General features: G+C 58.7%; 75 protein-coding genes and 1 riboswitch. Of the genes, 41 read left to right on the top strand and 34 right to left on the bottom strand.

Annotation, left to right across the window (positions count from 1 at the left end):
* Positions 1-127 precede the first annotated feature (127 nt).
* From EXN68_RS19210 to EXN68_RS19190, 5 genes are all read left to right on the top strand, one after another.
* Positions 128-1,078: a phosphoribosylaminoimidazolesuccinocarboxamide synthase gene (locus EXN68_RS19210; protein WP_142842366.1), complete on the top strand. Its 951-nt coding sequence runs from the start codon at positions 128-130 to the stop codon at positions 1,076-1,078.
* A gap of 2 nt (positions 1,079-1,080) precedes the next feature.
* Entirely contained in the window at positions 1,081-1,740 is a 660-nt protein-coding gene (locus tag EXN68_RS19205; RefSeq protein WP_142842365.1) for a TetR/AcrR family transcriptional regulator, read from the top strand.
* Positions 1,741-1,942: 202 nt separating this feature from the next.
* Positions 1,943-3,145, top strand: coding sequence for an efflux RND transporter periplasmic adaptor subunit (locus tag EXN68_RS19200; protein WP_142842364.1), 1,203 nt, complete (start codon positions 1,943-1,945; stop codon positions 3,143-3,145).
* A gap of 53 nt (positions 3,146-3,198) precedes the next feature.
* On the top strand, positions 3,199-6,288 hold the full coding sequence (locus tag EXN68_RS19195; RefSeq protein WP_142842363.1) for an efflux RND transporter permease subunit: 3,090 nt from the start codon (positions 3,199-3,201) through the stop codon (positions 6,286-6,288).
* Positions 6,289-6,438: 150 nt separating this feature from the next.
* Entirely contained in the window at positions 6,439-7,881 is a 1,443-nt protein-coding gene (locus EXN68_RS19190; RefSeq protein WP_142842362.1) for an efflux transporter outer membrane subunit, read from the top strand.
* 112 nt (positions 7,882-7,993) lie between these two features.
* On the opposite strand, the gene efp is transcribed toward EXN68_RS19190, so the two are convergent.
* Positions 7,994-8,563, bottom strand: a complete 570-nt coding sequence (efp, locus tag EXN68_RS19185) for an elongation factor P (protein WP_142842361.1) — start codon at positions 8,561-8,563, stop codon at positions 7,994-7,996.
* A gap of 250 nt (positions 8,564-8,813) precedes the next feature.
* Here efp and epmA point away from each other — a divergent pair, with 250 nt between their 5' ends.
* From epmA to EXN68_RS19170, 3 genes are all read left to right on the top strand, one after another.
* Entirely contained in the window at positions 8,814-9,878 is a 1,065-nt protein-coding gene (epmA, locus tag EXN68_RS19180) for an EF-P lysine aminoacylase EpmA (RefSeq protein ID WP_142842360.1), read from the top strand.
* A complete protein-coding gene (locus EXN68_RS19175; RefSeq protein ID WP_142842359.1) occupies positions 9,875-10,939 on the top strand; it encodes a lysine-2,3-aminomutase-like protein in 1,065 nt (354 codons plus the stop codon). Before epmA ends, EXN68_RS19175 begins: the two co-directional genes overlap by 4 nt.
* A gap of 377 nt (positions 10,940-11,316) precedes the next feature.
* Positions 11,317-11,505: a hypothetical protein gene (locus tag EXN68_RS19170; protein WP_045019798.1), complete on the top strand. Its 189-nt coding sequence runs from the start codon at positions 11,317-11,319 to the stop codon at positions 11,503-11,505.
* A 271-nt stretch (positions 11,506-11,776) separates the two neighbouring features.
* Here the strand turns inward: EXN68_RS19170 and EXN68_RS19165 are convergent, their stop codons facing one another.
* Positions 11,777-12,013 carry an Lrp/AsnC ligand binding domain-containing protein gene (locus EXN68_RS19165; RefSeq protein WP_003521320.1) on the bottom strand — a complete coding sequence of 79 codons (237 nt, stop codon included), beginning with the start codon at positions 12,011-12,013 and terminating at the stop codon, positions 11,777-11,779.
* 103 nt (positions 12,014-12,116) lie between these two features.
* A complete protein-coding gene (locus tag EXN68_RS19160; RefSeq protein WP_142842358.1) occupies positions 12,117-13,031 on the bottom strand; it encodes a LysR family transcriptional regulator in 915 nt (304 codons plus the stop codon).
* A gap of 130 nt (positions 13,032-13,161) precedes the next feature.
* On the opposite strand from EXN68_RS19160, the gene EXN68_RS19155 reads away from it, so the two are divergent.
* The 4 genes from EXN68_RS19155 (at position 13,162) to modC (ending at position 17,277) form a co-directional block, all read left to right on the top strand.
* Positions 13,162-14,445 (top strand): NAD(P)/FAD-dependent oxidoreductase, encoded by a 1,284-nt coding sequence (locus EXN68_RS19155; RefSeq protein WP_142842357.1) that lies wholly within the window; start codon positions 13,162-13,164, stop codon positions 14,443-14,445.
* Between the two features lie 206 nt (positions 14,446-14,651).
* Positions 14,652-15,443 carry a molybdate ABC transporter substrate-binding protein gene (modA, locus tag EXN68_RS19150; protein ID WP_142842356.1) on the top strand — a complete coding sequence of 264 codons (792 nt, stop codon included), beginning with the start codon at positions 14,652-14,654 and terminating at the stop codon, positions 15,441-15,443.
* A 53-nt stretch (positions 15,444-15,496) separates the two neighbouring features.
* A complete protein-coding gene (modB, locus tag EXN68_RS19145) occupies positions 15,497-16,204 on the top strand; it encodes a molybdate ABC transporter permease subunit (RefSeq protein ID WP_065116060.1) in 708 nt (235 codons plus the stop codon).
* Positions 16,201-17,277 carry a molybdenum ABC transporter ATP-binding protein gene (modC, locus tag EXN68_RS19140; RefSeq protein ID WP_142842355.1) on the top strand — a complete coding sequence of 359 codons (1,077 nt, stop codon included), beginning with the start codon at positions 16,201-16,203 and terminating at the stop codon, positions 17,275-17,277. The genes modB and modC overlap by 4 nt, the downstream gene beginning before the upstream one ends.
* Here modC and EXN68_RS19135 read toward each other — a convergent pair.
* The 6 genes from EXN68_RS19135 to thiC all read right to left on the bottom strand — a co-directional run bounded on the left by EXN68_RS19135 (position 17,246) and on the right by thiC (position 22,512).
* Positions 17,246-17,641, bottom strand: a complete 396-nt coding sequence (locus tag EXN68_RS19135) for a winged helix-turn-helix domain-containing protein (RefSeq protein WP_142842354.1) — start codon at positions 17,639-17,641, stop codon at positions 17,246-17,248. The genes modC and EXN68_RS19135 overlap by 32 nt on opposite strands.
* A 3-nt stretch (positions 17,642-17,644) precedes the next feature.
* On the bottom strand, positions 17,645-18,649 hold the full coding sequence (locus EXN68_RS19130; protein ID WP_142842353.1) for a P1 family peptidase: 1,005 nt from the start codon (positions 18,647-18,649) through the stop codon (positions 17,645-17,647).
* An 89-nt stretch (positions 18,650-18,738) separates the two neighbouring features.
* Positions 18,739-19,512: a thiazole synthase gene (locus tag EXN68_RS19125; RefSeq protein ID WP_142842352.1), complete on the bottom strand. Its 774-nt coding sequence runs from the start codon at positions 19,510-19,512 to the stop codon at positions 18,739-18,741.
* Positions 19,513-19,516: 4 nt separating this feature from the next.
* Complete coding sequence (gene thiS / locus EXN68_RS19120; RefSeq protein ID WP_142842351.1) at positions 19,517-19,714, bottom strand: sulfur carrier protein ThiS; 198 nt, start codon at positions 19,712-19,714, stop codon at positions 19,517-19,519.
* Positions 19,683-20,687, bottom strand: coding sequence for a glycine oxidase ThiO (gene thiO / locus EXN68_RS19115; RefSeq protein WP_142842350.1), 1,005 nt, complete (start codon positions 20,685-20,687; stop codon positions 19,683-19,685). The genes thiS and thiO overlap by 32 nt, the downstream gene beginning before the upstream one ends.
* 1 nt (position 20,688) lies before the next feature.
* Positions 20,689-22,512, bottom strand: a complete 1,824-nt coding sequence (gene thiC, locus EXN68_RS19110; protein ID WP_142842349.1) for a phosphomethylpyrimidine synthase ThiC — start codon at positions 22,510-22,512, stop codon at positions 20,689-20,691.
* A gap of 92 nt (positions 22,513-22,604) precedes the next feature.
* Positions 22,605-22,716: riboswitch (TPP riboswitch) on the bottom strand.
* Between the two features lie 182 nt (positions 22,717-22,898).
* On the opposite strand from thiC, the gene EXN68_RS19105 reads away from it, so the two are divergent.
* The 5 genes from EXN68_RS19105 to EXN68_RS19085 are packed head-to-tail and all read left to right on the top strand — an operon-like array spanning position 22,899 to position 28,687.
* Positions 22,899-23,150 (top strand): acyl carrier protein, encoded by a 252-nt coding sequence (locus EXN68_RS19105; protein ID WP_003504852.1) that lies wholly within the window; start codon positions 22,899-22,901, stop codon positions 23,148-23,150.
* On the top strand, positions 23,150-24,331 hold the full coding sequence (locus EXN68_RS19100) for an acyl-CoA dehydrogenase family protein (RefSeq protein WP_142842348.1): 1,182 nt from the start codon (positions 23,150-23,152) through the stop codon (positions 24,329-24,331). The genes EXN68_RS19105 and EXN68_RS19100 overlap by 1 nt, the downstream gene beginning before the upstream one ends.
* Before the next feature lie 4 nt (positions 24,332-24,335).
* Positions 24,336-25,244: an amino acid--[acyl-carrier-protein] ligase gene (locus tag EXN68_RS19095; protein ID WP_142842347.1), complete on the top strand. Its 909-nt coding sequence runs from the start codon at positions 24,336-24,338 to the stop codon at positions 25,242-25,244.
* Positions 25,245-25,250: 6 nt separating this feature from the next.
* The gene (locus EXN68_RS19090) at positions 25,251-26,234 is read left to right on the top strand and encodes a DUF1839 family protein (RefSeq protein WP_142842346.1); all 984 of its coding nucleotides are present in this window, start codon (positions 25,251-25,253) and stop codon (positions 26,232-26,234) included.
* Entirely contained in the window at positions 26,231-28,687 is a 2,457-nt protein-coding gene (locus EXN68_RS19085) for a glycoside hydrolase family 2 protein (RefSeq protein WP_142842345.1), read from the top strand. The genes EXN68_RS19090 and EXN68_RS19085 overlap by 4 nt, the downstream gene beginning before the upstream one ends.
* Here EXN68_RS19085 and EXN68_RS19080 read toward each other — a convergent pair.
* A complete protein-coding gene (locus EXN68_RS19080) occupies positions 28,655-30,475 on the bottom strand; it encodes a serine aminopeptidase domain-containing protein (RefSeq protein ID WP_161991394.1) in 1,821 nt (606 codons plus the stop codon). The genes EXN68_RS19085 and EXN68_RS19080 overlap by 33 nt on opposite strands.
* Before the next feature lie 345 nt (positions 30,476-30,820).
* On the opposite strand from EXN68_RS19080, the gene EXN68_RS19075 reads away from it, so the two are divergent.
* The 4 genes from EXN68_RS19075 (at position 30,821) to EXN68_RS19060 (ending at position 37,102) form a co-directional block, all read left to right on the top strand.
* Complete coding sequence (locus EXN68_RS19075) at positions 30,821-33,538, top strand: ABC transporter ATP-binding protein (protein ID WP_142842343.1); 2,718 nt, start codon at positions 30,821-30,823, stop codon at positions 33,536-33,538.
* A 43-nt stretch (positions 33,539-33,581) separates the two neighbouring features.
* On the top strand, positions 33,582-34,037 hold the full coding sequence (locus EXN68_RS19070) for a cyclic nucleotide-binding domain-containing protein (RefSeq protein WP_046799488.1): 456 nt from the start codon (positions 33,582-33,584) through the stop codon (positions 34,035-34,037).
* A gap of 346 nt (positions 34,038-34,383) precedes the next feature.
* Positions 34,384-35,085, top strand: coding sequence for an MBL fold metallo-hydrolase (locus EXN68_RS19065; protein ID WP_237681432.1), 702 nt, complete (start codon positions 34,384-34,386; stop codon positions 35,083-35,085).
* A 322-nt stretch (positions 35,086-35,407) separates the two neighbouring features.
* The gene (locus EXN68_RS19060) at positions 35,408-37,102 is read left to right on the top strand and encodes an adenylate/guanylate cyclase domain-containing protein (protein ID WP_142842341.1); all 1,695 of its coding nucleotides are present in this window, start codon (positions 35,408-35,410) and stop codon (positions 37,100-37,102) included.
* Between the two features lie 37 nt (positions 37,103-37,139).
* Here EXN68_RS19060 and EXN68_RS19055 read toward each other — a convergent pair whose 3' ends face one another.
* Positions 37,140-37,622: a class I SAM-dependent methyltransferase gene (locus EXN68_RS19055; RefSeq protein WP_142842340.1), complete on the bottom strand. Its 483-nt coding sequence runs from the start codon at positions 37,620-37,622 to the stop codon at positions 37,140-37,142.
* Between the two features lie 12 nt (positions 37,623-37,634).
* Complete coding sequence (locus EXN68_RS19050; protein ID WP_161991393.1) at positions 37,635-38,975, bottom strand: nucleotide sugar dehydrogenase; 1,341 nt, start codon at positions 38,973-38,975, stop codon at positions 37,635-37,637.
* A gap of 127 nt (positions 38,976-39,102) precedes the next feature.
* Between EXN68_RS19050 and EXN68_RS19045 the strand changes: the two genes are divergently transcribed.
* Positions 39,103-40,200, top strand: coding sequence for a glycosyltransferase family 4 protein (locus EXN68_RS19045; protein WP_142842339.1), 1,098 nt, complete (start codon positions 39,103-39,105; stop codon positions 40,198-40,200).
* Positions 40,197-40,940: a polysaccharide deacetylase family protein gene (locus EXN68_RS19040; RefSeq protein WP_142842338.1), complete on the top strand. Its 744-nt coding sequence runs from the start codon at positions 40,197-40,199 to the stop codon at positions 40,938-40,940. The genes EXN68_RS19045 and EXN68_RS19040 overlap by 4 nt, the downstream gene beginning before the upstream one ends.
* Here EXN68_RS19040 and EXN68_RS19035 read toward each other — a convergent pair.
* Positions 40,932-41,891 (bottom strand): glycosyltransferase family 32 protein, encoded by a 960-nt coding sequence (locus EXN68_RS19035; RefSeq protein ID WP_161991392.1) that lies wholly within the window; start codon positions 41,889-41,891, stop codon positions 40,932-40,934. The genes EXN68_RS19040 and EXN68_RS19035 overlap by 9 nt on opposite strands.
* Before the next feature lie 211 nt (positions 41,892-42,102).
* On the opposite strand from EXN68_RS19035, the gene EXN68_RS19030 reads away from it, so the two are divergent.
* The 7 genes from EXN68_RS19030 (at position 42,103) to EXN68_RS19000 (ending at position 51,786) form a co-directional block, all read left to right on the top strand.
* Positions 42,103-43,995, top strand: a complete 1,893-nt coding sequence (locus EXN68_RS19030) for an ABC transporter ATP-binding protein (protein WP_142842337.1) — start codon at positions 42,103-42,105, stop codon at positions 43,993-43,995.
* Entirely contained in the window at positions 43,992-45,893 is a 1,902-nt protein-coding gene (locus tag EXN68_RS19025; protein ID WP_142842336.1) for an ABC transporter substrate-binding protein, read from the top strand. The genes EXN68_RS19030 and EXN68_RS19025 overlap by 4 nt, the downstream gene beginning before the upstream one ends.
* Before the next feature lies 1 nt (position 45,894).
* Positions 45,895-46,893 carry an ABC transporter permease gene (locus tag EXN68_RS19020; RefSeq protein WP_142842335.1) on the top strand — a complete coding sequence of 333 codons (999 nt, stop codon included), beginning with the start codon at positions 45,895-45,897 and terminating at the stop codon, positions 46,891-46,893.
* The gene (locus tag EXN68_RS19015) at positions 46,890-48,065 is read left to right on the top strand and encodes an ABC transporter permease (RefSeq protein ID WP_142842334.1); all 1,176 of its coding nucleotides are present in this window, start codon (positions 46,890-46,892) and stop codon (positions 48,063-48,065) included. Before EXN68_RS19020 ends, EXN68_RS19015 begins: the two co-directional genes overlap by 4 nt.
* Before the next feature lie 72 nt (positions 48,066-48,137).
* A complete protein-coding gene (locus EXN68_RS19010) occupies positions 48,138-49,346 on the top strand; it encodes a glycosyltransferase family protein (protein ID WP_142842333.1) in 1,209 nt (402 codons plus the stop codon).
* A gap of 44 nt (positions 49,347-49,390) precedes the next feature.
* A complete protein-coding gene (locus EXN68_RS19005) occupies positions 49,391-50,638 on the top strand; it encodes a glycosyltransferase (protein WP_161991391.1) in 1,248 nt (415 codons plus the stop codon).
* Positions 50,635-51,786: a glycosyltransferase family protein gene (locus EXN68_RS19000; RefSeq protein ID WP_142842332.1), complete on the top strand. Its 1,152-nt coding sequence runs from the start codon at positions 50,635-50,637 to the stop codon at positions 51,784-51,786. Before EXN68_RS19005 ends, EXN68_RS19000 begins: the two co-directional genes overlap by 4 nt.
* Here EXN68_RS19000 and EXN68_RS18995 read toward each other — a convergent pair.
* The 6 genes from EXN68_RS18995 to EXN68_RS18970 all read right to left on the bottom strand — a co-directional run bounded on the left by EXN68_RS18995 (position 51,752) and on the right by EXN68_RS18970 (position 58,980).
* Positions 51,752-52,492, bottom strand: a complete 741-nt coding sequence (locus EXN68_RS18995; RefSeq protein WP_142842331.1) for a copper homeostasis protein CutC — start codon at positions 52,490-52,492, stop codon at positions 51,752-51,754. The genes EXN68_RS19000 and EXN68_RS18995 overlap by 35 nt on opposite strands.
* Positions 52,493-52,571: 79 nt before the next feature.
* The gene (locus tag EXN68_RS18990; protein ID WP_142842330.1) at positions 52,572-53,777 is read right to left on the bottom strand and encodes an MFS transporter; all 1,206 of its coding nucleotides are present in this window, start codon (positions 53,775-53,777) and stop codon (positions 52,572-52,574) included.
* A 62-nt stretch (positions 53,778-53,839) separates the two neighbouring features.
* Positions 53,840-55,273, bottom strand: coding sequence for a M81 family metallopeptidase (locus tag EXN68_RS18985; protein ID WP_142842329.1), 1,434 nt, complete (start codon positions 55,271-55,273; stop codon positions 53,840-53,842).
* 13 nt (positions 55,274-55,286) lie between these two features.
* Positions 55,287-57,206, bottom strand: a complete 1,920-nt coding sequence (locus tag EXN68_RS18980) for a beta-N-acetylhexosaminidase (RefSeq protein ID WP_142842328.1) — start codon at positions 57,204-57,206, stop codon at positions 55,287-55,289.
* A gap of 44 nt (positions 57,207-57,250) precedes the next feature.
* Positions 57,251-58,033, bottom strand: coding sequence for an SDR family oxidoreductase (locus EXN68_RS18975; RefSeq protein ID WP_142842327.1), 783 nt, complete (start codon positions 58,031-58,033; stop codon positions 57,251-57,253).
* Positions 58,034-58,116: 83 nt separating this feature from the next.
* A complete protein-coding gene (locus tag EXN68_RS18970) occupies positions 58,117-58,980 on the bottom strand; it encodes a MurR/RpiR family transcriptional regulator (RefSeq protein WP_046799507.1) in 864 nt (287 codons plus the stop codon).
* A 243-nt stretch (positions 58,981-59,223) separates the two neighbouring features.
* Between EXN68_RS18970 and EXN68_RS18965 the strand changes: the two genes are divergently transcribed.
* Complete coding sequence (locus tag EXN68_RS18965; RefSeq protein ID WP_142842326.1) at positions 59,224-59,709, top strand: hypothetical protein; 486 nt, start codon at positions 59,224-59,226, stop codon at positions 59,707-59,709.
* Between the two features lie 152 nt (positions 59,710-59,861).
* On the opposite strand, the gene EXN68_RS18960 is transcribed toward EXN68_RS18965, so the two are convergent.
* From EXN68_RS18960 to EXN68_RS18940, 5 genes are all read right to left on the bottom strand, one after another.
* Positions 59,862-60,974, bottom strand: coding sequence for an ABC transporter ATP-binding protein (locus EXN68_RS18960; protein ID WP_142842325.1), 1,113 nt, complete (start codon positions 60,972-60,974; stop codon positions 59,862-59,864).
* Between the two features lie 187 nt (positions 60,975-61,161).
* Positions 61,162-62,394, bottom strand: coding sequence for an ABC transporter substrate-binding protein (locus EXN68_RS18955; RefSeq protein WP_142842324.1), 1,233 nt, complete (start codon positions 62,392-62,394; stop codon positions 61,162-61,164).
* Between the two features lie 38 nt (positions 62,395-62,432).
* Positions 62,433-63,290 carry a carbohydrate ABC transporter permease gene (locus EXN68_RS18950; RefSeq protein ID WP_142842323.1) on the bottom strand — a complete coding sequence of 286 codons (858 nt, stop codon included), beginning with the start codon at positions 63,288-63,290 and terminating at the stop codon, positions 62,433-62,435.
* Positions 63,287-64,171: a carbohydrate ABC transporter permease gene (locus tag EXN68_RS18945; protein ID WP_052818771.1), complete on the bottom strand. Its 885-nt coding sequence runs from the start codon at positions 64,169-64,171 to the stop codon at positions 63,287-63,289. Before EXN68_RS18945 ends, EXN68_RS18950 begins: the two co-directional genes overlap by 4 nt.
* A gap of 12 nt (positions 64,172-64,183) precedes the next feature.
* Positions 64,184-65,365: a Gfo/Idh/MocA family protein gene (locus tag EXN68_RS18940; RefSeq protein ID WP_142842322.1), complete on the bottom strand. Its 1,182-nt coding sequence runs from the start codon at positions 65,363-65,365 to the stop codon at positions 64,184-64,186.
* Between the two features lie 437 nt (positions 65,366-65,802).
* Here EXN68_RS18940 and EXN68_RS18930 point away from each other — a divergent pair, with 437 nt between their 5' ends.
* The 4 genes from EXN68_RS18930 to EXN68_RS18915 are packed head-to-tail and all read left to right on the top strand — an operon-like array spanning position 65,803 to position 69,700.
* A complete protein-coding gene (locus tag EXN68_RS18930) occupies positions 65,803-66,558 on the top strand; it encodes a GntR family transcriptional regulator (RefSeq protein ID WP_142842320.1) in 756 nt (251 codons plus the stop codon).
* A 26-nt stretch (positions 66,559-66,584) separates the two neighbouring features.
* Positions 66,585-67,607, top strand: coding sequence for an SIS domain-containing protein (locus tag EXN68_RS18925; protein ID WP_142842319.1), 1,023 nt, complete (start codon positions 66,585-66,587; stop codon positions 67,605-67,607).
* Positions 67,604-68,770 (top strand): N-acetylglucosamine-6-phosphate deacetylase, encoded by a 1,167-nt coding sequence (gene nagA, locus EXN68_RS18920; protein ID WP_142842318.1) that lies wholly within the window; start codon positions 67,604-67,606, stop codon positions 68,768-68,770. Before EXN68_RS18925 ends, nagA begins: the two co-directional genes overlap by 4 nt.
* A 3-nt stretch (positions 68,771-68,773) precedes the next feature.
* On the top strand, positions 68,774-69,700 hold the full coding sequence (locus EXN68_RS18915; RefSeq protein ID WP_142842317.1) for an ROK family protein: 927 nt from the start codon (positions 68,774-68,776) through the stop codon (positions 69,698-69,700).
* 6 nt (positions 69,701-69,706) lie between these two features.
* On the opposite strand, the gene EXN68_RS18910 is transcribed toward EXN68_RS18915, so the two are convergent.
* Positions 69,707-70,960, bottom strand: a complete 1,254-nt coding sequence (locus EXN68_RS18910) for an FAD-dependent oxidoreductase (RefSeq protein ID WP_142842316.1) — start codon at positions 70,958-70,960, stop codon at positions 69,707-69,709.
* Positions 70,961-70,993: 33 nt separating this feature from the next.
* Positions 70,994-71,695 (bottom strand): phosphatase PAP2 family protein, encoded by a 702-nt coding sequence (locus EXN68_RS18905; protein ID WP_142842315.1) that lies wholly within the window; start codon positions 71,693-71,695, stop codon positions 70,994-70,996.
* Positions 71,696-71,881: 186 nt separating this feature from the next.
* Between EXN68_RS18905 and EXN68_RS18900 the strand changes: the two genes are divergently transcribed.
* Entirely contained in the window at positions 71,882-73,075 is a 1,194-nt protein-coding gene (locus tag EXN68_RS18900; RefSeq protein WP_142842314.1) for a 1-deoxy-D-xylulose-5-phosphate reductoisomerase, read from the top strand.
* Between the two features lie 35 nt (positions 73,076-73,110).
* Here EXN68_RS18900 and hemA read toward each other — a convergent pair whose 3' ends face one another.
* Positions 73,111-74,328 carry a 5-aminolevulinate synthase gene (gene hemA, locus EXN68_RS18895; RefSeq protein ID WP_142842313.1) on the bottom strand — a complete coding sequence of 406 codons (1,218 nt, stop codon included), beginning with the start codon at positions 74,326-74,328 and terminating at the stop codon, positions 73,111-73,113.
* A gap of 371 nt (positions 74,329-74,699) precedes the next feature.
* Between hemA and EXN68_RS18890 the strand changes: the two genes are divergently transcribed.
* The 5 genes from EXN68_RS18890 to EXN68_RS18870 all read left to right on the top strand — a co-directional run bounded on the left by EXN68_RS18890 (position 74,700) and on the right by EXN68_RS18870 (position 84,141).
* Positions 74,700-74,951: a YMGG-like glycine zipper-containing protein gene (locus tag EXN68_RS18890; protein ID WP_003492347.1), complete on the top strand. Its 252-nt coding sequence runs from the start codon at positions 74,700-74,702 to the stop codon at positions 74,949-74,951.
* A 175-nt stretch (positions 74,952-75,126) separates the two neighbouring features.
* Positions 75,127-77,052: an autotransporter assembly complex protein TamA gene (locus EXN68_RS18885; protein ID WP_142842312.1), complete on the top strand. Its 1,926-nt coding sequence runs from the start codon at positions 75,127-75,129 to the stop codon at positions 77,050-77,052.
* Between the two features lie 45 nt (positions 77,053-77,097).
* Positions 77,098-81,258 carry a translocation/assembly module TamB domain-containing protein gene (locus EXN68_RS18880; protein WP_142842311.1) on the top strand — a complete coding sequence of 1,387 codons (4,161 nt, stop codon included), beginning with the start codon at positions 77,098-77,100 and terminating at the stop codon, positions 81,256-81,258.
* A gap of 264 nt (positions 81,259-81,522) precedes the next feature.
* Positions 81,523-81,999 carry a chemotaxis protein CheW gene (locus EXN68_RS18875; protein ID WP_003504949.1) on the top strand — a complete coding sequence of 159 codons (477 nt, stop codon included), beginning with the start codon at positions 81,523-81,525 and terminating at the stop codon, positions 81,997-81,999.
* A gap of 405 nt (positions 82,000-82,404) precedes the next feature.
* A complete protein-coding gene (locus EXN68_RS18870; protein WP_161991390.1) occupies positions 82,405-84,141 on the top strand; it encodes a methyl-accepting chemotaxis protein in 1,737 nt (578 codons plus the stop codon).
* A 42-nt stretch (positions 84,142-84,183) separates the two neighbouring features.
* Here the strand turns inward: EXN68_RS18870 and fdhD are convergent, their stop codons facing one another.
* The 7 genes from fdhD to EXN68_RS18835 form a co-directional block, all read right to left on the bottom strand.
* Entirely contained in the window at positions 84,184-84,999 is an 816-nt protein-coding gene (gene fdhD / locus EXN68_RS18865; protein ID WP_142842385.1) for a formate dehydrogenase accessory sulfurtransferase FdhD, read from the bottom strand.
* Positions 85,000-85,361: 362 nt separating this feature from the next.
* Complete coding sequence (locus tag EXN68_RS18860) at positions 85,362-85,772, bottom strand: F0F1 ATP synthase subunit epsilon (RefSeq protein WP_003492358.1); 411 nt, start codon at positions 85,770-85,772, stop codon at positions 85,362-85,364.
* 129 nt (positions 85,773-85,901) lie between these two features.
* Positions 85,902-87,356, bottom strand: coding sequence for a F0F1 ATP synthase subunit beta (gene atpD / locus EXN68_RS18855; RefSeq protein ID WP_035221615.1), 1,455 nt, complete (start codon positions 87,354-87,356; stop codon positions 85,902-85,904).
* A 23-nt stretch (positions 87,357-87,379) separates the two neighbouring features.
* Complete coding sequence (locus tag EXN68_RS18850; RefSeq protein WP_142842309.1) at positions 87,380-88,258, bottom strand: F0F1 ATP synthase subunit gamma; 879 nt, start codon at positions 88,256-88,258, stop codon at positions 87,380-87,382.
* A gap of 31 nt (positions 88,259-88,289) precedes the next feature.
* Positions 88,290-89,819, bottom strand: coding sequence for a F0F1 ATP synthase subunit alpha (gene atpA, locus EXN68_RS18845; RefSeq protein WP_003492364.1), 1,530 nt, complete (start codon positions 89,817-89,819; stop codon positions 88,290-88,292).
* Positions 89,819-90,385 carry a F0F1 ATP synthase subunit delta gene (locus EXN68_RS18840; RefSeq protein ID WP_193559537.1) on the bottom strand — a complete coding sequence of 189 codons (567 nt, stop codon included), beginning with the start codon at positions 90,383-90,385 and terminating at the stop codon, positions 89,819-89,821. The genes atpA and EXN68_RS18840 overlap by 1 nt, the downstream gene beginning before the upstream one ends.
* A 261-nt stretch (positions 90,386-90,646) precedes the next feature.
* Positions 90,647-91,033, bottom strand: coding sequence for an AGROH133_08824 family phage infection protein (locus tag EXN68_RS18835; RefSeq protein WP_142842307.1), 387 nt, complete (start codon positions 91,031-91,033; stop codon positions 90,647-90,649).
* Positions 91,034-91,066 lie beyond the last annotated feature (33 nt).

The raw sequence follows: 91,066 nt of genomic DNA, 5'->3' as shown, positions 1-91,066 counted from the left end.
ATGCCGGAAAGGGCCGCCTTTCTGTAGCGACTGGTCCTGTTCCGGGAAACATGCCATAGGAACGGACAAGAGTTTCAGAAAGACTGGGCGCCCAAAGCCCCCCATAAAGCCAAGAATTGGAGAACCCGTGCGCATTCTCGATGAAGCCGTCATTCCCGAGCTGCCGAATTATTACCGTGGCAAGGTGCGGGAAAACTATGATCTGCCTGACGGCAACCGCATCATCATATCCACCGATCGCCTGAGCGCCTTCGACCGGATACTCACATGCGTTCCTTATAAGGGACAGGTATTGACCCAGACGGCGCGCTACTGGTTCGAGCTGACGAAGGATATTTGCCCTAATCACGTGGTGAGTTATCCCGATCCGAATGTCGTCATCGGCAAGAGACTGGACATATTGCCGGTCGAGGTCGTGGTTCGCGGTTATCTGGCCGGCACCACCGGCACATCGATCCTGACCCTTTATAAGAAGGGTGAGCGGCAGATGTATGGCATGAGCCTGCCGGACGGAATGAAGGACAATCAGATTTTACCCGAACCGGTGATCACGCCGACAAGCAAGGCCTTCGATGGCGGCCATGACGAGCCGCTGACACCGGCAGAGATCGTCGAGAAGAAACTTCTGACACAGGAGCAATGGGACACGCTGTCCCATTATGCGCTGGCGCTGTTCAAGCGCGGGCAGGAGATTGCCGCGAGGCAGGGCCTCATTCTCGTCGACACAAAATATGAATTCGGGACGGATGAAAACGGCAAGATCATTCTGGCCGACGAAATCCACACGCCGGATAGCAGCCGCTACTGGATGGCCGACAGCTATGAGGACAGCTTCCGCAACGGCACCCGGCCGGCGAGCTTCGACAAGGATTTCGTCAGGGCCTGGGTTGCCGAACGTTGCGACCCCTATAAGGACGAGGTTCCCGAGATTCCGCAGGACCTCGTCTTGCAGACCTCGAAGGTCTATATTGATGCTTACGAACGCATCACCGGACAGAGTTTCGTTCCCGACGATAGCGGTGAGACGCCGCTTGCAAGAGTACGCCGGAATCTGGAGCCCTTCTTCCCCGGAGTCTGACCGTGAGCAAAACGATAGAACAGGCGAGAAAGGTGGACAGGAAGAGCGATCGTCCTGTCAAACGCCGGCCCCGCCGTTCCGCTGAGGAAACCCGGCGGGACATTCTTGCCAAAGCCGAAGAACTTTTCCGCGAGCGCGGTTTTAATGCCGTGGCGATTGCCGATATCGCTGCAGCGCTTGGCATGTCACCTGCCAATGTCTTCAAGAATTTCAGCTCGAAGAATGCCCTGGTCGATGCCCTCGGCTTCGAACAGATAGGCGCTTTCGAACGGCAGATCTGTCCACTCGACAAAAGCCATCCACCGCTTGAGAGGCTGCGTCACCTCGCGCGCAACCTCATGGAACAGCACCACCAGGATCTCAATAAAAATCCCTATGTCTTCGAAATGATCCTGATGACCGCCAAGCAGGACATGAAGTGCGGAGATTACTACAAATCCGTCATCGTGAAATTGCTGGCTGAGATCATTGAGGACGGCGTCGAGACGGGAACCTACACCGCCACCAACATTCCCAGTCTGGCGGAAACCGTGCTCCACGCGCTGACCAGCGTCATACATCCCGTCCTCCTTGCCCGGGAAGATATCGGCAATTTAGCAACACGTTGTGACCAACTCGTCGATTTAGTCGACGCCGGATTGCGCAATCCGCTTGCTAAGTGACGATTCCCTATTTACGTCACCTTCTCGCAATTGCTTGCGAAGCGCCTAAGCCTGCGCTTCTATGCGCGTGGCGGTCCGGAATGAATGTGATGACGAAGGCCCCCAAAAAGGCCTTTCCCGTCTTAACCGTTCCTCCCGGGCGCGCATCCGCCGAGCGACATTGCGCTTATAGTTGAATGCGACCGATACGCAGGGAAGAACAATGAGCCGACGTATTTTACCCCTATTTGCTTCTTTGTGTGTAACCGCGGTCCTCGCAGGATGCAGCGATGGCGGCGAGAGCAGCCAGACCGCCGGTCAGGGTGCCGAGCGTCCGCCGTCTCCGGTCAGCATCATCCTGATGAAGAGCAGCGAATATCCTCTGACAACAGTGCTTCCCGGTCGCGCCAGCGCGTTCCAGACAGCCGAGATCCGTCCGCGCGTTACAGGCATCATCCGCGAAATTCCCTTCAAGGAAGGCAGCGAAGTCAAGCAGGGCGACGTTCTCTACCAGATCGAAGACAACACCTATCTGGCCGAAGTGGCGCAGGCCAAGGCAAGCGTGGCGAAGGCCGAAGCCAGTGTTCCAAGCGCCGAGGCGAACCTTGCCCGCTACGAACGGCTGGTCAACAGCGGCGCAACGCAGATCGAATATGAAAACGCCAAGGTTACGCTGCTGCAGGCACAGGCCGACGTGGCCCAGACCAAGGCGGCGCTGGAAACGGCTGAAATCAATCTCGATCTCACCAAGGTTCGCGCGCCTTTCGATGGCATCACCAGCGCCACCGCTTTCAGCATCGGCAACGTGGTGACGGCAAACCAGACGACGGCTTTGACGACGCTGCGCCGCATCGATCCGATCTATATCGATCTGATGGAATCCAGCATCAATCTTCTGCGTCTGAAAAATGCGATTTCGTCGGGCCAACTCGGCGGCGACACCAAGGAAACCGGCATTCATCTGACGCTGGAAGACGGCACCGAATACAAACATGACGGCAAGATCGACATGTCGGACATGGCGGTGAGCGAAACAACCGGCACTTTCTCCATTCGCGCCCTCTTCGACAATCCGGATGATCTTCTGCTTCCCGGCACCTATGTTCGCGCCACGCTGACCATCGGCAAGGAGAAGGGCTTCCGCATTCCTCAGCGCGCGGCAAGCCGCAACGCCAATGGCGAACTGACCGCAAAGTTCGTCTCGGCGGAAAACAAGGTGGAGACCCGCACCTTCCCGTCCAGCCAGCAATCCAACAACGCCTGGCTGGTGATGGAAAACGTCAAGGATGGCGACAAGCTCATCGTGGACGGCTTCCAGTGGATTGCCGACGGCGCAACTGTCGCGCCGGTGGAAGTAACCATCGACGATCGCGGTATCGTTGTTCTGCCGCAGCAAGCTCCGCCTGCCGCCGCCCCCTCGAAATAAGCATGAGCACGAAACCCTCGGTCGAAGCTCGTAAAAGGTAAGGCAGGACTGCCATGGCCCATTTCTTCATCCGGCGCCCCGTTTTTGCATGGGTTATCGCCATCGTCATCATGCTGGGCGGCGCGTTGGCAATCGCGACGCTCTCCATCTCGCAATATCCCGATATTGCACCGACGACGGTGCGCGTCAGCGCGACCTATAACGGCGCCAGCGCCGAAACAGTCGAAAAATCAGTGACGACGATCATCGAGGACGGCATGACCGGCCTCGACGACCTCACCTATATGACGTCGTCTTCCTCCACCGGCAGCGCCGAAGTGACACTGACCTTCGGTAACAGCATCATGCCTGACATCGCGCAGGTTCAGGTGCAGAACAAGCTGCAGCTCGTCCAGTCGCAGTTGCCTGATACCGTGCAGCAGCAGGGTATCCAGGTCAGCCGCTCCACATCGAGCATCCTGATGGTGGGGGCGCTGATCTCGACCGACGGCAAGCGCAATTCAGCCGATCTCGGCGACGTGTTCTCCTCACGCGTCGAAGACCAGATCAAGCGTCTGGAAGGTGTGGGCAGCATCAACGTCTTCGGCTCCGAATATGCGATGCGCATCTGGCTGGATCCGTTCAAGCTCAACAAATATCAGCTGACCACGGCCGACGTCACCGGCGCCATCCAAAGCCAGAACACGCAGGTTTCGGTCGGCTCGCTCGGCGCGGTGCCTGCCGTCAAGGGTCAGCAGCTCAACGTGACGGTAACGGCGCAGAGCCAGCTCACCACGGTCGCCGATTTCGAATCGGTGATCCTGAAAGTCGAAAAGGATGGCTCGACCGTCCGCCTCAGCGACGTGGCTCGCATCGAGATCGGCCAGGAAACCTATGGCGGCGATTCCCGCTCCAACGGCCGGCCTTCTGCCGGTTTCGCGGTCAATCTTGCCACGGGTGCGAACGCGCTCGATACGGCGGCGCGCGTAAAGTCGGCGCTCTCGGCCGTCGAGGGTTCGCTGCCCGAAGGCGTTTCGATCGAATATCCCTACGACACGACACCCTTCGTGAAGCTTTCGATCGAGAAAGTGGTGCATACGCTGATCGAAGCGATCATCCTCGTCTTCGTCGTGCTTCTGGTGTTCCTGCAAAACCTCAGAGCCACCTTCATTCCGATGATTGCCGTGCCCGTCGTGCTTCTCGGCACCTTCGGCATCCTTGCGCTGACGGGATATTCCATCAACACCCTCACCATGTTCGCCATGGTTCTGGCCATCGGCCTTCTCGTCGATGACGCCATCGTCGTTGTTGAAAACGTCGAGCGCATCATGTCGGAAGAAGGCCTGTCGCCGGTCGAGGCAACCGAAAAATCGATGGGTGAAATCACCGGCGCGATCATCGGCATCGCGCTTGTATTGACGGCCGTGTTCATTCCGATGGCCTTCTTCGGCGGATCGACTGGCATCATCTATCGTCAGTTCTCGATCACCATCGTTTCAGCCATGCTGCTTTCAGCGGTGGTCGCCATCGTTCTGACGCCGGCGCTCTGCGCCACGATGCTAAAGCCCATCGACCACCATAAAAAGCAGCGCGGACCGGGCGCGTGGTTCAACCGCGGCTTCGGCAAGACGACGGACGGCTATGTTTCCTCCATCGGCTACCTGCTGAAACGCCCCCTGCGCGTGATGATCCTCTTTGCAATCGTCATTGGCGGCTGCGCCTGGTTCTTCAGCAAGCTGCCAAGCTCGTTCCTGCCACAGGAAGACCAGGGCGTGCTTCTGACGATCATTCAGACGCCGACCGGTTCGAACATTGAACGCACCAACGAGGTGGTGAAGCAGGTCGAGAGCTACTTCCGCGAAAAAGAAGCCGCCAATGTCGAATCGGTTTTCGGCGTGCTTGGCTTCAGCTTCAGCGGCTCGGGTCAGAACAACGCAATCGTCTTCACCAAGCTCAAGGATTTCGGCGAACGAACCGCGCCCGATCAGCACGCTGCCGCCATCGTGCAGCGCGCCATGGGCACCTTCTTCGGTTTCCGCGATGCGCAGGTCTTCCCGCTTCTGCCGCCAGCAATTCAGGGCATGGGTACATCGAGCGGTTTCTCGATGTATCTCGTGGATAGCGGCCGCAACGGCACTGACGCCCTGACTGCCTCATCCAAGGAACTGATCGCGCTTGCCACCGGCAATCCGAAGATCAGTTCGCTTCGAAGCGACAGCCAGGACAATGAAACGCAGATGAAGATCATTCTCGATCAGGAAAAGATGGGAGCCATGGGCGTCGATCTTGCCTCCGTGAATCTCATGCTGACGACGATCTTTGCCGGCCGGGATGTCAATGACTTCACGCTCAACGGCGAACTCAAGCCCGTCTATGTCCAGAGCGACGCGCCCTATCGCATGCAGCCGGACGACCTCAAGTTCTGGTATGCCCGCAACACCAACGGCGAAATGGTGCCCTTCTCCTCCTTCAGCGAGGTGAAGTGGATCAACGCGCCGCCGTCTCTGGCACGCTACAATGGTACGGGCGCAATCTCGCTTGAAGGTACCGCCGGGACGGGTGTCGCCTCCGGTGACGCCATGGACGAGATGGAGCGGCTGACGGCAAGCCTGCCGGGCGGCTACACCGTGGCGTGGCAGGGCATTTCCTACCAGGAACGTCTGTCCGGTTCGCAGGCGCCCATGCTTTACGCGCTGTCGGTGCTCATCGTATTCCTTTGCCTTGCCGCGCTTTATGAAAGCTGGTCCATCCCCTTCTCGGTCATCATGGCCGTGCCGGTGGGTGTGCTTGGCGCATTGACCGCAGCACATTTCTTCGGCCAGTCGAACGACGTCTACTTCAAGGTGGGCCTGCTGACGACCATCGGCCTTGCGGCGAAAAACGCGATCCTGATCGTCGAATTCGCCAAGGAAAGGCAGGAGCACGGCTTAACTTTGCTGGAGGCGACACTGGAGGCTGCGAAGCTGCGCCTGCGTCCGATCATCATGACGTCGCTCGCCTTTATCCTCGGTGTCGTACCTCTCGCCATTGCAACCGGGGCAGGTTCCGCGGCGCAAAATGCAATCGGTATCGGGGTGCTGGGTGGTATGCTTTCTGCAACACTGCTCGGAATTTTCTTCGTTCCGTCCTTTTTCGTCATCATTCGTCGCCTTTCAAGGCGTTAACAAAACAAAAATGGGCTGTGCCAACCGTTAATACGCTGCTAGAAATGTTGCCGATTTGGCAAATGCACGTTTCTACGGCATATCGACCGCGCAGCCCATTTGTCAGCAAGCCGCGCTCGGTAAGCCAACCTAGAGAATTGGGAAAATTATATGCTGTCTATTCGCGCTACTCTTCCCCTGACAATGCTGCTGCTCTCAGGCTGCGTTGTTGGACCCGACCACAAGACGCCGGAAGTTCAATTGCCGGGAAAGTTTGCGGAAGCCGGAAAAACCAGTAATGGCGACATCAGCAGCGTTGCATGGTGGACTGCCTTCAACGACGGCCGCCTGAACGGTTACGTTTCCACCGGCCTGGCGCAGAACCTGACCGTGATGCAGGCGATCGAACGTATCAATCAGGCGCAGGCCCAGGTGATCGTGGAAGGCGCCGGCGGCCTGCCAAGCCTGACGGGCAGTGGCAGCCACACGACCAGCGGAACCAAGGGCAGCTACCGTGACGTTCCCGTCACCAACGTGTCCAACGGCGGCCTCAGCGTTTCCTGGTTCCTCGATCTCTTCGGCCGCTACCGCCGTGCAACGGAAAGCGCCAATGCGTCGCTCGATGCCGCTTATTCTACCGTTGATGTTCAGCGCCTGACACTGATTTCGTCAGTGGCCGCAGCCTATATCGACGTGCGCTATTATCAGGAGCGTCTGGCGATTGCCCGTCAGAACCTGTCTTCCCGCCGCGAAACGCTTGATCTGACCAAGTTGCAGCTCGAGGCCGGTGCGGCCTCGCGTCTTGACGTCGTCCAGTCCGAAGGTCTGGTCAATTCCACGCTGTCACAGATCCCCGGCCTTGAAACCAGCTTCCGCAAGGCCGCGCATCGCATCGCGACCCTGCTCGGCATGCCGGCCTCATCGCTTATTACCGAACTGCAGAAGGGCGCACGCCAGCCTGTTGCGCGCGCGATTCCCCGCACCGGTATCCCGGCCGACCTGATCCGCAACCGTCCGGACATTCGCGTCGCCGAACGCAACCTTGCCGCTGCTGTCGCCACGATCGGTGTAACCGAGGCTCAACTTTATCCGAGCATCGAGCTTGGTGGCGCGATCACCCCGAGCTACAATTTCCTGAGCGGCGGCGGTAGAGGAACGGCCAATAGCTGGTCCTTCGGTCCGAGCCTCACTCTTCCGATCCTTGATGGTGGCCGACTGCGCGCCAACGTCGACATCGCCAACTCGCAGGCGCGCGAACAATATCTCGTCTGGAAATCGACCGTTCTTAACGCGGTGGAAGAAGTCGAGAACGCCCTGGCCGCCGTCAATCGCGACCAGCGTACCGTCGATGCGCTGAGAAAGACCGTCGCCTCCTACCAGGAAGCGCTGCAGCTCTCCACCGCCAGCTATCGTGATGGCGCATCGTCCCTGCTCGATGTTCTGGATGCTCAGCGCTCTGTCTCGGATGCGCAGGCAAACCTTGCCACGGCGATCCAGACGACTGCACAGGACTACGTGTCGCTGAACGTGGCGCTCGGCGGCGGTTATGCCGTTGGCCAGCCAGCCCCGAAGAAAGCAGCCGGCCCGACCCGGACCGCGGCGAAGGCCATGTAAGACACGCCACGAGGCAAACGAAAAAGCCCGCGTTTCGACGCGGCTTTTTTATTGTTCCAGACATAAAAAAAGCACCGGTCACCCGGTGCTTTTTGTTAACCCGTCACCAGGCTCAGTTCTTGGCACGCTCAACGTAGGAATTGTCTTCCGTGGCGATGACGACGCGGATGCCGGCATCGATATGCGGCGGAACCATCGTACGGATGCCGTTGGAAAGGATTGCCGGCTTGTAGGACGAAGAAGCCGTCTGGCCCTTCACAACCGGTTCCGTCTCCATGATTTCCAGCGTCACGTGGCGCGGCAGTTCAACAGCCAGCGGGTTGCCTTCGTGGATGGAAAGAACGCAGGTCATGCCTTCCTGCAGGTATGCCTTCTGGTCACCCATCGTCTCGACATCAACCACGACCTGGTCATAGTTTTCCGGGTTCATGAAGTGGAAGCCTTCGCCGTCTTCATAAAGGAACTGGAAGTTCAGGTCTTCGACGAAAGCGCGCTCGACCTGTTCGGTGGTGCGCCAACGCTCGGAGACCTTCGTGCCATCAACGATGCGGCGCATGTCCACCTGCGTAACCGGCGTGCCCTTGCCGGGGTGAAAGTTCTGCGCGGTAAGAACGACGTAAAGCTTGCCGTCCACGTCGAGAACATTGCCCTTGCGGACGGATGAGGCGATAACCTTGACCATATGACTTCCTTGTAACTCGATGAAATGCGTCGTAAAGGACTGCGCGGCAGCACCGGCCCCGGCAGACATTTTGTCTTTTTTCTGGGGCGCAACTACCTTAAATCCGCGCGAATTGCCAGCCTTCTACAGCAATTCGCGGAAGAGTGCCTAGCGGTTTTCCGCCCGGAATTGCTTTAAATGACGCGATCAGGCGTTTTGCGGGCCGTTTATCCGCAACAGGCGCCGCAGAGAAGACGGAAAAGAAGAGAAGATGCGTGCAAGCAACGAGACAATGTCGCCCTGGTGGACGCCCGACGTCCATGCCGACCGCCGCGCTTTTCTCATTGGCCGCAACGCGATCCAGTCGGCATTTCGCAGCCACTTTGCCCGCGCCGATTTTCTCGAGGTCGATACCGCCACCCTGCAGATTTCCCCCGGTAACGAGGCCCACCTGCACGCCTTTGCCACTGAGGGCCTGACGCCGGGCGGCGATGCCGTACCGCTCTATCTCCATACCTCGCCGGAATTCGCCTGCAAGAAGCTGCTCGCGGCCGGTGAAAAACGTATTTCCTGTTTCGCCCATGTTTACAGGAACCGGGAAAGAGGCCCCCTGCACCACCCGGAATTCACCATGCTGGAATGGTATCGGGTCGGTGAAACCTATGAGAGCCTGATGAAGGACAGCGCCGATCTTCTGGCACTGGCCGCTGAAACCACCGGCACAAAAAACTTCACCTATCGTGGCCGCAGTGTCGATCCGTTTCTGGAGCCCGAACGCCTGAGCGTCGCCGAGGCCTTCGAGCGTTATGCGGGGATAGACCTTCTGGCCACCATCAGCCGAAACGGTGAGACAGACGAGCGGCACCTCGCCGCCAGCCTTACCAATGCCGGTATCCGCGTCGCCGAAGATGACACCTGGGCGGATATGTTCAGCCGCGTCATCGTCGAGCGGGTGGAGCCGGAACTGGGTTTCGGTCGCGCCACCATTCTCGATGAATACCCAACCAGTGAAGCAGCCCTTGCCCGCAAGTCCGCGAAAGATGCGCGGGTGGCGGAACGTTTCGAGCTTTATGCCTGCGGCGTGGAACTTGCCAATGCCTTCGGTGAATTGACCGACGCTGCAGAGCAAAGACGGCGCTTCGAAATGGAAATGGCCGAGAAGCAGCGGGTCTATGGCGAGACCTATCCGCTGGACGAGGATTTTCTGGCGGCTCTCGCCATCATGCCGCAGGCCAGCGGCATCGCGCTCGGTTTTGACCGGCTGGTAATGCTGGCAACCGGCGCTCCCCGCATCGATCTCGTCATGTGGGCACCCGTTGCGGAATATGGACGATGACAAGGCTTGAAACCATCAAGACACCGGAAGCGCTTGTCGAAGCAGGGCTGATCGAGGCGAGCGCGCTGGAAAGCCTGCGCGCGGTGACGCAGCGTTACGCGCTGGCGATCACGCCACCGATTGCCGACCTCATCGACAGCCGCGACCCACAGGATCCCATTGCCCGGCAATTCGTGCCGGATACGGCCGAACTTAACCACCTTCCCGAAGAACGGGACGATCCGATCGGTGACGATGCCCATAGCCCCGTGCATGGCATCGTTCACCGTTATCCCGACCGGGTTCTTTTAAAGGCAGTGCATGTCTGCCCCGTCTATTGCCGTTTCTGTTTCCGTCGCGAAATGGTCGGCCCGCAGGGCAACGGCATGATGAGCCCGGAGGAGCTGGACACCGCATTCGACTACATAAAAGCCAACCCGGCCATCTGGGAGGTGATCCTCACCGGCGGCGATCCGCTGGTGCTCTCGGCGCGACGCCTGTCCGATCTGATGAAGCGGTTAAAAGACATACCGCATGTGAAGATCGTTCGTTTTCATACCCGCGTGCCGGTCGTCGATCCTGAGCGCATCGACGGGCCGCTGATCGAAGCCCTGAAAGCCAGCGGCAAGACCACCTATGTGGCTCTGCACGCCAATCACGCACGCGAACTTGGCGACGAAGCCAGAAGCGCCTGCGCGCGGCTGATTGATGCCGGCGTAGCCATGGTCAGCCAGACGGTTCTTCTGAAGGGTGTCAATGACGACCCGGCAACTCTGGCCGAGCTTATGCGCGCCTTCGTTGAGACCCGCATCAAGCCCTATTACCTGCACCATCCAGATCTTGCGCCCGGCACCAGCCATTTCCGGCTGACGATCGAAGACGGCCAGCGAATCGTTTCCGCTCTGCGGGGAAATCTCTCCGGTCTCTGCCAGCCGACCTATGTTCTCGACATACCCGGAGGCCACGGCAAGGCGGCAATTGGCTCAAATGCGGCCGAAAAAACCCGCGATGGCTGTTATTCCATATCCGATTTCAACGGAAACGATCATATTTACCCGCCGCGGACGGCTGGCAGCAATTAAAAAAAACATAAAAAGCCCTCTGTGCCGGGCTTTTGCGGGCGGCCCCCAACGAAAACAAAAATTTCACAATTCCGCCCCTCTCCTGTCATCATAAAGAAAAATATTCTACCTATAACAATCAGCATTGATTTTCGTACAGGTCTGGATTATCAGTGTCTAACTGGAGAACGAGTCTCCTGATTCCGGACCAACACCAATTACAGGGAGTGTGTCATGTCAAAATATATCAACATTAACGCAATCCTTGGTCTTGTGTCCTGGAATGCTGGATTTAAATCCACGTGTTCCCGCTGCTGTCGAATGTGACTTAACGGTCTCAATTTCCTGAAATTCAGTTCGACAACATGCTGTGAATTAGCCACAGCGGGAGTATATCTATGCAAAAGCAAGTTATTGAATTCGCTGGCGAACCCGTCGGCATCGTCATACCGGACAACGACCGGTTGAAGTTCATCGCGGTGAAGTTCCACGTTCACGATCTGGACGAACAGAAGTTCGACAGTGCCGATGACGTGCGGATCGCAATCCGTGATCTCGTGCGCAACCGGAATCTGGCCGCGGCCTGATGCCGGAAAACCATCGCCTGCTCACAGAACCGTCAAAACCAAAGCGCGCCAAATATCGGACCCCAAATTGCGGGCCGATGGCGCGTTTTTATTTTGCATGACAGTTTGCTGCAGGGTGTATCAAAACACACCCGCCCGCTGATCTGAAAAGCCCCGATAAGGCCTTCCCGTAAAAAACACACATCTAGCTTCGATGAAGCGGCGGGCACCCCCGGGAAGCCCGACCACCGCCTTCACAGCGATGATATCAATGCATGAATGCTTATCCGCGTCAGAACGCGGTGAAGGTCAGCGTCGTCAGCGAGCGGACGATTCCTGGAATATTGACGATGTTCTGGTTGATGAACTTGCCAATATCCTCTTCCTGCGGAAGATAGATTTTCAGCAGCAGATCATATTCGCCACTGGTGGAATAAAGCTCGGAAACCAGTTCGGTTTTATAGATGGCGTCGGCGACATCATAGGTCTTGCCGGGCTCACATTGAAGCTGAACAAAAATGGGCTTCACGGACATCTCCCGTATTGGAACTTTCGGTGTGTGGCATCTGGCGCCACGCGTCATGGCGCACTATTGGCTGAGCCGCAGCAGACTTGCAAGACCGCCCGCCGGTTTACGCCGAAAACGCTCCCGGCCCAATTGCCGCCTCGGCAACGATCCAGCGCCGGAAGCTCTCAAGCGGCGCATAACCGGCGCGATCAGGCATGCAGGCAAGGTAATAGGCCTCTTCGCTTTCCACTTCCCCCGCAACAGCCGCAACCAGACGCCCACTTCGCAACTCCTCCTCGATCATGAAGGAGGGAATGAGCGATACGCCGAGCCCCGCACCTGCAGCTTCGGCAATGGTGGTGAACTGATCGAAGAGCATGCCGTGCACATTGTCAAAACGCACATCATGGCCGCGAAACCATTGTTCCCAGGCATCCGGCCGTGACGTCATATGCAGCAGCGGTACCTGCAACAGATCGCCCGGCCTTGAAAGTTCATGGCGCTCCCTGAAGGCCGGGCTGCATACCGGAACGACCTTTTCATGCATCAGGAAAACCAGCTCGGTGCCCGGCCAGTGTGGCAGACCGAAATGAATCGCCGCGTCGACGGTATCGGTCCGAAAATCGAACAGCGACGACCGCGTCAGAAGATTGACCGAAACACCCGGATGCCGGGCGATGAAATCGGGAAGGCGCGGCACGAGCCAGCGTGTGCCGAAGCTGGGCAGAACACCGAGATTGAGCGTGCCGCCATCCGGGTTGGCGCGCAGATTAAGCGAAGCGGTCGATATGCGCCGCAGGGCTTCGCGAATTTCCCGCGCATAACCCTCCCCCGCCCTTGTCAGCCGGATCGTCTGCCGCTCGCGAACAAACAGCGCCACGCCAAGTTGTTCTTCCAGCGCCAGGATTTGCCGGCTGACCGCGCCCTGCGTCAGGCCGAGTTCCCTCGCCGCAGCGGTAACGCTCCCCGCCCGCGAAGCGGCTTCGAAGGCCGCCAGCAGCGAAAGCGATGGCAGAAAACGGCGCGGCGGCAGAACCATATTCCCTCCCGGAATGAACTCTTGACGATATGTCGATATTCAACAGGCGCGACCGCTTGTAAAGTCTCATAAACAAGGGCTTGTCACTCATACGAAAAACAAATGAACTGGCCCGGAATATGGTGGAACGATGTACAACGACCCCCGCTCGCACGGCCTCTGGGAAAAGACCGCGCCGCATCCGCCCGTAACGCCCGCCTTGCAGGGCTCGACGGTTGCCGATGTCGTCATTGTCGGTGGCGGTTTCACCGGGCAATCCGCCGCCCTGCATCTTGCTGAAAGAGGCGTGGACGTCGTCCTTCTCGAGGCTAAGGAAATCGGCTTCGGCGGCGCAGGCCGTAATGTCGGCCTCATCAATGGCGGCATGTGGGTCATGCCCAGGGAATTGCCGGGTGTACTGGGCGAGGTTTATGGGGAACGTCTTCTCGGCCTTTTAGGCGATGCGCCGCTGCTCGTCCGCACACTGGTGGAAAAACACGAGATTCCCTGCGAGATCGAAAAAAACGGCACCTTACATTGCGCCGTCGGCGAGAAAGGCCTCACCGAAATTCGCGAGCGTTGTGAACAATGGGCTGCGAGGGGCGCGCCCGTGCGTGTTCTCGATGCCGATGAAACGGCAAGGCGCATCGGCAGCACGGCTTATTCCGGTTCTCTTCTGGACACCCGCGCCGGCACGATCCAGCCGCTTGCCTATGTTCGTGGTCTCGCCATCGCCGCACAAAATGCAGGTGCAAGGCTGCACACCGCAAGCCCCGTGGTGGCGACCGAACGCAGCGGTGGACAATGGGTGGTGAAGACGCAGCAGGGATCGGTAACCGCCAACTGGATCGTCGTGGCCACCGAAGCCTATAGCACCGGCCCGTGGCAGATTGTCCGTGACGAACAGACCTACCTGCCCTATTTCAACTTCGCCACGAAACCGCTCGGCGACAACCTTAAAAAAAGCATTTTGCCGGGCCGTGAGGGCTGTTGGGATACGAAGGAAATCCTCTCATCCTTCCGCATGGACAAGGCCGGCCGACTGGTGTTCGGCAGTGTCGGCGCCCTGCGTGGCACCGGCGGCGCCATTCACCGGGCCTGGGCGAAACGCTCGCTGAAGCGGCTCTTCCCGCAGCTCGGGGATACGGAATTCGAATGTGAATGGTATGGCCAGATCGGCATGACCGACAATGCCGTGCCGCGCCTTCACAAATTCGCAGACAACGTCGTCGGCTTTTCAGGCTATAATGGCCGCGGTATCGCGCCCGGCACCGCCTTCGGTAAGGTAATTGCACAGCATATTCTGGGTGACATAACCGAAAGCGACCTGCCCCTGCCGATAACGGAACCCAAGGCACAGGCTTTCCGTGCGGTGAAGGAAGCTTACTACGAAGCGGGCGCACAGATCGCCCATTTCGCCGGCGAACGTTTCTGATCGGATATGCGGGCAGTTATGCCTGCGATGTCGGGCACAGGTGAGAACATGACGAATGACAAGTTTTCGAACTTTTTTCACTGACCGCGCCAGCCAAAGCTGCGGCCTTTTTCCCAACCCATCGATATATTCTTGAAAATATAATGATTGCCCTATAGGCCTATCGATATATTCACCAGAATATCTCGAAACGGGGGTAACAGACCATGAGACTTTTGCGTCGCAGCTTCTTCAAAACCATTGCCGCCGCCACCTCCTTCTGGGTGGCAGCTTCCTTTGTGGGTGTTCCGGCCCATGCCGCCGAAAAAGTTACGGTCTTTGCTGCCGCGAGCATGAAAAACGCGCTCGACGCCATCAATTCCGAATGGGCAAAGGAAAGCGGCAACGAAGCGACCGTTTCTTATGCCGCAAGCTCCGCGCTCGCCAAGCAGATCGAGCAGGGCGCGCCGGCGGATATCTTCATTTCCGCTGACCTTGCATGGATGGACTATGTCGCCGAAAAGAAGCTGATCAATGCTGACAGCCGCTCCAATCTTCTCGGCAATCGCATCGTTCTCGTCGCTCCCGCAGACAAGGCAAAGCCGGTCGATATCAAGCAGGGCTTCGATCTTGCTGCTCTCGTGGGTGAAGGCCGTCTGGCCATGGGCGCGGTCGATTCCGTTCCCGCCGGCAAATACGGCAAGGCCGCTCTGGAAAAGCTCGGCGCCTGGTCTTCGGTTGAAAAGAAAGTCGCCGGCGCTGAAAGCGTGCGTGCAGCCCTGCTGCTCGTCTCGCGCGGTGAAGCACCCTACGGTATCGTTTACCAGACCGACGCCGCCGCCGATCCGGGCGTAACGATTGTCGGCACCTTCCCGGAAGACAGCCACCCGCCGATCATCTACCCGGTCGCCATTCTCTCAGAAGCAAAGTCCCCGGCAGCAAAGGCCTATCTGGACTTCCTGAAGTCGGCCAAGGCAACGCCCTTCTTCGAAAAGCAAGGCTTTACCGTTTTGAAATAAGCTTGTCTCAGGCCCACCTCCCGGTGGGCCATGAAACTTGACGATTGCAGGATATGGCATTGCATTGGTGGACACTCAGCCCTGAAGAATGGACGGCTATCAGGCTCAGCCTGTGGGTGTCCTCCATCGCCATGCTTGCCAGCCTGCCCTTTGGCATTGCGGTGGCCGTGGCGCTGGCCCGCGGCCGCTTCTGGGGCAAGTCGCTGCTGAACGGCATCGTCCACCTGCCACTCATTCTGCCACCCGTCGTCACCGGCTTTCTGCTGCTCGTTCTCTTCGGCCGCAGGGGCGCGATCGGGCAATTTCTCGATACTTATTTCGGCATCGTCTTTTCCTTCCGCTGGACCGGTGCAGCGCTCGCCTGCGCCGTCATGGCCTTTCCGCTGATGGTGCGCTCCATCCGCCTTTCCATTGAGGCGGTGGACCGCAAGCTGGAAGAGGCAGCGGGTACCCTGGGGGCAAGCCCGTTCTGGGTGTTCCTCACCGTCACGCTCCCCCTGACGCTCCCCGGCATCATCGCCGGCATGATCCTCGCTTTTGCCAAGGCCATGGGCGAATTCGGCGCGACCATTACCTTCGTTTCAAACATTCCGGGCGAGACCCAGACGCTTTCCGCCGCCATCTACACCTTCACGCAGGTGCCCGGCGGCGACGCAGGTGCATTGCGGCTGACCATCGTTTCCGTCGTGATTTCCATGCTCGCCTTGCTCGTCTCGGAGTTTCTGGCCCGCATCATTGGCAAACGGGTGAGCATGGAATGACGCTTTCAGTCTCAACTCACCACCGCCTCGGCTCCTTCGAACTTGACGCGTCATTTGCCTCCGAAGGTGGCGTGACCGCACTCTTCGGGCGCTCCGGCTCCGGCAAGACATCGATGATCCGCATCATTGCCGGCCTGCTGCGGCCGGATGAAGGAAAAGTCTCGCTCGACGGCGAAGTACTGGCCGATAGCGGAAACCGGCTGTTCCTGCCGGCCCACAGACGCCGTTTTGGTTATGTCTTTCAGGAGGCGCGGCTCTTCCCGCATCTCAGCGTGGCGCAAAACCTGAATTATGGCAGATGGTTCACCTCGGACAAAACGAAGGTCGTACAGGATGACCGTATCGTCGACATGCTCGGCATCGGCCATCTCTTGCAGCGCCGTCCGAACAAACTCTCAGGCGGCGAAAAACAGCGCGTTGCCATCGGCCGCGCCTTGCTTTCTTCCCCTAGACTGTTGCTGATGGACGAACCGCTCGCCTCGCTGGATGAACAGCGCAAGGCCGAGATCATTCCCTACCTCGAACGGCTGCGCGACGAGACGAGAATTCCGATCGTCTATGTCAGCCATTCCATCCAGGAAGTCGCCCGCCTTGCCGACCGCATCGTGGTGATGAAAGACGGCAAGGTGGAGGCGCAGGGAAATGCGGCCGATGTGCTGGGGAGACCCGATTTCAGCAGCCATCTGGAGCGACGGGAAGCGGGCAGCATTCTGTCGGGACACATCGAAAGCTTCGATGCACGGCACGGGCTTGCCGCCGTAAGGCTCAGCACAGCACTGCTTCAGGTTCCGGCAAGAATAGGAGCACCCGGCGACCCTGCACGGGTGCTGATACCGGCTCGCGATGTCATGCTGGCTTTGGTGAAGCCCGAAGGCCTCAGCGCGCTCAACATTCTCGAAGGCCATATCGCAGATATCTCGGTCAGCGAGGACGGCATGGTGACGGTTCAGGTGGATTGCGGTGGCGATATCATCCAGTCGCGCATCACCGATCTCTCGCGAGAACGCCTGCAACTGGAGCCCGGCAAACCGATACATGCGATCATAAAATCGGCGGCTCTCGATCCCTATTGACGACATCCTCGGGATTGCGGTTGGCCTCCAGCCACTCAATATCCTGACGCAAGACCTCGGTCATCCGCCTTTCCATGCCGCGATAGCGCTCAAGCAGTTCCGTGCCGAAGGCAGTCAGCGCCGCCCCGCCACCCTGCTTGCCGCCGCGCTGCGATTCGATCACCGGCTGCCTGAACATATGGTTCAGCGCATCGACCAGCAGCCATGCGCGGCGATAGGACATATCCATTGCCCGCCCGGCGGCCGAGATCGAGCCTGTCTCAACAATCAGCTCCATCAACTCGATCTTTCCGTGGCCCAGGCGCTCCCCAGGGGGGAAGTCAATGCGAAGGACGGGTTTCAGCGGTACTCTTGTTTCGTTCATCGCTCAACGGTCCTGCCCATGAAGATCGCGATAGGCCTTTTGTGCGCCCGCTACCGGCAGCGCCGTCGCCGCATGGACACCGCGCGCCACCGCCCGCGCCATCACGATTGTGGCGAGATAGCAGAGTTCGGCAAAATGAACGCCGCCTTCAAGCGGTTTGTCGCCGGTCGCAGCCGCGAACATGGTGTCGCCGTCGCTCGGCAAATGGGCGGGCAGAACCGCACGCGCCAGCCCGTCATGCGCCATGATGGAGAGGCGATGCGCCTGCGCCTTTGTAAGTGTCGCATCGGTCACGACAGCGCCGATGGTCGTCGCGGTGAGATTGACCCCCTTGAGCCGCAGCGCGATATGGTCCGGTTCGAAATGCTCCGGAAAACCGCAATCGCCGAATTCGCCCTGCATTTCAAACGGCGCGGACCAGAAATGACGGCTTGTGCCAACAGTCGCGGAACCCAGCGCATTGACCGCGACGATGGCCGCCACCTTATAGCCGCCGGAACTGATGGCGCTGGCCGAACCGAGGCCACCCTTGAAGGTGGCGGTCGTCGCGCCCGTTCCTGCGCCAACCGTTCCGAGTTCAAACGCCGCGCGGCCTGCCGCCTTGAAGGCCGCATATCCCATCTCGCGATAAGGCGAATGCAATCCCCACTCCTTGTCGCCGCCGTTTAGCAGATCCATCAGGATCGCCTGCGGCACGATGGGCACGCGGGTGGAACCTACCTGCAACCCGCGGCCGATCTTCCGCAACCCGGCCTGAACCCCGCCCGCCGCATCCAGCCCGAAGGCCGAACCGCCGGAAAGTACCAAGGCATCCACCGTTTCAACCGTCATCGCTGGATCGAGCAGGCCAGTATCGCGCCCACCGGGCGCACCGCCGAGAACCGAGCCGGAGGCGATGGCAGGCTTTTCGAAAACAATCGCCGTGACGCCGGAGCCGAGGGAGAGATCGGTGACATTGCCGACCGAAACGCCGTCGATATCCGTGAGAAGATTGTTGCGTGTCGCCATGCCGTTCCCCTTTGCTCCCGGTATCCCGCCGCGGCCGGGCACTGTCAACGCAAAAAGGTGACGTGCCCCGCCTCTGGCAAAAGCCGCGATCAGGAGAAAACCGCTGTCCCGATAAGAGGTGTCGAGGGAACGGCCATATCCCGTGGTTCCAGCGGCCCGGACAGAAATGCCAAGTGGCCAGCCTCTATCGCACGGGCAAAAGCCTCCGCCATACCGACCGGTTCACGTGCCCCGGCAACCGCCGTATTGAGCAAAACAGCGTCATAGCCAAGCTCCATCACCGTCACCGCATGTGACGGCCGGCCGATACCGGCATCGACGATCAGCGGCACATCGGGAAACCGCGCCCGCATCGATTTCAGTGCCGTCAGGTTAAGCGGTCCCATGGCGCTGCCGATCGGCGCGCACCAGGGCATCAGCACCCTGCAGCCGGCCTCCAGCAGCTTTTCGCCCACGACAAGATCATCAGTCGTATAGGGAAAGACCTCAAAACCCTCGTCGCAGAGGATTTTTGCCGCCTCCACCAGCGCAAAGACATCGGGCTGCAAGGTATCGTGATGACCGATGACTTCCAGCTTGATCCAGTTCGTACGAAACACCTCACGGGCCATCTTCGCCGTCAGCACCGCTTCCTTCACGGTGTGGCAACCGGCGGTATTGGGCAGGATATGGCGGTCCAGTTCGCGGATCAGCTCGAAGAACTGACCGCCTTGCTTGCCGCCCGCCATTTCCCGACGCAGCGAAATCGTCAGAATATCGGTATTGCTGGCCCGCACCGCATGGGCAAGCACGGCGGGCGACGGATAACGCGCCGTACCGAGCAAAAGACGGGACGAGACCTCGCGGCCATAAAGCGTCAGCATGGCCTCAACCTCCCTGCATCGGCGAAAGGATTTCGACACGGTCGAACGCTTTCAGCAAATAATCGGCGCGCTCTTCCGAATGCACCAGATCGCCATTGACCGCCGTCGCCAGCCACTCGCCCTCATATTCGAGGCTGGCAAGCAGGCCGGCCAGCGTCTCGGCGGCAAAATCAAGCTCGTCGCCATTCACCAGAAGTTTCATGATCCTGTTCCTTTTGAATAAGAGTTTGGCAGACGATCCCGGCCGCATGCTGCGCCATCGCCGGCGAGAGCAGAAAGCCATGCCGGTAAGCGCCGTTGATGAAGATGGTCCGGCCCTCTTGCGTGACATCAGGCAGATTGTCGGGATAGGCGGGCCGCACGCCCGTGCCGGTCTCGATGATTTCCGCCTCCGCAAAGGCCGGATGCACGGCATAGGCGGCATTGAGGAATTCCATCATCGAACGGGCGGAAATCGCTCCGGCATCCTCCGTCTCGATCATCGTCGCACCCACCATGAAACGGCCGGGCTCACGCGGCACGATGTAAAGCGGAATGCGCGGATGCAGCAGCCGGACGGGACGGGAGAGGGAAATCTCTGGCGTGCCGAGATAAAGCATCTCTCCCCGCACACCGCGGAGGCTGGACATCGTTCCTACCGCCGCAGACCCGGTGCAATCCACCACCCGGTCGAACCGCTGTTCATCCACCGAAACGCCCATATGAAACGGCACACCCATGGCGCAAAGCCGCTCATGCAGCGATTTCAAAGCAAGACGCGGATCGAGATGTCCCTCGCCCGGGAAGTAAAGTCCGGATCGGAACCGGCCGGCAAGGTCAGGCTCCAGAGCAGCGATTTCACCCTCAGCCACCCAGCGATAACCACTGGTCCGCGATGCGAAACGAGACAGCTCCGCCTTGTCGCGGGCAGGCGCGACCACCAGCGTGCCGTTACGGACTACAAGGCCGGGAGCCGCTTCGTCCCACCAATCAAGCGCCACCTTACCGAGCGTCAGAACCGCCTCTTGAGCACTTTCACGCTCGCACCAGGGCGCCAGCATGCCGCCCGCATAGAACGACGCCCCGCGCGAAGGCTCGGAATTGCGCTCCGAGACCTCGACAATAACGCCGCTCCGCGCCAGCTCGAAGGCCGCCGTCAATCCGGCGACCCCCGTTCCCTTGACAAGGACGCGCATTTTATTCGGCATTCGCAGGCGTCGGCAGCGGCATATAAAGCTCGCCGCCTTCCTTGAAGCGCGCGGCCATAGCCTCCAGCCCCTCCTTTTGCGCCTCGGCGCGGATATCATGGGAAATCCGCATCGAGCAGAATTTCGGCCCGCACATGGAGCAGAAATGCGCGACCTTGTGCGCCTCCTTCGGCAGGGTCTCATCATGGAAAGACCGCGCCGTATCCGGGTCGAGCGACAGGTTGAACTGATCTTCCCAGCGGAATTCGAACCTTGCGCGCGAAAGCGCATCATCCCGCACCTGTGCCGCCGGATGGCCCTTGGCAAGGTCGGCGGCATGGGCAGCGATCTTGTAGGTGATGACACCGACCTTCACGTCGTTACGGTCAGGCAGGCCGAGATGTTCCTTGGGCGTGACGTAGCAGAGCATCGCGGTGCCGAACCAGCCGATCATCGCCGCACCGATGCCTGACGTAATGTGGTCGTAACCGGGCGCGATATCGGTCGTCAGCGGCCCAAGCGTATAGAAGGGCGCCTCGCCGCAGGTCTTCAACTGCTTGTCCATGTTTTCCTTGATCTTGTGCATCGGCACATGGCCGGGGCCTTCGATCATCACCTGGCAGTCCTTCGCCCAGGCGATCTGCGTCAGCTCGCCCAGCGTCTCCAGCTCGGCGAACTGAGCCGCGTCGTTGGCATCGGCAATCGAGCCGGGACGCAGACCATCGCCCAGCGAGAAGGAAACGTCATAGGCGCGGCAGATGTCGCAAATCTCGTCGAAATGCTCATAAAGAAAGCTTTCGCGATGATGATGCAGACACCACTTGGCCATGATCGACCCACCGCGCGAGACGATGCCGGTAACACGGTTGACGGTGAGCGGAATGTAATGCAGCCGCACGCCGGCATGGATGGTGAAATAATCCACGCCCTGCTCCGCCTGCTCGATCAGGGTGTCGCGAAATACCTCCCAATTCAGATCCTCGGCAATGCCGTTGACCTTCTCCAGCGCCTGATAAAGCGGCACCGTGCCGATCGGCACCGGCGAATTACGGATGATCCATTCGCGGATATTGTGGATGTTGCGCCCGGTCGAAAGGTCCATGACGGTATCCGCACCCCAGCGGATCGCCCAGACCATCTTCTCCACCTCCTCTGCCATGGAGGAAGTGACGGCGGAATTGCCGATATTGGCGTTGATCTTCACCAGAAAATTGCGGCCGATGATCATCGGCTCAAGTTCCGAATGATTGATATTGGCAGGAATGATGGCCCGACCCGACGCCACTTCCTGCCGAACGAATTCGGCCGTCACGTAGTCAGGGATATGCGCGCCAAAGCTTTCTCCATCGCGCACCAGCTTCTCCTTGGCCGCCTCGCGCCCGAGATTTTCGCGGATGGCGATGAATTCCATTTCCGGCGTGATGATGCCGGCCCGCGCATAGGCAAGCTGTGTCACCGCTTTGCCAGCAGTCGCCCTGAGTGGCTGGTGGCGCACGGAAAATTCCGGCGTCAGGCGCTCGCCGGTGGCAAAGCCGTTATCCTCCGGCTTGACGTGCCGACCCTCGTAAGCCTCGACATCACCACGTGCCACGACCCAGTCATGACGCAGTCGCGGCAGACCTTTTTCAATCAGAACGGGATGCGTGGGATCGGTATAGGGACCGGAGGAATCATAAACCGTTACCGGCGGTTCGCCTGCCGTCGGGTGGACGGCGATCTCGCGCATCGGCACGCGGATATGCGGATGTAAAATTCCTGGCTTGTGGATTTTCGTGGAGGCCGCATGCGGCCCGGTGGTGACCGACAGCGGGATATTCTTGGCAGCGATATTCATCTTGAGGCTCCAAAGTTTGACAGTGGAGACCCAGTTCGAGCCGGAATGATGGAAAATACCGCCGCCGACAGCGCAATGCACACGCCAGCCGACATCAGGTTTTTGCACCGTCCCTACGCCAGTATGAACTGGATCAGGTTCAACGGGTCACTGCGCATGAAAGCAGAATCTCAGCCCCTTGACGGGACACCCCTGGTGAATGGCCACAGGAAAAAACACCGGCCGCCTTTTGTCAAGGCCGCCGATCAACGCTTGGCAAAGGTGCGGGAATGGCGCATGCTGCCGTTAGTTGTAATTAACCTAACGGTTTAGGTGAATATTATCGTTTGCGACATAACGATAAGCACAAACCTTCCTAATGTTAATTTCATTGGAGATACGTCGGAATGAATGCGACTATTCGTGAAATACTGGCAAAATTCGGCCAGCTTCCCACCCCCGTCGATACGATTGCAGATGAAGCAGATCTTTATGCGGCAGGCCTTTCTTCCTTTGCATCGGTGCAACTGATGCTGGGTATCGAAGAAGCATTCGATATCGAGTTTCCCGACAATCTGCTGAACCGCAAGTCTTTCGCCAGCATCAAGGCCATTGAAGACACCGTTAAGCTCATCCTGGATGGTAAAGAGGCTGCCTGATGAACGTGACCGTAGCGCCGCAGGATGAAACGCTGTCCGCGCGCGCGGGCCGTGTCGCGACCATTGCCGCCAAACATGCGGATGAGGTGGATGTCACCGGCCGCTTCCCGCAGGAAGCTGTCGATGCGCTGCGGCAGGAACGCCTGCTGGGCATCCAGGTCCCCTCCGCCCTCGGCGGTGAAGGCGCATCCCTGCAGCAAATCGCCGATATCTGCGCGCGGATCGGCCAGGCCTGTTCGGCAGCTGCGATGATTTTCGCCATGCATCACATCAAGCTGTCCAGCCTGGTGGAACACGGCGAGGCAAGCGCATGGCATGCGGGCTTCATGCGCCGCATCGCCGGCGAACAGCTTCTGCTCGGCTCCGCCACCACCGAAGGCGGCATTGGCGGCAATCTGCGCAATTCCATCTGCGCGATCGAGGTGGATGGCGATAGCTGCCGGCTGGAAAAGGATGCCACCGTCATTTCCTATGGCAGTAATGCCGATGCGATCCTCATCACCTCGCGCGCCCATAAGGACGCCGCGCCTGCCGATCAGGTGATGACGGTTTTCCTGAAAAACCAGTACACGCTCGAAAAGACCCATATCTGGGATACGCTCGGCATGCGCGGCACCTGTTCGGACGGCTTCCTGTTCCGCGGCGAAGCGCCGGCGGCGCAGATTTTCCCGAAGCCCTTCGCGGAAATCGCTGCACAATCCATGCTTGCAAGCTCGCATCTCCTGTGGAGCGCCGTATGGTATGGCATCGCCTCCGACGCGGTGCTGCGCGCGCAATCCTTCGTCAGAGCCGCGGCCCGCAAATCGCCCGGCACCGCCCCTCCCGGCGCGATACGGCTTGCCGAGGTCTCCACCAAGCTGCAGGTGGTGAAATCCAATATCATTGCCGGCATCAAGGCTTATGAGGACACCAAGAGCGATGCCGAAAAGCTGATGTCCATGGCTTTTGCTGTCGCCATGAACAATGTAAAGATCTGCTCTTCGGAAACCATTCTCGAGATCATCAACCACGCCATGCTGGTCTGCGGCATCATGGGCTACAAGAACGGCACGCCCTACAGCCTCGGCCGGCATCTGCGCGACGCGCATTCCGCCCGCCTGATGATTTCCAACGACCGTATTCTCGGCAATTCCGCCAATCTCCTGCTGGTTCACAAGCAGGACACCAGCCTCTTGGGATAAGACCATGGACATGCAAACATCGTTCCTCGATCGACTGTTCGAAGAAGGCCTGCTGATTGAAACGGGTGTGGACGGTCTTTATGGACGCAGCGGCCAGTTCGAGGACGTGATTGCCGCATTCGAGCGGCTGATCGACCGCACGGGCGCCGCCGATGGCGCCGAAGCGATCCGTTTTCCGCCCGGCATCAACCGCGCCTACTTCGAAAAAAGCGGCTACATGAAAAGCTTTCCGCAGCTGGCCGGCACGGTCCATTCCTTCTGCGGCTGCGAGCTTGACCATGTCAGCCTTCTGAAATGCATGGATGAGGGTGAAGACTGGACCAAGGACCAGAAAGCCACAGACATCGTGCTGACGCCGGCAGCCTGCTATCCGCTTTATCCGACGATCGCCAAGCGCGGCGCGCTGCCCGCCGGCGGCGGTCTCTATGACATCCAGTCCTATTGCTTCCGCCACGAACCCTCCAAGGATCCGGCGCGCCAGCAGCTTTTCCGCATGCGCGAATATGTTTGCATGGGCACAGAGTCCGACGTCACCGAATTCCGCCAGACCTGGATGGATCGCGGCGTCGAGATGATGAAGGCGGTCGGCCTCGACGTCACCATCGATGTCGCCAACGATCCTTTCTTCGGCCGCGCCGGCAAGATGCTCGCCAACAACCAGCGCGATCAGAACCTGAAATTCGAACTGCTGATCCCGGTCACATCGACGACCAACCCGACAGCCTGCATGAGCTTCAACTACCATCAGGATGCCTTCGGCCAGAAATGGGGTCTGAACCTCGCCAACGGCGATGTCGCCCATACCGCCTGCGTCGGTTTCGGCCTTGAGCGTATCGCTCTGGCGCTGTTTGCGCATCATGGTCTGGATGTGAAGAAATGGCCTGCAAAGGTCGTGGAAACCCTCTGGGGCTGATTATCCATGCGGCAGATTTTTCCGGGCCTTGATCCCAAGAACTATGTGCAACATCCGCTCCATTCTTCCGAAAGAATGTGGCCGGAGACCAATTGCTACATCGATTTGTGGATAGAGGTTCTGGCCTCGAAAGGCCTGCCGCCGGAAGCCATGTTCGGTTTCACCCTGACGCAGGACTTTGAGGGTGACCAGTTCACCTTCTTCAAGGTGCCGCTGGAAGATCTCGAAGCGCTTTATGGCGTTCGCGCCACCGAACTGGCGATCTTCGACCGGGTGGAAAACCACATCGAGGCGCAGTTGGAACGCGGTCGCATCTGCCTGGTCGAGATGGACAGCTTCTATATGCCCGACACCCATGGGGTGGGCTATCAGAAGGAGCACGGCAAAACCACCGTCGCCATCAACCGGCTCGATCTGGCGAACCGGGAACTAGACTACTTCCACAATGCCGGCTTTTTCCATCTGTCGGGCGAGGATTTCGACGGGTTGTTCCAGCACCATCTGGCCGAGACCGACCCACCCTTCCTGCCCTACACCGAATTTGCGAAATTCGCAGAAAGCAATCCGTCGTCGGCCCATGTTCGCAAGACGGCCGAGCGATTGCTGAGATTTCATTTTTCACGGCGGCCATCCGCCAATCCGGTCAGAGCCTTTTCAGCCGTGTTTCCGGCGCAGGTGGAAAAGGTTGCCGACAGGCCCTTCGGCTTTTTCCACAAATATGCCTTCAACACGCTGCGCCAGCTCGGCGCCAATTTCGAACTGGCGGCAAGCCATCTCGAATGGCTCGACAAGGACGGTTTTTCCGAAGCAAGGGACCACGCGCTGCGTATCTCCGAGGTCGCCAAGACCGTGCAGTTCCAGCTAGCCCGCGCTGTCACCCGCCGCAAATTCGACGCGCTGGCATCCGTGCTCGATCCGGCAGCGGACGCATGGGATGGCTTGATGGAAAGCCTTGCGGCGAAACTATCTGACGCCAGCGAGGCCGCGTGAGGACTTATTTTCCGGGCGAAAGCGAGGAGTTTCTGAGTGAAGGCTGGACGCTGACACTGACGCCCGCCGATGCCTGCGAAACCCCGTCCGACATCCCGGCAACACTTGAAAGCCTGCACGTCTCCGTGCCCGGCACGGTGGCGCAGGCACTGGAGGATGCCGGGAAATTCGATCGTCTTGCTCCTGTCACGCTCAACGACAGGGATGCCTGGTATCGGCTGACGATGATTTCCGATGTGCGGGAACGGGCCACACTGCGCTTCGACGGCCTCGCAACCGTTGCGGAAATCTTCTTCAACGGTGAGCTGATCGCCGCCAGCCAAAGCATGTTCGAAAGGCTGGAAGTGCCAGTCACGCTCACAGGCGCGGACGAACTTTCGATCTGTTTCCGGGCGCTTGCACCACGGCTCGAAAAAAACGGTCCGCGCGCCCGCTGGCGTCCGCAGATGATGAACACACAGGGGTTGCGGCTGATCCGTACCACCGCACTTGGCCATATGCCCGGCTGGTGCCCGGAAATCCATGCCGCTGGCCCATGGCGACCCATCAGCCTCATCAAGCAGGAAAGCGTGCTTTGCACCCTGCAATCTTCGCTTGACGATACCGGCACGGGAAAGGTCAGCATCGCTCTTGAAGCGAACCGTGACATCCAGTCCGCACGGGTGATTTGCGCGGGTTACTGTATCAATCTTTCAAAGGGCGAGGACGGCAAACTCCTCGGCGAACTACTCATACCCGGCGTCGAAATCTGGTGGCCGCACACCCATGGCAGACCCGCGCTGCACGACATCATTCTGGAGTTGGACGGCAAGCAACACAGGCTCGGGCGCACGGGTTTCCGCCAGGTGGAGATCGATAACGGCGAGGATGGCAACGGTTTCGGGCTCAAGGTGAACGGCCAACCCGTCTTCTGCCGCGGCGCAGTCTGGGCGACGGCCGACATCGTGCGCCTGCCGGGAACACGGCCGGACTACGAGCCATGGCTCAAAAAAGCAGCCGAAGCCGGCATGAACATGATCCGTATCGGCGGCACCATGGCCTATGAGACGCCGGAATTCTTCGCGCTTTGCGATGAACTGGGCATCATGGTCTGGCAGGACGCCATGCTTGCCAATTTCGATTACCCGGCAAAGGATGACGGCCTGCGCCAGCATATTGTTACGGAAATCTCGCAGTTCCTCGAGACGACAGCGCTTTCTCCCTCCCTCGCCGTTTTCTGCGGCGGCAGCGAGATGTACCAGCAGGGCGCCATGCTCGGCCTGCCGGAACAGATATGGAAGGCGACGCTCACCGAGGAGATTATTCCGGATGTGCTGGCTGAGAAACGGCCGGATGCGGCCTATGTCACCAACTCCCCCTCCGGCGGCGCGCTGCCATTTTTCCCCAATGCCGGGGTCGGTCACTATTATGGTGTGGGCGCCTATTGCCGTCCGCTGGAAGATGCCCGCCGCGCCGATGTGCGCTTTGCCGCCGAGTGCCTGGCTTTTTCCAATATTCCCGAACAGGAAACGCTGGACAAATATCTTCCCGGCGTGGCCGTGCACGATCCACGCTGGAAAGCCCGCACGCCGCGCGATCGCGGCGCGTCCTGGGATTTCGAAGATGTTCGCGACCATTATCTGAAGCTGCTTTACGACGTTGAACCGGACGTTCTGCGACGCGAGGATGGCGGGCTTTATCTCGACATGTCCCGTGCAGCAACAGCCGAGGTTATGGAAGCGACCTTCGCCGAATGGCGGCGCAGCAGTTCCTCTTGTCGGGGCGCGCTGGTCTGGACCCTGCAGGATCTCGTTCCCGGCGCTGGCTGGGGTATCATCGACGCCACCGGCCGGCCCAAATCCGTCTGGCACGCATTAAAGCGCGCGTTCCGCCCCGTCCAGCTCAGCCTTTCCGATGAAGGCACCAACGGGCTGGACATCCATCTCATCAACGAAACCAGCGAGAGCTTGGACGCCATGCTGGAACTGACATGCCTGCGCGACGGCATGCAGCCAGTCGTGCACGCCAAACGCCCGCTGACGCTCTCGCCGCGGCAGAGCCAGATAATTGCCGCAACCGATTTGTTCGGCGCCTTTTTCGACACGACCTATGCCTATCGTTTCGGCCCGCCATCCCATGATGTCACGGTCGCCCGGCTTCGTGATGTCGCAACCGGGCTTGTTATCGCCGACGCCTTCCATTTTCCGCTCGGCCGGAAAAAAGCGCTGCATGCCGCCAATCTGTCTTCGGGTATCAGCGAAACCAACGGCAACTGGTCGCTCGAAATCGGTACCGACCGGCTGGCGCAATCCGTCCATGTGTCGGCGGAAGGCTATCGTGCCTCGGAAAACTGGTTCCATCTCGCCCCCGGCGAGAGCAAGACAATCAATCTTGTGCCGGAGGCCGGGACAATCGAAACGCCACCGTCCGGAGACGTGGTATCACTGGGCTCCGGCCGGCGTTTCTCCTTTTAGAGCCAATCGCGTCACCGCATCGATGAAGATCGTTTTCGCTTCCGGTGTCGAAAGATTGTGGTCGGCATCGGCAATAATTGTCAGCGACACATTCTGATAGGCCGAAAGCCCGCGACCATCGGCATCGAAGTAATAGCGAAAATGCTCAAGCCCGTCGTCATTGTCGCTATAGAGCAGACTGACAGCGGTGCCCTTTGCCTTGAGTGAATCAAAAGCACCGTAAACGGCGCGCCCTTCTTCGCTGCCCCGGCGGAACAGCCTTGCCGTTTTTGTCGAAAGCTTCTTCATCGTTGCCTTGAAGATGTTAAGTCCGGCACTGATGACATCCACATCGCCGCTGAAGAGACGCTTGAACGTTGCCCCCTGGCGAAAACGCTGGCTGTACTCCCCAAACGAGCGCGGACGCTTGTGCAAGGCTTCATCGACGGAGCGGCCTTTCTGCCAGTGGAAGACGACCGGGTTGACCGCAGCGACTGCGCTGATCCGACCATCCGCAAGCGCGCCGTTGAAAGCGAGATAGGCACCGCTGCACCGGCCGGCCGCGATGAAGGGACCTTTGCCGCGCCGCTCGAGAAAATCGAGAGCGGCAGAGACATCGTCATTCTGCGAGGCATCATAAAGAACCTGATCCGGCACGTTTTTGACCGGCGGGCTGTCGGCAATATTGGCGGCATCGAAGCGCAGCGACGCGACACCGGCACGCGCAAGGGCACGGGCGGTCTGCACGGAAAGCCTGCCCCAGCCCGCATGCCGGTCATAGGCCGCGCCAAGCAGAAGGACCGAAGAAACCGGTTGTCGATGGTCCGGCTCGCAAAAGATGCCGAAAAGCCGTCCGCCCTCACCAAATTGCACCGGCTGTTCGAAAAAGCCATTGCCGCGCTGTGGCGCGTTGATGGTGAAATCTTCAGGGAGTGTGACCGGGTTCCCGGCATGGGTCTGTGACAAGACCCAATCCACCAGTCGGTTCACGACATCGCCGGATATTTTCGAAAGCGTCGGGCTGGAAACGAGATCGTCATAACCCGAAAAAGCCGCCTCTTTCACCTCACCGCCAAGCGCCGCGAGATGTCTGGCGAGATCACTGTCAGTCACACGACCGGCTCTCGCAAGCACAAGGACATTGCGGGCCGGAACAGTTTCAAGACCGGAGAGATTGATCTTCTTGATCGTATCCGCAACACCAACAGGCATGGTCATTCCGGCGATCGCCCCGGGCTGTACTGAGCGTTGCGCGGGTAAAAGACCAAGACCATCGTCAATCATGGAGGACCACATCGCCAGTTCACGCAGATAGGCGCGACCGGAGACGACCGGCGCCAGAAGAGCCATGGAACCGGCGGGTGCAGTACCGGCAAGTGCCTGAGCTGCAATCGCGCAACCGAGGCCCTGCGCGACAACGACAACCCCGGAACAGCCGGAAAGACGCTTCAGATACTCAAACGCCGCGCGCGTGTCGGAAAGCCAGTCCGCCGCCCGACCCACATCGTCCGGATCGAGCGCGTCGCCTGAGCCAAGATAGTCAAATCGCAGGCTGGCAACGCCGGAAGCGGCCAGCCGCTCGGCCAGAACGCGCTGAAACTTGCGGCTGCACAGCTCTTCCATGCCCCACGGGCTGACGAAAAGAACCGCATGATCCCGCTGCACATCTTTGCGCGCCGGATGAAAAATACCGGCAAGCCCTTCAAAAGAAACGGGATGCGCGATCATTCCATCCGCTGCAATGTCGAAAAGCTGCCGTGACTCAAGGGGAGGTTCGCCGCCTGCACGCTCTGAAATATCTATCGCCATCGACCTTGCCACTATTGCGCCAGCGTCTGGCTCAACCACTACGGGATCACTATACCCAAGTGTCTTAACGCCTGTTCTACACTAAAAACAATAACATTAGAGAATTCTAAAAATACTGTCGCATTTATATGGATTGCGACACACGGGTTGCAAAAACAATCTTTCAGTGTGGCGGGTAAGCCTCGATGCGGATGCTATTTTGCTCGAAACCGCTTGAATATACTGATAAATAGCGAGTCACGTACCTATTTGCAGGAGGAGCTTGCGCCACCCGCCCACCGGATCGTCTAGACACCGCGCAAACCAACACCCCGGGCTTGCCCCGACAGGTCATAGAAGTTTTATATGGAACAAAGCCTTACGCGTTATATCTGGTCGCACACGAGGCGGCAGCAGCTTTTCATTCTGCTGATCGTGGCCCTGTCCATGATCCCCTACTTCCTCGCCTTCGATCTGCCCAAGCAGATCGTCAACGGCCCCATTCAGGGGGATGGTTTCGAAGGGGCGAACGCAACACAGCTTTTCATGCATCTCACGGTCGATATCCCTTATTGGGGCACCGTGACCTTGTTCCCCGGGCTCGAACTCAACCGCATGTCGATGCTGATGGCGCTCAGCCTGACATTCCTTGCGCTTGTCGTCATCAACGGGCTTTTCAAATATTACATCAATACCTTCAAGGGCCGCCTTGGCGAACGGCTTCTCCGGCGTGTCCGCTTTGAACTGATCGACAGGATCCTGCGCTTCCCACCCAGCCATTTCAAGCGGGTCAAGGGCGCTGAGATCTCCAGCATGGTGAAGGACGAGGTCGAGCCGCTAGGCGGCTTTACCGGCGACGCCTTCGTGCAGCCAGCGCTTCTCGGCGGTCAGGCGCTCTCTGCTCTCTTCTTCATCCTCGTGCAGAATTTCTGGCTGGGTCTGATCGCTGCCTTCATGGCCGCCATTCAGGTCGGCATCATCCCCAAGATGCGCCGTCGCCTGATTGAACTCGGTCGCCAGCGGCAGTTGAGCGCCCGCCAGCTTGCCGGGCGCATCGGCGAGATGGTCGACGGCATCGGCACCATCCACGCCTATGATACGTCAAATTTCGAGCGCGCCGATGCTTCCCACCGGCTCGGCGACATCTTCAAGATCCGTTACGATCTCTACCAGTGGAAGTTTCTGGTCAAATTCATCAATAACTTCCTCGCGCAGCTTACGCCCTTCTTCTTTTATGCGCTTGGCGGTTATCTCACCCTCAAGGGCAGCCTCGATGTTGGCCAGCTGGTCGCCGTCATCAACGCCTACAAGGAATTGCCCGGACCGCTGAAGGAACTGATCGACTGGGATCAGGCACGTCAGGATGTGCAGGTGAAATACGAGCAGGTCTTCGAACAGTTCAATGCCCCGAACATGATCGAAGAGAACGTGCAGAAACTGTCGCCGGGAACCGTCGCAGCCATCACCGCACCGATCGTCATCACCAATCTGACACTGGAAGACGACAGCGGCAGCCGGCTTCTGGAGCAGGCATCGCTGAAGATCGAGCCGGGTGAAGTCATCGCCATCGTCGGCGGCGCGGGAGGCGAAGCGCTTGCGGATGCGATCGGCCGTACACTCTGGCCGGCCTCCGGCAAGATCAGCATCAATGATGTCGACATACTGGAACTGCCGGAATCGCTGACGGGACGGCGCATCTCCTATGTCTCCTCGGACAGTTATTTTTTCCATGCCAGCCTGATGGACAATCTGCTCTACGGCCTGAAACACGCCCCGCTGGCAAACAAGAACTATGAGGGTGCGGCTCTGGAACACCGCAAGTGGGAAATCCGCGAAGCCAAGATGGCTGGCAATCCGCTGATCGACATAAACAGCGAATGGATCGACTACGCTTCCAGCCCGTCCGGTGACGGCAAACCGGAAAATCTCATTCGGGCAATCCTGGCCGTGCTCGACAGCGTGGAACTGTCGCAGGATATCCTCGAGTTTGCACTGCGCTCGTCGATCGACCCCCTGACCGACCTGCATCTTGCCGCCCGCATCGTGGAACTGCGGCATGTGCTGCGCGCCGAACTGGAAAAGGAGAACTTGAGCGGCCTCATCGCGCCTTTCGAGCTTGAGAGCTACAACAGCGAAGCGACGGTCGGCGAAAACCTGCTGTTCGGCACCATGCGGGACTCCTCCCAGACGATCCGGACCATCATCGAAAGCGATTATTTCCGCTCGCTGATGCGCGAAACCGGTCTTGTCAAAACCCTGTTCGAGATGGGTTACACGATCGCCGAAAACATCGTCGAAATCTTCGCCGATCTGCCGGGAGACCATCCCTTCTTCCAGCAGCTGACATTCATGACGCCCGATGACATTCCAGTCTATCAGCAGATGTTGCAGCGCCTGCAGGGCCGTGGTTTCGATGATGCCAATGAGAGCGAAAAACGCGCGATGCTGCGGCTGAGCTTCTTTTACATCGAGCCCCGGCAGCGTTTCGGCCTCTTGTCGCCGGAAATCATGAACAGGATCATCGAAGTCCGGCACATGTTCCATGAAAACCTGCCCGACAGTCTGAAAAACATCATCGAAATCTACGATCCGACGAAATATATGAGCGCCACCAGTCTGCTGGACAATATTCTCTTCGGCAAGGTCAGCCATCGTTATACCGATGCCTCGCGGCGTATCACCCACATCGTCGCCGATGTCATGCGCAAGCAGGGCGTCTACGAGCGTGTTCTGGCGGTCGGCCTCGATTTCAACCTCGGTGCCGGCGGCAAGCGGCTTGGTCCGCTGCAGCGCCAGAAGCTCAATCTTGCCCGCGCGCTGATCCGCAAATCCGACTATTACGTCTTTAATCGCCCCCTTCCCGGCCTCGATCCCCGACAACAGGAGGAAATTGTCGAGCGGGTCATCACACTCCTGAAACAGAACAACAATAACCCGTCAATCATATGGGTTCTGTCGAATGCAACGCTCTCACGCATGTTCGGCCGGGTCATATTCGTCCACCAGGGACTAATCACCGCCGACGGAAGTTACGAGACTCTGGCGCAGGAAAACGGTACATTCAAGGACATGGTCGCAACATAAGTCCAAGAACGTGGCCGAGGTGGAACAAGAATAGGGTAAGGCAATGCTCTTCAAAGACGAAATTCAAATGCTGAAACGCGTCCCGTTTTTTTCGGAAATGGAACCGTCGAAGCTCAAACTACTCGCTTTTGCATCGGATCGGGTGTCCTATCATACGGGTGACGTGCTGTTCCGGCAGGGGGATGTCGGCGATGCGGCCTATGTGGTTCTGACCGGCAAGGTGGATGTTCTGGTCGATTCCCCATCAGGCACATTGAAAGTGGCGGAAATGACCGGCAACGCCATTGTCGGCGAAATCGCCATCCTCTGTGACAGCGTTAGAACCGCAACTGTGCGCGCCTCCACCAATGTCGAAGCCCTGCGGATCGGCAAGGAGCAGTTCTTCAAGCTCATGTCCGATTTCCCGGATATCACCATAAAAGTCATGCGCGTTCTTGCCGAACGCCTCACCCAGACGACGACGGAACTCAGCAAGGCGCGCGCAAGCGCCAGAACATGAGCGGCAATTCCTTGCTACCCCGACGGGCGATATTAGAAAAATAAATGTCGCACCATTGCAATATAAATGAAATGCTGACTGAATAAGAGGTAAAGGCATCCGCCAGAAAAGGCGGATATAAAAATCTGTAGAGACAACGGGCTTCATGGGGGAAGCGTGTAAGATTCCGTTGTTATTGGGGTGTGTCATGGCGTTCGATTCCGACACAGCAAGTCGGGAAAGTAATAGAAATTTTCGGGTAAAGATCTGGGGCGCGCGGGGAACGCTTCCTGTTTCAGGTGAAAACTTCCGAAAATATGGCGGCAATACCATCTGCATCGAAGTACGATGCGGAGATCATGTTCTTTTGTTCGATGCGGGGTCTGGGCTTCATCCCGCCGGTCTGGCGTTGCGGGCGGAAGGCATTACCAACGTCGATCTGTTCTTCTCGCACTGTCATTACGATCACATCGTCGGCTTCCCCTACTTCAAGCCGTTTTACAACAGCTGCAACGACGTCGCTATTTGGTCCGGTCACCTGGCAGGCATCATGACAACGCGGGAAATGCTCAAGGATTTCATGAGCCCACCCTGGTTCCCCGTGCCGCTGGAGGTTTGCTGCGCAAAAATGGTGACGCGGGACTTCATGCCCGGCGACACGCTCAACCCGCGCCCCGGCCTTTCAATCAGAACCGGAATGCTCAATCATCCCGGTAATGCCATCGGCTACAGGCTGGACTGGGAAGGAAAATCCCTCGCCATCATCACCGATACGGAGCATGAGCCGGGCAGCATCGACGAAACCGTGCTCGATCTGATCAGGGATGTCGATCTTTTCCTTTACGACGCCATGTTCACCGACGACGAAATGGGCCTTTATCGCGGTTATGGCCATTCGTCCTGGCAACAGGCGATCCGCCTTGCCAAACTGGCCGATGCAAAAAATGTCGGTTTCATACACCATGCCCCAAGTCGCAGCGACGAGGAGCTGGACAGTATCGAAAAACAGGCGAAAGCCCAGTTCGGTGGCGCATTCGCTGCCATGGACGGCCAGATAATCGAACTCTGATCGCGGTCACCGCAACCTCCTGGTCTCGGCGAAAGTTTGGGTGCCTGGCAGCGTCCCCAAGTCGCGATTGCAATCGTGCGTCCAGAAAATTTCCAATAAAATGCGCAGCGGTTTTATGTCCGGACGATGCGTAAAACAAAAGGCGAGAGCATACCGAACGGCTCCTTTTTAAACAGGACATGCGCCGGCGACATTCGAACACGCACAATTGACCGTTGCCAGCCTTTTGCTCCACGATATTGCCACGAGATTCCCTGCACTAAGGACGTCACGGCTTATTAAATGATGATTCTGCGCTGAGCGACCACATGATGGGATTTGCATGATCCGTTTCTTTTCGGAGACCAATTTGAGACGGGCCCGGATTTTATCCGGTCTCATCATATTTGCTTTTGTATTTTCCCATCTTTTCAATCACTCCCTTGCACTCATCTCCATAGACACCGCCGAACGGGCCCGAAAATGGTTCAGCCTCATCTGGCTCAACCCCATCAGTAGCCTGCTTTTTTATGGCTCGGTTCTGGTGCATGTCTGCCTTGTTCTGCGCTCGCTTTATCTGCGCAGAACATTGCGCATGCCGTTGCGCGAAGCGCTTCAGGTCATTTTCGGCCTGTCGATCCCGTTTCTGATCATCGGCCACGCCGTCAATATCCGCGTGTCGCATATGATTTATGGCATCGATGTCGGCTACTACTCGGTCATCCGCAGGCTGTGGATCAACAACCCGATACAGGGCGCGTGGCAAAGCCTCGCCTTGATCGTCATCTGGGTCCACGGATGCATCGGCCTGTATTTCTGGCTACGTTACCGCGACTGGTACCCGCGCATAGCCGGGCTGTTCATGACGGTGGCGGTGATGCTGCCGCTTCTGGCGCTGCTGGGCTTCAGCGATGCCGGCCGATGGCTGGCGGAGATCGACGAAAAATATGCGCTTCCTCCGGGGCTCGTCGACAATACCATTCAAAAAGACGAGTTACCGCTGCAACGGGAAATGGAGACGCAGATTCGGTTCATCACCGGGACGGCGGAAACGTCGTTTATCGGCGCGGTAATGCTGGTTTTCGTCCTGCGCGGCGTGCGCAGCTGGCGGCAACGGTTGACGGCCATCGAAATCCGCTACGAACATGGCGCACAGGCGCGTGTGCCGGCCGGGCTGAGCATTCTGGAGGCCAGCCGGCTTGCGGGCATACCGCATTATTCGGTCTGCGGTGGCAAAGGGCGCTGCTCAACCTGTCGGGTCAAGATTCTGAACAGCAAAGGCCCGCTTCCGCCACCCGGAGACATAGAGCAAACCACATTGCGACGCATCCATGCCGATTCGGATGTGAGGCTCGGCTGTCAGCTACGCCCCACGAGCGATCTTGGTATCGCGCTTCTCGTTTCGCCGCCCCAGCAGAGCGACCTGCCGGTCGATGCGCAGCTGGCCCGCCCCGGCCGGGAAGAGGAAATCGCCATCCTCTTTTGCGATCTGCGTAACTTCACCACGCTGTCCGAGGCGAAGCTGCCCTATGATGTCGTCTTCCTCCTGAACCGTTATTTCACCATCGTCGGCCAGGCCGTCGAGCACGCGGGCGGCCATCTCGACAAGTTCATCGGCGATGGAGCCATGGCTCTTTTTGGACTTGGAGAGGACGAGGAACATGCCTGCCGCAATGCGATGAAGGCGGCCGCCACCATATTGCGCGATATCGCAATCTTGAACGAGGGGCTGGAGAAACAATTCGCCGTCCGTCTCGAAGTTGTGGTCGGCATTCACGCCGGCCCAAGCATCGTCGGTGTCATGGGATATGGCGCCGCAAAAACCCTGACGGCTATCGGCGATACCGTCAATGTCGCAAGCCGGCTCGAATCCAAGGCCAAGGAATTCGGCGCAGCCATCGTTGTTTCCGAACCGGCGCTAACGCAGGCAGGGCAGGATATCGCCGACCTTCGCAGCGAACAGATCACCATCCGCGGACGGAACTCACAGATGAAAGTTTTCCTGCTCTCGAAGGAAGAGAGCGAACGTTATCTCTAGGACAAGGCCCGGGCGGTTGCTGTTTACCTGCGCAGGTTCAAATCTTGCGATAGAGAAAATAGCGGTCCCTTGGCACGCTTTCCGGCACCGGCAGCGGGTTCAGCAGGGGATGCTCCAGCGGCAGACCGCTGACGGCGATGCCGCCTTTCGCCAGAACGCCCGCGGCAAGATCCGGCAACCACGTCAGTGTAACCGCGTCCTTTTCCGGATAGCCCGTGCCGATATCGGCATGAACCATCGCCGCATCTGCACCGATGAAGGCAGGCGCGGTCTCCGAGATTTCACCAATAACAAGATCCTCAGGGGCCGGAACCGACGAGGCATGCGCACCCATGGCCCTGTCGAAAGCGATGATACGACGGCTGGGAAACAGTTCGTGCAGGTGATTGAAAGTGCGTCCGTTTCCGAGACCGATTTCCATCAGTGCACCCTCTTCTGGCAGATCGAGATCAGCCGCGAGGTGGTTGAGAATATCCCGCTGCGCGGTCAACCGGCGAATAAAACTGTCCAGTCTGCTCATGGTCCGTCCGTATCAGGCCTTGATGATGTGTTTTGCAGCAATATCTCGCCGCGCAAAGACATTTCGCGTGTCGATGATCAGCGGCGCCCATTCACTGAGCGCGGCATAATCAACATTGTCATGGTCGGTCGCCACGAGAACGGCATCGAAAGCGCCGATCGTCCGACTGTCCCATGGCACCGATTTCATGCCCATTAGGTGGCTGTATTCCCGGGTTTTCGGGATTTCCGCCACATGCGGATCATAATAGGCGGCCTCGCCACCGCGCTCCTGGATAAGTTCGATGAGCTTCAGCGAGGGGCTTTCGCGAATGTCGGGCACGTTCTTCTTGTAGGCGAGACCGACAACCAGAACCTTCGAACGGCTGAGCGCCTTGCCGGAATGAATATCGAGCGCTTCCGCAACCCGCCCGACGACGTGACGGGGCATGCCGGTGTTGATTTCCCCGGCAAGCTCGATGAACCGCGTCGGCAATTCATATTCGCGTGATTTCCAGGTGAGGTAGAACGGATCGATCGGTATGCAGTGGCCGCCAAGGCCCGGACCGGGATAAAACGGCATGAAACCAAAAGGCTTGGTTTTTGCCGCGTCGATCACTTCCCATATGTCGATGCCCATGGCCTCGTAGACGACCTTGAGTTCATTGACGAGCGCGATATTGACGGCACGGAAGACGTTTTCGGTGATTTTCACCGCCTCGGCCGTGGCGTTTGTCGAAACGGGCACGATCTTTTTGACAACCGATCCATAAAACGCGGCCATCAGTTTTCCAGCCGCTTCGCCATCACCGGCAACGACCTTCGGAATGGTCGAAGTCTCGAAATCACGATTGCCGGGATCTTCCCGCTCGGGCGAAAAGCCGATGAAGAAATCAACGCCGGAAACCAGCCCGCGGCTCTCCAGAATGGTCTTCACCACCCCATCGGTCGTGCCGGGATAGGTGGTCGATTCCAGAACCACGAGCTGCCCCTTGCGCAGATGCGCGGCAATATCCCGGCAGGTCTTTTCGACATAGGAAAGGTCCGGCTCGCGATATTTCGTCAGCGGCGTCGGCACACAGATGGCGATCACATCACATTCGGCCAGTCGGGCAAAATCGGCCGTCGCGACGAAGCCGTCGTCCTGCCTGACACTTGTCAGCACCTCATCGGATACCGCCTCGATATAGCTGCGGCCCGCATCGATCGCGGTAATTTTACCGGGGTCGATATCGAAACCGACGACCTTGAACCCGGCCTTGGCGACCGTCATGGCGAGCGGCAGGCCGACATAGCCAAGGCCGATCACACCCGCCTTGGCGGTTTTATTTTCGATGCTGGAAAGCAGGTTCTGGGAAATGTCAGAAAAAGTCAAAGCGTGTCACGCTCCGCGCATGTGCAAAAGATGCCTTTCAGTTGGGCAAGAATGGCCGGGCTGTCAAGGCTCGGCCCTTTCAAATTCCGGTTGACGCAGGAACCGCCGCCAACGCACAACCATCGGCATGAAGATCGCTTTTTATTCGCCGCTCAAATCGCCCAACCATCCCGTTCCCTCCGGAGACCGGTTGATGGCGCGCCTGCTGATGCAGGCGATGACGATGGGCGGCCATGCGGTGCTCGTTGCTTCAGAACTGCGCAGCTTTCTAAAGCAGGCGGATGACCCGGCACGAACCTCGCTTGCCGATGCAGCCGAGCGTGAAATCGAGGCGATTACCAAGCGCTGGAAACTGGAAGGCGCGCCAGACCTCTGGTTCTGTTACCACCCTTACTACAAGGCCCCGGATTTGCTCGGGCCGGAACTCGCCAGACGGTTCGATATTGCCTACGTCACCGCCGAGGCCTCCTATTCGCCAAAACGCAATGCCATGGGCTGGCATGCGGTGCAGGACGGGTTGCTAGCCGCATTGAACGCAGCCGCGGTCAATATCTGCTTCACCGCACGGGATCGCGAAGGGCTTTTGCGCGCGTCCCCAACCCTGCACTCTGCAATGCTGCAACCCTTTATCGATACCGAAAAGTTTGTTGCGAATGCCCCAAACCCGACGCCGGGGAGGCTCATCACCGTCGCCATGATGCGGGCGGGCGACAAGCTGAACAGTTATCGCGCGCTTTCAGAGGCCCTCGCTTTGTTGCCAAAGGATCTCGACTGGACGCTGGATATTATCGGTGACGGACCGGAACGCGGCACTGTGGAGGCCATATTCAGCACATTTCCCGACAATCGTCTTGTCTGGCACGGCGAAAAAACCGCAACCGAGATCGCCGCACTTCTTTCAAAAGCATGCCTCTATGTCTGGCCCGGCCATGGCGAAGCCTATGGTCTTGCCTATCTTGAGGCACAGGCCGCCGGCCTGCCGGTGGTAGCCGAAAAAGTGGCCGGCGTTCCCGAAGTGGTAAAATCCGGCACCACAGGATTACTGACACCGGAAAATGATACAGCCGCCTATGCCGACGCGATCAAGACCCTGCTCGACAATGACAGGCAGCGCGAAGAACTGGCAAAAGCGGCCCGCCAGTTCGTCGTCAATGAACGATCCCTGGAAAACGCCGCGACAGAGCTGAACCATATCCTGCTGCAAGCAAAGGCGCGAAGATCATGAGTGTGGAAAAACTGATTGCAGCGCTGGATGAATGCAGCCGGCGCGGCATGACCGCCGATCTCTGGCTTCGGGACGACGATGCCGTGGAGCCGACATCCGCGCTCGATACGCTGCTTGATCTTTGCCGCGGCTTTTCCGTGCCGGTAACCCTCGCGGTCATTCCCGAAATGACGACGGACAGGCTCGCGCAATATCTGGATGCGTCAGATATTGCCCATGTGGCCGTGCATGGCTGGTCGCACACAAATTATGCCGGGAACGGTGAGAAGAAACAGGAACTTGGCGCTCACCGGGAGCTTTCCCTCGTTCTCGACGAATTGCAATCCGGACTGGATAAACTCCACGACCTGCATGGCACACGTTTCGTGCCGATGCTCGTGCCGCCATGGAACCGCGTGGATGGCATTATCGTCGAGGGACTGGCGGTTCTCGGATATCGCGCCCTGTCCGTTTTCGGCCCGGAGAAAAACACCCTGCCGCCCCGTCTGAACACCCATGTCGATGTTATCGACTGGCACGGCAGCCGAGGCGGCCGCAACGACGATATCCTTTTCGCCGAAACCGCTGCCCGCATCCTGAGGACCGCCGAAGAGGGCGGCACCACCGGCATCCTCACCCATCATCTCGTGCATGACGAGAATGTCTGGCGATTTCTGCGGCGGCTTTTCGAAGCAACCAACAATCATCCCGCAGCTCGATGGCGCTCTTCCGGAGACCTCGTAGACGAAATCTCACCATGATTTCCAGGCGATCAGCAACCCATTCGCCTCGTTGAGCTTCTGCCGGAGCGCTTCGACCACCGCAACCGGCGTATGATCGGCAAGAGACGCGGCAACGAACGACGCCGGTGCGAGGCTGATGCTTCCCTCCCGGGCGATGACGGTAAAAATCAGCGGTCCGGTCGACCACCAGGCCGGTGCGCGCGGCATTTCCTGGAGGACACCGGAAAACGCCTCCAGCATCCTGCGAAAAACCGGATGGCCTGCCGGGGAAGCAATGAAGGAATTGGCAAGCAGCATGCTGCCCTGCCCCGTATCACGCGGCGTTTTTTCATCGAATGCCGTCAGCCCCACCAGAGGCAGGAAAGCCTCGAAGCTCACATCGTCCCGTGCCGGATACCAGTCGCAGTCTAGATAGATGCCGCCAAATCGTTCCAGTACAATATAACGCGCCACGTCCACCGCGCCCGGATAATCACCCTGATCGAGCATGGTCTTGAAGACGGCGTCTGCAAACACGCCTTCCCGCTCAAGGTCGGCCTCGCGCCAGAGACGGTAGCCATATCCGTGCCTCGCGGCATGAGCTGCCCAGGCTTCCACCGATACCGGCGGGGCTTTTTGACCGATCCATATCTGGTGGATGAACCGCGGCACATCCTCCCTGCTTTTGAGATTGACCGTGCGGCGCTCTTCCGGTGAAAACTGTGCATATTTCGCCAGCACATGAGGCGGCGGCACCAGCGTATACTGGTAACCGATCCTGGCAACCATATCGCCTTCCGCCTTGGCAAGACGCAGCCGCGCCGCATGCAGCCGGCGCGGCAGACCGAGCACCGTCCGCTCACCCATCAGGTGCCCGTCTTTTGCCGCAACCAGAGATAGGAGAAGCGCATGCGCTTCCGCATATTGGCCGTCATTTTGCAACTGTCGGGCTTTCTCCAGCTGCGCGTCATAATATTTCTTGTCGGACATGGATCCCCATCCAGAAACGCTCGTTAACATATCGCCAAACAAGAGCCGTCAGGCAAGCCATCGCGTTTCAGAAGCCGGCTTTGAATTTGCTGCACAATTCGATGTTTCAGAAGCATAGACAGACAACAAACCCTGCGATAACGTGCCTTTAAGCCCTCCTGAGCAAATTGTCACAAGGCAACGATAAAGAGACGGCAAGGAACCCTTTGGCATGAGCGCAGGCGCAGATTTGCTCCGTATTGAAAACCTGCGGGTCTCGTTTTCTCTTATGGGCGGCACCATTGATGCCGTGAGGGGCACCAGCCTTCGTATCCTTCCCGGAAAAGTCACCGCACTTGTGGGAGAATCCGGCTCGGGCAAATCCGTCATCGGCCAGACCATCATGGGCATCCATCCCAAGACGGCGCGTGTGAACGGCCGCGTGCTCTTCACAGATCCGGAGAATGCCGCAGCCGGCCCCGTCGATCTGTTGCAGTTGCCGAAAGACGGCCGGGAAATCCGCTCGATACGCGGAAATCGCATCGGGCTGATTTTTCAGGAGCCAATGACCTCCTTTTCGCCGCTGCACACCGTCGGTAATCAGATCGATGAGGCGCTGCGCATCCACAGCATCCTGTCACCGGCGGAACGCGCGGAAAAAATGTATGAAACGCTCGACCTCGTGGGGTTTTCCAAACCCAAGAAGGTCGTGAACATGTACCCCTTCGAACTATCCGGCGGCATGCGCCAGCGCGCCATGATCGCCATGGCGCTGATCTGTCGTCCGGCGCTGCTGATCGCCGACGAGCCGACGACAGCTCTTGATGTGACCATCCAGGCGCAGATCCTCAAGCTGCTGCGGGATCTGCAAAGCCGGCTGAATATGAGCATGCTGCTCATCACCCACGATCTCGGCGTGGTGGCAAACATCGCCGATGAAGTTGCCGTGATCTATCAGGGCGAGATCATGGAAGCCGGGACCGTCGACGAGATTTTCAAGTCGCCAAGCCATCCCTATCTCAAGGGCCTGATGGCAGCCGTGCCACATTTCGACATGAAGCCCGGCGAGAGGCTGAAGGCGCTACGCGAGATCAATGTTGATCACGAAAGCCTTGTCGGCAAAAAAACCGCTGCGGTGAACAAAACCCCCGGCCCGCTTCTGACCGTCGATAATATCAGCAAGACCTTCACGACCCGCAAGTCCAGCTGGTTCCGCAAAGGCGATGCCAACGCCACCAAGGCCGTCAACAGCGTCAGTTTTGAAATCCGCCGTGGCGAATGCCTCGGGCTGGTGGGCGAAAGCGGCAGCGGCAAGACCACCGTCAGCAAGATCCTCATGCGCGCCGTCCGCCCGGATGAAGGCTCCGTCACCTTCCACCGTCCGCAGGGCGACATCGACGTTCTCAACGCCAAAGACGGCGACCTCAAGGAACTGCGCTCGAAAATACAGATGGTCTTTCAGGACCCCATCTCATCGCTCTCGCCACGCATGACGGTCGGCAATATCCTGAGCGAGCCGCTAGAAATCCACGGGCGGGGTGATGCGAAATACCGCGCCGAAAAAGTTCGCAATCTCGTCAAGGCGATCGGCCTTGGAGAAAGCGCGCTGAACCGTTATCCGCACAGCTTCTCCGGCGGCCAAAGGCAGCGCATCGGCATTGCCAGAGCTTTGGCGCTTGGGCCAGAACTGCTGATCTGCGACGAACCCGTTTCTGCGCTCGATGTCTCGGTTCAGGCGCAAATTCTCAACCTGCTCAAGGATTTGCAGAAAGACCTCGGTCTCACCTACCTCTTCATCTCGCACAATCTGGCGGTGGTGGATTATATGGCCGACCGCGTGGCCGTGATGTGTGAAGGCCGCATCGTTGAGCTGGCGCCGCGGGAAATCATGATGCGCTCCCCCGTGCATCCCTACACGAAATCGCTGCTGGCGGCCGTGCCCTTTCCCGACCTCGACCGTCCGCTTGATTTCCGCACCATCGGCAAGATCAGCGCGACGGGCAAATTCGACTGGGGCAAACAGTTTCGTGACGAGGGTGATGGCGACATGATTTCCGCCGATCTGGGCGACGGCCATTTTGTTCTCGCAAACGGCAACGTCGATATCCGGGAGCTTCGCCCTTGATCACGCGCCGCACCACTCTCGCCCTCATGGCCTCCGTCTTCCTGCCGGCCTATGCGCGCGCCGCCTATACCGACCCTGATTATTTCAAGGAAAAGCGGGAAAAGGGCGAGTTGCCCGACGTTGCGGAACGTCTGCCGAAAAACCCCCGCGTCATGAATATGAAATCGCTCGGCCGCGAGCCGGGAAAACATGGCGGCTCCGTGCGCATGCTCATCGGCGGCCAACGCGATATCAGGCTTATGCCGATAAGCAACTATGCCCGGCTGGTCGGTTATGACGAAAAATTCGAGCTGCACCCGGACATTCTGGAAAGCTACGACGTTCAGGAAGAACGCATCTTCACCTTCAAGCTGCGCGAGGGTCACAAATGGTCCGATGGCAGCGACTTTACCTCGGAGGATTTCCGCTATTTCTGGGAGGATGTCGCCCTCAACAAGGAAATCCATAAGGGCGGTCCACCGATCGAACTTCTGGTCAACAGCAATCCGCCCCTGATCGAAGTCATCGACCGGCTGACCGTGCGTTACACCTGGGAAGGCCCGAACCCGGATTTTCTGGCGAAACTTGCGGCTGCCTCGCCGGCGAGACTGTTCCTGCCCGCCGCTTATATGAAGCAGTTCCACATCAAATATCAGACTGCCGAAAATCTCGCCAAACTCATCAAGAAGAACAAGGCGGATGACTGGAGCGGGCTGCATATCAAGATGTCGCGGCAGGTGCGTCCGGAAAACCCGGCTTTGCCGACGCTGGACGCATGGCGCAACACGACCTCGCCGCCGGCCGAACAGTTCGTATTCGAGCGCAACCCCTATTATCACCGTGTCGATGAAAACGGCCTGCAGTTGCCCTATCTCGATCGCTTCCTGCTGAACGTCACCTCCTCCGATATCATCTCGGCCAAGACGGCATCCGGCGACAGTGACTTGCAATATTTCGGCCTCGATTTCGCCGACTACACCTTCCTGAAGGATGCCGAAAAGCGTTTCCCCCTGAAGGTCAACCTGTACAAGCGCTCGCAGGGATCGCGTGTTGCGCTTCTGCCGAACCTCAATTGCGCCGACCCGGTATGGCGGGGTTATTTCCAGGACGTGCGGGTGCGCCGTGCAATGTCCCTTGCGATCAACCGGCATGAAATCAACATGGTCTGTTTTTACGGGCTGGCGAAGGAAAGTGCCGACACGGTTCTGCCGGAAAGCCCGCTCTACCGGCCGGAATTTGCCGAAGCCTGGAGCGCCTTCGATCGCGCAACAGCCAACAGGCTGCTCGATGAAGTGGGCCTCGACAAGCGCGACAATGCCGGCATAAGGCTCCTTCCAGACGGTCGTCCGGCCTACATCATCGTCGAGACGACAGGCGAGAGCACGCTTGAAACCGATGTGATGGAACTGGTGACGGATCACTGGCGGCATATCGGCATTGCGGTTTCTGTCCGCCCCACCCAGCGCGACGTCTTCCGCAAGCGCGCCATGGGCGGCGAGGTGATGATGTCGGTATGGATGGGCATGGACAATGGTGTGCCCACCCCGGACATGTTGCCATCCGGCCTTGCGCCCACCGGTGACGACCAGTTGCAATGGCCGGTCTGGGGCATCCATTATCTGTCCGGCGGCCGCGAGGGCAAGGAGCCCGATTTGCCGGAGGCGGCACATCTGCTCGACCTCCTGAAAAAATGGCGTCGAAGCGTCACAGAGGAAGAGCGCGAGGCCATCTGGCTGGAAATGCTTGGCATCTACACACAGCAGGTGTTTTCCATCGGCATCGTCAACGGCGCGCTTCAGCCTGTCGTCCATGTCAAACGCATGCGAAACGTGCCCGAAAAGGCGCTTTTTGGTTATGAACCCACATCGTATCTTGGCGTCTACCTGCCGGATGCCTTCTGGTACGACGGGGACGCCTGATATGCTGCGATATGTTCTCAAGCGCATCCTCGTGATGATCCCCACGCTGATCTTGATCTCGATGCTGGTCTTCACCATCATCGAACTGCCGCCGGGCGATTATTTCGAAAGCTATGTCGCCGAATTGCGCGCCATGGGCGAGACGGCCAACCTTGCCGAAATCGAGGAGCTGCGCGTCCGCTACGGTTTCGACCAGCCTGCTCCGATCCGCTACTTCCGCTGGGCGACTGGCATGCTGGTCGGTGATTTCGGTTATTCCTTCGAATATCAGCTACCTGTGAGCGATGTCGTCGGAGACCGCCTCTGGCTCACGGTTCTGGTGTCGTTCCTCACCATCATCGTCACCTGGCTGATCGCCTTTCCAATCGGCATCTACTCTGCCACGCATAAATACAGCTGGGGCGATTATGGCCTGACCTTTCTTGGCCTGCTCGGCATCGCCATCCCCAACTTCATGCTGGCGCTGATCCTGATGTATTTCGCCAATATCTGGTTCGGCATCTCCATCGGCCATCTGATGGACCGCGAATATCTGAACCAGGCGATGAGCTGGGCGAAGTTCAGATCGATCCTCGAGCATATCTGGATACCCGTCCTTATCATCGGAACGGCCGGCACAGCCGGCATGATCCGCCGCCTGCGCGCCAACCTTCTGGACGAATTGCAGAAACAATATGTCGTCACCGCCCGCGCCAAGGGCCTGCACCCCTTCAAGGTGCTGACCAAATATCCGCTGCGCATGGCGCTGAATTTCTTCATCTCGGATATCGGCTCGATCCTGCCCGCCATCATATCAGGCGCGGAAATCACCGCCGTTGTCCTGTCGCTCGAAACCACTGGTCCCATGCTCATCAGGGCACTGCAGAGCCAGGACATGTATCTGGCCGGTTCGTTCCTGATGTTCCTGGCTTTCCTGACGGTGATCGGCGTTCTGGTATCGGATATCGCCCTTGCCATACTCGACCCGAGAATCCGCTTCGGAGGTGGTAACGTCAAATGACTTCATCCATCCCGAAAGCAGGCGAAGCACTGCCCCATTACGTTTCGACCGCGCCTTTCGATCCATCCCTGATCGAACCGAACACGTCTGGCATGGCGGCCTTCAGCAAGGCATCGCAGCTGAAACTCATGTGGTGGCAGTTCCGCCAGCACAAGATCGCCGTCTGGTCCGGCGCGTTTCTGGTGGTGCTTTATCTTTCGATCCTAATCAGCGAGTTCCTCGCGCCTTACAATCTCCATACCCGCAATATCGAGCATATCTACGCTCCGCCGCAGGCCATTCATTTGTTCGACAACGGAAAGTTTGTCGGGCCTTTCGTATACGGCCGGGAAATGACGCTCGACATGGACAATCTGCGGCGTGTCTATCGCGACGTGCCGACGGATGTTCAGCCGCTGCGTTTCTTCTGCAAGGGCGATACCTACCGTTTCTGGGGCATGTTCGAGGGCAGGACCCACTTCGTCTGCCCGGCTGAAGGCGGCGAAATGTTCCTGCTCGGCACCGACCGCCTCGGACGCGATGTTCTGTCGCGCATCATCTATGGTGCGCGCATCTCGCTCACCATCGGCCTTCTCGGCGTCGCCATGAGCTTCGTTCTCGGCATTGTGATCGGCGGTCTCGCCGGTTATCGCGGCGGCACCTTCGATTTGATTGTCCAGCGCATCATTGAGGTCCTGCAATCCATTCCGAGCATTCCGCTGTGGCTGGCGCTTGCGGCGATCATGCCGGTGACCTGGAGCCCGATCCTCGTCTACCTTGGCATCACCATCATTCTCGGCATGCTGGACTGGACAGGGCTGGCGCGTGCCGTGCGCTCGAAATTGCTGGCGCTTCGCGAGGAAGACTATGTTTTGGCTGCACAATTGATGGGTGCGGGCACACCGCGCATCATCGGCAGACATCTTATTCCCGGCTTCATGTCGCATCTCATCGCCTCGGCCACATTGACGATACCGGGCATGATCCTCGGCGAAACCGCGCTGAGCTTCCTCGGCCTTGGTCTGCGCCCGCCGATCACAAGTTGGGGAATTCTGCTCACGGAAGCGCGCAGCGTCAGCGTCATTGCGCTATATCCGTGGCTTCTCATACCGACGATCCCAGTCGTTCTCGTCATTCTGGCCTTTAATTTCTTCGGTGACGGACTACGTGATGCTGCGGATCCCTTCAGATAAAATGGAACACGCCTTGATGAACTGCCTTTCCGCCATCGCCTTTATCGTGAAAGGCAACAAGAGGTGTGGCCCATGACCTCCCGTTTGAACGACGCGCGTATTCTCATGTACAGCCACGATTCTTTCGGCCTCGGACATCTGCGGCGGTGTCGCACGATCGCACATGCGCTGGTGGAGGATTATCGCGGCCTCAACGTCCTCATCATTTCGGGCGCCACCATTGCCGGTGCTTTCGATTATCGCGCCCGTGTCGATTTCGTGAAGATCCCGAGTGTCATCAAGCTGCGCAATGGCGAATACACTTCGATGGACAGGCATATCGATCTTCAGGAAACCCTGAAGATGCGCCGCTCCATCATTTATCATACCGCCGAAAGCTTTAAGCCTGACATCTTCATCGTCGACAAGGAACCCATGGGTCTGCGCGGTGAAGTGGAGGAAACGCTTGCGTATCTAAAGGGACAGGGAACCAAGCTCGTCATCGGCCTGCGCGATGTCATGGATGCGCCACAACTGCTCGAAGCCGAGTGGAAGCGCAACAATGTCATGACCAAGATCGGCCAGTTTTATGACCATGTCTGGGTTTATGGCCCGCCGGATTTCCACGACCCGCTGACAGGACTGGATGTTCCCGAAAACGTTCGTGACAAGATGGATTTCGTCGGCTTCCTGCAGCGATCCAAAACGCAGGCGGAAACCGTGGCGCACCGGCCGGAAGGCGATTACCTTCTCATCACCACCGGCGGCGGCGGAGATGGTAGCGAATTGATCGACGATGTCATCAATGCGTACCGCCATGATCCGGAACTGACCCACAAGGCACTGGTGGTTCTCGGCCCCTATATGCCGGCGGATCAGCGTCAGCGCTTCATGAGCAGCGTCGCCGATATTCAGCATATCGAGATCATCGAATTCGACAACCGCATGGAAGATCTCGTTGCCGGCGCCCAGGCCGTCGTGTCGATGGGCGGCTATAACACCGTCTGCGAGATTTTGTCCTTCGACAAGCCCGCCCTCGTCGTGCCGCGCACCGTGCCGCGGGAAGAGCAGCTGATCCGCGCCAGCCGCGCCTCGGAACTCGGCCTTTTCGACATGCTTTTGCCGGAGGATGCCGAAAACCCCGCAAAAATGGCGGAAGCTCTCAAAGCCCTGCCCGGCCGTGCACCGCCCTCCGTCAATTCGCGGGAGCTGAAGCTCGACGGTCTGGAAAATATATCGAAACGGATCGCCGAATGGCTGCCGCCCGAGGGCGAACGGACGCCGATCACACTCTCCGCGTGACCGGCTCCCCGACAACCACCGCTTCAAAAAGAGACACGCGCAACGTGACCGATACAAAAAAAATCGTGGTGCTCCTCAAGGGCTATCCGCGCCTGTCCGAGACTTTCATCGCCCAGGAACTTCTGGGACTTGAAAAGGCCGGACTGAAACTTGAACTCATGTCCATGCGCCGGCCGACAGACAAGAAACGTCACCCCGTTCATGACGAGATCCGCGCGCCCGTCACCTACCTGCCGGAATATCTGCACGAGGAGCCGCTGCGCGTTCTGAAAGCGCTGTGGGCCTGCCGCAAGAAGCCGGGCTTCACCAGCGCGCTCCGCCGCTTCTTCAGTGATCTGCCACATGATCTCAGCCGCAACCGCTTCCGCCGTTTCGGTCAGGCCGCAGTACTCGCGCATGAATGGCCTGTGGATGCCGAGTGGCTGCATGTCCATTTCATTCACACCCCCGCCTCGGTCGCTGCCTATACCCATCTCATCACCGGCACACCCTGGACAATTTCCGCCCATGCCAAGGATATCTGGACCTCGAATGATCGCGACCTCGCCGCCAAGCTGCAAAGCGCCCGCTGGGCTGTGACCTGCACTGCCGGCGGTTTTCAGCATTTGCAGACCCTTTCGGGGGCGAAGCAGAACGTGCATCTCAGCTATCACGGGCTCGATCTAACCCGTTTTCCGCATTTCGAAACATCGCGACCGGCAAGAAACGGATCGGACGCAGATGATCCAGTTCGGATTTTAAGCGTCGGTCGGGCAGTCAAGAAAAAAGGCATCGATATTCTGCTGCAGGCGCTGGCCTCACTGCCGCAGGATATCCATTGGCGTTTCACCCATATCGGTGGCGGCGACGAACTAACGGCACTGAGGAAACTCGCCGACGAGCTTGGCATCGCCGACAGGATCGTCTGGACCGGCGCCATGGACCAGAAACAGGTGCTGGAAAACTACCGGGAAGCTGATCTCTTCGCACTTGCCTGCCGCATTACCAGCGATGGCGACCGCGACGGCCTTCCCAATGTGCTGGTCGAAGCCGCCAGCCAGGCGCTGACCTGCATTTCCACCAATATTTCAGGCATTCCGGAATTTTTCGTCTCTGGCGAAAACGGTCTGCTGACGGAACCGGAAAATCCGGCCGCCTGCGCGCAGGCTCTGCGCAGCGCGATCACCGATCCGCAATTGCGCCAGCGTCTGGGCAGCGCCGCCGAGAACCGTGTACGAACCGCTTTCGACCACCGCACCAGCATTAGCGAGCTGAAGGCCCTGTTCGAGACCGAGTGGGAAAAAGCACCATGAGTGAACCGGAAATGCGTCCTTCCGTCTTTTTTTATGTCCAGCATCTTCTGGGCATCGGCCATATCGCCCGCGCCAGCCGCATTGCCAACGCGCTTCAGGCAGATGGTTTCGATGTCGTTCTGGTCACAGGCGGCACCCCGGTTCCGGGCTTTCCGGGCGAGGGAATCCGCCATGTCGAGCTACCACCGATCGCCGTCAGCGATGGCAGCTTTTCCGGTCTTGTCGACAGTTCCGGCAAGCCGGTGGACGACGCCTTCAGGAAGCTCAGAACCGATATGCTGATTGGCGCCTATCACGGTGCAAAACCCGATATCGTCATTATCGAAGCTTTCCCCTTCGGCCGCAGGCAGGTGCGGTTCGAATTGCTGCCGCTGCTCGACGAGATCGAGGACAGCGAACCGCGCCCGCTGGTCATGACATCGCTGCGCGACATCCTGCAGGAAAAAACCAAGCCGGGCCGGGACGAAGAAACCGTGTCACTGGTGAAAAAACATTTCGATGCCGTGCTGGTGCATGGCGATCCGAATTTCGCCCGGCTGGGAGACACCTTCCCACTTGCTGGCGAGATCAGCCAGCGCATCGTCTATACCGGCCTTGTTGCCCCGCTTCCACCGCCGCAACCGGCGGAGAAATTCGATATAGTGGTGTCCGCCGGTGGTGGCGCAGTCGGTGCAGCACTTCTACGGGCCGCCCTTGAGGCCGCACCGCTGCTGGACGGCATCGGGAACTGGTGCCTCGTCACTGGCCCCAACATGCCCCAGGTGGATTTCGACGCGATTTCGGCTGAGGCACCGGACAATGTCTCTGTCTTCCGTTTCCGCAAGGATTTCGCGAGTCTGCTCGCCGGCGCCCGGCTTTCGGTTTCACAGGCGGGTTACAACACCGTCTGCGATATTCTTCAGGCCAAATGCCGCTCACTCCTCATACCCTTCGCAGTCGGTGGCGAAACCGAACAGAGCGCCCGTGCCGAGCGGCTCGCGCGGTTGGGGCTGGCGCAGGTTCTGGAGGAAAAGGATATCTCCACGCAATCCATGGCCGATGCCATCACGGCGGCATTAGCCCTGCCGGGACCGGACACAATCCACCTTGATCTCGATGGGGCGGCTGGTACGGCTATAGCTTTGCGCCGCCTTTATGATGAGCGGTAAGCATCGCCTTTAATTCGCGAACCGCCGCCTCATCCGTGCCCTTGCGCCCATCGCCGGTGAAACCAAGCTTTGCCACCCGGCTTTCCGGATCGTAAAATGGGACGGCAGAACAGGATGCGTGGATTTCCGTAATCGGAAAGCGATCCAGCAATGCCTGCACGCTCTGCGGACGCACGCCGGCACCCGGCATGATGACAATCCGACCGGCTGCTCTCTCGGAGAGGTGCGCCAGCGCCTCTATCCCTTCAAGCGCCGAGCGCGCGCCGCCGGAGGTCAGAATTCTCGGGAAGCCGAGCGCAATGGCCGCCTCCAGCGCTTCATCCATATTGGGAACGACATCGAAGGCGCGATGCAGTGTCATATCCAGCCCATCGGCGTGACGGCGCAGTTCCTCGAGCAGAGCGAGATCGAGCGAACCATCGACAAGCGATGCGCCAAGCACCAGGCCGGAAAGGCCTGCCGCACGTGCCGCGTCGATATCGCGTTTCATCACATCGGCTTCGTCGCGCGTGAACACGAAATCACCCGCGCGCGGCCTGATCATCACGCTGACGGGCAATCCACAGGACGCCGCCCGTTGCATGAAGCCAGCAGACGGCGTTACACCGCCGCCGGAGAGCGCAGCGCATAACTCGATCCGATCGGCTCCGCCCCGAACCGCCGCTTCCAGACCGGCCACATCGTCCACGCAAATCTCGAGAATCATCCTAACCTCTTTCATTTGAACGTGCCCTGTTTACGCACTGGACCATTCGAAAACCGCCACACTTTTTGGGTTCGACGCTCTACCTGCGGCGACCCGTCCCATCAAGCGTGTAGAGCATATAAACCCCGCCAAGACCCACGATAGCCCCCAATATCGAGGTGCCCGAATAGCTGGAGACCATTGTTCCCAGAGCAAAAATCAAAGCGCCAAGACCTGCGCCGAGGAAGATATTGACCGCGATTAGCGAGCTTCCAAGCCCCGGCCGGTCCGCGATCAACTCCTGCAGGTAAGTGATGGGGATGCTGATGATGGCAGCAGCCCCCAGCGCGCTGATGAACGTCTGCGCGTAGATATGCCAGGGTTCGGTCGCAAGCCCCTGCAGAATGAGGTAGGCCGCATAAAGCACCGCTCCCGCCGCCAAGGTCAGGGTTTGCGGCACCTTCTTTTCGATCCACCCCCATAAGAGAATGAAGACGATTTCCAGCGCAGCAACGATGCCCGCCACGATGCCGATATCGGCAACCGTGCCCTTCGCCTGGCCCGTGATGATGAGCGAACGTATCGAATCATTGAGATGCAGCATCGAGCAGATGAGCGCGATGGCGATGATCCGCAGCAATACCCGCCGTGATCCGATTTCCGCAAGCGAGGCACGCAGACCGAAACGCGCTTCCGTATTCACCACCGCCGGCGTGGCGGCCCGGGGCAGGCAGAAGGCGACGAGCAGAAAACAGACAAGTGCGCAGAGGCCGGAAAACAGGAAGGCCGTCAGCATATTGCCGGAACTGATGAGAAAAATGCCGACGATGCCCGGCACCAGCACCCATGAGAGCGAGATTGTCGCCCGCATGATCGAGTTCACGGCAATCATGTCGCCCGTCGAAAGATTGCGGGCATCGGCGCGCACATGCGCGAAGATCAGCGAGTTCATCGCCCCGAAAATCGGCAGGAGAATGAGCTTCGCGCTCACAAAGGCCGTGGCATTCCCCGCCAGATAAACCAGCATATAACCGCTGACACCGAACAGCGCGATGAACAGCATGGGTTTGCGATATTCGCCCAGCCTGTCGGCGACAATACCCATCAGCACGCTGGCGCTGACATTGATGATGGCGGCAAACAGCATCAGAAGGGAATAAACGGTGTTGCTGAGCCCGATTTCGCGAATGCCGATGACCGCCTGATAAGGTGCGGTCGCCGCATTCGAAAATCCGAAAAACAGGATGGCGAGCGCCCCGATGCGGATCGACGGATTGTTGATGACGATGGAAAGAGCCGACGGCATGGATATTCGCCTGAGATGATCCGGCCCCGCCGGATCGCTGGATAAAAGCTACCGGACCGCTGTCATCGCCAGCGGGCCGAAAGAATGGGTTCGGGCATATAATCGAAATGCGGCTTCCATGGGTAAAAATCCCCCTCCCGGCGACGGTTGGGAAGGTTTTCGATATCCTGATTGATAACGCCTTCCGTCAGCGCCATCAGGTTGGGATTGGCGATCGGCGCAAGCTCCGGTGAAAGATAACCCGATTTGACGACCAGCAGCTTCACCACCTTCGGATCAAAACCGAGACGCGCGAAATCCGAAATCATGTGATAGGGCCTGCGTCGCGCCGCCAGAATGACGGTGATGCCGCCGATACCTACCACCGCCTGCCGCTGATCCGCAGCGCTGGAATCATCCAATTTCAGGACCTTGGCTTCAACAGTGACCGAAGGGCTTTGCGGATCGAGACTGCCGCCGATCTTCAGGGAAAGGCTCGCCCCCTCGCCTGCCGCAAAGCAGGCTTCGACCGCCGGTCGGTCGGTTATGCCGCCCAGGAGAGCACCCTGCCAGTTGCGCGCAATCAGCGCCGCCAGAACATCGGCACGATCGCCCACCCCGCCACCGGTTGGATTGTCGCCTGAGTCAGCGAGAATGATCGGGCCGGTAGCCGTCTTTTCCGCAATATCCAGAATGGCCTCAAGCGGCTCGGTCACAGGACCGAAACGAAAATTCTGCCGGGCGTCCCAGTAAGATTGCGCGATTTCGGCCGCGACGGCCTGTGCGGCCTCTCGGTCCGATCCCGTCACCACCGCACAAGCCGTCGCCCGTGGCTCATCGGCCCAGACGTAACCAATCATGAAATTCGCGTCCCAAATGCCGGGCCGGGTGTCATAGCCCGGCAGAACCTCATAAAGGCTTTTGGCCGGTTCATCTTCGGTGGACGTCTTTTCACCGGGCAGGAGAACGGGAATTTTCGCCCAAGCCACACCGGGCTTTTCACCCGTTTTCAGGGCCTTGAGCAACATCGTCCAAGCCCGCACCATCGTCTCGCGTACGTCGATATGTGGCGCGGTTCGGTAGCCGGCGAATATATCCAGCTGATCGACGATCGTCTGGCTGACATTGCCATGCAGGTCGTAGCTCGCGGAAATGATCACATCCGGCCCGACGACGGCGCGAGCGCTGGAAATCCAGTCCCCTTCTGCGTCATCCATGCCTTCGACATTCATCGCACCATGCATGGCGAGATAAAGCCCGTCGAGCGGCGGGCAAGCCTTGAGACGGTCAAGAAACTCCGCCTTGAATGCATCATAAGCCACCCGTGACACCGGACCGCCCGGCACCGCACGAGCGTGCAGAAGCGGCAGCACGTCCGCCCCACCTTCACCGAGAAAATTGAAGTATTCGGCCTCCAGAAGCTCCGCACCGCGAAAGACGCGAAAATCCTGCTCGCCCATCAGCACCGGCGAATAGGTGCTGCATTCGGTATGGATTCCACCAACGGCAATACGCATGGCACCTTCCCCCTTAATAAACCGGGCTCAAGGGAACGATGGCGGAGAACCGCAGCCAGTCCTTCTGCGCCTTCGGCGTCCATGCCGCCTCGGCAATGGCGGGTAACCTCGGGAAAACCAGATGGTTGAAATAGGCGCGATTGAGGAAATGTTCCGACCAGATGCAGGCCTGAACACCTTTCATCCGCTCCTTCAATTCCTCAGGAAATTCGCCGACGGCCTCATAGGCATAGGTATGCGAGGGCGGAACGGTGCCGGCCCAGCTTGCACCCGGCTCCTGCCAGGCTTCATCCTGCACCATGTCGAGATAATAGGCCTGACCCGGTGTCATCACCACGTCATAACCCTGTTTTGCAAGCTCAAGACCGACTTCCGGCTTCTGCCAAGCCATCAGCAATGTTCCAGCCGGATCAACACCGCCACCATGGGAAACCTCGTCCCAGCCGGCAAGCTGGCGGCCACGCTCATGCAGCATCCCCTGAATGCGCTTCATGAAATAGGACTGGATGCCGAAGGTGCCATCCAGCCCCTCCTTTTCCATCAATGCCTTGGCAAGCGGCGAGGCCAGCCATGAACCATCCGCAACCTCATCGCCGCCAATATGGATCAACCGCGACGGGAACAGCTCCACCATCTCGTCAAATATCTTGCCGAGGAACTCATAGGTCGGCTCGATGGCTGGGTTGAGCGCGTTGTTCGGATATCCCTGCACCGAGCGATAACTGTCGGGCGCTTCCTGCCCATCCGTCAGCTCCGGATAGGCGACAAGAGCCGCCGTGCTGTGGCCGGGAATATCAACCTCCGGCACGATTTCGACATTCAACGCGACCGCGTGGGCAACGACCCTGCGGACGTCGTCCTGCGTGTAATAGCCCGAAACCGGCTCAGCCCCGTTGCCAAGCTGCGGCAGAAGTGGTGCATCCGGACCACGGGTCGCGCCCACGGTGGTCAGCAGCGGATAGGCCTTGATTTCGAGACGCCATGCCTCGTCATCCGTCAGGTGCCAATGGAAACGGTTCATGCGCAGCCATGCGAGAATATCGATGAGCCGCACGACATCGCCGGTCGGATAAAATTGCCGCGAGACATCCAGATGGCAGCCGCGCCAGCTGTAACGCGGCGCATCGCTGATGCTGCCGGACGCCGGGAACCGGAATTTGGGATCGACGCGCGCGCCATGCAGCAATTGCGCCAGAACCGTCAGGCCATATTGCAGACCAGCAGCGGCCGAGTATTCCACGACGACCGCATCTTCGGAGAAGCTGATGCGATAACCCTCCGCTTCCAGCCCGCTATGCTGCTTGAAATGAAGCGGCTTTCCCTCATGAACCGGCGCAAGACTGAAGGGCACATGACCGACGGTAAAAAGCCTGCGGAACAGGGAAAGCACGGTTTCCACCGCAAGAACCTCTTCCGTGCTTGCGTCTTCCGTCGGGAAAAGCGCGACAGGAAAGCCCTCGCCCGGTTCGGCATTGATTTCAGCGGGCCATGGCTGGATGGCGAAAGGCAGATCGAGTTCGCCTTCCGGAAGCAGCACTGGTGCCGGCTCGCTATGACGCCCATCCAGCATCAAATCGCCGACATCAACGGCGCGATGTGTACCATCGGCAAGGCTGACATAGGCGGATTTCGCCCCGTCGGTGCGATGCCGCGCGGGCCTCAGGAGGCCATCGACGGTAAAGCGCCAGGATTTCCCCGCTTCGAGCACGAAGCCGGCTGGTGGCGCAAACTCATGGAAATTGGCATTACGGCGCAGATAAACCGCATTGCCGCAAACCGGCTTGTCCACCGTCCGCGTCAGCGAGGTGTAGACGATGCGAAAATCCTTCAGCGGCTCGCGGGAAAGATTGACCAGCGTGAACGTAAAGCCGCCGGATGCGGACTCTGCGAGCGGATGCCATGAATTTTCGAGACGATAATTTGCGAGCGCCATGATGCTCCCCTTCATTGCGTATTGAGCCCGTGAAAGGGCTTCGATCAGTAGTGTTCGGATTGCGAAAAAGTCCGGGCCAGCGGCGCCTGCCCCGCCGTCAGCCCGCAATCAACCGGCAGGCATACGCCGCTGATGGCCTGTGCCTGTGGACCGGCCAGAAACGCGACGGCGCTGGCCACATCTTCGGGCCGCACGATCCGCTGCAGCGGATACCAGTGCTTCGCCTCCTCAAAGACCTGCGGATTGCTGGCCGCCCGTGCTTCCCATGCCTGGGTGCGCACGGTTCCGGGCGCCACGGCGTTGGAGCGGATGCCAAATTTTCCGTATTCGACGGCGATCAGCTTCGTCAGATGGATCAGCCCGGCCTTGGCCGCGCTATAGGCCGGATGGCCGAACACCGCCATGCCGTTGACGGAGGTGATATTGACCACCGACCCTTGTGTCCGCTTCAGCGCTTCCTCGAAAGCCCTGAAGCACAGAAACGGCGCTTCCAGATTGAGGGCATTGTCCCTGCGCCATATGTCGGCAGTCGTGTCATGCAGGCTGACGGCCCTTGCAGCACCCGCATTGTTGACGAGGGTCGCGACATCGCCCAGTTCCGCAAGCTCGGCGGCCAGCCGCGCAAGGTCCTGTGGATCGGTGACATCACAGGTCTTCGCAACGAAGCCGGGGCCGGGAAGCTGGGAAAGCGCATTGGACAAGGCGTCGGCATCGATATCGACCAGCACCACCTTCGCATGACTTTCAGAAAGTGCTGCCGCAATCGCCCGACCAATGTCACCTGCCGCGCCGGTAACGACGGCAAGCTGGTCTTTCCTGTCCTTCATCTCCTACCACTCCCTTGAAGCTTTCCAACCCGCCACGGTGCGGGATATCAGGCAATGCAGCCCTGTTTTTTCATTGTCCTTGCTCAGTCACCGAGCAATTGCTTGTCATCCGAATCGCGATGTTCCACGAGCTGCTGCTTGATGTGACGCAGCGTCACCATCGACCTTTGCCGGTGGTGATAAGCGGCAAGTGTCGCCAGAATATCGACGGCCGCCAGATAGGCGTAACGCGATGAGGTCGGACGGAAGATGTTGTTTCCCTCGGGCACATTGACGGCCACAACGATATCCGCAGCCACGGCAAGCGGCGTGTCACTCTGGGTCAGCGCGATGGTGGTCACTCCCATTTCCCGCGCCAGCCTGAAACACTTCACCAGTTCCATATTGCGACCGGAAAAGGACGAACCGATAATAACGTCTTCCTTGCGTGCGGCGGCCGTCATCATCAGTTGCATGCTGTGATCGGCACTGGTGGAGACACGCAGACCAAGGCGGAACAGCCGGTTCTGGATTTCCGAGGCGATCATCGATGAATTGCCGCCGGCACCGAAGGCATAGATCATGCCGCCATTGGCGATCTTGATCGCCGCTTTTTCGGCAAGGGCGGGGTCAAGCGTCTTGTGCAGCAGGAAAAGCGCTTCCTGCGCCTTGGCAAGCACCTCTTCTGCAACATCCGACGGGCCGGTGCTCGATGGTTCCGAGGTGAGATAACGAATGCCCACATAAGCCGTCTTGGCGAGGCTGACCTTGAAATCCGAAAAGCTCAGACAACCCACACGACGGCAGAAACGTGTCACCGTCGGCGGAGAAACCTCGGCGCGGGCCGCAAGCTCGATGATCGAGGCATTGACGGCGAATTCGAAGTCCGAAACCAGAATATCAGCGATCCGCCGTTCCGATTGCGAGAACTGCCCCCTGTCTTCCTGTATTCTTGCGAAAATATCCATGTTCACCGGTCTCCGTTCCGCCAAAACTTAAGGCTTGGCCCCGTTACCGATGCATCCTAATCCAAGACGCCCGTCAACCGTGCATACCCATGAATCGACCATCTTCCGTCCCGATGACGACACGCCGAACATCCTTGATTTGAAAATGATTTTCTTTGTTGATTGCGAGATGAGCATATGCCAACAATCTGCGCTAGAGAAACCTCCAAATCCTGAAAATAATTTCAACAACGGACCACAACCATGCGCGATCCATTCAAAAACCCCTTTGCCGAAACAGACACCGCCCGCCATTCGATCTGGGAAATGCTGGTGACGCGGGACATCGATGCCTTCCTCGCCGCCGACTGGTCGCAGGTTGCGGCTGATTTCGTCGAGGACGGCTTTCTCGGCATCAACGCCAATCGTGAGACTAACCCGGACAATTGGCGCCTGTCCTTCCCGTCGCTCGCCGCCTATCGCGACGAGTGGCTGAAACAGGCCAAGGATTTTCAAACCCAGCAATTTGCCGAAGACCCAAGAGGCGCCATCTTCACCACCACCACGCTGGAAGAGATCGAAGTGGAAGGCGAAACGGCGCTGGTTCGCAAGAAGTTCAACGGCGGGCTTCGTAAGGCCGATGGCAGCTTCGACGTCATGAAATGGCAGACGCTCTATTATTGCCGGCTGCACGAAGGACGCTGGAAGATCAGCGGTTTCACCGGTTACATGCCCAATCCCATGCCCTGATAGAGCAGACATGCGGGAACGTTGCGAACGCCGGGCCGAAAGCCCGGCGTTGTTTTTTCGTCTGGCGGCGACAACAGAAAACCGCCGCAGATGCATCGCGTCAGAAACAGCCGGGCACGGGAAAACAGATTTCATGGCCCGGTTCCTGCCCTTTATTGGATCAGCTTGAGGACGGAAAGGTCGACACGCCGTTCGAGCGCAATGCCGCTTTCATCGAACAGGTGGCAATCCGATGCCTTGATGCCGGTAATGATCGGTTCATCAACGACGACAGGCGCGGAACCGGAAAGCAGCGCGCAATAGTTCTCACCCGTCGGGGCAATCCCATAAGCGATCGTGTTCACTCCCAGCCGCTCGATGACGCTGGGCGCGACCTTCACATTAAGGTCAGCCGTTTCAAGGCCTGTATGTTCCGGGCGAATGCCAAGCGTCAGTTGCCTGCCTTCGAGGCCGGCGCGAGGTTCCACCGGCACGGTGATCGTCTGGCCCTCATATTCCACAGTCATGCCCTCGGCGCTGGCAGCTTTGCAGGTGACCTTCAGGAAATTCATTTTCGGGTTGCCGATGAAGCCGGCCACGAACAGGTTCGCCGGCTTGTGGTAAAGCTCCAGCGGCGCACCGACCTGGGCGATTTCGCCGGCATTCAGCACCACGATGCGGTCGGCCATGGTCATGGCTTCCACCTGATCGTGGGTGACATAGATCATCGTCGCCTGCAGCGTCCGGTGAAGATTGGTAAGCTCGATGCGCATATCGGCGCGAAGCGCCGCATCGAGGTTGGACAGCGGCTCGTCGAACAGGAATATCTTCGGCTCACGAACGATGGCGCGGCCGATCGCGACACGCTGGCGCTGACCGCCGGACAACATGCCGGGGCGCTGCTGCAGGCGCTGGTCGAGTTGCAGGATCTTGGCAACCCCCTCGACCTTTTCCTTGATCTTGCTCTCTTCCATCTTTTCGACGCGCAGCGGAAAAGCGATGTTTTCGAAAACCGTCATATGCGGATAGAGCGCATAGGACTGGAAGACCATGGCGATGCCGCGTTTGACCGGCGGCAATTCATTGACCTTCACGCCGTTAATGACGACGTCGCCGGCGGTAATATCCTCAAGGCCGGCGATCATGCGCAGCAATGTGGATTTGCCGCATCCCGAAGGGCCGACAAAAACGACGAACTCGCCATCCCTGATGTCGAGCTGAACGCCCTTGATGACTTCGAAATGTCCATAGTTCTTGCGGACGTTATTGAGATAAAGCTGACCCAAAACTTGCCTCTCCCGTCACCAGCCGACATCAGGCTGCGTTCAGAGACGTTCCGAGACATGGGGAAAACCGCGTCTTACCGGAACCGTTGAAAAACATGAGAAGCCCCTTCCATCACAGCGGCAGGCATTCTCGCGGCGAATTCATGAGGTTGCGGGCGACCTGCGCCCGCAACCGTCGAATTGTGGATTATTTATACTGCTCGAGGGCGGCGGAGGCCTTCTTCGCGGCATCCTCCGGGGTCGCCTTGCCGGTAACGACAGACTGCACCATCTCGATCATCGTATCCTGGAAGCCCTTGTAATCGGTGAAGAGCGGCTCGGGACCACCATAGGCGATACCGTCGATCAGCGGCTTCCAGAAGGGGTCCTTGGCGACGAATTCATCAACCTTGGCCGACGGACGCAGCGGGGTGAGGCCAGCGCCGCCCTGCAACTCGTATTCGCCCTGCGGGCCGGGCGAAGTGATGAACTTGGCGAATTCGGTCGCCTTTTCTTCCACGCCGGTTCCCTTGAAGATCGCAAGGCTGTCGGTGATGAGCAGCGTGCCGGGACCCTTGGCTTCGGGGCCGAGCGGCAGCGTGGCAATGCCCCAGTTGATCTTGGTTTCCTGCAGGCGGGTTGCAGCACCCGAACCGGCCTGGATCATGCCAACCTTGCCATCAAGGAAGATGGCGCGGATTTCGTTCTGCTCGTAGGCCGTGGGACCTTCGACGGAATAAGGCGTGATGTCCTTGTAAGCCGTGAGGGCTGCAACGACCTGCGGGCTGTCGACGGTGATCTTGTCGCCGTCGATGACCTTGCCGTTATTGGTATAAACCCAGTGCATGAACTGGTGCATGGTGTTGTCGAAGGTCTTGGCGGGCAGACCATAACCGGCAATGCCGGTCTTTTCCTTGATCTGCTTGGCGAAGGCGATTTCTTCAGCCCAGGTCTTCGGCGGCACTTCGGGGTCGAGACCGGCCTGCTTGAACAGATCCTTGTTCCAGTAGAGCGCCTTGGTCGAGAATGCGACCGGCACGCCCCACTGCGTGTCCTCGAAGGTGACCGTGTCGACGATGTTGGGGTAATAGGTCTTCTTTTCGTCTTCCGTCATCGGCACCGGAACGATGAGATCGTTCTGCGCGAACTGCTTCAGCGTGCGCGAACCGACATAGGCCATGGCGACCGGGGTGCCGGCGGCAGCGAGCGTCGTTGCCTTGTCCTGGCACTGCGCCCAGCCCACGACCTCCGGAACAACCTTGAAGCCGGCATTCTTGCCTTCCCATTCCTTGATGTATTTTTCATGGATGGGGTCCATCTTGTCGCCGCAATAGATCCAGCTGATCTCCTTGTCGGCGGCATGTGCCGTCACCGTGGTAAGGGCAGTGGAACCGGCAAATGCGAATGCGCAAAGCGCCAATCCGTAATGTTTCAGTGCCATAATTAGTCTCCCGTTTTGGTGGTCGTTCCGGTTGTTGTTTATTTCACCGCGCCGGCGGTGAGCCCGCTGACGAGATATCGTTGCATGAAGAAGATCACGACCATGGCCGGCGCGATGCCGACGAAGCTGGCCGCCATCAACTCATTCCAGATGACTTCCTGACGACCGAAATAGGCAAACAGGCCGATGGGCAGCGGCATATATTCGGTCTTGGAATTGAAGGTGAGCGCGAAGATGAACTGCTGGGCGTAAGCACCGATGAAGGTGGTGATGGAGACGACGGCGATGCCCGGCATCGCCAGCGGCAGGATGATCCGGCGGAAAGTGTAGAAATAGCTCGCGCCGTCCACATAGGCCGCCTCTTCCAGCTCCCGCGGAATGCGCAGCATATAGGTGCGCAGCAGCCAGATCGCGGTGGGGATCAGGAAGGCAGCGCCGGGAATGATCATCGCCAGATAGGTGTTCAGCACACCCATGTTGCGCATCAGCCGGTAAAGCGGGATCAGCAGAACGGCGCCCGAAAACATGTTGATTGCGAGAAACGCACCCAGCAGCTGTCCACGCCCGCGAAACTGGAACCGGGCAAAGGCATAGGATGCCGGCACCACCAGCAGGAGCACGATGATGGTTGAGATCGTCGAGATGAAGAAGGAGTTGAAGACATACCGGGCAAAACCGGGAACGCTGACCCACATGGTCCGGTAGGCCTCGAAGGACCCGTTTTGCGGCCAGAACTTGTAGGGCGAGGAGAAAAGCAGGCTGAGCGGTTTCAGCGAAACCAGAAAACCTTCCACAAAGGGCGCCAGCACGAAGGTCAGGAATACGGCAATGCCGCAATAAATCCCGACCATTTCATACCACCTGTAGCGGTTGATCATCGCATTTTTGTCGGTCATCGGCTGGCCTCCTGCGAGATACGGCTGGTGATGCGGAAGTAGAAGTAGGTGAAGATCGACAGGAAGATGCAGATCAGTACGGCGCGGGCCGCACCTTCACCGTATTTGTAAGAGCCGATCGCCGTTTTATAGGTATCGATGATCATGGTCGTCGTCTGGCCGGTCGGGCCGCCCTGCGTCAGGATCCAGATGATATCGAACGAATTGAAGGTCGAAATCAGCGAGATCATCGACATGGTGATCATGGCGGGCAGCATCAGCGGCAACGTGATGCGGCGGAAGCGGTAAGCACGGCTGGCGCCGTCCGTCCACGCCGCCTCATAGAGGTCCTGCGGGATGGCCTGAATTGCCGCCAGCAGATAAAGCGTCACCATCGGCACGCCGATCCACACGTCGGTGATGATCGTCGCCCAGAAGGCCGTGTTGCCATAGGCGAGGAACGCGACCGGGCCGTTTACCAGACCGAGATTCTGCAGCACGCCGGAAATCATGCCAAATTGGCCGTTATACATCCAGCCCCACATGAAGATGCCGATAGCCATCGGCACGATCCATGGTGGCATCGTCAGGATACGGAACAGCGCCCGGCCGGGAACGGCCGAATTCAGGAGCACAGCACCAAATGTGCCAATGATCATCTTTATCGAGACGGAAAAGAACGTCCAGACAAAGGTCCGCGTGATGACATCGGCAAAGGTCGCGTTGAAGATTTTCTCGTAATTGATGAAACCCACCCAATTCGTCGTTTTTCTGAGCGACGCATCGGTAAACGACAGGATGAAGGTATCAACGAGCGGATAAGCAACGATAACCGTGATGTATAAAAGCGCCGGCAGAAGAAGAAGCCAGGCGAAGATGACCGCGCTGCGTTTCGCATCCATCGCAGCGCCCCCTTAAGCCGATTTCACGGCGGAGGATTTTGGCTGCCCGTGGAGCGCCAAGTCATATTCATCCCAGACCGGCTTGAGGTCCACCACCTTGCGGCCGTGACGTGCCTCGTCCATGGCAAGCGCCAGAATGCCGGCCTCGATCGCATCGAGCGCGGAGACCGGCAAGGGCTCGCCCTTGACGATATGGGCGATCACATCCTCTGCCATCTGCTCGTCGGCGCCATAATGCTGCGAGAGCGTGGTGGCTGCCGAATAGGTCTTGGCCACGGTCTTTTCGTTGGTCCGGGCATTGTGCACGTTGAGGAAGCCGCGCACGAAGTCGCCCTCCGCCATGCCCTTGGCGCCGATCACGCAGAAGCGGCGGAAATCGTCGGGAACGTTGAGATTGGTATGGAACGCAAGCGACGCGCCATTTTCATATTCAACGATCGCCGTCTGGTAATCGATGATGTCGCCGTCGCTGTCGAAGACCTTTTCGGAACCCATCCAGCCGCTCGGCTTGCGGTGGTAGACTTCCATGTCGTTGATACCGTCATTTTGCGGAGCATTGGCAAGCGTGAAGCTTTTGCGGCCACCGAAGCTCGATACGAACCGCGGCCGCGCACCGACGACACCATTATAAAGATCGAGATCGTGGCAGCATTTTTCCAGCATGAAGGAGCCGGAATAATGCTCATAGCGCCGCCAGTCACGCATGAAGAACGCGCCGTGATAGGGCGGAATATGTTCCGAGGCCTCGATGGAGACGACATCGCCCAGCTTGCCTTCGGCCTGCGCGGCCCGCAGATCGCGATAGAGCGGCGAATAACGCAGCACAAGGCCGACCAGCAGCCGCTCGTGGCCATGCTTGTTGAGCAATCGGGCAAGCTCAAGGCTTTCCTCGATGCTGACCACGATCGGCTTTTCACTGAAGATGGTGCAACCGGCTTCGAGCCCGAGGCGGATATGCTCCAGATGCATATGGTTCGGCGAACCGATCATCAGAAGATCGAATTTTTCGTTGGCGATCAGCTCCTCGGGGCTGTCATACGCCTTGCCGACCGAAATGCCCTTTTCCTGCAGACCCGGCAGACCAGCCGGTGCGGGATCGACATAACCGACGATCTCGAAATCCTTGTCGATTTCATGAAAAACGTAGCCCAGATAACCGAGACGGAATCCGAGTCCGATAATTCCCACTTTCATGAACTTGTTCCCTGTTCATTCGTAATTCATTTTCGCAGAAGCGACCATTTCTACGTTGGCCATTCAGTTATCTGCGATAATTGCCTGCCACGATGAAATTAATTTTCACGACGGTCAAGTTAAATTCGATTTCGCACGCCCAACCCAGGACCGGAAGCCGATTTTTCCCAGCAATACGGATGCGCAACAGGGCGCCACCGATCACCGTTGCGAAAACAATACCAAAAAAATGCCAATCGTCTAGAGCAATATCTGCAACCGGAAAATTTTTTTGGTTAATGGGTGAATTTCACGCATAAGGCCTCATTATTCGGCAAACTATCGAATAAAACCCTTATTAATCGTACAAATTCGTTAATGGTTCTATTTTGGTATTGCCGATTATGGCGCGTATGGTATAGCCAGAATTGGCACATTAGGTGCGACAGAGGTTATGGATGAACGGGGCAGTGCTTAATCTGGATGACCTGCAATCGGGAGGCGGCGGCCCGCTCTACCTGAAACTGCGTCAGACGATTGAAGACGCCATCAATGGCGGCCGCCTGAAACATGGTGACGCCCTGCCGCCCGAGCGGGACATTGCCGAAAGCGCCGGTGTCAGCCGAGTAACGGTACGCAAGGCGGTCGATGATCTGGTGCGCGACGGCCTGCTGGTCCGCAGGCACGGCTCCGGCACCTTCGTCGTCAAGCCCATCACCCGCATGCAACAGCCACTCACCAAGCTTACCTCGTTTACGGAAGACATGCGCCGGCGGGGAATGGCCGCAAGCACGCGCTGGCTGGACAGGGGTCTGTTCTATCCGACCGGCGACGAGATGATGGCGCTCGGCCTTTCCCAATCCGCCATGGTGGCGCGGCTTACCCGTCTGCGCCTTGCCAATGACCAGCCGATTGCGCTCGAAGTGACGAGCCTGCCCGGTGATCTCTTGCCCGACCCGCAGCTGGTCGAGAACTCGCTTTATCTGGAGCTTGAGAAAAACGGCATTCGCCCCGTCCGTGCCATTCAGCGCATTTCCGCCCGTAATCTCACGGATGAGGAAACGCTGCTGCTGGGCGTTCCGCCGGGCTCCGCCGCGCTGTCCGTTCAGCGCATGGCCTATCTGGAAAGCGGGCGGCTCATGGAAATATCCCGCGCCCTTTACCGCAGCGACGCCTATGACCTCGTCGCCGAATTGACGATGACCTCAGAGTGAAACACACCGATCAAGGACACGAAACGATGACAACCCTGATGCGCCAGGAAATCAACGAGATTCCCGATGCCGTCGCCCGTCTGCTGGACAATGCGAAAAATGATTTTCAGGAAGCCGGCAGCCAGCTGAAGGCCCGCGATCCAGCCGTTATCGTCACAATTGCGCGGGGTTCCTCCGACCACGCCGCGCACTTCCTGAAATATGCGATCGAATTGCAGACCGGGCTGCCGGTGGCGTCGCTTGGGCCCTCACTCGCCTCCATCTACCAGACGAAACTGCGGCTGGAACGGGCGGCGGCCTTCGCCGTGTCTCAGTCCGGCAAAAGCCCTGATATTGTTGCCCTGGCGGAAAGTGCCCGCAAGGGCGGTGCACTCACCGTCTCTCTCGTCAACACCTTGCCCTCTCCGCTTGGCAATGCAGCCAATCAGGCCATCGACATCCAGGCAGGACCGGAAAAGGCTGTTGCCGCCACCAAATCCTTCGTCAACTCCATCGTTGCTGGCCTCGCAATCCTTGCCGAATGGACGGAAGACAACCTGCTCGCCAAGGCCGTCAGCGCCCTGCCGCAAAATTTCGCAAGAGCCGTTGCGCTCGACTGGAGCCAGATCGCCGAGGCGGTGAAGGGCGAAGAATCGCTTTATATGCTGGGCCGTGGCCCCGCCCTTGCCATTGCCGCAGAAGCCGCGCTGAAATGCAAGGAAACCTGCGAACTGCATGCCGAAGCCTATTCGTCGGCGGAGGTCATGCATGGCCCGGTCTCGCTGGTCGCACCGAAATTCCCGGTCATCGCCTTTGCCGCACGCGACCGCGCCGAGACTTCGGTGACGGATATCGCCGCAAATCTTGCCCATAAGGGCGCAAATGTTTTCGTCACATCCGCAAAAGGCAGCCCGGCCAAGCCCCTGCCCTTCGTCGAGACCAACCACCCGCTGACCGATGCCCTGTTGCTGATCGCACCGTTTTACGGCTTCATCGAGCAATTGTCGCGCGCGCGCGGCTTCAACCCGGATGCACCGGTGGCATTGAAGAAGGTAACGGAAACCCAATGAGTGGCATAAAGGCATTTGTCGGCGCCCGCATTTTCGATGGCGCCGCCTGGCATGATGGCAAGGTACTGCTGACCAGTGACGGACATGTCACCGACATCTCAGACAAGGTGCCCGCCGAAGCCGAAGTGATTGATGCGAACGGGTTGCTGATCGCGCCGGGCTTCATAGACCTTCAGGTCAATGGCGGCGGCGGGGTCATGTTCAACAACCAGCCGGATGTGGATGGCATCGCCCGGATCTGCTCAGCCCACGCAAAATTCGGCACCACGGCGCTGATGGTCACGCTCATCACCGACCGGCCGGATGTGACCTCCAAAGCAGCACAGGCGGGTATCGCCGCCGACAAGGCGCATGTGCCGGGTTTCCTCGGCCTGCATTTCGAGGGTCCGCATCTTTCCGTCGCACGCAAGGGCACCCATGATCCGGCGCTGATCCGCAAGATGGAGGAAGACGATCTTGAGGTTCTGACCCGTTGCAAGGCCGAACTTTCCTTCGTGCTGACCACCATTGCCCCGGAAAACGTGACCTGGGAGCAGGTTGCAGCGCTCCGAAAAGCCGGCATCGTCGTCAGCCTCGGCCACACCGACACAGGCCTCGATGTGGCGACGGCCTATGCTGATGCCGGCGCTTCCATGGTGACCCATCTCTTCAACGCCATGAGTCCGCTTGGCCATCGTGAACCGGGGCTGGTGGGAGCCGCACTCTCGAACGGAAAACTGGATTGCGGGCTGATCGCCGATGGTTTCCATGTCGATCCAGCCGCGATCGGCATTGCGCTGCGCGCCAAGAACGGCCCGGCCCGCATCTTCCTTGTCACCGATGCCATGTCCACAATCGGCACGGATGATGACGGCTTCGAACTGAACGGCCGGCGCGTCTATCGCAATGGCGGACGCCTGACGCTTGCCGATGGCACGCTGGCGGGGGCGGATATCGACATGCTGTCCTGCATCCGCTTCATGCATGAGAAAATGAACACGCCGCTGGAGGAGGCCTTGAGAATGGCCTCCGCTTATCCGGCAGAAGCCATCGGTGCGACGGCCAAGGGGAAACTCCTGCCCGGTTCCGATGCGGATTTCGTTGTGCTGACACCTGACCTTCAAATGCATTCCACATGGATCGGCGGAGAAAAAATCCACGATGCCGCCCGTTCCGGAGCCTGAACAATGATCGTTTGTTTCGATATTGGCGGAACAACCATTAAGGGGGCCATTGCTTATGCCCCGGATGATATTCGCCCCGTGCCGCGCATACCGACACCAAAAACCAGTTTCGAGGACTTCGCGGCCGGCCTTAAATCCGTCATCGACAATAGCGGCGGCACACCCGCCTGCGTGTCGCTGTCGATTGCCGGCGTCATCGATCCCGAAACCGGTAAAGCCACCGTTGCCAATATTCAGAGCATCCATGGCAAGGTGCTGAAGGACGAGTTGGAAAAGGCGCTCAACCTTCCCGTCATCGTATCAAATGATGCCGATTGTTTCGTGATCGCCGAATCGGAAATTGGCTCCGGACAGGGCCATCGCGTCGTCTTCGGCGTCATCCTCGGGACGGGTGTCGGCGGCGGTCTGGTCATCGATGGCAGGCTCATCAACAGCGATGGCGGCTTCGCCGGCGAATGGGGACACGGGCCGGTGGCCGCGACCCTGGCCGGCAATCCGCCGGTAGCGCTGCCGCGTTTTGAGTGCGGCTGCGGCCTCACCGGTTGCATTGATGCCATCGGCAGCGCCCGTGGCATGGAAAAGCTGCATCTGCATCTTCACCAGCAGGAGATGACCAGCGAGGACATCATCTCCGCCTGGCAGGCAGGCGATGCGCAGGCCGCAAGAACCATCGATATTCTCGTTGATATTCTCGCCTCGCCACTCGCGATGGTGATCAACGTCACCGGGGCAACCATCGTGCCTGTCGGCGGCGGGCTTTCGAATTCGAGAGAGCTTCTGGCCGCGCTGGATGAAGCGGTCAGGGGCCGCGTTCTCCGGCGTTTCAACCGCCCGCTGGTCGTGCCTGCCATTTGCCGGATCGAACCGGGGCTGATCGGTTCAGCCGTCATCGGACTGAAATACGAGAAGGAAATCGCCGTCCCTGCCTGAGCGGCCTTACGTCTCGATCTTTTCCCGGCGAAAGCCCAGCCCGACCAGCCGCCCGGTCAAATGGGCAAGAAGCGGAAATCGCATGAGCGCCAGCACAAGCGAGGGCGGACCTTTCGGCTTTTCCGCCACCTCCGCCTGCCCCTTCTTGCGGCCGATGCGCATCATCCGCTGCAGAAATTGCGTGGCCTTGGTCGGGAAGGATCGTCGTTTCTCGATTGCGGCAAGATCATCGTCACCAACGGGCCGGCCGGATAAAAATACCGGCACGAGTACATTGGCCGCAGCAACGGCATCCTGAACGGCTAGGTTGACGCCGACACCGCCAACTGGGGACATGGCATGGGCAGCGTCCCCAATGCAGATCAGGCCGGGTTTCCACCAGCGCTTCAGCCGGTCGATGCGAACGGTCAGGAGATGCACGTCGTCCCAGCTGATAAGTTCGTCCAGCCTCTCGCGCGGGAACGGGCAGATTTCCGCCACCCTCTCCCTGAACGCCTCAAGTCCCTGCAGCTTTATGTCCGCGAAAAAGCCCTTGCGCACCACATAACCGCATTGCCAGTAATCGCCGCGGTTGATCATCACGAAACCCTGTCGCGAGCCGACATGACCCATGGTTTCGGTCGAATCGCCCGGCTGTTTTGAAAAGCGCATCCACAGCACCTCGGTCGGAATACCGAAGCGCTGGATTTCCAGCCCCGCCGCCTCCCGGACGATGGAAGTGCGGCCATCCGCCCCCACCACCAGATCCGCAGCGATCTCGATCACACCATCCGCTGTATTGACGATCAGACCCCCGACACGCCCGTCGCGCTCGATCAGACCGGTGACCGGCGCATTCATCAGCAGCCGAAAATTCTCATATTGCCCAGCCTTGCCGACGATGAAATTGAGAAAATCCCATTGCGGCATGAAGGCGATGAAACGATGACGGACCGGCAGCCGGGAAAAATCCGCGATCGTGATACGCTCGCCGCCGATAACCGCGTTCAGCCGCGGCGCGCGCGTATGCGGCAGGCTGAGAAACTCGTCGATGAAACCCAGCTGCTCCATCAGTTCGAGCGTGGACGGGTGGATGGTGTCGCCGCGAAAATCGCGCAGGAAATCCCCATGTTTCTCGACCACCGTCACATCGATACCGCTGCGGGCAAGCAGCAGGCCAAGCATCACACCCGCCGGGCCTCCACCGGCAATGGCAACGGAGGTGCGGATGTGTTGAACCGCCTTACCGTCATTTTCCGGCGCGACTTTCGCTTCTTCCATCACATCTCTCCGTTTCCGCCCCGTTCAACGTCCCTATCGCGGATCCGCTACCGGAAGATTTGCATTTTTCGGCTGCGGCCAGCCATAGGCATCGAACCGAAACAGCATTTCGGACCGGGCGAAAATAAAAGCGAAGGCCATGGCCGTCCACATGCCGAGCAGCAGCCCGGCGGCAACGTCGCTTGGATAATGCGCGCCAACGATGACACGCGAAACGCCAATGACAAGGGCGAACAAAAGAAAGGCCCAGCGGAAGCGCGGCATCAGCATCGCAAAAACACCGAAAAACGCGCCGGCAGCGGTCGAATGGCCGGAAGGAAAGCTCTCATAGAGATTATCCCCGGTAAACGGGGTGAGGCTATAGGCGCCCATTTCCAGGAAAAGCTCCGGCCGCGCCCGTCCGATCAGGAATTTCAGCGTATGGACGAGAATGCTTGCCGTTCCGATCGTCAGGAAAAAATAGGCGAGAAGCCGCCACGCGGTTCTCAAGCGCCCGGCATAGGTCTGCGCCTGCAAAACCCGTGCGCCGACATAGGCAAGAATGGCTAGGGCGCCCGTGGAATAGAGCATCCAGCTGAAGGTTCCGAAATCGGTGATGGCGCGATTGAAGGAGACGATCGTTCCGGGCAGGGCCTGTGCGCTTTCGGAAAGACGTGGATCGAGAGGAATAAAGACCAGCACCAGCACAAGGCTTGCCACAAAAATCCATCCGCTGGAAACCAGGAAACGTCGCATCTAAGTCCTCTCATCGTTTTTCTTGCATATGGCTTTGCCATCCGCAAAAACAATAGCCGGGCTTTATCCTTGTTATGGCTGATTTTCACGAGTAGAGGCTAATGCATGTCACCGAAACTGCGCAGCGGTTTCGCAAGAATGACATGCTCTGAAAGGTGCGAACCGCACGATACTGACGGACCGAAGATGACGAATGCCAGTGAAATGCCACGCAAACTGACGATATTGGGTTCCACCGGTTCGATCGGCACCAGCACGCTGGATGTCGTGCATCAGCTGGGCGGCCGCGAGCAATTCCAGATCATGGCGCTGACCGGCGCGGGAAACATCGCACTTCTGGCAGAGCAGGCGCGTCAATTCGGCGCACAGATGGTGGTGACGGCCGAAGATGACAAATATGAAGAATTGAAAGCCGCCCTTGCCGGCACCGGCATAAAAGTTGCGGCTGGCAAATCCGGCCTTGAAGAAGCGGCGTCGATGGATGCCGGCTGGGTGATGGCGGCGATTGCCGGGACGCCCGGCCTTGCCCCGACGCTGACAGCCGCCCGGCGTGGCGCCGATATCGCCCTTGCCAACAAGGAATGCCTCGTTTCAGCCGGTGATGTTTTTCTACGCACGGTCAAACAGGGCGGCGGCAGGCTGATCCCGGTCGATAGCGAACACAGCGCGATCTTCCAGTGCCTGACGGGCGATCACAAACAAGCGGTGGAGCGCATCGTGCTGACGGCCTCCGGCGGACCATTCCGCACCTGGTCACGCGATGAGATGGCCAATGTCACGGCCGATATTGCCCGCGCCCATCCCAACTGGTCGATGGGGCTAAAGGTCTCCATCGGCAGCGCCTCCATGTTCAACAAGGGGCTGGAAATGATCGAGGCGAAATACCTCTTCGATCTCCGGCCCGATCAGGTGGAGGTGATCGTCCATCCGCAATCGATCGTGCACTCGATGGTCGGTTACAGCGACGGTTCCTATATCGCTCAGCTCGGCTCACCCGACATGCGCACCGCCATTTCCTATGCCCTTACCTATCCTCAGCGCGGTCATCTGAACGTTGAGCGGCTGGATTTCGCAAAACTGGCGCGGCTCGATTTCGAGGCGCCGGATGAAACCCGCTTCCCCGCGCTGCGGCTCGCCCGTATGGCGCTGGAGCGTGGCGGTCTGCAGGGTGCCGCCCTGAACGCAGCGGAGGAAACCGCCTTTCACGCCTTCGTCGCTGGCGGCATCGGCTTCCTCGACATGGCCGAAATCGTCGAAACGGTCATGGACCGCATGCATGACGGCCGCTCAGCCGCCACGATGGAAGATGTCTTCGCAGCGGATGAGGAAGCCCGACGCCACGCCCGTGAATTGATCTCCACCAAAGAAAAGGCCGCGTAAACGCGGCCCGATCTGCTTTTATTTGAATTAAGGCCTCATGCCACCGCCCGCGCCAGTGCACAATGCGACCAAAGCTGATGCAGCGCACCGACCAACTGCTCGATATCGGCATCGGTATGCAGCGGCGTCGGGGTAATGCGCAGACGTTCTGTCTTGCGCGGCACGGTCGGGTAATTGATCGGCTGCACATAGACACCGTGACTGTCGAGCAGAATATCCGAAATCCATTTGCACTTCGCGGCATCGCCCACCATGACAGGTACGATGTGGCTCGGATTATCCATATGCGGAATACCGCGAGCATCGAGAAGGCCGCGCAGCTTGCGAACCCGGTCCTGATGGCGGGCGCGCTCAAAGGGGCTGGCCTTTAAATGCTGGATCGAAGCAATGGCACCGGCGGCAAGCGACGGCGGCAGGGCCGTGGTGAAGATGAAGCCGGAGGCGAAGGAGCGGATGAAATCGCAGACCGCCGTAGAACCGGTAATATAACCGCCCATGACGCCGAAGGCCTTGCCAAGCGTTCCCTCAATGATCGTCAGGCGATCCATCAGGCCTTCGCGCTCGGCAATGCCGCCACCGCGCGGACCATACATGCCAACGGCGTGAACTTCATCGAGATAGGTCATGGCGCCATAACGGTCGGCCAGATCACAGATTTCCTTGATCGGCGCGATATCGCCATCCATCGAATAGACGGATTCAAAGGCGATGAGCTTCGGCGCGTTCGGATCGGCAGCCTTGAGCTTTGCCTCGAGATCTTCGAGATCGTTGTGCTTCCAGATCACCCGCTCGCAACGGCCATAACGAATGCCCTCGATCATCGAAGCATGGTTCAGCGCATCGGAGAAAATGATGAGGCCCGGAATCTTCTGGCCGAGTGTACCAAGTGTTGCCCAGTTGGACACATAACCCGAGGTGAAGATCAGCGCCGATTCCTTGCCGTGCAGATCGGCAAGTTCCTGTTCAAGAAGGACGTGATAATGGTTGGTACCAGAAATATTCCGGGTGCCTCCCGCACCCGCGCCACAGTGATCGATCGCCGCTTTCATGGCTTCGATGACTTTCGGGTTCTGGCCCATGCCGAGATAGTCATTGGAGCACCAGACCGTTACGTCCTTGCGCTCGCCATTGGCGTTATACCGTGTCGCGCGGGGAAAATTGCCCTGCTGGCGTTCGATATCCGCAAAAACGCGATAACGTCCCTCAGAATGCAGGCTTTGCAGTTCCGTCGTGAAAAATGCCTCGAAGTCCATGCCATGCTCCAGAATTGACCAGACCGTTTTCCGCTCCGACACCGGGACCGTCAACCCTTTTGGGTCACTTTAACCGCGTCTGCGTCAATTCGCCGTTGTTTTGAACCATTCCAATAAACCGTTTATAGCCGCCGATGAAAAGTACAAAATTGATTCACATCAAAAAACCACGAATTTTGGAACCTTTTTCGCGTAGCGCCGTTGTCTGGCACGCAATCGATTTACGCGCGGAGGAATCCCCGAAACATGAGGCTTCCCTTAACGGCATCGAATTGTTAGTTATCTGTGGCGGTCGGAGGTAGCAGTCGCCGCAGATAAATATGGGACGCCTACCGAGCCGAAGAGCTCATTGTAACGTTGGAGAGAGTTTCATGAAAAAGGCAATCATATTTGCGCTGGTCGGCCTGTCGCTTGCAAGCTGCACGCAGACCGAAAAGGGTGCTTCGATCGGTGCCGTTTCCGGTGCGGTCCTTGGCGGCGCTATCACGGGCAATGTTCGTGGCGCGGCAGTGGGTGCAGCCATCGGCGGCGTAGGCGGTGCCTTGATCGGCAATGCTTCCGAGCCGGGCTATTGCTATTATCGCGACCAGTACGGTCAGCGTTACACGGCGCGTTGCCGTTAATCGCATCGCGAAATACCGTTGCACAGAAGCCCCGGTCACCCGGGGCTTTTTGCGTTAAGGCCGGCAAAACGCAAGCCAAAGGGTCCTCAACGCCGTTTATTTATGATTAAATTGCAATGTTAACGGACAGGAAACGGGTTGGAGCCAAAATAAATGCTCAACCATAAAGCAGCTTATGCAAAGAACACGAACTAAGCCGAAGACAGGTATTGCGTATCGGAAAGCTGGCACCGCACTTGCGGTTGCTTTCACGTTCGCCCTGTATCCGGTGTTTACCCGTGACGCCTTTGCCTTCAAACTGTTCGGAATGCGCCTCTGGGGTTCGGAAGAACCCGAGGTCGAGGTTATCAATCCCGTGAAATACGCCGTGACACTTGATGCAGGTGATGCAGACAAGTCGTTGAAAGGCAGCCTTGAAAACAGCTCGCTTCTTCTCGCCGACAAGGATAAGCCCGCCTCCGGCGATCTCGGCCTTCTGATAAAGGCAAGAGACGACAGGGACAGGCTGATCGCGGCGCTTTACGAAAATGCGCGTTACGGCGGCATCGTCAAGGTCACCGTCGCCGGCAGGGATGTGGATGCCCTGCCGCCCAATCCCGTCTTTGATCACAGCGCACCTGTACCGGTGGTCATAACGGTGACGCCAGGTCCGAAATTCACGCTCGGCAGCGTCCTGCTCGAAGGTGATGTGACGGGCCGCAACCTCGAGGAATACGGCCTCGTCACCGGCGGAGATGCCGGGTCTCTGGCGATCATCCGCGCCGGCAACAAGCTGATCGACGATCTGAAGGCGGAAGGCCGGCCACTCGCAAAGCTGACGAAGCGCGAGGCGGTCGCCAATCACGCGACGAACACGGTCGACATCACGATGGCGGCTGAAGGTGGGCCTGTTGCGCCTCTGGGCAAAGTCACCGTCACCGGCGAAAAAACCGTCGACGGTGATTTCATCCGCCGTTATTCGCGCCTCAATGGCGGCGAACCCTATTCGCCGGAAAAGCTGCGCAAGGCCGCGGACCGGCTGCGCCAGCTGGGCGTCTTCTCCAGCCTGACGATCAAGGAAGCGGGCACGCTGGCGCGCGACGGCACCATTCCGCTCACCATCGAAGTGTCTGAAGGCAAGCACCGTTATTTCGGTGTCGGCGCGCAATATTCCACCACGGAAGGTATCGGTCTCCAGGGTTATTGGGGTCACCGGAACCTGTTCGGACAGGCGGAATCGCTGCGTATCGAAGGCTCCGTCTCGCGCATCGCCGAGGCATCCAGCGTCGAAGGCATGGATTATTCGGCTGGCATTACCTTCACCAAGCCCGGCATGTTCAACCCGCGCACCACCTTCAAGACAAGCCTGATCGCCAAGACAGAACATCCCGACACATACGATGCCAAAACGGTGACGGGCACGGCCGGCTTTGCCTATGAGCTCAACGATACCGACACCGCCGCCGCGGGCCTCGAAGTACAGTGGGCCGATACCGAAGACGCCTTCGGCAAGAACGAATATCTGACGACCTCCATCCCGCTGGAATTCGTTCGCGATACGCGCGACGACAAGCTCAATCCCACCGAAGGTTTTCGTGCTTCGATAGCCGCCAAGCCCAGCTATGAGGCGCTGAACGGCACGTTCTTCTCGTCGTTCGAAGGCTCGATCAGCGGTTACAAGGGGCTCGGCGCGGAAGATCGGCTGATCATGGCCGGAAAGCTTTCCGGCGGCGTGCTCGTCGGCGGCAGCGACCTGCAGGACATCCCCACCACCCGGCGCTTTTATGCCGGCGGCGGCGGATCGGTGCGCGGTTACAGCTATCAGGAAATATCACCCTATAATGCAGCAGGCGACGCAACCGGCGGCCGCTCTTATGTGGTAGGGTCCGTGGAAGCCCGCATCAAGGTCACCGATACCATCGGCATCGTGCCTTTCATCGATGCGGGTGTAGTCTCGGAAGATGTGGCGCCAGATTTTTCCGATATCCGGGCCGGCGCCGGCATTGGCCTGCGTTACGCAACGCCCTTCGGGCCTTTGCGCCTCGACGTCGCCATGCCGCTTGATAAATATGATGGCGGTAACAGTTTCGGCATTTATGCTGGCATCGGCCAGTCTTTTTAAACACCGCCATCGAACACCCTTAAAGCAGAGTGTAGATTACCTTTGATGAAAACGTTGATTCGATTGCTGAAATGGCTGGGCTACGTTGCCTTGTGCGGCGTGGTGCTGGTGCTGCTTGCGGTTCTGTTCGTCGGGTTTACACCGATGGGCGCCAGAATTGCAGCAAAGCAGATTTCAGCACTTGTATCGACGCCCGATCAGAAAATCGAGATTTCCCCCCCGAGCGGCCTTTTGACCGGCCGCCTGCGGCTCGACAACGTCACCCTTTCGGACCGGCAGGGACCCTATGCCCGCGTGAACCAGATCGCCGTCGACTGGTCGCCGCTCTCGCTTCTTACCGGAACCTTTCACGCCGACCGGGTCTCGGCCGGATCGATCGACGTCGAGCGTAAACCGCTTGCCTCCGAGCAGACGACGACCAAAAGCTCCGGCAGTTCTTCGCTGCCGATTGAAGTCGGCATCGATAATTTCAGCTTTCCAGATATCAGCCTTGGGCAATCACTTCTCGGCAGCCCTTTCGAGTTGACGGCCGAAGGCAATCTCAAGGCCGCCCGTGACGATATCAGGCTGTCGCTTACAGCCCATCGGATGAATGCGGTGGATGCCGCCGTGAATGCCGACATCGCCTTCCTGCCGAATGAAAATGTGCTGAAGCTGAAAGCGGAGATGAAAGAGCCCGAAGGCGGGCTTCTCGCCACGCTGCTTTCGCTGCCCGGTACGCCCGCAGTGGCGATCGATGTGAACGGCGAAGGGCCGCTTTCCAACTGGACCGGCACGCTGCGCGGCAATGTCGCCGGTAACCCCGTCGTCAATGTTAACGGCCGCCATATTCTTGGCGATGACGGCACGCGCCGTATCGAGATCGCGGGCGGTGGTCAGCCGGATCTGCTCCTCCCCCCCGCCTTCCGCCAGCTTTTTGCCGGTGAGACGAAGCTCGATGCAAACGCCACGCTGTCACCGCAGGGCCGCATCGAGATCGGCAGCAGTACGCTGGAGACCGGCGCATTGTTGCTGACCGCTTCCGGCACCATCGATCCGAACGGTCAAAACGATCTCGCCGCCAACCTCATCGGCACCGCCGGTCCCGTTGATTTCCGCTGGCCTCTCAGCAATGGCGAAGTTCAGGCCCTCATCAACGGCCTCGACCTTTCCTTGAAAGGCAACGCGGATGCCGCGCATCTGAAGACCACAGCATCATTGCGCAGCCTTGCCCTGCCCCAGGGCCGGCTTGACGACGTCAAACTGACGGCCGAAAGCACCGACCTCAACATCGCCAGCCGCAGCGGCACCATCGCCACTGTCCTGTCAGTTACGCAATCATCCTTCGTCAGCCCTGATATCGACCGGCTGGTGCGTGCGCCACTCACCATCAAGGCACCACTCAGCCTCACCTCTTCCGCCATCGGCTTTGACGGTGCAACGCTCGAAAGCGCCAGTGTCGGCGGAACCCTGAACGGCAGTTTTGATCTCGCCAATAACCGCCTGACCTCCAGCGTGCAGCTCTTCGCCCTGCCGGCCACCCTGCCGCCGGCGCTGGCAGAAAAATTCGACACTACAATCGCCCTGCAGGGCGATATCGACCTGACCATTGGCGGGCGCATCAGCGTTGAGAACCTCACCGTCAAATCCGGAACGATCGAGGCGGCGGGCAATGTCAGCCTGGAAAACGATGCGTTAAACGCCAGCCTGACCGGCAAATTCCCCGCTCTCGAAAAGCTGACACCGCAGGCAAAGGGTGTCGCCGAGTTTGCAATTGATGCCACCGGTGCAATTTCCGCACCGGATTTCAACGTCACCCTGAGTTCTGAAAGCGCAGTTCTCGCCGGACGAACCCTCGAAGCGTTGAAAATCAATGCTGCAGGCAAGGCGGATCCCGCAGCACCGCAGGCGAAACTCACCGCCAGCGGCAGCCTCGACCGGCAAAAGATCGACGCCAACGCCAATGTGGTGCAAACGGAAAACGGTACGGCGATACCTGAGCTGCATGTGGCCGTCGGCCGTAACCTGCTGAACGGTCAACTGCAATTCTCGCAGCAATTCCTGCCGACAGGCAATCTTTCCTTCAATTTCCCCGATCTTGCCCTGCTGGCCGCACTTGCCGCGCAGCAGGCGGATGGCGATATTGCCGGCGATATCGCGCTGAGCAACGCCAATGGCCGGATCGCCGCAACGATAAAGGCCAATGGCGGCAGCATCCGTCAGGGCACGACGACAATCTCCAAACTCGCCGCCGATATCTCCATCGACGACCTGCAGGCGCTCGCCATCAATGGCAAGGTCAGTGCCGACAGCGTCAATGCCGGCGCCGCCTCGATTTCCGGCCTGAACGCCACCATCGGCCATTCCGGCACGACAACGCAATTCGACGTCAACGGCCGTTACGACAATGCACCGCTGGTGGTGAAGGGCAGCGCCGATACCGGCGGAACGCCGATGACGGTAAGGCTCGACGCCTTTTCCGCCGCTCCGAAGGGCATTGCCGTGCGGCTTGAAAAACCAAGCACCATTGCAATCCAGAATGGCACGGCGCGCATCTCCGATCTGACCATCATCACCAGCGACGGGCGCATTGAGGTCAACGGCACCGCCGGATCGGCACTCGACATCAATGCCGACATCCGTTCGCTTCCCGCCAGTCTTGCAAACGCCTTCGCTGCCGGGCTGGATGCGGCAGGCAGCATATCCGGCACCGTCAGCGCCAAGGGCGCGGCATCCGACCCATCGGTCGATTATAATCTCAATTGGGCGAATGCCGAGGTCTCACAGACCCGCGCCGCCGGGCTTGCAGCGCTTGGCATCAAGGCGAACGGCCGTTTCGCCGGCGGCACGCTGCAGATCGACACCAATGTGACCGGCCAGGGCGGTATGGCGCTTTCGGGCGGCGGTTCTCTCGGCATCGCCGGCAATCGCCCGCTCTCCATGGCCTTTACCGGAAGGCTGCCTTTTTCCGCTGTCGCGGCGCAGACCGCCGCCCAGGGTCTTGATGTGGACGGCACGGCCGCCATCGACGTAAAAATTTCCGGCAGCGCCACAGCACCTGTTATTACCGGCAGCATCACCACCGATGGCACACGCCTGACCGACGTGCGCCGCAACCTGACCGTCAACGGACTGGGCGCAACCATCACCTTCGATCGCGACCGCGCTGTCATCTCCCGTTTGACGGGTAAGCTGGCGGGCGGCGGAACGATTTCAGGAACAGGCAGCGTCGGTATTGCCGGCGGGTCGGGCTTCCCGGCCGATATTTCGATCACGCTGGATCGTGCCGGCTATAATGATGGAACATTGGTAACCACGGTGGTGAGCGGCACGCTGACGCTAAAAGGTCCGCTGCTGAACTCGCCAGTTCTGGGTGGCAACCTGACGCTGGATAGAAGCGCCATCACCATTCCGGAAAAACTCCCGGCCTCGCTGACGGAAATCGACGTCAAGCATAAGAACGCCCCGCCAAAGGTACGTGCGCAGGCGAAAGCGCTAGGGGGCGATCAGGGCGGCAGCGGCAGTTCCTCCACCATCAATCTCGATCTGCAGGTGAATGCACCGAGTGGCATCTTCGTGCGCGGTCGCGGCATCGACGCGGAACTGACCGGCAATCTGACGATCCGCGGCACGGCGGCCGTTCCGGTCATTTCCGGCGGCTTTGAAATGCGCCGCGGCCGGCTGGAAATCCTCACCCGTCGTCTTGATTTCACCACCGGCAACATCAGCTTCGGTGGTGGCCTCATCCCGGTTCTCGATATGAAGGCGGACTCGACGGTTGGTTCAACCACCGTCACGGTTGCGGTTTCCGGCAATGCCAACGACCCGACATTCGGCTTCTCCTCGTCCCCTGCCCTGCCGCAGGATGAAGTCATGGCGCAGCTGATCTTTGGCCAGTCCATGTCGAAACTCTCCGCCCTGCAGATTGCCCGATTGGCAGATGCCGCGGCCCAACTGGCCGGCGGTCGCTCAACCTCGCTGTTCGACAAGCTCAGAAGCAATCTCGGCGTCGATGATCTGGATATTTCCACCGATTCAGAGGGTCAGGCCCGTGTTTCCGCCGGCAAATATCTGAATGAGAGAACCTATCTCGAACTGCAGCAGAGCGGTGAATCCGGTGCCAAAGCCATCATCAACCTTGATGTCGGGCGCGGCGTGAAACTGCGCGGTGAGGCGGGCGGCGATGGCGAAGGCGCAGCCGGTATATTTTACGAGAAAGAATACTGAGCACGCGAGTAAAAATGCTTAGCGGGTTTATGTCCGGACAATGCGTAAATCAAAAAGAGAGTGTTTTCGCGATTCGAAGAAAACGAAAACACTTCAGAGCCGTTCGCATTTAGGTTTGCGAAACCATCTCATGTTACGAATCTTCCATTGAAGACGGAAATAGTATTTCCGGCTGTTCAGGCACCAGGCAGAACGCCAAATCCGCATATGCAAGTGTCGGTGCACTTGCGCCGGCCTCCACAGCGAGCATTGGGAAGAATTCTGATGGCAATGATAAACTCTACCAATTTTGGCGGTGAGACGCTGGAAATCATCGCGTTCCGCCTGCACGATCAGGAATTCTGCGTGAAGACGACGACTATCCGCGAAATTCGCGGCTGGGCGCCTTCCACGCCTATTCCCCACGCGCCGAAAGACGTTATCGGCGTCATGAACCTGCGTGGCTCGGTCATTCCGATCATCGATCTGGCCCACAAGCTCGGCATGAAAAGCACCGTCGCCAATGAAAGAAGCGCCATCGTGGTGGCTGAAGTGCACAACATGGTCATCGGCATGCTGGTTGACCGCGTGTCCGACATCCTGACGATCCCGGCAAACCAGGTTCAGCCGGTTCCGGAAATCTCCGCCTCTTTCGACAAGTCCTATTCCGAAGGCATCATCGCCAACGAACATGGTATGATCTGCTTCCTGAACCTTGCAAAGATGTTCAAGGGAACGGAAGCGGAAGATCTCGCGGCTTAAGGCCTATTGGCGGCTTCCCCTCAAAGGTTTGCATTCTGACGCAAACAAAAGAGACGAGCCCGTTTCGTTCCAGACATCGACAATCAGGCCAAACCGCCGGAGCATCGCCCGGCGGTTTTGTTTTTTCTATTCCTGCGTTTTGTAAATAAGAACATTTTAATATTATAGATATCTAATATTAAAAGCTGAAAATCAGTACCGCACCGACACGCATCTCGCGGGTCCGATACCTGACCTAGGCCGACAAGACGCAAGTGCCTGCATTGCCGCTTTTGGCGGCAAACCTGTTCGTTGTTCAACATGATACGGCGCGGAACGCATCCTCTTATGCGGCTGGCCGCGCTGTGGCCGATATTCGGGGGACGTCCAATGCTGGGGTTAGGGAAAAGCGCAGATAACCGAAACATGCTCGATGCGATCTCCAGATCGCAGGCGGTCATAGAATTCGATCTTAAAGGTAATATTCTCACGGCAAACCGCAATTTCTGCGCAGCGTTGGGATATGATCTTGCCGAAATCACCGGCAAGCACCATCGCATCTTCTGCGACGGCGAATTCGCCGCATCGCGTGCCTATCAGGAGTTCTGGGAATCTCTCGCCCGTGGCGAGTTTCAGGCCAAGGAATATCGGCGTATTCGCAAGGATGGCGCGGTTATCTGGATCGAGGCTTCCTACAATCCGGTTTTTCGTTCGGGCAAGCCCTACAAGGTGATCAAGATCGCCACCGATATCACCGCCAAGAAGATCAAGGCCGCGGAAGACGCCGGCAAACTGGAGGCGCTTTCCCGCTCGCAGGCCACCATCGAGTTTTTTCCCGACGGCACGATCATCACCGCCAATCCAAATTTCTGCGCCACCGTAAATTACGACCTCAAGGAAATCGAGGGCAGGCACCATCGCATGTTCTGCGATCCGGCCTATGCCACCTCGCCCGCCTATGCCAGTTTCTGGCAGCGGCTGGCAGCCGGAGAATTCATCTCGGATGAATTTGTTCGCTATGGCAAGAACGGCAAGGAAATATGGATTCAGGCCGCCTATAATCCAGTTCTGGATGACGCCGGCAAAGTGGTGAAAGTGGTGAAATTTGCCACCGACGTGACGCCGCGCATGAGCGCCATCACCGTTCTTGCCGATGCCCTGCGGGCCCTGGCCGATGGTGATCTTGTGCAGCGCCTCGACAACAGTTTCGTGCCCAGCATGGAGAAGTTGCGCCAGGACTTCAACGAAGTTGTCGGTAAACTTCAGGCCACCATGCAGACGATCGCCCACAATGCCTCCACCATCGCATCAGGCTCGGGCGAAATCCGCATTGCTGCCGATCAACTCTCGCAGCGCACCGAACAGCAGGCCGCCTCGCTGGAAGAGACGGCAGCGGCACTGGAAGAAATTACCACGACGGTAAGCGATGCCAGCCAGCGCGCCGGCGAAGCAGGCAAGCTGGTGCTGCGAACGAAAGATCATGCCGAACATTCGGGCGAAATCGTTCAGCAGGCGATTTCCGCGATGGACGCCATTTCGCGTTCGTCCGGCGAGATCACCAACATTATCGGTGTAATCGATGACATTGCCTTCCAGACCAATCTTCTCGCACTGAATGCGGGCGTTGAAGCCGCCCGCGCCGGTGAGGCAGGCAAAGGTTTCGCCGTCGTGGCACAAGAGGTCCGCGAGCTTGCACAACGTTCCGCCGTGGCCGCCAAGGAAATCAAATCCCTCATCAACACCTCGCGCGAACAGGTCGCCAATGGTGTGGACCTCGTGGGCCGAACTGGCAGCGCCCTCAAGGATATTCAATCGCAGATGGGTGAAATCGACGTCAATGTTTCGGCCATCGTCGAGGCATCGCGCGAGCAGGCCAACGGGCTGAGGGAGATCAATCAGGCCGTTAACGTCATGGATCAGGCAACCCAGAAAAACGCCGCCATGGTGGAAGAAACCACCGCCGCCAGCCACGGCCTCGCCAATGAGGCGGAAAACCTGCACGAATTGCTGCGGCAATTCACAATATCGCATGAGACCGCGGCAGCACCCGCTCGTCCAGCCGACAGGAAACCGGCCGTGGTTACCAGATTGCCGGCACCACAGGCGCGATATTCCGCACCAAGGTCTCACGGAAACGCGGCAGCAGAATGGGCGGAGTTTTAGCCCCCTGAAGCGGAAGGCCGCTAAGGGAGGCGGCCTTAAATGTCAGAAAACAATCCGATCCGCGCGGGTGAAGATTTCAAAGTCTTCACCCCGCACCAGCGCAATGAGGGTGACACCCGCCCTATCGGCCGTTTCAATGGCAAGCGCTGTGGGTGCAGAAATCGCCGCCAGAACGGCACTGCCGAGGATCGCAGTCTTCTGGACCATCTCCACCGACAGGCGACTGGTGACGGCCACCATGCCAGCACGGGAAGATATGTCCGCATTCATGACGGCACCTGCGAGTTTGTCGAGAGCGTTGTGGCGACCGACATCTTCACGCACCGCCAGCAATCCCTCGTGAACGCTATAAAACCCTGCACCGTGAACGGCCCTTGTCTCCCGGTTGAGGCTTTGTGCGTCAGTCAACGCCTTCATCGCGGCGACGATGTGATGGGCGTCAACGGAGAGTTCTACCTGGCTCACATCCGGCACCACGCGAACCGCCTGCTCTATGGATTCTATACCGCAAAGACCGCAACCGACCGGACCTGCCATATTCCGTCTTCTGGCCCGCAGGGCATCGGCATTGGCATCCTGCAGATCCACCTGAACATCATAGCCTTGCCCGGCCTCGATCACCTCGATGGAACGGATGTCAGCACGCGACGATATGATGCCCTCTGTCAGGCTGAAACCGACGGCAAAATCGCTGAGATCGGCCGGACTGGCCATCATCACGGCATGCGTACTACCGCCGTATGAAAAGGCGACCGGCACTTCCTCCGGCACAGAGCGCTCGCCCTCGATTATGAGCCCTTCCCGCCGCGCGGTTCGCGTGAACCTTCGGTAACTTGCCTCTGCTGACACGGCGATCATTCCTCCATGGCCAAAACTGCCTCGCCTCACTCCCGATCGAAAAGCAGCATTTTTCTCCGACATCACATCTAGCCCATAGCGGTGAAAACCGGAATCAATTTCCCAAGCATCACCTGCTGGAACAGACCCGCGGCCACGCACCGCATCTTTGCTTTCGTCGATTTTCCGGCAGAGCAGTGATCTGCTTTCTGCTCGAGTGCTCCAGAGAGGCCAAACGGCTCGCAACACGCGCCTGAAAAAGAAGAGACGGCCTTTTCTCATCAGAGAGTGGCGATAGCCGAAAACAAAAAAGCGACCCAAAGGCCGCTTTTTTGTTTTGAATATTGTGTGGGCAGTCATTCTTTCGAACCCGCCCGGTGCTTTCAAGCGGCGACGAGAACCTCATGCAGGTTCGTCAGTTCGTAAAGGTGCTTTTCAAGCTTGGTCAGATGCTCGTGGTGGTGATTGCCCTCTTCGATTTCGGCCTTGGCCGCATCGATACGCTTCTGCAGCGTGTCGGGGGACATATCATCGGCCGAAACAGCGGATTCCGCGAGAAGCGTGCAACCGGTCGGGAGAATATCGGCAAAACCGCCGAAAACAACGTATTTATGCGTCTCACCGGAGGCGAACTTCACCGTCACCAGGCCCGGCTTGATCGTCGTCATCGTCGGAGCGTGATTAGCCAGAACCGTCATCTCACCCAGCGTTGCCGGGATGACGACTTCCGTAACCGTTTCGGAAACGAGCAGACGTTCCGGGGAAACGAGATCGAATTTGAAACTGTCAGCCATGGCTATTCACTTCTTTTCAATTACGCGGGCGTCACGGACTTCATTGCTACAACGCCGGCATCACCATTCCGGTTTCGCCACCGTTGCCGGCAAGGCGCGCAGTTGAACCACGCGCCCGCCAATTCATTATCAGGCGGCTTCGCCAGCCAGCTTCTTTGCCTTTTCGATGGCTTCTTCCATCGAACCGACCATGTAGAAAGCCGCTTCCGGCAGGCTGTCATATTCGCCGTTGACCAGGCCCTTGAAGCCCTTGATCGTGTCTTCGAGCGCAACGAGCTTGCCCGGCGAGCCGGTGAAGACTTCAGCGACGAAGAACGGCTGCGACAGGAAGCGCTCGATCTTACGGGCGCGGGCAACCGTCAGCTTGTCTTCTTCCGACAGTTCGTCCATGCCGAGGATGGCGATGATGTCCTGAAGCGACTTGTAGCGCTGCAGGGTCGACTGAACCTTACGGGCAACTTCGTAGTGCTCTTCGCCAACGATCATCGGGTCGAGCATACGCGAGGTGGAGTCGAGCGGGTCAACAGCCGGGTAAATACCCTTTTCAGCGATCGAACGCGACAGAACCGTCGTTGCGTCAAGATGCGCGAACGAGGTTGCCGGCGCCGGGTCGGTCAAGTCGTCGGCGGGAACGTAAATCGCCTGAACCGAGGTGATCGAACCCTTGTTCGTGGTGGTGATGCGTTCCTGCATCTGGCCCATGTCGGTTGCCAGCGTCGGCTGATAACCCACGGCCGAAGGAATACGACCGAGCAGAGCCGACACTTCCGAACCAGCCTGCGTGAAGCGGAAGATGTTGTCCACGAAGAACAGAACGTCCTGGCCTTCGTCACGGAAGTTTTCAGCGATCGTCAGACCGGTCAGAGCAACGCGAGCGCGGGCGCCCGGCGGTTCGTTCATCTGGCCGTAAACGAGCGCAGCCTTGGAGCCTTCGCCGCCGCCAAGCTTGTTGACGTTCGATTCGATCATTTCGTGGTAGAGGTCGTTACCTTCGCGGGTACGTTCACCCACGCCGGCGAATACCGAATAACCACCATGCGCCTTGGCGACGTTGTTGATCAGTTCCATGATGAGAACCGTCTTGCCAACGCCGGCGCCGCCGAACAGGCCGATCTTGCCGCCCTTGGCGTAAGGAGCCAGAAGGTCGACGACCTTGATGCCGGTGACAAGGATCTGCGCTTCGGTCGACTGCTCGACGTAAGACGGTGCATCCTGGTGGATGGCGCGCTTCTTGGCCGTGGTGATCGGACCAGCTTCGTCAACCGGCTCGCCGATGACGTTCATGATGCGGCCGAGCGTTTCCGGACCGACCGGAACTTCGATCGGTGCGCCGGTGTTGGCGACGGCCTGACCGCGGACGAGACCTTCGGTCGAGTCCATGGCGATCGTGCGGACGACGTTTTCGCCGAGATGCTGCGCGACTTCCAGAACGAGGCGGTTGCCGTTGTTCTCGGTTTCGAGCGCGTTCAGGATCGGAGGCAGTTCGCCTTCGAACGCCACGTCGACAACAGCGCCGATAACCTGGGTAACCTTGCCCGCGCCGTTCACCGCTGCGGTTTTCTTGGGGGTAGCTGCCTTAGCCATTATCCTTACCCTCTTTCCTTACCTCAGAGCGCTTCCGCGCCCGAAATGATTTCAATGAGTTCCTTGGTGATCTGAGCCTGACGCTGACGGTTGTAGGAAAGCGTCAGCTTGTTGATCATCTCACCGGCATTGCGCGTTGCATTGTCCATCGCGCTCATCTTGGCGCCCATTTCACCGGCAACGTTTTCGAGCAGAGCCCGGAAAACCTGAACCGAAATGTTGCGCGGAATAAGGTCTTCCAGAATAGAAGCCGCATCCGGCTCATATTCGTAGACGGCGTTCTGCGTCGTTTCATCCGCTTCCACAACAGGCGTAGCGGCCGGAATGAGCTGCAGGCCGGTCGGGATCTGACTGATGACGGACTTGAATTCCGAATAGATCAGCGTGCAGACGTCGAATTCACCCGCGTTGAAGAGCGAGATCACCTTCTTGGCGATCTGGTCGGCGTTTTCAAAACCGACCTTCTTCACTTCGCGCAGTTCGACGCGCTCGATGATGTTGGCTGCAAATTCGCGGCGAAGGCTGTCGTAACCCTTCTTGCCAACCGTGATGATCTTGACCGTCTTGCCTTCCGAAATCAGCTTGCGGGCATGATCGCGGGCAAAACGGGAAATCTGCGAGTTGAAACCGCCGCAAAGACCACGTTCAGCCGTGCAGACGACGAGCAGATGCACGTCGTCCTTGCCGGTGCCGGTCATCAGCGCCGGAGCAACGTCTGCCTCGACCGCCGAGGCGATGTTGGCAAGAACGGCGCTCATGCGCTGAGAATAAGGCCGGGCGGCCTCCGCAGCTTCCTGGGCGCGCCGAAGCTTCGCCGCGGCGACCATTTTCATCGCCTTGGTAATCTTCTGCGTCGCCTTCACGGAGGCAATGCGGTTTTTCAGATCCTTTAGTGAAGGCATCCGTTATCCGTCCGAGTAAAAGAGCCCTGATTTAAGAGAAAGACTTGGCGAAGGTATCAAGAGCGCCCTTGAGCTTGCCCTTGGTATCGTCGCTGATAGCCTTTTCCGTGCGGATGGTGTCGAGGATCGCCTTGCCTTCCGAGCGGAGGTAGGAGAGGAAACCCTGCTCGAACTTGCCGACCTGTGCGACCGGGATCTTGTCGAGGTAGCCGTTGACACCAGCGAAGATCACCGCAACCTGCTCTTCCGTCTTGAGCGGAGAGAACTGCGGCTGCTTCAGAAGCTCGGTCAGGCGGGCACCGCGGTTAAGCAGGCGCTGCGTGGACGCATCAAGGTCCGAGCCGAACTGGGCAAAAGCGGCCATTTCGCGATACTGGGCGAGTTCACCCTTGATCGAACCGGCAACCTGCTTCATCGCCTTGATCTGAGCGGCAGAACCAACGCGCGAAACCGACAGACCGACGTTAACGGCCGGACGGATGCCCTGGTAGAACAGGTCGGTTTCAAGGAAGATCTGGCCGTCGGTGATCGAGATCACGTTGGTCGGAATAAAGGCCGAAACGTCGTTACCCTGGGTTTCGATGACCGGCAGAGCCGTCAGCGAACCTGCGCCCATTTCGTCGGAGAGCTTTGCAGCGCGCTCGAGAAGACGGGAGTGAAGGTAGAAAACGTCGCCCGGATAAGCTTCGCGGCCCGGAGGACGACGCAGCAGAAGCGACATCTGACGATAGGCAACGGCCTGCTTGGAAAGGTCGTCGTAACCGATGAGAGCGTGCTTGCCGTTGTCACGGAAATATTCGCCCATGGCGCAGCCGGCAAACGGAGCGAGGTACTGCATCGGAGCCGGATCGGAAGCCGTTGCGGCAACGATGATCGAGTACTGCAGCGCGCCGCGCTCTTCCAGAACCTTGACGAACTGGGCAACGGTCGAACGCTTCTGACCGATAGCGACGTAGACGCAATAAAGCTTGTCGCCGTCAGGGCCATTGTCGTGAATGGCCTTCTGGTTCAGGATCGTGTCGAGAATGATCGCGGTCTTGCCGGTCTGGCGGTCGCCGATGACGAGCTCGCGCTGGCCACGGCCAACCGGGATGAGCGCGTCGATAGCCTTGAGGCCGGTCGACATCGGCTCATGAACCGACTTGCGCGGAATGATGCCGGGAGCCTTGACGTCAACGCGCGAACGCTTGGCGGCATTGATCGGGCCCTTGCCGTCGATCGGGTTGCCAAGCGCGTCAACGACGCGGCCGAGCAGTTCCGGACCAACCGGAACGTCAACGATAGCGCCAGTCCGCTTTACGGTGTCGCCTTCCTTGATGTCACGGTCCGAACCGAAGATAACCACACCGACGTTGTCGGCTTCAAGGTTGAGTGCCATGCCGCGGATGCCGCCGGGGAACTCGACCATTTCACCGGCCTGAACATTGTCGAGGCCGTAAACGCGGGCAATACCGTCACCGACGGAAAGCACCTGACCGACTTCCGAGACTTCCGCCTCGTTGCCGAAATTTTTGATTTGATCTTTCAGAATTGCGGAAATTTCCGCGGCGCGGATATCCATCAGCCAACCTCTTTCAGTGCAAGCTTAAGGGTGGAAAGTTTGGTGCGAAGAGACGTATCGATCTGGCGGGAACCGACCTTGACGATCAGGCCGCCGAGGATCGACGGATCGACGGTAACGGAAATCGTCACATCCTTGCCGGTAACGCTCTTCAGCGCCGCTTTCAGTTCAGTTTCCTGCGCCTCGTCGAGCGCATGTGCCGAGGTGACCTCGGCGGTGATTTCGCCGCGGTGGGCGGCGGCAATGGTGCGGTAGGCGCGGATCATGCCGGGAACGGCAAAGAGACGGCGGTTACTGGCAACGACCTTGAGGAAATTAACAGCAAGACCGGCAATGCCGGCCTTCTCGCAGATCGCGGTGATTGCCTTGAACTGATCCTCGGCGGAAAATACCGGGCTCGCAACCAGACGCTTCAAATCGTCGCTTTCGTCGAGAAGTGCACCGAACTTGTCCAGATCGGCTCCAACCGCTTCAACCGCACCCGCTTCCAAAGCAAGCTCGAAAAGCGACGACGCATACCTTTCCGCTACACCGGATGTTCCCTGGGAGGTGTCTGCCACGGGCACTTTTTCCCTGCTAATCATCCAAGATCATCAGCGAGGGGGCTCCACCGCATCAAATTCTTGAAATCGTTTCAATTTCCCCGAAAAAGACCGGAATTCCCCCCTGCCTTTTCCCAATTTCGCGGTCCGTCTAGCATAGGACGCCGGGACTCGCAACACGCGTAATAGCGGAAAGCGCCGTTTGGGCAAGGGGGAATGCGTTTAAATTTTCCGTTTTCGCTCAGGATGCGGGTTTGGTGCGGCACAAAAGCCCAAAAGCCCGCCTCAGACCAGCCCGAAGACGTAGCTCAGCGAGAGCGCGGACAGCAGAAAGTGTACAACCAGGAGTATGAAATTCCGCATGGTTGCGCCTCCATCCGAGAGAATGGAGAGAATGCCGCCGAATACGCTGAGACCGAAAGCCGCACCGAAAGCGAGATAGACCATGGGCTGCGCCAGAAGCAGGGCGGCAGCGCCGAGACCAAGATAAAAGCCGGCAAGCGACGAACGCACAAGCGCATAGCCGTCCCTGCGCTCACCAGCCGGCAGAAGACCGAAAGCGCGCAGCGTCATCCCGGGTGCGAACATGAAAAAAAGGCCGATCACGGCCGACACCGCTGCCGCACCGAAGGCCAGCTGCTCGCCGAATTCGGCAGGAAAATAAAACTCCATCTCGTTCCCCAAATCATTCTTTTCGCCTGCTGC

The organism is Martinezella rhizogenes, assembly GCF_007002745.1.
GTDB lineage: Bacteria > Pseudomonadota > Alphaproteobacteria > Rhizobiales > Rhizobiaceae > Agrobacterium > Agrobacterium cucumeris.
The sequence above is the reverse complement of the archived record's forward strand: the minus strand, read 5'-3'. Positions and strand labels throughout refer to the sequence as shown.

Coding starts and splice junctions, on each gene's coding strand:
- EXN68_RS19200 (WP_142842364.1), top strand. CDS start 1,943: ATGAGCCGACGTATTTTACCCCTATTTGCTTCTTTGTGTGTAACCGCG.
- EXN68_RS19195 (WP_142842363.1), top strand. CDS start 3,199: ATGGCCCATTTCTTCATCCGGCGCCCCGTTTTTGCATGGGTTATCGCC.
- EXN68_RS19190 (WP_142842362.1), top strand. CDS start 6,439: ATGCTGTCTATTCGCGCTACTCTTCCCCTGACAATGCTGCTGCTCTCA.
- efp (WP_142842361.1), bottom strand. CDS start 8,563: ATGGTCAAGGTTATCGCCTCATCCGTCCGCAAGGGCAATGTTCTCGAC.
- epmA (WP_142842360.1), top strand. CDS start 8,814: ATGCGTGCAAGCAACGAGACAATGTCGCCCTGGTGGACGCCCGACGTC.
- EXN68_RS19175 (WP_142842359.1), top strand. CDS start 9,875: ATGACAAGGCTTGAAACCATCAAGACACCGGAAGCGCTTGTCGAAGCA.
- EXN68_RS19170 (WP_045019798.1), top strand. CDS start 11,317: ATGCAAAAGCAAGTTATTGAATTCGCTGGCGAACCCGTCGGCATCGTC.
- EXN68_RS19160 (WP_142842358.1), bottom strand. CDS start 13,031: ATGGTTCTGCCGCCGCGCCGTTTTCTGCCATCGCTTTCGCTGCTGGCG.
- EXN68_RS19155 (WP_142842357.1), top strand. CDS start 13,162: ATGTACAACGACCCCCGCTCGCACGGCCTCTGGGAAAAGACCGCGCCG.
- modA (WP_142842356.1), top strand. CDS start 14,652: ATGAGACTTTTGCGTCGCAGCTTCTTCAAAACCATTGCCGCCGCCACC.
- modB (WP_065116060.1), top strand. CDS start 15,497: ATGGCATTGCATTGGTGGACACTCAGCCCTGAAGAATGGACGGCTATC.
- modC (WP_142842355.1), top strand. CDS start 16,201: ATGACGCTTTCAGTCTCAACTCACCACCGCCTCGGCTCCTTCGAACTT.
- EXN68_RS19135 (WP_142842354.1), bottom strand. CDS start 17,641: ATGAACGAAACAAGAGTACCGCTGAAACCCGTCCTTCGCATTGACTTC.
- EXN68_RS19130 (WP_142842353.1), bottom strand. CDS start 18,649: ATGGCGACACGCAACAATCTTCTCACGGATATCGACGGCGTTTCGGTC.
- EXN68_RS19125 (WP_142842352.1), bottom strand. CDS start 19,512: ATGCTGACGCTTTATGGCCGCGAGGTCTCGTCCCGTCTTTTGCTCGGT.
- thiS (WP_142842351.1), bottom strand. CDS start 19,714: ATGAAACTTCTGGTGAATGGCGACGAGCTTGATTTTGCCGCCGAGACG.
- thiO (WP_142842350.1), bottom strand. CDS start 20,687: ATGCGCGTCCTTGTCAAGGGAACGGGGGTCGCCGGATTGACGGCGGCC.
- thiC (WP_142842349.1), bottom strand. CDS start 22,512: ATGAATATCGCTGCCAAGAATATCCCGCTGTCGGTCACCACCGGGCCG.
- EXN68_RS19105 (WP_003504852.1), top strand. CDS start 22,899: ATGAATGCGACTATTCGTGAAATACTGGCAAAATTCGGCCAGCTTCCC.
- EXN68_RS19100 (WP_142842348.1), top strand. CDS start 23,150: ATGAACGTGACCGTAGCGCCGCAGGATGAAACGCTGTCCGCGCGCGCG.
- EXN68_RS19095 (WP_142842347.1), top strand. CDS start 24,336: ATGGACATGCAAACATCGTTCCTCGATCGACTGTTCGAAGAAGGCCTG.
- EXN68_RS19090 (WP_142842346.1), top strand. CDS start 25,251: ATGCGGCAGATTTTTCCGGGCCTTGATCCCAAGAACTATGTGCAACAT.
- EXN68_RS19080 (WP_161991394.1), bottom strand. CDS start 30,475: ATGGCGATAGATATTTCAGAGCGTGCAGGCGGCGAACCTCCCCTTGAG.
- EXN68_RS19075 (WP_142842343.1), top strand. CDS start 30,821: ATGGAACAAAGCCTTACGCGTTATATCTGGTCGCACACGAGGCGGCAG.
- EXN68_RS19070 (WP_046799488.1), top strand. CDS start 33,582: ATGCTCTTCAAAGACGAAATTCAAATGCTGAAACGCGTCCCGTTTTTT.
- EXN68_RS19060 (WP_142842341.1), top strand. CDS start 35,408: ATGATCCGTTTCTTTTCGGAGACCAATTTGAGACGGGCCCGGATTTTA.
- EXN68_RS19055 (WP_142842340.1), bottom strand. CDS start 37,622: ATGAGCAGACTGGACAGTTTTATTCGCCGGTTGACCGCGCAGCGGGAT.
- EXN68_RS19045 (WP_142842339.1), top strand. CDS start 39,103: ATGAAGATCGCTTTTTATTCGCCGCTCAAATCGCCCAACCATCCCGTT.
- EXN68_RS19040 (WP_142842338.1), top strand. CDS start 40,197: ATGAGTGTGGAAAAACTGATTGCAGCGCTGGATGAATGCAGCCGGCGC.
- EXN68_RS19035 (WP_161991392.1), bottom strand. CDS start 41,891: ATGTCCGACAAGAAATATTATGACGCGCAGCTGGAGAAAGCCCGACAG.
- EXN68_RS19030 (WP_142842337.1), top strand. CDS start 42,103: ATGAGCGCAGGCGCAGATTTGCTCCGTATTGAAAACCTGCGGGTCTCG.
- EXN68_RS19020 (WP_142842335.1), top strand. CDS start 45,895: ATGCTGCGATATGTTCTCAAGCGCATCCTCGTGATGATCCCCACGCTG.
- EXN68_RS19015 (WP_142842334.1), top strand. CDS start 46,890: ATGACTTCATCCATCCCGAAAGCAGGCGAAGCACTGCCCCATTACGTT.
- EXN68_RS19010 (WP_142842333.1), top strand. CDS start 48,138: ATGACCTCCCGTTTGAACGACGCGCGTATTCTCATGTACAGCCACGAT.
- EXN68_RS19000 (WP_142842332.1), top strand. CDS start 50,635: ATGAGTGAACCGGAAATGCGTCCTTCCGTCTTTTTTTATGTCCAGCAT.
- EXN68_RS18995 (WP_142842331.1), bottom strand. CDS start 52,492: ATGATTCTCGAGATTTGCGTGGACGATGTGGCCGGTCTGGAAGCGGCG.
- EXN68_RS18990 (WP_142842330.1), bottom strand. CDS start 53,777: ATGCCGTCGGCTCTTTCCATCGTCATCAACAATCCGTCGATCCGCATC.
- EXN68_RS18985 (WP_142842329.1), bottom strand. CDS start 55,273: ATGCGTATTGCCGTTGGTGGAATCCATACCGAATGCAGCACCTATTCG.
- EXN68_RS18980 (WP_142842328.1), bottom strand. CDS start 57,206: ATGGCGCTCGCAAATTATCGTCTCGAAAATTCATGGCATCCGCTCGCA.
- EXN68_RS18975 (WP_142842327.1), bottom strand. CDS start 58,033: ATGAAGGACAGGAAAGACCAGCTTGCCGTCGTTACCGGCGCGGCAGGT.
- EXN68_RS18970 (WP_046799507.1), bottom strand. CDS start 58,980: ATGGATATTTTCGCAAGAATACAGGAAGACAGGGGGCAGTTCTCGCAA.
- EXN68_RS18965 (WP_142842326.1), top strand. CDS start 59,224: ATGCGCGATCCATTCAAAAACCCCTTTGCCGAAACAGACACCGCCCGC.
- EXN68_RS18955 (WP_142842324.1), bottom strand. CDS start 62,394: ATGGCACTGAAACATTACGGATTGGCGCTTTGCGCATTCGCATTTGCC.
- EXN68_RS18950 (WP_142842323.1), bottom strand. CDS start 63,290: ATGACCGACAAAAATGCGATGATCAACCGCTACAGGTGGTATGAAATG.
- EXN68_RS18945 (WP_052818771.1), bottom strand. CDS start 64,171: ATGGATGCGAAACGCAGCGCGGTCATCTTCGCCTGGCTTCTTCTTCTG.
- EXN68_RS18940 (WP_142842322.1), bottom strand. CDS start 65,365: ATGAAAGTGGGAATTATCGGACTCGGATTCCGTCTCGGTTATCTGGGC.
- EXN68_RS18930 (WP_142842320.1), top strand. CDS start 65,803: ATGAACGGGGCAGTGCTTAATCTGGATGACCTGCAATCGGGAGGCGGC.
- EXN68_RS18925 (WP_142842319.1), top strand. CDS start 66,585: ATGACAACCCTGATGCGCCAGGAAATCAACGAGATTCCCGATGCCGTC.
- nagA (WP_142842318.1), top strand. CDS start 67,604: ATGAGTGGCATAAAGGCATTTGTCGGCGCCCGCATTTTCGATGGCGCC.
- EXN68_RS18915 (WP_142842317.1), top strand. CDS start 68,774: ATGATCGTTTGTTTCGATATTGGCGGAACAACCATTAAGGGGGCCATT.
- EXN68_RS18910 (WP_142842316.1), bottom strand. CDS start 70,960: ATGGAAGAAGCGAAAGTCGCGCCGGAAAATGACGGTAAGGCGGTTCAA.
- EXN68_RS18905 (WP_142842315.1), bottom strand. CDS start 71,695: ATGCGACGTTTCCTGGTTTCCAGCGGATGGATTTTTGTGGCAAGCCTT.
- EXN68_RS18900 (WP_142842314.1), top strand. CDS start 71,882: ATGACGAATGCCAGTGAAATGCCACGCAAACTGACGATATTGGGTTCC.
- hemA (WP_142842313.1), bottom strand. CDS start 74,328: ATGGACTTCGAGGCATTTTTCACGACGGAACTGCAAAGCCTGCATTCT.
- EXN68_RS18890 (WP_003492347.1), top strand. CDS start 74,700: ATGAAAAAGGCAATCATATTTGCGCTGGTCGGCCTGTCGCTTGCAAGC.
- EXN68_RS18885 (WP_142842312.1), top strand. CDS start 75,127: ATGCAAAGAACACGAACTAAGCCGAAGACAGGTATTGCGTATCGGAAA.
- EXN68_RS18880 (WP_142842311.1), top strand. CDS start 77,098: ATGAAAACGTTGATTCGATTGCTGAAATGGCTGGGCTACGTTGCCTTG.
- EXN68_RS18875 (WP_003504949.1), top strand. CDS start 81,523: ATGGCAATGATAAACTCTACCAATTTTGGCGGTGAGACGCTGGAAATC.
- EXN68_RS18870 (WP_161991390.1), top strand. CDS start 82,405: ATGCTCGATGCGATCTCCAGATCGCAGGCGGTCATAGAATTCGATCTT.
- fdhD (WP_142842385.1), bottom strand. CDS start 84,999: ATGATCGCCGTGTCAGCAGAGGCAAGTTACCGAAGGTTCACGCGAACC.
- EXN68_RS18860 (WP_003492358.1), bottom strand. CDS start 85,772: ATGGCTGACAGTTTCAAATTCGATCTCGTTTCCCCGGAACGTCTGCTC.
- atpD (WP_035221615.1), bottom strand. CDS start 87,356: ATGGCTAAGGCAGCTACCCCCAAGAAAACCGCAGCGGTGAACGGCGCG.
- EXN68_RS18850 (WP_142842309.1), bottom strand. CDS start 88,258: ATGCCTTCACTAAAGGATCTGAAAAACCGCATTGCCTCCGTGAAGGCG.
- atpA (WP_003492364.1), bottom strand. CDS start 89,819: ATGGATATCCGCGCCGCGGAAATTTCCGCAATTCTGAAAGATCAAATC.
- EXN68_RS18835 (WP_142842307.1), bottom strand. CDS start 91,033: ATGGAGTTTTATTTTCCTGCCGAATTCGGCGAGCAGCTGGCCTTCGGT.